General features: G+C 64.4%; 104 protein-coding genes, 1 tRNA gene, 3 rRNA genes and 2 pseudogenes (2 of these 110 only partly in view). 53 read left to right on the forward strand and 57 right to left on the reverse strand.

The genetic code is table 11. From position 1 onward, the window contains the following. Together H4P35_RS19390 and H4P35_RS19395 are read left to right on the forward strand one after the other, a co-directional pair. Positions 1-473: the end of a tripartite tricarboxylate transporter substrate binding protein gene (locus tag H4P35_RS19390; protein ID WP_180100667.1), read on the forward strand. 562 nt of this gene lie to the left of the window's left edge; only the last 473 of its 1,035 coding nucleotides appear in the window; its start codon lies beyond the left edge, outside the window; the stop codon is at positions 471-473. Positions 474-606: 133 nt separating this feature from the next. After that, complete coding sequence (locus H4P35_RS19395) at positions 607-1,632, forward strand: histone deacetylase family protein (protein WP_226846605.1); 1,026 nt, start codon at positions 607-609, stop codon at positions 1,630-1,632. Between the two features lie 17 nt (positions 1,633-1,649). On the opposite strand, the gene H4P35_RS19400 is transcribed toward H4P35_RS19395, so the two are convergent. Further along, positions 1,650-2,165, reverse strand: coding sequence for a GNAT family N-acetyltransferase (locus H4P35_RS19400; protein ID WP_226846606.1), 516 nt, complete (start codon positions 2,163-2,165; stop codon positions 1,650-1,652). 170 nt (positions 2,166-2,335) lie between these two features. Between H4P35_RS19400 and H4P35_RS19405 the strand changes: the two genes are divergently transcribed. The 3 genes from H4P35_RS19405 (at position 2,336) to H4P35_RS19415 (ending at position 5,791) form a co-directional block, all read left to right on the forward strand. After that, on the forward strand, positions 2,336-3,469 hold the full coding sequence (locus tag H4P35_RS19405) for a metallophosphoesterase (RefSeq protein ID WP_226849500.1): 1,134 nt from the start codon (positions 2,336-2,338) through the stop codon (positions 3,467-3,469). 310 nt (positions 3,470-3,779) lie between these two features. Beyond that, positions 3,780-4,658, forward strand: coding sequence for an RNA ligase family protein (locus H4P35_RS19410; protein ID WP_175157053.1), 879 nt, complete (start codon positions 3,780-3,782; stop codon positions 4,656-4,658). Continuing rightward, complete coding sequence (locus H4P35_RS19415) at positions 4,655-5,791, forward strand: AAA family ATPase (RefSeq protein WP_226846607.1); 1,137 nt, start codon at positions 4,655-4,657, stop codon at positions 5,789-5,791. Before H4P35_RS19410 ends, H4P35_RS19415 begins: the two co-directional genes overlap by 4 nt. 6 nt (positions 5,792-5,797) lie before the next feature. Here H4P35_RS19415 and H4P35_RS19420 read toward each other — a convergent pair whose 3' ends face one another. Beyond that, entirely contained in the window at positions 5,798-6,697 is a 900-nt protein-coding gene (locus tag H4P35_RS19420) for a LysR family transcriptional regulator (RefSeq protein WP_226846608.1), read from the reverse strand. Positions 6,698-6,768: 71 nt separating this feature from the next. Here H4P35_RS19420 and H4P35_RS19425 point away from each other — a divergent pair, with 71 nt between their 5' ends. From H4P35_RS19425 to H4P35_RS19435, 3 genes are all read left to right on the forward strand, one after another. After that, the gene (locus tag H4P35_RS19425) at positions 6,769-8,016 is read left to right on the forward strand and encodes a CaiB/BaiF CoA-transferase family protein (protein WP_226846609.1); all 1,248 of its coding nucleotides are present in this window, start codon (positions 6,769-6,771) and stop codon (positions 8,014-8,016) included. Further along, positions 8,013-8,492, forward strand: coding sequence for a MaoC family dehydratase (locus H4P35_RS19430; RefSeq protein WP_062842259.1), 480 nt, complete (start codon positions 8,013-8,015; stop codon positions 8,490-8,492). Before H4P35_RS19425 ends, H4P35_RS19430 begins: the two co-directional genes overlap by 4 nt. 80 nt (positions 8,493-8,572) lie before the next feature. Next, the gene (locus tag H4P35_RS19435; protein ID WP_226846610.1) at positions 8,573-9,538 is read left to right on the forward strand and encodes a tripartite tricarboxylate transporter substrate binding protein; all 966 of its coding nucleotides are present in this window, start codon (positions 8,573-8,575) and stop codon (positions 9,536-9,538) included. 76 nt (positions 9,539-9,614) lie between these two features. Here the strand turns inward: H4P35_RS19435 and H4P35_RS19440 are convergent, their stop codons facing one another. From H4P35_RS19440 to H4P35_RS19460, 5 genes are all read right to left on the reverse strand, one after another. Next, complete coding sequence (locus H4P35_RS19440; protein WP_056322842.1) at positions 9,615-9,989, reverse strand: tautomerase family protein; 375 nt, start codon at positions 9,987-9,989, stop codon at positions 9,615-9,617. A gap of 126 nt (positions 9,990-10,115) precedes the next feature. Further along, a complete protein-coding gene (locus H4P35_RS19445) occupies positions 10,116-11,384 on the reverse strand; it encodes a glycine betaine/L-proline ABC transporter ATP-binding protein (RefSeq protein WP_175157058.1) in 1,269 nt (422 codons plus the stop codon). Next, positions 11,381-12,238 (reverse strand): proline/glycine betaine ABC transporter permease, encoded by an 858-nt coding sequence (locus H4P35_RS19450; protein WP_056322838.1) that lies wholly within the window; start codon positions 12,236-12,238, stop codon positions 11,381-11,383. The genes H4P35_RS19445 and H4P35_RS19450 overlap by 4 nt, the downstream gene beginning before the upstream one ends. Positions 12,239-12,530: 292 nt before the next feature. Beyond that, complete coding sequence (locus tag H4P35_RS19455; RefSeq protein ID WP_226846611.1) at positions 12,531-13,532, reverse strand: ABC transporter substrate-binding protein; 1,002 nt, start codon at positions 13,530-13,532, stop codon at positions 12,531-12,533. Positions 13,533-14,031: 499 nt separating this feature from the next. Next, positions 14,032-15,300, reverse strand: a complete 1,269-nt coding sequence (locus H4P35_RS19460) for a class I SAM-dependent methyltransferase (RefSeq protein ID WP_226846612.1) — start codon at positions 15,298-15,300, stop codon at positions 14,032-14,034. Between the two features lie 208 nt (positions 15,301-15,508). Here H4P35_RS19460 and H4P35_RS19465 point away from each other — a divergent pair, with 208 nt between their 5' ends. The 6 genes from H4P35_RS19465 to H4P35_RS19490 all read left to right on the forward strand — a co-directional run bounded on the left by H4P35_RS19465 (position 15,509) and on the right by H4P35_RS19490 (position 21,457). After that, on the forward strand, positions 15,509-16,657 hold the full coding sequence (locus H4P35_RS19465; protein WP_062842265.1) for a Bcr/CflA family multidrug efflux MFS transporter: 1,149 nt from the start codon (positions 15,509-15,511) through the stop codon (positions 16,655-16,657). Between the two features lie 299 nt (positions 16,658-16,956). Next, positions 16,957-17,193: a 50S ribosomal protein L28 gene (gene rpmB / locus H4P35_RS19470; protein ID WP_050447723.1), complete on the forward strand. Its 237-nt coding sequence runs from the start codon at positions 16,957-16,959 to the stop codon at positions 17,191-17,193. Between the two features lie 37 nt (positions 17,194-17,230). Further along, the gene (rpmG, locus tag H4P35_RS19475; protein WP_003810296.1) at positions 17,231-17,398 is read left to right on the forward strand and encodes a 50S ribosomal protein L33; all 168 of its coding nucleotides are present in this window, start codon (positions 17,231-17,233) and stop codon (positions 17,396-17,398) included. A gap of 188 nt (positions 17,399-17,586) precedes the next feature. Beyond that, on the forward strand, positions 17,587-18,816 hold the full coding sequence (locus tag H4P35_RS19480; RefSeq protein ID WP_226846613.1) for an ABC transporter substrate-binding protein: 1,230 nt from the start codon (positions 17,587-17,589) through the stop codon (positions 18,814-18,816). After that, complete coding sequence (locus tag H4P35_RS19485) at positions 18,816-20,693, forward strand: ABC transporter permease (protein ID WP_226846614.1); 1,878 nt, start codon at positions 18,816-18,818, stop codon at positions 20,691-20,693. Before H4P35_RS19480 ends, H4P35_RS19485 begins: the two co-directional genes overlap by 1 nt. Next, the gene (locus H4P35_RS19490; RefSeq protein ID WP_226846615.1) at positions 20,690-21,457 is read left to right on the forward strand and encodes an ABC transporter ATP-binding protein; all 768 of its coding nucleotides are present in this window, start codon (positions 20,690-20,692) and stop codon (positions 21,455-21,457) included. The genes H4P35_RS19485 and H4P35_RS19490 overlap by 4 nt, the downstream gene beginning before the upstream one ends. 13 nt (positions 21,458-21,470) lie before the next feature. Here H4P35_RS19490 and H4P35_RS19495 read toward each other — a convergent pair whose 3' ends face one another. From H4P35_RS19495 to H4P35_RS19505, 3 genes are all read right to left on the reverse strand, one after another. After that, the gene (locus H4P35_RS19495; protein WP_226846616.1) at positions 21,471-23,240 is read right to left on the reverse strand and encodes a SulP family inorganic anion transporter; all 1,770 of its coding nucleotides are present in this window, start codon (positions 23,238-23,240) and stop codon (positions 21,471-21,473) included. Between the two features lie 95 nt (positions 23,241-23,335). After that, positions 23,336-23,884, reverse strand: a complete 549-nt coding sequence (locus tag H4P35_RS19500; protein ID WP_226846617.1) for a hemerythrin domain-containing protein — start codon at positions 23,882-23,884, stop codon at positions 23,336-23,338. A 24-nt stretch (positions 23,885-23,908) separates the two neighbouring features. Next, positions 23,909-25,069 (reverse strand): D-alanyl-D-alanine carboxypeptidase family protein, encoded by a 1,161-nt coding sequence (locus tag H4P35_RS19505; protein WP_226846618.1) that lies wholly within the window; start codon positions 25,067-25,069, stop codon positions 23,909-23,911. A gap of 419 nt (positions 25,070-25,488) precedes the next feature. Between H4P35_RS19505 and H4P35_RS19510 the strand changes: the two genes are divergently transcribed. From H4P35_RS19510 to H4P35_RS19550, 9 genes are all read left to right on the forward strand, one after another. Continuing rightward, the gene (locus H4P35_RS19510) at positions 25,489-25,947 is read left to right on the forward strand and encodes an HU family DNA-binding protein (protein WP_056322817.1); all 459 of its coding nucleotides are present in this window, start codon (positions 25,489-25,491) and stop codon (positions 25,945-25,947) included. A 181-nt stretch (positions 25,948-26,128) separates the two neighbouring features. Then, positions 26,129-26,641 carry a MarR family winged helix-turn-helix transcriptional regulator gene (locus H4P35_RS19515; RefSeq protein WP_056322814.1) on the forward strand — a complete coding sequence of 171 codons (513 nt, stop codon included), beginning with the start codon at positions 26,129-26,131 and terminating at the stop codon, positions 26,639-26,641. 97 nt (positions 26,642-26,738) lie between these two features. Beyond that, a complete protein-coding gene (locus H4P35_RS19520) occupies positions 26,739-27,899 on the forward strand; it encodes an MFS transporter (RefSeq protein ID WP_056322813.1) in 1,161 nt (386 codons plus the stop codon). Positions 27,900-27,986: 87 nt separating this feature from the next. Continuing rightward, positions 27,987-30,644, forward strand: a complete 2,658-nt coding sequence (gene leuS, locus H4P35_RS19525; protein ID WP_226846619.1) for a leucine--tRNA ligase — start codon at positions 27,987-27,989, stop codon at positions 30,642-30,644. Positions 30,645-30,655: 11 nt separating this feature from the next. Next, positions 30,656-31,318, forward strand: coding sequence for an LPS assembly lipoprotein LptE (lptE, locus tag H4P35_RS19530; protein ID WP_226846620.1), 663 nt, complete (start codon positions 30,656-30,658; stop codon positions 31,316-31,318). A gap of 3 nt (positions 31,319-31,321) precedes the next feature. After that, positions 31,322-32,377 carry a DNA polymerase III subunit delta gene (gene holA, locus H4P35_RS19535; protein ID WP_180100682.1) on the forward strand — a complete coding sequence of 352 codons (1,056 nt, stop codon included), beginning with the start codon at positions 31,322-31,324 and terminating at the stop codon, positions 32,375-32,377. 131 nt (positions 32,378-32,508) lie between these two features. Continuing rightward, positions 32,509-33,774: a glutamate-5-semialdehyde dehydrogenase gene (locus tag H4P35_RS19540; protein WP_056322805.1), complete on the forward strand. Its 1,266-nt coding sequence runs from the start codon at positions 32,509-32,511 to the stop codon at positions 33,772-33,774. A gap of 139 nt (positions 33,775-33,913) precedes the next feature. After that, the gene (locus H4P35_RS19545; RefSeq protein WP_180100684.1) at positions 33,914-34,294 is read left to right on the forward strand and encodes a hypothetical protein; all 381 of its coding nucleotides are present in this window, start codon (positions 33,914-33,916) and stop codon (positions 34,292-34,294) included. Positions 34,295-34,298: 4 nt separating this feature from the next. Next, a complete protein-coding gene (locus H4P35_RS19550; RefSeq protein ID WP_180100685.1) occupies positions 34,299-35,084 on the forward strand; it encodes a 2-keto-4-pentenoate hydratase in 786 nt (261 codons plus the stop codon). A 103-nt stretch (positions 35,085-35,187) separates the two neighbouring features. On the opposite strand, the gene H4P35_RS19555 is transcribed toward H4P35_RS19550, so the two are convergent. Beyond that, positions 35,188-36,603, reverse strand: a complete 1,416-nt coding sequence (locus H4P35_RS19555; RefSeq protein ID WP_226846621.1) for an amidase family protein — start codon at positions 36,601-36,603, stop codon at positions 35,188-35,190. Between the two features lie 84 nt (positions 36,604-36,687). Next, on the reverse strand, positions 36,688-37,557 hold the full coding sequence (locus tag H4P35_RS19560) for a LysR family transcriptional regulator (protein ID WP_056322801.1): 870 nt from the start codon (positions 37,555-37,557) through the stop codon (positions 36,688-36,690). 118 nt (positions 37,558-37,675) lie between these two features. On the opposite strand from H4P35_RS19560, the gene H4P35_RS19565 reads away from it, so the two are divergent. Then, positions 37,676-39,073 (forward strand): MFS transporter, encoded by a 1,398-nt coding sequence (locus tag H4P35_RS19565; protein ID WP_226846622.1) that lies wholly within the window; start codon positions 37,676-37,678, stop codon positions 39,071-39,073. An 18-nt stretch (positions 39,074-39,091) separates the two neighbouring features. Here H4P35_RS19565 and H4P35_RS19570 read toward each other — a convergent pair whose 3' ends face one another. Both H4P35_RS19570 and H4P35_RS19575 read right to left on the reverse strand, forming a co-directional pair. Then, a complete protein-coding gene (locus tag H4P35_RS19570; RefSeq protein WP_226846623.1) occupies positions 39,092-39,718 on the reverse strand; it encodes a hypothetical protein in 627 nt (208 codons plus the stop codon). Between the two features lie 76 nt (positions 39,719-39,794). Continuing rightward, complete coding sequence (locus H4P35_RS19575) at positions 39,795-39,971, reverse strand: pentapeptide repeat-containing protein (protein ID WP_226846624.1); 177 nt, start codon at positions 39,969-39,971, stop codon at positions 39,795-39,797. On the opposite strand from H4P35_RS19575, the gene H4P35_RS19580 reads away from it, so the two are divergent. The 3 genes from H4P35_RS19580 to H4P35_RS19590 all read left to right on the forward strand — a co-directional run bounded on the left by H4P35_RS19580 (position 39,949) and on the right by H4P35_RS19590 (position 42,726). Further along, entirely contained in the window at positions 39,949-40,899 is a 951-nt protein-coding gene (locus H4P35_RS19580; RefSeq protein WP_226846625.1) for a 3-hydroxyacyl-CoA dehydrogenase NAD-binding domain-containing protein, read from the forward strand. The two genes, H4P35_RS19575 and H4P35_RS19580, sit on opposite strands and share 23 nt — an antisense overlap. Positions 40,900-41,346: 447 nt before the next feature. Next, positions 41,347-41,619 (forward strand): GNAT family N-acetyltransferase, encoded by a 273-nt coding sequence (locus H4P35_RS19585; RefSeq protein WP_062842280.1) that lies wholly within the window; start codon positions 41,347-41,349, stop codon positions 41,617-41,619. A gap of 702 nt (positions 41,620-42,321) precedes the next feature. Continuing rightward, positions 42,322-42,726, forward strand: coding sequence for a YchJ family protein (locus tag H4P35_RS19590; RefSeq protein ID WP_226849501.1), 405 nt, complete (start codon positions 42,322-42,324; stop codon positions 42,724-42,726). Positions 42,727-43,239: 513 nt separating this feature from the next. Here the strand turns inward: H4P35_RS19590 and H4P35_RS19595 are convergent. Further along, on the reverse strand, positions 43,240-44,109 hold the full coding sequence (locus H4P35_RS19595; RefSeq protein WP_226849502.1) for a LysR substrate-binding domain-containing protein: 870 nt from the start codon (positions 44,107-44,109) through the stop codon (positions 43,240-43,242). A 377-nt stretch (positions 44,110-44,486) separates the two neighbouring features. On the opposite strand from H4P35_RS19595, the gene H4P35_RS19600 reads away from it, so the two are divergent. Then, a complete protein-coding gene (locus H4P35_RS19600) occupies positions 44,487-45,200 on the forward strand; it encodes a haloacid dehalogenase type II (RefSeq protein WP_226846626.1) in 714 nt (237 codons plus the stop codon). Between the two features lie 27 nt (positions 45,201-45,227). Next, positions 45,228-45,968 (forward strand): aldolase, encoded by a 741-nt coding sequence (locus H4P35_RS19605; RefSeq protein ID WP_226846627.1) that lies wholly within the window; start codon positions 45,228-45,230, stop codon positions 45,966-45,968. A 223-nt stretch (positions 45,969-46,191) separates the two neighbouring features. On the opposite strand, the gene rrf is transcribed toward H4P35_RS19605, so the two are convergent. The 4 genes from rrf to H4P35_RS19625 all read right to left on the reverse strand — a co-directional run bounded on the left by rrf (position 46,192) and on the right by H4P35_RS19625 (position 52,398). Continuing rightward, a 5S ribosomal RNA gene (gene rrf, locus H4P35_RS19610) occupies positions 46,192-46,304 on the reverse strand. A gap of 203 nt (positions 46,305-46,507) precedes the next feature. Continuing rightward, positions 46,508-49,392: ribosomal RNA gene (locus H4P35_RS19615) — 23S ribosomal RNA — on the reverse strand. 342 nt (positions 49,393-49,734) lie between these two features. Then, positions 49,735-51,265: ribosomal RNA gene (locus H4P35_RS19620) — 16S ribosomal RNA — on the reverse strand. The 16S, 23S and 5S rRNA genes sit together here, the layout of an rRNA operon. Positions 51,266-52,098: 833 nt before the next feature. Further along, positions 52,099-52,398, reverse strand: a complete 300-nt coding sequence (locus tag H4P35_RS19625) for a hypothetical protein (protein WP_226846628.1) — start codon at positions 52,396-52,398, stop codon at positions 52,099-52,101. Positions 52,399-52,521: 123 nt separating this feature from the next. Here H4P35_RS19625 and H4P35_RS19630 point away from each other — a divergent pair, with 123 nt between their 5' ends. Further along, positions 52,522-53,445, forward strand: coding sequence for a LysR substrate-binding domain-containing protein (locus H4P35_RS19630; protein ID WP_226846629.1), 924 nt, complete (start codon positions 52,522-52,524; stop codon positions 53,443-53,445). A gap of 145 nt (positions 53,446-53,590) precedes the next feature. Here the strand turns inward: H4P35_RS19630 and H4P35_RS19635 are convergent, their stop codons facing one another. Continuing rightward, a complete protein-coding gene (locus H4P35_RS19635) occupies positions 53,591-55,108 on the reverse strand; it encodes an acetyl-CoA hydrolase/transferase family protein (RefSeq protein WP_217618811.1) in 1,518 nt (505 codons plus the stop codon). 246 nt (positions 55,109-55,354) lie between these two features. On the opposite strand from H4P35_RS19635, the gene H4P35_RS19640 reads away from it, so the two are divergent. Continuing rightward, on the forward strand, positions 55,355-56,281 hold the full coding sequence (locus H4P35_RS19640; RefSeq protein ID WP_226846630.1) for a LysR family transcriptional regulator: 927 nt from the start codon (positions 55,355-55,357) through the stop codon (positions 56,279-56,281). A 226-nt stretch (positions 56,282-56,507) separates the two neighbouring features. Next, positions 56,508-58,922, forward strand: coding sequence for a DUF3772 domain-containing protein (locus tag H4P35_RS19645; protein ID WP_175155010.1), 2,415 nt, complete (start codon positions 56,508-56,510; stop codon positions 58,920-58,922). A gap of 36 nt (positions 58,923-58,958) precedes the next feature. Here H4P35_RS19645 and H4P35_RS19650 read toward each other — a convergent pair whose 3' ends face one another. The 3 genes from H4P35_RS19650 to H4P35_RS19660 form a co-directional block, all read right to left on the reverse strand. Then, complete coding sequence (locus H4P35_RS19650; RefSeq protein WP_226846631.1) at positions 58,959-59,642, reverse strand: hypothetical protein; 684 nt, start codon at positions 59,640-59,642, stop codon at positions 58,959-58,961. 44 nt (positions 59,643-59,686) lie between these two features. Further along, positions 59,687-60,163: a hypothetical protein gene (locus H4P35_RS19655; protein ID WP_056326939.1), complete on the reverse strand. Its 477-nt coding sequence runs from the start codon at positions 60,161-60,163 to the stop codon at positions 59,687-59,689. Positions 60,164-60,502: 339 nt separating this feature from the next. After that, on the reverse strand, positions 60,503-60,904 hold the full coding sequence (locus H4P35_RS19660; RefSeq protein ID WP_226846632.1) for a hypothetical protein: 402 nt from the start codon (positions 60,902-60,904) through the stop codon (positions 60,503-60,505). A 96-nt stretch (positions 60,905-61,000) separates the two neighbouring features. Between H4P35_RS19660 and H4P35_RS19665 the strand changes: the two genes are divergently transcribed. Continuing rightward, the gene (locus tag H4P35_RS19665; RefSeq protein ID WP_056326936.1) at positions 61,001-61,291 is read left to right on the forward strand and encodes an antibiotic biosynthesis monooxygenase; all 291 of its coding nucleotides are present in this window, start codon (positions 61,001-61,003) and stop codon (positions 61,289-61,291) included. 39 nt (positions 61,292-61,330) lie between these two features. Here H4P35_RS19665 and H4P35_RS19670 read toward each other — a convergent pair whose 3' ends face one another. From H4P35_RS19670 to H4P35_RS19710, 9 genes and pseudogenes are all read right to left on the reverse strand, one after another. After that, a complete protein-coding gene (locus tag H4P35_RS19670; RefSeq protein ID WP_226846633.1) occupies positions 61,331-61,687 on the reverse strand; it encodes a nucleotide pyrophosphohydrolase in 357 nt (118 codons plus the stop codon). A 27-nt stretch (positions 61,688-61,714) separates the two neighbouring features. Continuing rightward, the gene (locus tag H4P35_RS19675; protein WP_226846634.1) at positions 61,715-62,335 is read right to left on the reverse strand and encodes a PolC-type DNA polymerase III; all 621 of its coding nucleotides are present in this window, start codon (positions 62,333-62,335) and stop codon (positions 61,715-61,717) included. Positions 62,336-62,339: 4 nt separating this feature from the next. After that, positions 62,340-62,564, reverse strand: a complete 225-nt coding sequence (locus tag H4P35_RS19680; RefSeq protein WP_062841788.1) for a DUF1653 domain-containing protein — start codon at positions 62,562-62,564, stop codon at positions 62,340-62,342. A gap of 117 nt (positions 62,565-62,681) precedes the next feature. Further along, positions 62,682-62,900, reverse strand: a pseudogene (locus tag H4P35_RS19685) (methyl-accepting chemotaxis protein); the annotation flags it as partial. Positions 62,901-63,156: 256 nt separating this feature from the next. Next, positions 63,157-63,867: a glutathione S-transferase gene (locus H4P35_RS19690; RefSeq protein ID WP_056326928.1), complete on the reverse strand. Its 711-nt coding sequence runs from the start codon at positions 63,865-63,867 to the stop codon at positions 63,157-63,159. Between the two features lie 149 nt (positions 63,868-64,016). Further along, entirely contained in the window at positions 64,017-65,615 is a 1,599-nt protein-coding gene (locus H4P35_RS19695; protein WP_226846635.1) for a GMC family oxidoreductase, read from the reverse strand. A gap of 35 nt (positions 65,616-65,650) precedes the next feature. Beyond that, on the reverse strand, positions 65,651-66,454 hold the full coding sequence (locus H4P35_RS19700) for a shikimate dehydrogenase (protein WP_226846636.1): 804 nt from the start codon (positions 66,452-66,454) through the stop codon (positions 65,651-65,653). A gap of 13 nt (positions 66,455-66,467) precedes the next feature. Beyond that, positions 66,468-67,454 carry a transketolase family protein gene (locus tag H4P35_RS19705; RefSeq protein WP_180098156.1) on the reverse strand — a complete coding sequence of 329 codons (987 nt, stop codon included), beginning with the start codon at positions 67,452-67,454 and terminating at the stop codon, positions 66,468-66,470. Continuing rightward, a complete protein-coding gene (locus H4P35_RS19710) occupies positions 67,455-68,270 on the reverse strand; it encodes a transketolase (RefSeq protein WP_226846637.1) in 816 nt (271 codons plus the stop codon). A 167-nt stretch (positions 68,271-68,437) separates the two neighbouring features. Between H4P35_RS19710 and H4P35_RS19715 the strand changes: the two genes are divergently transcribed. Then, positions 68,438-69,142, forward strand: coding sequence for a GntR family transcriptional regulator (locus H4P35_RS19715; protein ID WP_063953167.1), 705 nt, complete (start codon positions 68,438-68,440; stop codon positions 69,140-69,142). Between the two features lie 9 nt (positions 69,143-69,151). Beyond that, the gene (locus H4P35_RS19720) at positions 69,152-70,222 is read left to right on the forward strand and encodes a glycerol dehydrogenase (RefSeq protein WP_056326917.1); all 1,071 of its coding nucleotides are present in this window, start codon (positions 69,152-69,154) and stop codon (positions 70,220-70,222) included. Positions 70,223-70,280: 58 nt separating this feature from the next. Here the strand turns inward: H4P35_RS19720 and H4P35_RS19725 are convergent, their stop codons facing one another. From H4P35_RS19725 to H4P35_RS19735, 3 genes are read right to left on the reverse strand one after another with little or no spacing between them, the layout of a single operon-like run. After that, entirely contained in the window at positions 70,281-71,216 is a 936-nt protein-coding gene (locus H4P35_RS19725; protein ID WP_226846638.1) for a 3-keto-5-aminohexanoate cleavage protein, read from the reverse strand. Continuing rightward, positions 71,209-72,165, reverse strand: coding sequence for a 3-hydroxyacyl-CoA dehydrogenase (locus H4P35_RS19730; RefSeq protein ID WP_226846639.1), 957 nt, complete (start codon positions 72,163-72,165; stop codon positions 71,209-71,211). Before H4P35_RS19730 ends, H4P35_RS19725 begins: the two co-directional genes overlap by 8 nt. Next, positions 72,165-72,947: an SDR family oxidoreductase gene (locus tag H4P35_RS19735; RefSeq protein ID WP_226846640.1), complete on the reverse strand. Its 783-nt coding sequence runs from the start codon at positions 72,945-72,947 to the stop codon at positions 72,165-72,167. Before H4P35_RS19735 ends, H4P35_RS19730 begins: the two co-directional genes overlap by 1 nt. 331 nt (positions 72,948-73,278) lie before the next feature. Between H4P35_RS19735 and H4P35_RS19740 the strand changes: the two genes are divergently transcribed. The 6 genes from H4P35_RS19740 to H4P35_RS19765 all read left to right on the forward strand — a co-directional run bounded on the left by H4P35_RS19740 (position 73,279) and on the right by H4P35_RS19765 (position 79,760). Next, positions 73,279-74,478, forward strand: a complete 1,200-nt coding sequence (locus tag H4P35_RS19740; RefSeq protein ID WP_056326909.1) for an ABC transporter substrate-binding protein — start codon at positions 73,279-73,281, stop codon at positions 74,476-74,478. Between the two features lie 134 nt (positions 74,479-74,612). Beyond that, positions 74,613-75,479 (forward strand): branched-chain amino acid ABC transporter permease, encoded by an 867-nt coding sequence (locus H4P35_RS19745; protein WP_056326907.1) that lies wholly within the window; start codon positions 74,613-74,615, stop codon positions 75,477-75,479. Positions 75,480-75,501: 22 nt separating this feature from the next. Continuing rightward, positions 75,502-77,283 (forward strand): ATP-binding cassette domain-containing protein, encoded by a 1,782-nt coding sequence (locus H4P35_RS19750; protein WP_062841763.1) that lies wholly within the window; start codon positions 75,502-75,504, stop codon positions 77,281-77,283. Next, entirely contained in the window at positions 77,276-77,980 is a 705-nt protein-coding gene (locus H4P35_RS19755; RefSeq protein ID WP_062841762.1) for an ABC transporter ATP-binding protein, read from the forward strand. Before H4P35_RS19750 ends, H4P35_RS19755 begins: the two co-directional genes overlap by 8 nt. A gap of 20 nt (positions 77,981-78,000) precedes the next feature. After that, positions 78,001-78,996 carry an NAD(P)H-quinone oxidoreductase gene (locus H4P35_RS19760; protein ID WP_175155022.1) on the forward strand — a complete coding sequence of 332 codons (996 nt, stop codon included), beginning with the start codon at positions 78,001-78,003 and terminating at the stop codon, positions 78,994-78,996. Next, positions 78,993-79,760: an SDR family NAD(P)-dependent oxidoreductase gene (locus tag H4P35_RS19765; protein ID WP_226846641.1), complete on the forward strand. Its 768-nt coding sequence runs from the start codon at positions 78,993-78,995 to the stop codon at positions 79,758-79,760. The genes H4P35_RS19760 and H4P35_RS19765 overlap by 4 nt, the downstream gene beginning before the upstream one ends. A gap of 48 nt (positions 79,761-79,808) precedes the next feature. On the opposite strand, the gene H4P35_RS19770 is transcribed toward H4P35_RS19765, so the two are convergent. Then, complete coding sequence (locus H4P35_RS19770) at positions 79,809-80,468, reverse strand: thiopurine S-methyltransferase (protein ID WP_226846642.1); 660 nt, start codon at positions 80,466-80,468, stop codon at positions 79,809-79,811. 152 nt (positions 80,469-80,620) lie between these two features. Here H4P35_RS19770 and H4P35_RS19775 point away from each other — a divergent pair, with 152 nt between their 5' ends. Further along, complete coding sequence (locus H4P35_RS19775) at positions 80,621-81,382, forward strand: hypothetical protein (RefSeq protein ID WP_226846643.1); 762 nt, start codon at positions 80,621-80,623, stop codon at positions 81,380-81,382. An 11-nt stretch (positions 81,383-81,393) separates the two neighbouring features. Here the strand turns inward: H4P35_RS19775 and H4P35_RS19780 are convergent. The 4 genes and pseudogenes from H4P35_RS19780 to H4P35_RS19795 form a co-directional block, all read right to left on the reverse strand. Next, positions 81,394-82,146 (reverse strand): annotated as a pseudogene (locus H4P35_RS19780) (YoaK family protein); the annotation flags it as partial. A 73-nt stretch (positions 82,147-82,219) separates the two neighbouring features. Next, a complete protein-coding gene (locus H4P35_RS19785) occupies positions 82,220-82,906 on the reverse strand; it encodes a lysozyme inhibitor LprI family protein (protein WP_175155025.1) in 687 nt (228 codons plus the stop codon). Next, positions 82,903-84,132: an SMI1/KNR4 family protein gene (locus H4P35_RS19790; RefSeq protein ID WP_226846644.1), complete on the reverse strand. Its 1,230-nt coding sequence runs from the start codon at positions 84,130-84,132 to the stop codon at positions 82,903-82,905. The genes H4P35_RS19785 and H4P35_RS19790 overlap by 4 nt, the downstream gene beginning before the upstream one ends. Before the next feature lie 194 nt (positions 84,133-84,326). Beyond that, positions 84,327-85,373, reverse strand: coding sequence for an aldo/keto reductase (locus H4P35_RS19795; RefSeq protein ID WP_152385187.1), 1,047 nt, complete (start codon positions 85,371-85,373; stop codon positions 84,327-84,329). A gap of 319 nt (positions 85,374-85,692) precedes the next feature. Between H4P35_RS19795 and H4P35_RS19800 the strand changes: the two genes are divergently transcribed. The 3 genes from H4P35_RS19800 to ycaC all read left to right on the forward strand — a co-directional run bounded on the left by H4P35_RS19800 (position 85,693) and on the right by ycaC (position 88,530). Beyond that, positions 85,693-86,652 (forward strand): AraC family transcriptional regulator, encoded by a 960-nt coding sequence (locus tag H4P35_RS19800; protein WP_226846645.1) that lies wholly within the window; start codon positions 85,693-85,695, stop codon positions 86,650-86,652. 150 nt (positions 86,653-86,802) lie between these two features. After that, positions 86,803-87,774, forward strand: coding sequence for a LysR substrate-binding domain-containing protein (locus H4P35_RS19805; protein WP_062841754.1), 972 nt, complete (start codon positions 86,803-86,805; stop codon positions 87,772-87,774). 129 nt (positions 87,775-87,903) lie between these two features. Further along, positions 87,904-88,530, forward strand: a complete 627-nt coding sequence (ycaC, locus tag H4P35_RS19810) for an isochorismate family cysteine hydrolase YcaC (protein ID WP_056326882.1) — start codon at positions 87,904-87,906, stop codon at positions 88,528-88,530. 77 nt (positions 88,531-88,607) lie between these two features. Here ycaC and H4P35_RS19815 read toward each other — a convergent pair whose 3' ends face one another. Continuing rightward, positions 88,608-89,759, reverse strand: coding sequence for a sterol desaturase family protein (locus tag H4P35_RS19815; protein WP_056326880.1), 1,152 nt, complete (start codon positions 89,757-89,759; stop codon positions 88,608-88,610). Positions 89,760-90,011: 252 nt separating this feature from the next. Between H4P35_RS19815 and H4P35_RS19820 the strand changes: the two genes are divergently transcribed. Together H4P35_RS19820 and H4P35_RS19825 are read left to right on the forward strand one after the other, a co-directional pair. Next, positions 90,012-90,254 carry a YdcH family protein gene (locus tag H4P35_RS19820; RefSeq protein WP_056326879.1) on the forward strand — a complete coding sequence of 81 codons (243 nt, stop codon included), beginning with the start codon at positions 90,012-90,014 and terminating at the stop codon, positions 90,252-90,254. 267 nt (positions 90,255-90,521) lie between these two features. After that, positions 90,522-90,863, forward strand: a complete 342-nt coding sequence (locus H4P35_RS19825; RefSeq protein WP_226846646.1) for a hypothetical protein — start codon at positions 90,522-90,524, stop codon at positions 90,861-90,863. Between the two features lie 39 nt (positions 90,864-90,902). Here H4P35_RS19825 and H4P35_RS19830 read toward each other — a convergent pair whose 3' ends face one another. Continuing rightward, positions 90,903-91,229, reverse strand: coding sequence for a hypothetical protein (locus H4P35_RS19830; RefSeq protein ID WP_174245427.1), 327 nt, complete (start codon positions 91,227-91,229; stop codon positions 90,903-90,905). Between the two features lie 216 nt (positions 91,230-91,445). Here H4P35_RS19830 and H4P35_RS19835 point away from each other — a divergent pair, with 216 nt between their 5' ends. After that, a complete protein-coding gene (locus H4P35_RS19835) occupies positions 91,446-92,357 on the forward strand; it encodes a DNA/RNA non-specific endonuclease (RefSeq protein WP_062841750.1) in 912 nt (303 codons plus the stop codon). Between the two features lie 79 nt (positions 92,358-92,436). On the opposite strand, the gene H4P35_RS19840 is transcribed toward H4P35_RS19835, so the two are convergent. Next, positions 92,437-93,519 (reverse strand): flavodoxin family protein, encoded by a 1,083-nt coding sequence (locus tag H4P35_RS19840; RefSeq protein WP_226846647.1) that lies wholly within the window; start codon positions 93,517-93,519, stop codon positions 92,437-92,439. A 157-nt stretch (positions 93,520-93,676) separates the two neighbouring features. Here H4P35_RS19840 and H4P35_RS19845 point away from each other — a divergent pair, with 157 nt between their 5' ends. Continuing rightward, positions 93,677-93,943, forward strand: a complete 267-nt coding sequence (locus H4P35_RS19845) for a hypothetical protein (RefSeq protein WP_226846648.1) — start codon at positions 93,677-93,679, stop codon at positions 93,941-93,943. A gap of 93 nt (positions 93,944-94,036) precedes the next feature. On the opposite strand, the gene H4P35_RS19850 is transcribed toward H4P35_RS19845, so the two are convergent. From H4P35_RS19850 to H4P35_RS19870, 5 genes are all read right to left on the reverse strand, one after another. After that, positions 94,037-94,501 (reverse strand): hypothetical protein, encoded by a 465-nt coding sequence (locus H4P35_RS19850; RefSeq protein WP_226846649.1) that lies wholly within the window; start codon positions 94,499-94,501, stop codon positions 94,037-94,039. 115 nt (positions 94,502-94,616) lie between these two features. Then, positions 94,617-96,182 carry an AAA family ATPase gene (locus tag H4P35_RS19855; RefSeq protein ID WP_226846650.1) on the reverse strand — a complete coding sequence of 522 codons (1,566 nt, stop codon included), beginning with the start codon at positions 96,180-96,182 and terminating at the stop codon, positions 94,617-94,619. A gap of 50 nt (positions 96,183-96,232) precedes the next feature. Beyond that, positions 96,233-97,591 carry an erythromycin esterase family protein gene (locus tag H4P35_RS19860; protein WP_226846651.1) on the reverse strand — a complete coding sequence of 453 codons (1,359 nt, stop codon included), beginning with the start codon at positions 97,589-97,591 and terminating at the stop codon, positions 96,233-96,235. Between the two features lie 28 nt (positions 97,592-97,619). After that, the gene (locus H4P35_RS19865; protein WP_180098141.1) at positions 97,620-98,309 is read right to left on the reverse strand and encodes a phosphoribosyltransferase; all 690 of its coding nucleotides are present in this window, start codon (positions 98,307-98,309) and stop codon (positions 97,620-97,622) included. 53 nt (positions 98,310-98,362) lie between these two features. After that, a complete protein-coding gene (locus tag H4P35_RS19870; protein ID WP_226846652.1) occupies positions 98,363-98,518 on the reverse strand; it encodes a hypothetical protein in 156 nt (51 codons plus the stop codon). 329 nt (positions 98,519-98,847) lie between these two features. Here H4P35_RS19870 and H4P35_RS19875 point away from each other — a divergent pair, with 329 nt between their 5' ends. Further along, positions 98,848-99,495 carry a BON domain-containing protein gene (locus tag H4P35_RS19875; RefSeq protein WP_056326861.1) on the forward strand — a complete coding sequence of 216 codons (648 nt, stop codon included), beginning with the start codon at positions 98,848-98,850 and terminating at the stop codon, positions 99,493-99,495. A gap of 56 nt (positions 99,496-99,551) precedes the next feature. Here H4P35_RS19875 and H4P35_RS19880 read toward each other — a convergent pair whose 3' ends face one another. Continuing rightward, a complete protein-coding gene (locus H4P35_RS19880; protein ID WP_175155036.1) occupies positions 99,552-100,445 on the reverse strand; it encodes a LysR family transcriptional regulator in 894 nt (297 codons plus the stop codon). 83 nt (positions 100,446-100,528) lie between these two features. On the opposite strand from H4P35_RS19880, the gene H4P35_RS19885 reads away from it, so the two are divergent. Both H4P35_RS19885 and H4P35_RS19890 read left to right on the forward strand, forming a co-directional pair. Next, positions 100,529-101,479, forward strand: coding sequence for an esterase (locus H4P35_RS19885; protein WP_226846653.1), 951 nt, complete (start codon positions 100,529-100,531; stop codon positions 101,477-101,479). A gap of 32 nt (positions 101,480-101,511) precedes the next feature. Beyond that, the gene (locus H4P35_RS19890) at positions 101,512-102,492 is read left to right on the forward strand and encodes a tripartite tricarboxylate transporter substrate binding protein (protein ID WP_226846654.1); all 981 of its coding nucleotides are present in this window, start codon (positions 101,512-101,514) and stop codon (positions 102,490-102,492) included. A gap of 138 nt (positions 102,493-102,630) precedes the next feature. Here the strand turns inward: H4P35_RS19890 and H4P35_RS19895 are convergent. From H4P35_RS19895 to ppk1, 6 genes are all read right to left on the reverse strand, one after another. Then, positions 102,631-102,707 (reverse strand) — tRNA-Pro (locus H4P35_RS19895). 58 nt (positions 102,708-102,765) lie between these two features. Beyond that, positions 102,766-103,542 carry a phosphate ABC transporter ATP-binding protein PstB gene (pstB, locus tag H4P35_RS19900; RefSeq protein WP_056326853.1) on the reverse strand — a complete coding sequence of 259 codons (777 nt, stop codon included), beginning with the start codon at positions 103,540-103,542 and terminating at the stop codon, positions 102,766-102,768. Positions 103,543-103,590: 48 nt separating this feature from the next. Then, on the reverse strand, positions 103,591-104,445 hold the full coding sequence (gene pstA / locus H4P35_RS19905; RefSeq protein WP_081259763.1) for a phosphate ABC transporter permease PstA: 855 nt from the start codon (positions 104,443-104,445) through the stop codon (positions 103,591-103,593). Positions 104,446-104,471: 26 nt separating this feature from the next. After that, positions 104,472-105,488 (reverse strand): phosphate ABC transporter permease subunit PstC, encoded by a 1,017-nt coding sequence (gene pstC, locus H4P35_RS19910; RefSeq protein WP_056326851.1) that lies wholly within the window; start codon positions 105,486-105,488, stop codon positions 104,472-104,474. A gap of 101 nt (positions 105,489-105,589) precedes the next feature. Then, positions 105,590-106,630, reverse strand: a complete 1,041-nt coding sequence (gene pstS / locus H4P35_RS19915; RefSeq protein ID WP_180098130.1) for a phosphate ABC transporter substrate-binding protein PstS — start codon at positions 106,628-106,630, stop codon at positions 105,590-105,592. Between the two features lie 298 nt (positions 106,631-106,928). Beyond that, the gene (gene ppk1 / locus H4P35_RS19920; RefSeq protein ID WP_226846655.1) at positions 106,929-109,004 is read right to left on the reverse strand and encodes a polyphosphate kinase 1; all 2,076 of its coding nucleotides are present in this window, start codon (positions 109,002-109,004) and stop codon (positions 106,929-106,931) included. A gap of 219 nt (positions 109,005-109,223) precedes the next feature. On the opposite strand from ppk1, the gene ppx reads away from it, so the two are divergent. Further along, positions 109,224-110,711 (forward strand): exopolyphosphatase, encoded by a 1,488-nt coding sequence (gene ppx / locus H4P35_RS19925; RefSeq protein ID WP_062841742.1) that lies wholly within the window; start codon positions 109,224-109,226, stop codon positions 110,709-110,711. Positions 110,712-110,869: 158 nt separating this feature from the next. Here ppx and H4P35_RS19930 read toward each other — a convergent pair whose 3' ends face one another. Further along, the gene (locus H4P35_RS19930; RefSeq protein WP_062841741.1) at positions 110,870-111,676 is read right to left on the reverse strand and encodes a GNAT family N-acetyltransferase; all 807 of its coding nucleotides are present in this window, start codon (positions 111,674-111,676) and stop codon (positions 110,870-110,872) included. A gap of 170 nt (positions 111,677-111,846) precedes the next feature. Next, positions 111,847-112,935: the 3' portion of a phosphoglucosamine mutase gene (gene glmM / locus H4P35_RS19935; protein ID WP_152385279.1), read on the reverse strand. Its footprint extends 255 nt past the window's final position; 1,089 of the gene's 1,344 nt are visible here — the last part of the coding sequence; the start codon falls outside the window, past its right edge; its stop codon occupies positions 111,847-111,849.

Here is a 112,935-nt window from a genome sequence, read left to right on the forward strand (position 1 = left end):
CGGGCGAGTCCTTCAAGGTGCGCACCGGCCTGCCGATGCAGCACGTGCCCTACAAAGGCAGCGCGCCCGCGCTGACGGATCTGGTGGGCGGACAGATTCAGCTGATGTTCGATTCCATGCCGTCGGCCATGCCCTTCATCAAGTCCGGCAAGCTGCGCGCGGTGGCGGTCACGACAAGCCGGCGCGTGGATGAACTGCCCGACGTGCCCACGATGGCCGAGTCCGGATTTCCGGGCTTTGACATCAGCACCTGGTACGGCCTGTGGGCGCCCAAAGGCACGCCACCGGCCATCGTGGCCAAGCTGTCCGAGCACGCAGCCCGGGCGCTTCGCCAGCCCAATGTCGTGACGCAGTATGCGGGCCTGGGCGCCAAGCCGGTGGGATCGGACCCCGCGACGTTTGCCCGATTCAACGTGTCGGAAGGCGAAAAGTGGCGGGACATCGTCAAGGCGGCGCAAATCAAGCCGCAGTAGTGGGAAAGGCGGGCCGCAAAGACCTTCAGTCCGGACGCGGGCACGCGCGGCGCGGGTAATCCCCCATAAGCAGCGCCGCGCCGCTGGATAAGAATTCATGGTTTGCGAGCCAACCAGTCCAGAGGTCCCAGGCATGAAGGCGTTCTTTCACGACGATCAAAAGCTTCACCATCCGCAGACCTATTTTTCGCGCGGCAAGATGCGCACGCCGCAGGAGGTGCCGTCGCGGCTGGACGGCCTGGTGCAGGCGGCGCGCAAGCTGGGCTTCGACGTCCAGGCGCCGGCCGACGACGGGGCGGGCGCAATCGCGGCGGTGCACAGCCTGGATTACCTGCGCTTTCTGCAGGATGCGCATGAAGACTGGATGAAGCTGCCCGGAGACTGGGGCGGCGAGGTCGTGTCGAACGTCTTCGTGCGCGAGCCCAACGCGCTGCGTGGCGTGCTGGCCAAGGCCGGGCGGTACCTGGCCGACGGCAGTTGCCCGGTTGGCCCGAAGACCTGGCATTCGGCCTACTGGTCGGCGCAATGCGCCATCGCGGGCGCCGATGCGCTGCTGGCCGGCGACCGCAGCGCCTACGCCATCTGCCGCCCGCCCGGCCACCATGCGCGGCGCGATGCCGCGGGCGGCTTCTGCTACCTGAACAACGCCGCCATCGCCGCCCAGCGGCTGACCCGCCGGTTTCCCCGCGTCGCCATCCTGGACACCGACATGCACCACGGCCAGGGCATCCAGGAAATCTTCTACGAACGAAGCGACGTGCTGTACGTCTCCATCCACGGCGATCCCGAGAACTTCTACCCTGTGGTGGCGGGCTTCGAGGACGAACGCGGCGTCGGCGCGGGCTATGGCTACAACATCAACCTGCCCATGCCGCACGGCTCGCCGGAATCCGTGTTCTTCGAGCGGCTGTCGCAGGCGCGCCGTGCGATCGCATTGTTCCAGCCCGACGCCCTGGTGCTGTCGCTGGGCTTTGACATTTTCGAGAAGGATCCCCAGGCCATGGTCAGCGTGACGGAAGACGGCTTCGAGCGCCTGGGCCGCGAGGTCGGCGGCCTGAGCCTGCCCACACTGATCGTGCAGGAAGGGGGCTATTACATCGATGGGCTGGAATCGAATGCGACGCGGTTTTTTGCGGGGCTGACGGGCGCTGAACGCTAGGCGGCTGCCCCGGCCAGTCACGCGCCGCAGGTAACCGGCAGGCGCATCGCCACACGCCGCTGCGCGGGCAGCCCGTGCCGGGCTTCCGCTTGCAGCACCGCGTAAAGCCGCGTTCCGGGCAGCGCGGTCTCCTCGCGAAACCCCAGCCGCGCATACCACGGCGCGTTCCAGGCCAGATCGCGAAAGGTCGTCAGCGTGACCGCGGACAGCCCCGCCGCCGCCGCATGGCCGCACGCGGCCTGCACCAGACGCTGACCGAGCCCCATCCGCTGATGTTCGGCATCGACCGCCAGCTCCCACACATGCAGGTCGTCGTCAAAGCGTTCCGCGCCTAGAAATCCGCACACGCGCTCGGCGTCCTGCGCCACCCACACCGTGCCCTGCGCGATCAAGCGCCGATGCTCGGATTCGGACATGACCGCATCGTCCGCGATCCACGCCAGCCCGGGCGCGGCGCGAAACACCGCCGCCGCGGATCGTTCGATGGCGGGCAAGAGGACGGCATCTTCGGGACGGGCGAAACGGATCGACATGGGGCGCAGAAATCTCCAAATGCAGGCGCCAGCGATTCTACGCCGCGCCATGTTTCAATCCCCCCCCGCAATCCGTTGTTTAATCGGCGATCCCTCGCGGGACACTTCACCTGGGCGGCCGCAATAGGCTGGCCCCGGCGATTCCAACAACAAGATTCAGGATGTCGCACGTGTTTCATGTCATCACCGCGTTTATCGCGCTCTACGTCATCTGGCGCTTCGTCTGGCGTCTGCGCTGGCCGGCCGCCGGCAAGGTGTTGCTGTCGGCATTGGTGCTGCTTGCCGCCGAACATCACCTCATCACCCGCACCTTCTTCGGCACCATGGCCTCGCCCGAGGTGCCCGCCGCCGTCCTGATGGCGCTGGGCTGGGCGTTTGGCGCGCTGATTCTGCTGGCCGTCTTCCTGTTCGTCTCGGACGTGGCGGGGCTTGCCGTGTCGTTGTTTTCGCGCCGCCGCGGCCGCGCGCTGCTGGGCTGCCCGCGCCTGCGCGCCGTGTCCGCCGTGGCCGCGCTGGCGCTGTCCGCGCTGGGTGTCTGGCAGGCGGTGCGCGTGCCGCAGGTCGAAACCATCGAGGTCGCCCTGCCCAATCTGCCGCGCGCCTATGACGGCTTTCGCATCGTGCATCTGACCGACCTGCACGCCAGCCGCTTGCTGCAACGTGACTGGATGCAGGCCGTCGTGGCGCGCGCCAATGCGCTTGAACCGGACCTGACGCTCATCACCGGCGACCTGGTCGACGGCACGCCCGCGGCCCGCGCCGCCGACGTGCAACCGCTGGCCGATCTGCGCGCGCCGCATGGCGTGGTGGCGATCCCCGGCAACCACGAGTATTACGCCGAATACCTGGGCTGGCTGCAGGCCTTCGAGAAGCTGGGCCTGCGCATGCTGCTGAACGAACACATGGTCCTTGACCGCGACGGCCAGCCGCTCGTGCTGGCGGGCATCACCGACAGCGTGGCCGCGCGCGTCGGCCAGCCGCTGCCGGATATCGACGCGGCCATGAAGGGCGTGCCGCCGTCGTCGGCGGTGATCCTGCTGAGCCACCGGCCGGTCGGCGCCAAGCGCCACGCGCAGGTGGGCGCCGGCCTGCAGTTGTCGGGCCACACGCACGGCGGCCAGATCCTGGGTCCGCACTTCATCACGCAACTGGCCAACGAGGGCTACGTGTCCGGCATGTATCAGGTCGGCGGCATGCAGCTTTACGTGAGCAACGGCGCGGGCCTGTGGCCGGGCTTTCCCATCCGGCTCGGACGGCCGTCGGAGATCACGCAGATTGTGCTGCGCGCCGCGCCGCCCGCCTGACGCTGGCGAGCGGGCCCTGTCGGCGGCGCATTGACAAGCGCCGCCGCGCTGACTTAGCATTCGGCCCTGCTTTTTCAACCCCTGCCATTTTCTGGGTGCAACCGTGTCTGCCATTCGTCAATTCGCCTGAACGCCGACGAGTACCGTCCTGGTACCGCGGTCAGCCTGCCCGCATTCGCTGCTCAACGCCATGTCATGAGCACACCCCGCCCGGCAGGCGCGGATCCAGGAAGCGCAACACCACCCCCTCTCTGCTTCCCCTCCCGTAAAGACTGCGTTGTCGGCTTTTCCCATCTGCTGGAGAAGACCCATGACGCTGGATTTCTGCGCCTACGCGCAATCGCTGGACCTGTTCCGATATCCCCGAACGCCCCACCTGGAAGGCTCGCGCCTGCAGGAAGGCGACGAAGGCCACGGCCACGTGCCCTATCGCACGCTGGCGGGCCAGACCCTTGTCGTTGAAGAAAAGCTCGACGGCGCCAACACGGGCATCAGTTTCAGCCCGTCGGGCGAACTGCTGCTGCAATCGCGCGGCCACTATCTGGTGGGCGGCGGGCGCGAACGGCAGTTCAGCTTCATCAAGGCCTGGGCCGCCGCGCATGCGGACTGGCTGCTGGACCGGCTGGAAGACCGCTACGTGATGTACGGCGAAACCCTGTCGAAAAAGCACTCCGTGTTCTACGACGCGCTGCCGCATCACTTCTTTGAATTCGATGTACTGGACCGCCGCACCGGCCAATTCCTGTCGACCGGCGCGCGCCGCGCGCTGCTGGCCGGCGGCCCGGTGCTGTCCGTGCCGGTGCTGTACGAAGGCCCGGCGCCCGCGCGGCTGGCCGATCTGAAGGCCCTGCTAAAGCCCTCGCTTGCCAAGACGGCCGGCTGGCGCGACGCGTTCGAGGCCACCGTGCTGCGCGAAGGCCTGGACCTGGCGCGCGCCTGGAAGCAGTGCGACAAGTCGGATCTGTCCGAAGGCCTCTACATCAAGGCCGAAGCCGACGGCAAGACACTCGCCCGTTACAAGTGGGTGCGCCGCGACTTCGTGCAGGCCATCCTGGATTCGGACATGCACCATTCGGAGCAGCCCTACATCCCCAATCTGCTCGCCGACGGCGTCGACCTGTACGCGCCGCGCCTCGCGGTGGACTGGGACACCTTGCGCGGCGCCACCCGCGCCGGAGAGACATCATGAATTACGAACAGATCCGGGCACTGGTTCCCACGCCCACGCGCGGCGCGGACTATGCCGCGTGCCTGGCGGCCTTTCCCGCGCTGGAACTGGCCAAGACCACGCCGCAGGACCCGCGCTATCACGGCGAGGGCGACGTATGGACGCACACGCAAATGGTCGTGGACGCGCTGCTCGCGCTGCCGCAGTACCAGGCTGCATCACGCGCCGACCAGGAGATCGTGTTCCTGGCCGCGCTGCTGCACGATGTGGCCAAGCACAGCACCACGGTGATCGACCCGGTAACGGGCGCCATCGGCCAGCCCGGCCATTCGCGCAAGGGCGCGATCGATGCGCGCATCGCGTTGTGGGACGCCGGCGTCCCCTTCGCGGTGCGCGAAGCCATCTGCCGGCTGATCGCCACGCACCAGGTGCCGTTTTTTGCGCTGGAAGGCTCGCGCCGCGGCCGCTCGCCCGAATTCATCGTGCGCGAGCTGTCCTGGCAGGTGTCCCTTCCGCTGCTTGCCATGCTGGCCGAGGCCGACATGCGCGGCCGCCTCTGCGCGGACGCGGGCCGCGTGCTGGACAACATCGCCCTCTTTTGCGAACTGGCGCGCGACGAGCAGTGCTTTGGCCAGCCCCGCGTCTTCGCCGACGCGCACACCGCCGTCAGCTATTTCCGCGGCGCGGACGTGCATCCGGACTACGCCTTGTTCCAGGAACCCGGTTCGCGCGTCATCGTGATGTCGGGCCTGCCCGCTTCCGGCAAGAACACCTGGGTGGCAGCGCATCATCCCGATCTGCCGGTGGTGTCGTTCGACGATGCGCGCGAGGAATTGGGGCTGCGCCACGGCAAGAACGAGGGCATGGTGGCGCACCTGGCCGTCGACCGCGCGAAGGCCCTGCTGCGCGCCCGCGCGCCCTTCGTGTGGAACGCCACCAACCTCAGCGAACTGATGCGCAAAAAGACGCTGGACCTGCTGTACGCGTATCAGGCCGACGTTGAGCTGGTGTATCTGGAAAAGCCGCGCGCCGAGCTGCTGCGGCGCAATGCCCGGCGCGACACGTCGTTGTCCAACAAGACCCTGACGGGCATGCTGCACCGCTGGGACCTGCCGCTGCCGACCGAGGCGCACCGCGTGGTCTACGCGGTGTAGCGCCGGTCAGCCCGGGCCCGGCGCCAGCATGCTGTCCCGCAGCCGCAGCACGGACGCGCACGAGGTGTCGCGATGCGTCACCAGCGACAGGGACAGCGCGCCCTGCGCGTCCGCGTCGGTCAAGCGCACAAAGGCCACATGCGGCGTCGAATAGGCGCGGGTCACGCCGGGCACCAGCGCCACACCCAGGCCGCTGGCGACCAGGCTGACCAGCGTCTGCACCTGGATCGCTTCCTGGCTGATGCGGGGCGAAAACCCCGCCTTGTGGCATAGCGCCAGCGTCACCCCGTTCAGCCCCGGCACCTTGGCCGGCGAATACAGCACGAAGTTCTCGGACCGCATGCGTTCCAGCGCGATCGGGCCGGCGCCGGCCAGCGGATGCCCGGCGGGCACAGCCAGGATCAGATCGTCGCGCTCGACCACCCAGGAATCCAGTTCGTTGTCTTCGGCCAGCGGCCCGCGCACCAGGCCGGCGTCAATTTCGTTGGCGCGCAGCATCGCCACCAGGCCGATCGTGCTGTCCTCGCGCAGATCAAGCTGCACGTCCGGGTATTGCGTCCGGAAGGCGGGCAGGCAACGCGGCAGCAGCATGTAAGTGGCCGAGCCCACGAAGCCCAGCCGCAGCGTGCCCCATTCGCCCAGCGCCACCCGGCGGGCGGCCTGGCGCGCCTGGTCGGTATGAAACAGCGCGCGGCGCGCGTCGGCCATCAGCGCGTCGCCCGCTGGCGTCGTCGAGACGCCTTTGGCGCCCCGCACCAGCAGCGGCACGCCGACCGCGTGCTCCAGTTTCTGGATCGACACCGACAGCGCCGGCTGCGCGATGTGCAGCGCGTCGGCCGCGCGGCGGTAACTGCCCAGTTCGGCAATCGTGACGAACTGCCGAAGCTGGCGCAAATCTATAGCCATAACAGATTCCGTATCAAGCAATACCGAAGCCATATTAGACGCGTATGTGCGGCGCCGATAGGATTTCCGCCATGACCACGCCTCCCTCCCCGACCGTCTCTGCGCTGGACGGCATCCGCATCCTGGACCTGACCTCCGTCGTGTTCGGCCCCTATGCCTCGCAAATCCTGGCCGACTACGGGGCGGACGTCATCAAGGTCGAAGCGCCCGGCGGCGATTCCACCCGGCGCACCGGCCCCGCGCAGGAGCCCGGCCTGTCCGCGATCTTCCTGGGGCTGAACCGCAACAAGCGCAGCATCGTGCTGGACCTGAAGCAGCCGGCCGCGCGCGAGGCGCTGCTGACGCTGGTGGACCAGGCCGACGTGCTGATGCACAGCATGCGGCCGGCCAAGATGGCGGCGCTGGGTCTGGACCCCGCCACGCTGTGCGCGCGCCATCCGCGGCTGGTGTATGCCGGCCTGTACGGCTTTGGCGAAGGCGGCGCCTACGATGGCCGCCCGGCTTACGACGACATCATCCAGGGCCTGTCCGGATTTGCCGACCTGGTCGGCCGCCAGACCGGCGCGCCGCGCTATCTGCCCACCGTCGCCGCCGACAAGACCTGCGGCCTCATCGCCGCGCACGCCATCCTGGCCGCGTTGTTCCAGCGCGAGCGCACGGGCCGCGGCCAGCAGCTGGAAGTGCCCATGTTCGAAAGCATGGCGTCGTTTGCGCTGGTGGAGCATTACTACGGCCGCCATCTGGCCGATGCGCCCGGCCCGGCCGGTTATCCGCGGGTGCTGACGCCGTGGCGCCGGCCCTGCCAGACCGCCGATGGGCACGTCTGCCTAATGCCCTACACGGACGCCCATTGGCGCGATTTCTTCAACGCCGCCGGCCGCCCCGACCTGGCGCAGGATCCGCGCTTTGCCGACATCTCGGCGCGCACCCGGCACATCGAGACGCTGTACGAACTGCAGGCCGGCATCGTCGCGGCCCACGACACCGCGTACTGGCTTGCCCTGTGCGAGCGGCTGGAGATTCCGGCCGCGCCCGTGAACCGGCTGGAAGACCTGGAGACCGATCCGCACCTGGAGAGCGTCGGCTTCTTCGTGCCGCTGCAAAGCGCGTCCGGCAGCCAATACCGCTTTCCCCGCAACCCGGTGCGCCTGCAGCAGTCCAGCGTGCCGCCCGCCATGCCGCCGCGCCTGGGCGAGCACACCCACGAAGTGCTGCGCCAGGCCGGGCTTGCACCGGCCGCCATCGACGCCCTGCTGCAAGCGGGCGCCGCCGGCCAAGCGCCCTCCCCCTCTTCCGACAACGCCAAGGACACCGCATGACCCAAGACCGCAACGCCGCGCCCGCCGCCCAACTGGGCCAGGGCTACTACTGGCAGGACCTCACGGTCGGCCAGCGCTTCCAGACGTTTCGCCGCACGGTCACCGAGACCGACATCGTCAACTTCATCAGCGTCACGGGCATGCTGGAGACCATCTTCATCGACGCCACCTACAGCCACGGCGCGATAAAGGGCCGGCCCGCCCCCGGCGCGCTGACCTACGGCCTGATCGAAGGGCTGATCATGCAGGGCATGGTGCAGGGAACGGGCCTGGCGCTGCTGGAAGTCCACAAGAAAATGATCGCGCCCGTGGTCGCCGGCGACACGATCTGGGCCGAGATCGAAGTGACCGGCGTGCGCCCCACCTCGCAGCACAACCGCGCGGTGGTCACGTCCGCGATCGACGTCCGCAACCAGCATGGCAAGCCGGTGATGGCCTACACGGCCGTGCGCATGCTGGCCGGCAGACCCGGCTGAATGCCCCTGCGGCGGCACGGGTCCCGCCAGAGGACGCGGCCGCCAGTTCGCAGTACCCATAACAGCACAAGGAGACAACCATGAAAAAAGCAATGCTGGCCGCGACGCTGGCCATTCTGGCGCTGGGAGGCGCCGCAAGCGCCCAGGCCGCATGGCCCGACCGCCCGATCACGATGGTGGTGCCCTTCCCGCCCGGCGGGCCGACCGACCTGGTGGCGCGCGTGCTGGCCAAACAGCTTACCGACCAGCTCGGCCAGACCGTCGTCGTCGAAAACAAGGGCGGCGCCAACGGCAACATCGGCATGCAATACGCAGCCGCGGCCAAGCCGGACGGCTACACGGTGCTGTACAACACCTCGTCCATCGCGCTCAGCCCCAACCTGTACCGCTCGCTGGCGTTCGACCCGGTCAAGGACTTCGCGCCCGTCTCCAGCACGGCCGTCATTCCACTCGTCCTCCTGGTGCATCCCTCGGTGCCCGCCGACACCGCATCCGCATTTGTCGATTACGCCCGCAAGCATCCCGGCAAGCTGTCGTATGGATCGGCGGGCGCGGGCAACGTCACGCACCTGGGCGCGTTGCTGCTCCTGAAGTCGCTAAACATCGACGCGGTCCACGTGCCCTATCGCGGCAGCGCTCCGGCCATGACCGACCTGGTCGGCGGCCAGGTCCAGGTGATGACCAACACGCTGAACGACTCGCTGGGATTCATCCGCGAAGGCAAGCTGCGCGCCCTGGCGGTGACCAGCGAGACCCGCAGCGACCAGTTGCCCAACGTGCCCACGGTGGCGGAAACGGTGGCGCCGGGCTTTGGCATGGGCGCCTGGCAAGGCGTCGTCGTGCCGGCAGGCACGCCCGCGCCCATCATCGACAAGCTGAATGCCGAGATCCTGCGCGCGCTCAAATCCCAGGAGATGCAGAAGCAGCTCAAGGTGCAGGGCGCGCAGGCGCTGGGGTCGACACCGCAGGAATACGCCGCCTACATCAAGAGCGAGATCGCGCGGTGGGGCGAGGTAGTGAAGGCGGCAAACGTGAAGCTGGACTGACTGCGCAGCCCACGTATTCGCCCAAACGGAAACGCCCGCGGCAAGCGGGCGTTTTCTGTTCTGCCGGCGGGCCGGATCAGCGTCCGGCGGCCTTGGCGCTCAGTCCATTGGCCACGCCCATGTCCGTCTTAGGCACGTCGCGCAGGATCACGCGCACGTCTTCGCCCGACATGTCGAGGCTGGCGCACACGGCCTGGTTCAGCGCCGCGATCAGCGCGGCCTTTTTGGCCTCGTCGCGCCCTTCGATCAGGTCCACGTCCACGCGCGCCATGCGCTTGCCGATCTCGCCCGCCACGATCACGTGTTCCGCCGGGATTTCGTGCAGCACGGCGCGCACGCTGGGCACAGGGGCCGCGATGCTTTCGACCACCGCGTTGGACGCCGCCTTCAAGAGGGCGGCTTTCTGGGCGGCCGAGTGGCCTTGCATGATCTGGACGTTCAAGAGGGGCATGGCAGGTTCCGAGGGTGCATGACGAGGAAAGCCGGCCAAGCCGGCCGGCAAGCCATCATATCGTGACTGCGCCCGCGTGCAAGCGGGTGCACGCGGGCGCATGGGGTCATGCCGACGATGCGGGGATCAGGCGGCGGCCTTGCCCTCGCTTTCCTGCTCGGGCTGGGCCGTCAACGCAGCCGCATCGGGCGTGGCGGCGTCGCCCGCCACCGGCGTCTCGGTCAGGGCCGGGGTCACCAGCTCCACGACCTTCTTGCGCGACAGCATGCCCAGGAACTCGTCGTCCTCACCCGTCACGGCGACCGGCTGGTCGCTGTGCACCAGTTGCGCCAGCACCTCGCCCAGGCCAGCCGTGGCCGGCACCGACGCCAGGTCCTCGACGAAACGGGACACGTCGCGCACGCCTTCCTGCATCGCCTTCTCGGCGGCCTCGGCGGTCAGCACGCCAGCCAGACGCTTGCCATCCAGCACCGGCGCGTACTCGTAGTTCAGCGCCTTCATGCGGTCCACGGCGTGCGCCGGGCGCGAGCGCATCGTCAGCGTCAGGCGCGCCGGATTCACGGCGTGCGTGGCGTTGAGCACCTTGGTGCGGTTCACGTCCTGCAGGAACGACTGCACGTAATCGTTGGCCGGGTTCAGCAGGATGTCTTCCGGCGTGCCCTCCTGCACCAGTTCGCCGTCCTTCAGGATGGCGATGCGGTTGCCCAGGCGCAGCGCTTCGTCCAGATCGTGCGTGATGAAGACGATGGTCTTGTTCAGCTTGGCCTGAAGCTGCAGGAGCTGATCCTGCATTTCGCGGCGGATCAGCGGGTCCAGCGCGGAAAACGCTTCGTCCATCAGCAGGATCTCGGCATCGGTGGCCAGCGCGCGCGCCAGGCCGACACGCTGCTGCATGCCACCCGACAGTTGATGCGGATACTGGTTCTCGAAGCCCGACAGGCCCACCTGTTCCAGCCATTCGCGCGCACGCTTCTCGCGCTCGGCCTTGCCAACGCCCTGCACGGTCAGGCCGTACGCCGCGTTGTCCAGCACGGTGCGGTGCGGAAACAGGCCAAAACGCTGGAACACCATGCTCATCTTCTTTTGGCGGAAGATTTCCAGGTCGCGCTTGTTCAGGCTGACCACGTCCACGCCGTCGACCAGGATGTGGCCCGAGCTGGGCTCGATCAGGCGGTTGAAGTGGCGGATCAGCGTGGACTTGCCCGACCCGGACAGCCCCATGATGACGTAGATGCTGCCTTCTTCGATGGACAGGCTGATGTCGCGCAGGCCGAGCGTGTGGCCGCTCTTGGCCAGCAGCTCTTCCTTGCTCATGCCGCCCTGCGCGGCTTGCAGCCATTTCTTCGGATGCGCACCGAAAATCTTGTAGATGTTCTTGACTTCGATCTTGCTCATCGCTGGCCTCCCGTGCGCATGCGCTGTCCATACGATTGCGTGATCCGGTCGAACAGCACGGCCAGCACCACGATACCCAGGCCGGCGAGCAGGCCCCGGCCCACTTCCAGGCGGTTGATGCCCAGAAGCACTTCATAACCCAGGCCGCGCGCGCCGATCATCGACGCAATCACCACCATCGACAGCGCCATCATCGTGGTCTGGTTGATGCCGGCCATGATGTTGGGCAGCGCCAGGGGCAACTGCACGCCGAACAGCTGCTGGCGCGGGTTGGCGCCAAAGGCGCGCGACGCTTCCAGCACTTCGCGGTCGACCAGGCGGATGCCCAGGTCGGTCAGGCGGATGAGCGGCGGCACGGCGTAGATGACGGTTGCGATGATGGCGGGGATCTTGCCCAGGCCGAACAGCATCACGACAGGAATCAGATACACGAAGCTGGGCATGGTCTGCATCACGTCCAGCACGGGCAGCATGCCCGAGCGCAGCCAGTTCACCCGTGCCATCAGCACGCCCAGCGGAATGCCGATCAGCACCGACAGACCGGCGGCCATGATCATCAGCGCCAGCGTCTGCATGCCGGCGTCCCACAAGCCCAGCACCCCGATGACGCACAGCAGCGCGCCCATCGCCAGGCTCAGGCCGATGCGGCGGCTCACGCCGTAGGCGATCGCGATGGTCACCGCGACCACCGCCCACCAGGGCGAATTGCGCAGCAGTTGCTCCAGCCACACCAACGCGTGCAGCACGGGCTGGGACATCTTTTCCAGCGTGTCCGCGTAGTTGGTGACCAGGTGATCGACGAAACCGTCGATCGCCCCCCGTACCTGACGGGCGGGAATAATTTCAGGAAACATACATTCGACTCCATTCTGGCGCGCTCGCCGCCCGTGTCGCCACCGGGCACGCTGGCGCAGGACAAGACATCGAGACTGAGACTGGCGCCAGGCACCCGGAAGGACCGCTGATTGCGCAAATCCATTCCGCATCGGTGCCCGGCACCGGAATCACTGCCACCGCGGGTGGCGGCACAAGCACGCTTGCCGGGCCGGACGCATGCGCCCGGCCGGCGGCCATCCCGGCAAAGAGTTCCGGCCCCTTGACGGACCGGTACGCGCCACCGCGGCGCGCAGCCAGGATCACAGTGCTTTACAGCGCGCCTTGGACGCGCCCGGCGACGTCGGCGGGGACCCACTTGGTCCAGACGTCGGGTTTGTTCTTCAGGAACCACTTGGCCACGGCGTTGGACTCATCGCCGGACTCTTCCATGTGGGCCAGGGTTTCATTGATGACCGGCAGCGGCACCGAGACCTTGGACAGGAATTCGGTCAGCTTGGGCGCATCTTCGGAGAACTTGGTGTTCACCGCGGTAAAGACGGGGTTGTCGGGGTAGGCGCTGGGCTCGGGCTTGGCGCACTTGGGCGACGTCAGGCACTTGTGCTTTTCAGCATCGTAGGCCGGCAGGTCCAGCTTGACCAGATCCATGGCGCCGACCAGCGGCGTGGGCGACCAGTAATAGAAGACCACGTTCTGCTTGCGCTTGTAGGCCGACATCAGGGCCGCCTTCTGCGCCGCGCCCGTGCCGGGCGAGTACAGCGTGTAGGTGTCGTCCAGCTTCAAGGCGTGGAACAGGTTGTTGCTGGTGACTTCGCAACCCCAGCCGGCCGGGCAGCCATAGAAACGGCCCTTGCCGGGTTCTTCCGGATCCTTGAATTCATCCTTGAACTTGGGCAGGTCCGCCGCCGACTTCAGCTCGGGCAGACGCTCGGCCGTGTACTTGGGGATGTACCAGCCTTCGGCGCCCATGTACAGGTCGCCAATGCGCTTGACCTTGCCGGTCTTCTCGGCGCGGGCCCAGGGATCGGCCACGCTGTTCAGCCAGATTTCGGTGTTGATGTCCAGATCGCCGCGTTCAAGCGCGGCCAGGGCGGGCAAGGTCTCGGTGGGCAAGGTTTCGGTCTTGCAACCGTAGCCCTTTTCCATGATGAATCGTTCGACGTCGACCAGGACCAGGTTGGATTCCCAGTTCATGGCGCCGAACGTGACCGGACGCTTGAGTTCACATTGCGGGGCGTCGGCGGCTTGAGCCGAACCAGCAAACGCAAACAAAACGGCCGCGGCGGCCAGGGACTTGACAGGGGTAAAACGCATTGGCTTTTGCCTCCATAGGTTCAGGCACTCACGCCAGGATGAAAGCCTGGGGCGGCACCGTGGAGCTAAGGGGGTTGTGCGGAAGACGGGCTGAACCGCCAATACAAACCGACACTAGCAACAAGACTGCCCGCGAGGGATGCGGCGTCTTGCAAGACAGGGAGCTTCAAAAACGGGTTTTTGAATACTCACAGAAAGAGAACAAACTGAACGAAGAAGGCAGCATCTTAAACGAAATTGCTGCGCCGCCCAACCCCAGGGGTGAATGAAACAGATACATTCGCGGCCAAATTGCTCCGGGAAAACCCCAGTAGATCAGGGGGAGACGGCGGATTTCTCCTAGGGAGATCAAACCCGAAAAGACAGATACATTTAGTTAATATTATGTGCCTATTAATACGTTCAGCGCGTTCCAGAGTGCACTGCAACACGGCAATTGGTTCCAGAAATCGCGAACATTCATTCAATTAAGAGGGTTCCAATTGACACCGGTGGCCCCTCACTCTCCGGACCGCGATCCATACATATAGTCCCGCCGCCACGGATAAGACAGATCCGCAGGCCCATCCAGTTCGTCCGCGCGGCCCGACGCCGGATGCTGGACAAGAATCTGATGCAGTGCGATCCACCCATGCTCGAAGGCCATGGCGCACCCGGCCAGATACAGCCGGTAAGCGCGCAGCGACCGCTCGCCCTGGTCCCCACCCAGAATGCGGGCCGCTTCGGGCAAGCGCGCCTCCAGTCCATCGCTCCAGGCCCAGAGCGTGCGCGCATAGTGCGGCCGCAGGTTCTCCACGTCCAGGTCTTCCAGTCCGCCATTGGCCAGCGCCTGCATCACCACGCTGACGTGCGTCAGCTCCCCGCCCGGGAAGATGTACTTCTCGATGAACTCGCCCATCCCGTTGCCCAGCTCGGCGTTGTACACGCCGGCCGCCGTGATGCCGTGATTCATGATCAGCCCGCCCGGCCTGAGCAGGCGCCGCAGCTTGGCGAAGTAGCTTTCCAGCTGCGTGCGCCCCACGTGCTCGAACATGCCGACCGATGCGATCTTGTCGTAGGGCTGCGATTCGTCCAGTTGGCGGTAATCCAGCAGCATCATGCGGACCCGCCCGGACAGCCCCTTCTCTTCGATCAGCCGGCTGACGTGCGCATGCTGGTTGCGTGACAGCGTGATGCCGGTGGCGTCGACGCCATAATTTTCGGCGGCCCACAGCAGCAGGCCGCCCCACCCCGCGCCCACGTCCAGGAACCGCTCGCCGGCCGACAGACGCAGCTTGCGGCAAATGTGATCGAGCTTGGCCTCCTGCGCCTGCGCCAGCGTCATGCCGGTTTCGCGGTAGTAGGCGCACGAATAGACGCGGCGCGGATCCAGCCACAGCGCGTAGAAGTCGTCGGACAGGTCGTAGTGGAACTGAATCTGTTTGGCGTCGCGCTCGACCGAATGCCGCCATACCGACATCACTTTGCGCACCAGCTCGGTCAGCCATCCGCCCCGCGCGGCGTCCATGGGCGAACCGGGCAGCAGCTTTGCCGCGGCCGCCATGACGTCGCGCATGCGCCCTTCGATATCGATGCGGCCTTCGACGTAATCCTGGCCCAGCACGCCGACGGCCCCTTCGGCAAGATGGGCCAGCGCGCTCTTGTCGTGCGTCACGAACCGCACGCGGGGGGCCGGCGCGCCGAGCACGGCGCCGTCGGGCAGCACGAGCTGCACAGGGACAGGCAGGGCCTGAAGTTTGCGTTCCACGACAGATAGCAAAGGATTCACGGCTTCTCCTCCGGATGCGTAGCGGCGCCAGGGACGCTTTCGGAAAGCACCCGCAATTTTCCTGTAAGCCCGCCCATGATAAAGTCCCCGGCTTGGCGCGGCCAGTACAGCCCCTGCACCGCCACGCGCCCTGTCCCTGCGCTTCATCGCGATCTACATGCCCCCATCACAGACATCCCGCAGCAGCCTGCCCGGTTGGCTCATCCTCATGGGCGCGCTGACGGCCATCGGCCCGTTCGCCATCGATATGTACCTGCCCGCGTTCCCCACGATCGCGGCCAATCTCGGCGTCTCCCGCGGCGATGTCGAGCGCACGCTGGCGGCGTACCTGATCGGCCTGGCGATGGCGCAGGTGTTCTACGGCCCGATGGCCGACCGCTACGGCCGCAAGCCGCCGCTGCTGGTGGGCCTGACCCTGTTCATGATCGCCTCGCTGGGGTGCGCGCTGTCGGGATCGGTCGAAGCCCTGACCGGCTGGCGCGTCGTGCAGGCAATGGGTGGCGCGGCCGGCATCGTGATTCCGCGCGCAGTCATCCGCGACCACTACGAGACCCACGAGGCGGCGCGCGCCATGTCGCTGCTGATGCTCATCATGGGTCTGGCGCCGATCCTCGCGCCGCTGATCGGGGGCCAGTTGCTGGCCATCACCTCGTGGCGCAGCCTCTTCTGGGTGATGCTCGCGGGCGGCGCGATGCTGATGACGGCGGTCATCCTCATCATGAAGGAATCGCTCACGCCCGAGCGCGTGGTGCCGCTGCGCTGGAGCACCATCCTGCAGAACTATCGCGGCCTGTTCGCGCACCGCGGCTTCATGTCGCACAGCCTGGCGGGCGGTTTTGGCCAGGCCGGCATGTTCGCCTACATCATCGGCTCGCCCCGCGTCTTCATCGAACTCTACGGCGTGCCGCCGCAATACTACGGCCTGCTGTTCGGCACCAATGCGCTGTCGCTCATCATCTGCTCGCAGATCAGCGCGCGGCTGCTGCGCACCTACACCCCGCGCCAGCTGCAAAGCCGCGCGCTGGTCACGCTGGCCTGCGCCAGCCTCGCCGCCGTCGCGCTGACGCTGGCCGGACTACTGACGCTGCCGCTGCTGATGTTGTGCCTGATCTGCTACATGGGCAGCCAGGGCTTCGTGAACCCCAACTCGGCGGCGCTTGCGCTGGCGGACCAGGGCAAGCGGCTGGGCGCGGCGTCCGCGCTATTGGGGACACTTCAGTTGTCGTGCGGCGCCCTCGCGGGTTTCGCCGTCAGCGCCTGGCAATCCGACACCGCCCTGCCGCTGACCACCACGCTGGCGGCCTGCGCATGCCTGTCCTGGACGGCCGGACGTGTGGCGCGTTCGCACACCGCCTAGCCCTGCAGCTTGATTTACTTAAGATTTTCGTATTAGAATCGCGGTCTTCACATGAAGTTTCCCGTGCAGGACTACTATGCTTTGTAGTTCAGCACTCTGACCCCAACCGCGTGTTGTGAATGCAAGCGGGCGGCAGGCAGCGGGTATAAGCACTGGGGTGAAATCACTTTCCCCCTCATCCACTAAGACTGGGTGGCCGGCCAAGGCAGCGTACAGCAGCCTTCACAGCCCGGCGGCTAAACCCCCGTCTACTCCCCCGAAGCGATGCGCGGCAAGAACGACACTAAAGAGGTGCATCCATGGCACGCGTATGCCAAGTGACCGGCAAAGGCCCGATGGTGGGCAACAATGTTTCGCACGCAAACAACAAGACCAAGCGTCGCTTCCTGCCCAACCTGCAATCGCGCCGGTTCTGGGTTGAAAGCGAAAACCGCTGGGTTCGCCTGCGTGTTTCTGCCAAGGCCATCCGCACGATCGACAAGAACGGCATCGAAGCCGTGCTGGCCGAAATGCGTGCCCGCGGCGAAATGGCCTAATCGGCCGCCCCGCCAATCTACATACTAGGAGCACGACATGGCCAAAGGTATCCGCGAAAAGATCAAGCTCGAGTCGACCGCCGGCACGGGTCATTTCTACACGACCACCAAGAACAAGCGCAACATGCCCGAGAAGATGCTGATCAAGAAATTTGATCCGGTCGCTCGCAAGCACGTCGACTACAAGGAAACCAAGCTGAAGTAATTCAGCCGGTATCCCGCAAAAAAAGGCCCTGTCATGCAGGGCCTTTTTTATTGCCGGCTTTTTATTGCCCGCTTTTGATTGCCATTAATTTGCCGCTGCGCAAAGGCCCATGTTTCAATTAGGCCGCACCGGCGGCGCCCCAGGCGCGCGCGAGGCCCGATTCAACTTCAGCCTGCGATTACTCCACCATGATCCGTCCCTGCCTCACTTTGCTGCGCCGCGCGCTTGCGCCCGCGATCCTGGCCCTGGCCCTGGCTCCGGCCGCCCCCGCCGCCGCCAAAGACAAGGAGCCGCCCATCCGCATCGGCGAGATCAACAGCTACAAGGCCATTCCCGCCTTCCTGGGCCCGTACAAAAAGGGTTGGCAGTTGGCGCTTGAAGAGGTCAACGCCGCGGGTGGCGTCCTGGGCCGAAAACTCGAAGTCATCTCGCGCGACGACAACGGCAATCCGGGTGACTCGGTCCGTGCCGCACAGGAACTGCTGGCGCGCGAAAAAGTCGAGCTGCTGTTCGGCGGGTTCCTTTCCAACACCGGCCTGGCACTGACCGATTTCGCCAAGCAGCAAGAGGTGTTCTTCCTGGCCGCCGAACCGCTGACCGACAAGATCACCTGGCAGGAAGGCAACCGCTACACCTACCGCCTGCGTCCGTCCACGTGGATGCACGTGGCGGCGGTGGCGCCCAAGGCGCTGGCCCTGCGCAAGAAGCGCTGGGCCATCGTCTACCCCAATTACGAATACGGGCAGTCCGCCGTGGCCACGTTCAAGGCCATGATGCAGTCGTTCCAGTCCGACGTGGAATTCGTCGCGGAACAGGCCGTGCCGCTGGGCAAGGTGGATGCCGGCGCGGTGGTGCAGGCGTTGGCCGACGCCAAGCCCGACGCCATTTTCAACGTGCTGTTCGCCGCCGACCTGACGCGCTTCGTGCGCGAAGGCAACACGCGCGGCCTCTTTGAAAACATGCCGGTCGTCTCGCTGCTGTCCGGCGAACCCGAATATCTGGAGCCGCTGGGCGCCGACGCCCCCACCGGCTGGATCGTCACCGGCTATCCCTGGTACGCCATCGACACGCCGGCCAACAAGACCTTTGTCGAGGCCTACAAGAAGCGCTTCAACGAAACGCCCAAGGTCGGGTCGGTGGTCGGCTATGCATCGTTGATGTCGATCGCGCAGGGCCTGAAGGCCGCCGGTTCCGTGGACACGGAAAAGCTCGTCGACGCCTTTGCCGGCCTGAAGGTGGACACGCCCTACGGCCCGATCCAGTACCGCAAGATCGACCATCAATCCACGATGGGCGTCTATGTGGGCGTGACCGCGGTCGAGGACGGCAAGGGCATCATGAAGGACTTTGCCTACATCGACGGCGCGCGGCTGCAGCCGCCCGACGAACAGGTGCGCAAGATGCGGCCGGCACACTGATGAATGTGTCCGGGCTGCTGCTGCAGCTGCTCAATGGCCTGGCCGACGCCAGCGCGCTGTTCCTGGTCGCCGCGGGCCTGTCGCTGATCTTTGGCGTGACCCGCGTGGTCAACTTCGCGCACGGCTCGTTCTACATGCTGGGCATCTACCTGGCCTGGACCTTCACCAGCCATTTCGGCAGCGGCGCGGGCTACTGGTTCGGCCTGCTGCTGGCGGCGCTGGCGACCGGCCTGATCGGCGCGGCGGCCGAACTGCTGGTGCTCAAGCGCCTTTACCGCGCCCCCGAGCTCTTCCAGCTGCTGGCGACCTTCGCCCTCGTCCTCATCATCGGCGACGCGGCCCTGGCCATCTGGGGCCCCGAAGACCTGTTCTCGGCCCGCGCGCCCGGCCTGTCGGGCGCCGTGCAGATCCTGGGCCGCCGTTACCCTGAATACGACCTTCTGCTGATTGCCGCCGGCCCCATCGTGCTGGGCCTCTTGTGGCTGCTGCTCATGCGCACCCGCTGGGGCCGGCTGCTGCGCGCCGCCGCTGAAAACCGCACCATGCTGGCGGCGCTGGGCGTGAATCAGGCCTGGCTGTTCACGTCCGCCTTCACGCTGGGCGCGTTCCTCGCCGGGCTGGGCGGCGCGCTGGCCGCGCCGCGCGTGCCCGCCACCCTCGGCCTGGACCTTGAAATCATCGCCAGCGCCTTTGTCGTGGTGGTCGTGGGCGGCTTGGGATCGGTGCCTGGCGCGTTCCTGGCGGCCGTGCTGATCTGCTCGGTCAAGGCGCTGTTCGTCTTCCTGGGCCAGGTCGCCATCGGCCCGTGGGTATTCAACCTGTCCAAGCTCACGCTGCTGGCCGAATTCGCCGTGATGGCCGTGGTGCTGGTCGTGCGGCCGTGGGGCCTGATGGGCAAGCCCCCCGCCCCTTCCTCGCACGCGGGCATGCCGGAGCGGCCCCTATCCCCGGCGGGCCCCCGCCTGCGTCTGGCCTATGGCGTGCTGCTGGCCCTGCTGGCGCTGGTGCCCGTCGCGACGCTGTACTGGCCCTACCTCAGCATCCTCATGACCGAGATCCTGATCGCCGCGCTGTTCGCCGCCAGTCTGCACTTTCTGACCGGGCTGGCGGGCATGACCTCGTTCGGCCACGCCGCCTGGTTCGGACTGGGCGCCTACGGCGCGGCGCTGCTCCTGAAACTGGCCGCCATCCCCATGGAGGCGGCGCTGCTGCTGGGCCCGTTTGCCGCCGCGTTCGGCGCCCTGGTGTTCGGGTGGTTCTGCGTGCGTCTGTCCGGCGTGTATCTGGCGATGCTGACGCTGGCGGTCGCGCAGATCCTGTGGGCCCTGACCTATCAATGGGATGACGTGACCGGCGGCAGCAACGGCCTGACGGGCTTGTGGCCGTCGGCCTGGCTGGCGCAGGGGCCCTGGTTCTACTACCTCACGCTGGCGCTGTGCGCGGCCGGCGTCTGGTGGCTGCGCCGGCTGGCGTTTTCGCCGTTGGGTTTCGCGCTGCGCGGCGTGCGCGATTCGGCCTTGCGCGCCGAAGCGCTGGGCATGGACACGCGCCGCATTCAGTGGGCCGGATTCGTGGCCGCCTCGTTCGCCGCGGGCCTGGCGGGCTCCCTGTACGCATTTTCCAAGGGCAGCATCGCGCCCGACGTGCTGGCCGTCAGCCGTTCGGTCGACGGACTGGTGATGGTGCTGCTGGGCGGCATCCAGACGCTGGCCGGTCCGCTCGTCGGCGCGGCATCGTACACCTGGCTGCAGGATGCCGCGGCGCGCAGCACCGAGTACTGGCACGCGGTGCTGGGCCTGGCGATCCTGGCGCTCGTCATGGCCTTCCCCGAAGGCCTGGCGGGCGCAGCCGCCAGGCTGCGCAGGAGGTCCGCATGACCCCGGCCTCCCCCCTGCTGCAGGTGCGCAACCTGCGCAAATCCTTCGGCGGCATCGACGCGCTGGCCGATGTGTCGTTCGACCTGGAAGCCGGCCACATGCTGGCCCTGATCGGCCCGAACGGCGCGGGCAAGTCGACCTGCTTCAATGTGTTGGGCGGCCAGTTGCGCCCGGACTCGGGTTCGGTGCGGCTGGACGGGCGCGAACTGGTCGGCATGTCCGCCGGCAAGATCTGCCGGCTGGGCGTGGGCCGCAGCTTCCAGACCGCCGCCACCTTCCGCTCGATGACCGTGCTGGAAAACGTTCAGACCGCCCTGCTGTCGCGCGACCGGTTGCTGTTCAACCCATGGCGGCGCGCCGGCCGCCATGCGGTTGAAGAAGCGAAGACCCTGCTGTCGCAAGTGCAGATGGCGGACAAGGCCAACGAGGCGTGCGGCACGCTGGCCTATGGCGACGTCAAGCGGGTGGAGCTTGCGATGGCACTGGCGCACCAGCCGCGTCTGCTCTTGATGGACGAGCCCACCGCCGGTATGGCCACCAACGAACGCCACGCGCTGATGCGCCTGACCCGCCAGTTGGCGGACACGCAGCGCATTGCGGTGCTTTTCACGGAACACAGTCTGGACGTCGTGTTCAAGCACGCGGATCGCATCGCGGTGCTGGTGCGGGGCGGCCTGCTGGCCGAAGGCGCGCCAGCCGCCATCGCGGCCGACGAACGGGTCAAGGCCGCTTATCTGGGCACCGAGACGCCGCAGAAAGCCTGACCCGCCAAGCGCCTCAACCGTCGCGCTGCGGGCGCTCCGGCTGGCATTCCCAGAAAATCCGGGCCGTGCACCCTGCGCAGATGTTCCGGTCCAGCTTGGCGTAGATCTCGTGCAACGCCGTCGCCTTGTCCGGAAAGATGTGGTCCTCGCCCAGCCGGGCCAGAAATCCGGTGCGGCGCCACATGTCCATCACCTCGGGCCGCGGCCGATGGAAATACAGATCGCCGCCCATCGCGCGCCGCGCCGCCAACTCGTCGTCCCAGACCTGCGCGCCAGCCAGGTCGATGAAGTTCATGCTCTTGGCCATCACCAGCAGATGGCGCGGCGCGCCCGGCGCCGAACGCAGGTCATGCAGCCGCTGCGCCACGTGCGCGGCCGCCCCGAAATAGACTGACCCCTCCATGCGCAGCAGCTTGAGCTGCGGGCATTCCGGCAAGGCGTCCGGGTGGTGCTCAAGGACGACGAAGCGGCGATCCGGCCCGCGCGAATCGAAGCCCATCGTGCGCATCGCCGGCCGCGACGTGCGGTGCAGGTACACCATGAGCGACAGCACCGTGCCCAGCAGGATCGCGACCTCCATGCGGATGGCGATCGTGGCGGCCAGCGTGGCCGCGGCGATGGCGCATTCGCCGCGTTGCGTGCGCAACAGGTGACGCCAGCGCGGAATGTCCAGCAGCGTCCAGGCCACCAGCAGCAGCAGCCCCGAGATCGCGGCATGCGGGATCAACGCCAGAAGCGGCGCCGACACCGCCACCAGCAGCATCAGCAGCAGCGCGGAAAACACCGACGCCAGCGGCGTTTTTGCGCCCGCCTCGAAGTTTGGAATGGAACGATTGAGCGAGCCGCAGGACAGGTAGCACGAAAAAAAGCCGCCCACGATGTTGGACAAGCCCTGCCCCACGAACTCCCGGTTCGCGTCGATGCGCTGCCCCGATCGCGTCGCAACCGCCTTGGCAATCGAGATGGATTGCGCCAATGCGACGATGGTCAGCGCGAATGCCAGGCTCAGGAGATCGGGCAGTGCGCGCCAGTCGACGCTGGGCACATGAAAAGGCGGCCACGGTTGGGCGATTGCCCCCAGCACGGGCACCGGCGCGCCTGCCTGCGGCGTGACCACGGAATTGAAGGCCCACGCCGCGAATGTCCCCGCCGCCAGGCCCAGCAGCATGTATGGCTTGCGCTTGTCCAGCCTGCGCGCCAGCAGCGCGGTGCCCAGGGTGACCAGCGTCACCAGCAAGGCGCCTGGATGCGCCTGGCCGATATGCGTGGCGATGCTTTCCAGCACCGCGCCCGCACCATGCGCCTCTGTCGAGGGCAAACCCAGCGCGTCCTTGAGCGCATGCACCGCGATCAGCACGGCCGCGCCGCTGGTAAAACCAAACAGCGCCGATGGCGAAATGAAGTGCGCCAGCGATCCCAGCCGCAAGGTGCCCACCAGCCACTGCATGATCCCGACCAGCACGGTCACGGCAAGGGCAAGCTGAATGTAGGCGGGGGTGCCCGCGGCTGCCAGCGGCGCCAGCACCGCGAACAGCGCCAGCGAATTGGCGTTGGTCGGTCCGGACATCACATGGCGGCTGGAGCCGAACAACGCCGCCACGATACAGGGCACGATGGCCGAATACAGGCCGTATTCAGGAGGCAGGCCCGCCAGCGTCGCGAACGCGACGCCCTGCGGCAGCACCAGCAACGCGCCCAACAACCCCGCCGCCAGGTCGGCGCGCAGCGTCACCCGGTTGACGTCCTCGACCCACGAACCGAACAGCCGGCGCGCGACGTTCATTCCCCCCAGCATCATCCTGTCTTGTTCCCTGGCATCGGCGTTACCGCCTGTCCGGCAAGGGTAAACGCTCGCCCCCGCCCGCGCAACGCGCCTTTTCAGCCGGCCTCGCCGCCGCGCCGCGCTTTCATGGCCTGACCGATCGCAGCCAGCGCGTCGTCCGGTATCAGCCGCGCCGCCATCGGCAGCAACTCGTCCTCTTCGCGCCGGATGTGCGCTTCGTAGGCCTCGGTGAAGGCCTGGACCTGCTCCGGCGGCAATTGCGCCGGCCGCCCCGCCGCGATCTCGGACAGCGTCTGGCGCAAGGGTTCCCACAGGCCCGCCAAGCGGCGATGATCGGCCATCAGGCCGTCCACCAGCGCGTGCAGGCACACCGCGTCCGACCCCGCCATCGAGTCGATCAAGGCTGGAAAGAGGTCTTCCTCTTCGTCTTCATGATGATGCGCGGCCGCGGTGTCGAAATACCGGCGGACGCTGGTGGCGGCGGTTTGCGCCGCCGTGTCGCTGCCGTGCGATGGCAGGTGCGCCGCCAGCCGCGCCAGCGTCGCGCATTGGCGTGCGATGCGCCCATGACAGGCCGACAGCAGCGCCAGCGGATCGTCTGGGCCCGGCGCCGCAGCCGGACCGCCTGGAAAACTCACTGCCATCGCCTGCCTCCGAATCGTGTTGCGTTAACCCGCAGTGCCGCGCCACCACAAACGGATGGAATCCCACGTGCGCCCGGCGATGCCCGCCTCGGCCACGGGCTCCAGCGCCACCACCGGAAAGTGCATGGCGGGCTTGCCGTCCACCGTCACCTTCAGTTCGCCCACCGTCGACTGCGCGGCAATGGGCGCGATCAACGGCGCCTGCGGCGCCCAGGCCGATTCGACCTTCGCGCCGGCGGGCACCGTCACGTAGGCGTCGCGCGAGAATCCCACCTTCAGGCTGTCGGTCTCGCCCTTCCAGACCTCGGGCGTGGCCACGGCCTGTCCGCGCGCATACAGCTTGATGGTATTGAACCCCTGGAAGCCCCATTCCAGCAACTCGCGGCTTTCCTGCGTGCGCAGCTTGTCCGACGCCGTGCCCACCACCACCGTGATCAACCGCCGCTGATCCTTGCCGTTGGGCCGCTGCGCCGTCGCGATGATGCAATAGCCGGCCGAAGCCGTATGGCCCGTCTTCAGCCCGTCCACACTGGGATCCAGCCAAAGCAGCCGGTTCCGGTTGGGCTGAGTGATCTTGTTGAACGTGAACTGCCTGGCCGAATCGTAGGTCTTGTAGAGCTGCGGAAAGTCACGGATGAACCGCGTGGCCAGGATCGACAGGTCGCTGGCGGTGGAATACGTGTTCGGATCCGGCAGCCCGTGCGGGCTGGCAAAGTGCGTGGCGTGCAAGCCCAGCCGGGCGGCGGTGTCGTTCATCCGCGCGACAAAGGCTTCGACGCTGCCAGACACCGCCTCGGCCAACGCAACCGCCGCGTCATTGCCCGACTGGATCATCAGGCCGCGCAGCAGGTCGTCCACCGACACCTTGGAGTTGGGCTCCAGGAACATCTTGGAGCTGCCTGCCGGCACCTTCCAGGCCCGCGTCGAGATGGTGACCAGCTGGTTGGCGGTCAGCTCCTTCTTCGTCATCGCATCGAACACAACGTAAGCCGTCATGATCTTGGTCAGGGACGCCGGCTCGATGCGGGTGGTGGCCGCGTGCGATGCGATGACCTGGCCGCTGGTCTCATCCAGCAGCAGCCACGCCTTGGCCGAAAGCGCCGGCGCCGGCATCGATTGCGCCATGGCGCTGGATATACAGGCGGTCGCAACGAGCAGGCTCGCCGCCAACTTCTTCATCAACATATAGCTGCTTCACTTCCATGTTCTGTTTTCTTCGGGCGCGCGCAACGCGCTTGGGACAAGTCCGAATCACGGGACGTTCCGCCCATGCCCGCCGCGCGCGCCGCCCGCAATTGGAACATGCGCCACAAGATAGGTTCATCCGCATGCGCGGCAATGGTCCCTGCGCGCGCACGTGACGCCCTGGATGGATCCACGCGCGCGCCCCGCAAACGCGAACCGTCAGAACGTCAGCGAACGTCACGACTTCTTGCGAAACCCCTTGCAGAAGGCACTTTTCTGCGTGGAAACAACAAACAGTGGCTTAAAACCCGCTGCAAAGCCGCTTTTACCGCCACTCTTCCGCTATCATCGGGCGCGTAGCGTCAAATGCCGATATCCGGCACGCGCTGCTCCATGTCCTCAACATACGGATTTTGACCATGGCCACGAAAGCTAAAGCTCCTGCCAAGAAAGTCACCAAGACCGCCGTCAAGGCGCCCGCAAAGAAGGCAACTGCCGCCAAGCCCGCCGTGAAGCCGGCTGCCAAGAAGGCCGTCGCCGCCAAGAAGGTCGCTGCCGCCCCCAAGGCCATCAAGGCCGCGATGAACAAGACCCAGCTCATCGCCTACATCGTTGAGCAATCCGGCGTCGAAGCCAAGTCGGTCAAGGCCGTCCTGGCCAGCCTGGAAACCTCGGTGCTGGGCTCCGTGGACAAGAAGGGCGCTGGCGAATTCACGATGCCCGGCCTGTTCAAGGTCGCCGTGCAGAAGGTTCCCGCCAAGGCCAAGCGCTTCGGCAAGGATCCGTTCACGGGCGAAGAGCGTTGGTTCCCCGCCAAGCCGGCTTCGGTCAAGGTCAAGGTTCGCCCGCTCAAGAAGCTGAAGGACGCCGCGCAGTAATTTCATTACGCGCAGTATCCGGTCAAGCCGGGAAGGGCCCGCCTCGCAAGAGGCGGGCCCTTCTTCATTTGCGCGCGTCTCTGGCTCGGCAGGTGGCGCGCGCTTTGCATCGGCGGCAAGCCGCTGCTAGAATTTTGTCTTTACGTGAAGATACTTCACATTGACACACCAGCCCGCCGCCATGAATGACCTTGTCGATCTCGTGATCTCGCAATGGACGCAGGAATGCCCTGCGCAGGACTTCGCCGCCATGTCGGTGGTCGCCCGCCTCTTCCGCCTGAACGCATTCGCCGCCCGCAACGTCAATCGCACCTTTCGCCAGTACAACCTGCATCAGGGCGAATTCGACGTGCTCGCCACGCTCTACCGAACCGGCGCGCCGTATGCGATGAATCCGCAAAAACTCGTGCAAGCCCTTTTGCTGACGTCCGGCGCCATGACCAACCGCCTGGACCGGCTGGAAGAGGCCGGGCTGCTCGTGCGCAGTCCCAATCCCGACGACCGGCGGGGCGTCATCGTGTCGCTCACCGCCGATGGGCTGCGCACGATCAAGATCCTGCTCAAGGACTATCTGAGCGACCTGAACGACCTGCTGGAACCGCTGTCCGCCGCGGAACGCCGCCAATTGGCGGGCCTTCTGAAAAAGCTGCTGATCAAGCAGGACCAGGAAACGCCTGGCAGCGTCGACGCCTGAGCTGCCTGCCGCCCACCGTCATCACCCTTTCAGCCTCAGATCAGTGACTTCTCCTACGCAATCCACGCCCACGCTCACCGCGCCCATCATCCTCCTGATGTCCGTGGCGACCGGCCTGGCAGTCGCCAGCAACTACTACGCGCAACCCCTGCTGCACACGATCGGTCAGCAGTTCTCGATTTCGAACGCCGCCGCCGGCACCATCGTCACAACGGCGCAGCTCAGCTACGCAGTGGGCCTGATGCTGCTGGTGCCGCTGGGCGACATGTTCGAGCGCCGCGCGCTTATCGTGCTGATGAACCTGCTGGCCGCGGGCGGCTTGCTGATCTCGGCCTTTGCCAGCAACATCGCGGTGCTGATCCTGGGCACCGCCCTGACCGGCATGCTGTCCGTCGTCGCCCAGATCCTCGTGCCCTTCGCCGCCACGCTGGCCGCGCCCCACGAGCGGGGCAAGGCCGTCGGGACCGTCATGAGCGGGCTGCTCCTGGGCATCCTGCTGGCCCGCACCGCGGCCGGCGCGCTGGCCGACGTGGGCAGCTGGCGCACGGTGTACTGGGTGGCCGCCATCCTGATGCTGTGCATGTCCGCCGTCCTGTGGCGCGTGCTGCCCCGCTACCAAAGCCCCACGGCAATGAGCTATCCGCGTCTGCTGGGGTCGATCCTGCGCATGTTCGTCGAGGAACCCCTGTTCCGCGCCCGCTCCCTGATTGGCGGACTGCTGTTTGCCGCCTTCAGCATGCTGTGGACCCCGCTGACCTTCCTCTTGGCCGGCCCGCCTTATGAATACAGCAACACCACCATTGGCCTTTTCGGCCTGGCCGGCGCCGCCGGGGCCTACGCCGCCAACCGCTTCGGCCGCCTTGCCGACCGCGGACTGGGCAACCTCGCCACCCGCGTGGGCCTGCTGCTGCTTCTGGGTTCCTGGGGACTGATGGCGTTCGGCCAGGTGTCGGTCGTTGCGCTGCTGGCGGGCATCCTGGTTCAGGATCTGGCGATCCAGGGCGTTCACGTCACCAACACCAGTTCCATCTACCGGCTGCGGCCCGAAGCGCGCAGCCGCCTGACCGCCGGATACGTCACCTGCTACTTCATCGGCGGCGCCTCGGGTTCGCTGGTATCGTCCTGGCTGTACGCCCATTTCGGCTGGCCGGCGGTGGTCACGGCGGGCGCCCTCCTGGCGGCCCTCACGCTGGCTTATGGCGCCCTTGCGCCCAGTGCGCGCATCCCGGAAATGCCCTCGCCCCCTGCCCGCCCCTAGCACCTCCTATAATCAGGGGTTTTGACCGCCACCGCGCCCCGGCGCGATGGGGCGGCTCACCCCTTTTTCGCCACCGCGCACGAGCCCATGCAGGAACGCTACCTCCCCACTACCGTCGAAGCGGCCGCCCAACAAGACTGGCAGGCCCGCGACGTCTATCTGGTCCAAGAACACGCAAAGAACCCCGACGGCTCCGAAAAGCCCAAGTTCTACGCCTGCTCCATGCTGCCCTATCCCAGCGGCAAGCTGCACATGGGCCACGTGCGCAACTACACCATCAACGACATGATGGCCCGCCAGCTGCGCATGCGCGGCTACAACGTCCTGATGCCCATGGGCTGGGACGCGTTCGGCATGCCGGCGGAAAACGCGGCCATCAAGTCCAAGGTCCCGCCCGCCAAGTGGACCTACGACAACATCGCGTACATGAAGAAGCAGATGAAGGCGATGGGTCTGGCAATCGACTGGACGCGCGAAATGTGCGCCTGCGATCCGCAGTATTACAAGTGGAACCAGTGGCTGTTCCTGAAGATGCTCGAAAAGGGCGTCGCCTACCGCAAGACCCAGGTGGTCAACTGGGACCCGGTCGACCAGACCGTGCTGGCCAACGAACAGGTCATCGACGGCCGCGGCTGGCGTTCGGGTGCGCTTGTCGAAAAGCGCGAAATCCCGGGTTACTACTTGCGCATCACCGACTACGCCGACGAACTGCTGGGCGCGGTCCAGAACGACCTGCCCGGCTGGCCCGAGCGCGTTCGCCTGATGCAGGAAAACTGGATCGGCAAGTCCGAGGGCCTGCGCTTTGCCTTCCCGCACCAGATCGCCGGCCAGGATGGCCAACTGATCCAGGACGGCAAGCTGTACGTCTTCACCACCCGCGCCGACACGATCATGGGCGTGACCTTCTGCGCCGTGGCGCCGGAACACCCCCTGGCCACGCACGCCGCCGCCAACAATGCGCCGCTGGCCGCGTTCATCGAGCAGTGCAAGCTCGGCGGCACGACCGAGGCCGAAATGGCCACGCGCGAAAAAGAAGGCATGCCCACGGGCCTGTTCGTCACGCATCCCATCACCGGCGCGCAGGTTGAAGTCTGGGTCGGCAACTACGTGCTCATGACCTACGGCGACGGCGCCGTCATGGGCGTGCCGTCGCACGACGAGCGCGACTTCGCCTTCGCCAAGAAATACGGCCTGCCCATCGTGCAAGTCGTGGACGTGCCCGGCAAGGAATACTCCACCGACGCCTGGCAGGAATGGTACGGCGACAAGCAGTCGGGCCGCACCATCAATTCCGGCAAGTACGACGGCCTGTCCTACAAGGAAGCCGTGGACGCCATCGCGGCCGACCTGGGCGAAAAGGGCCTGGGCGAAAAGCAGACCACCTGGCGCCTGCGCGACTGGGGCATTTCGCGCCAGCGCTACTGGGGCACCCCGATCCCGATCATCCACTGCGCCGACTGCGGCCCGGTGCCGGTGCCCGAAAAGGACCTGCCCGTGGTCCTGCCCGACGACCTCATCCCCGACGGCAGCGGCAACCCGCTGGCCAAGAACGAAGCCTTCCTGTCCTGCGCCTGCCCCAAGTGCGGCAAGCCCGCCCGCCGCGAAACGGACACGATGGACACGTTCGTGGACTCGTCCTGGTACTTCATGCGCTACACCTCGCCCGGCAACGACAACGCCATGGTCGACCAGCGCAATGACTACTGGATGCCGATGGATCAGTACATCGGCGGCATCGAGCACGCCGTGCTGCACCTGCTGTACGCGCGCTTCTGGACCAAGGTCATGCGCGACATGGGCCTGCTCAACTTCGACGAGCCCTTCACCAAGCTGCTGTGCCAGGGCATGGTGCTGAACCACATCTATTCCCGCAAGACGCCCCAGGGCGGCATCGAGTACTTCTGGCCCGAAGACGTCGACAACGTCTACGACGACCGCGGCGCCATCGTCGGCGCCAAGCTGAAGTCGGACGGTTCGGCCATCAACTACGGCGGCGTGGGCACGATGTCCAAGTCCAAGAACAACGGCGTCGATCCGCAATCGCTGATCGACACGCTGGGCGCCGACACGGCCCGCCTGTTCGTCATGTTCGCCAGCCCGCCTGAACAGACCCTCGAATGGTCCGATTCCGGCGTCGAAGGCTCCAACCGCTTCCTGCGCCGTCTCTGGTCCATCAGCTACAACCGCCGCGAAGCCATCTCCCGCGGCTTGGCCCACGGCGCGGACTGGGCGCAAGCGCCCGCTGCGGTCAAGGACCTGCGCCGCGAGGTCTACGGTCTGCTCAAGCAGGCCGACTACGACTACCAGCGCATTCAGTACAACACCGTCGTGTCCGCCTGCATGAAGATGCTGAACGCCATCGACGATGCCAAGCTGCCCGAAGGCGCCGAGGCCGATGCCGCCTATGCCGAAACCGTCGGCGTCCTGCTGCGCGTGCTCTACCCGGTCGTGCCGCACATCACCTGGCACCTGTGGCAGGATCTGGGCTACGCCAAGGAACTCGGCGACCTGCTCGACGCCCCGTGGCCGCATGTGGACGAAGCCGCCCTCGTCGCCGACGAGATCGAGCTGATGCTGCAGGTCAATGGCAAGCTGCGCGGCTCGATCCGCGTGGCGGCCAAGGCGGCCAAGGAAGATATCGAGAAACTGGCAGCCAGCCAGGAAGAGGTCGCCCGATTCCTGGAAGGCCGTCCGCCCAAACGCGTCATCGTGGTTCCGGGCAAACTGGTCAACGTCGTAGGCTGATGAGGTCAAGCATGCACTTCGCCGGGCAACAATCGCAAGTCTCCCGCCAAACCTGGCTGCTGCGCGGCGCCTGCCTGGCGCTGTTCATGCTGCTCTCCGCCTGCGGCTTCGCGCTGCGCGGCACCACCCCGATGCCCTTCGACACACTGTACGTGGGCATTCCCGACAACATCCAGTTCGGCGCAGACCTGCGCCGCGCGCTGCGCGCGGCCTCGCCCAACACCAAACTGGTGGATTCGCGCAAGGAAGCCCAGGCGATCCTCCAGCAGGTCAACGACACGCGCACGCTGCGTGAGGTCTCGCTGAACGCGCAAGGCCGTGTCGAATCCTACGAACTCGGCATCAACTACACGTTCCGCCTGATCGACGCCAAGGGCCGCGCCCTGGTCCCCGACACGACGCTGTCCATCTACCGCGAAATGCCGTACGACGACCAGGTCGTGCAGGCCAAGCAGGGCCAGATCGAAACGCTGTACAAGGCCATGCAGCGGGACCTCGTCTCGCGCGTGCTGCGCCGCATCACCGCGCCGGACGTGCACAAGGCATTCGAAGCCGCGCAAGCGGGCGGCGACGACGCAAACTCGCCGCTGTTCGACCCCAACGAGCCGCAACGACCGCGCGTGCCCACGCCCTGGCAGACGCCGTCCGTCACCGATCCGGCCATCGTCCGCTAGTCCATGGCACAGCCTCTGGACGCGGATCGGCTGGCCGAACACCTGCAGCGGCCCGGCAACCGCCTGGCGCCGCTGTACACGGTGTCGGGCGACGAGCCGCTGCTGGTGACCGAAGCCGTCGACGCGCTTCGCGCCGCCGCGCGCAACGCCGGCTACACCGAGCGCCTGTCCATGGTGATGGACGCGCGCAGCGACTGGAGCGCGGTCATTGCCGCCACCCAGAGCGTGTCGCTCTTTGGCGACCGCCGCATCCTTGAAATCAAGATACCCACCGGCAAGCCGGGCAAATCCGGTGCCGACACCCTGACCAAGCTGGCCGAACAGGCCGAAAAGCAGCCAGACGCCGACACCCTGGTGCTGATCGCGCTGCCCCGTCTGGACAAGGCCACCCGCGAAAGCCGCTGGATGCAGGCGCTTGCCCGCGCCGGCATGTCTGTCGATATCGCCAACATCGAACGCGGCCGCCTGCCCGCCTGGGTCGGCATGCGCCTGGCGCGCCAGAACCAGCGCGCCGACAGCGCCACCCTGCAATGGATGGCGGACAAGGTCGAAGGCAACCTGCTCGCCGCCCACCAGGAAATCCAGAAGCTGGGCCTGCTCTACCCCGAAGGCCAGCTGGCCCCCGAGGACGTCGAGCGCGCCGTGCTGAACGTCGCCCGCTACGACGTCTTCGGTCTGCGCGATGCCATGCTGGCCGGCGACATCGGCCGCACCATCCGCATGATCGACGGCCTGCGCGCCGAAGGCGAGGCGCTGCCGCTGGTGCTGTGGGCAGTCGGCGAAGAAATCCGCTTGCTGGCCCGCATTGCCGAGGCACGCGCGCTGGGCCAGGACGCGGGCGGCCTCATGCGCCGCCTGCGCATTTTCGGCGCGCATGAACGCCTTGCGCTGCAGGCCCTGAACCGGGTGCAGCCCAACGTCTGGCCCGCCGCCGTGCAGCACGCCCACGAAGTCGACCGCCTGATCAAGGGCCTGTCGGTGCCCGGACGCCTGTCGGACCCCTGGGAAGAAATGACCCGGCTGGCCCTGCGCGTGGCCGCCGCCGGCGGCCGACCGTGAAGGCGGCTTCGCCGCCTGCCTCCCGCCCCCCATCCGGTCCGCCGACCGGATCTCGCCCGGCCCTCTCGCCGGATATACACTGACTCTTCAGGCGGCGCCCGCGCCGCCTTCTCCACAAGATCGACGCCGCCATGTCCTCGTCCTCCATCGAACAAGCCATGCTGACCCTGGGCGAAAACGCCCGCCGCGCCTCGCGCGCCATGATGCGCGCCGATAGCGCCGCCAAGAACCGGGCGCTGATCGCCATGGCCGACGCGCTGGCCGCCAGCCACGACGAACTGAAAGCCGCCAACGAAAAGGACGTGGCCGCCGCCCGGGCAAATGGCCTGGAGCCCGCCCTGCTCGACCGCCTGACCCTGTCGGACAAGACGCTGGCGCACATGGCCGAAGGCCTGCGCCAGATCGCCGCCCTGCCCGACCCGATCGGCAGCATCACCGCCACCACCGTGCGGCCCAACGGCATGCGTGTCGCCCAGATGCGCGTGCCATTGGGCGTGATCGGCATCATTTATGAATCGCGCCCCAACGTCACCATCGACGCGGCGGCCCTGTGCCTGAAGTCCGGCAACGCCGCCATCCTGCGCGGCGGCAGCGAAGCCCTGCACTCGAACGTGGCGCTCGGCCGCATCGTGCAGACCGGCCTGGCCGCCGCCGGCCTGCCGCAGGATGCCGTGCAGGTCGTCGCCACGACCGACCGCGCGGCCGTGGGCGCGCTCATCACCATGACCGAGCACATCGATGTCATCGTGCCGCGTGGCGGCAAGGGCCTCATCGCACGGCTGTCCCAGGAAGCGCGCGTGCCGCTCATCAAGCATCTGGACGGCAACTGCCACATCTACATCGACGCGGCGGCAGACCCCGACAAGGCCCACGCCATCGCCCTGAACGCCAAGACCTACCGCTATGGCATCTGCGGCGCCATGGAAACGCTGCTGATCGACGCCGTGGCCGCCGTGTCCATCTTGCCCAGCCTGGCCGCCGCCTTCGCCGAACACGGCGTCGAACTGCGCGGCTGCCCGCGCACGCTGGCGCTGCTGCCGCACGCCACGCCCGCCACCGAGGAAGACTGGGCCACCGAATACCTGGCGCCCATCCTGGCCGTGCGCATCGTCGACACGCTGGACGACGCCATCGAACACATCGCGCGCTATGGCTCGGGCCACACCGACGCGATCGTCACGCAAGACCTGTCGGCGGCCCAGCGCTTCCAGCGTGAAGTCGACTCCAGCTCCGTGTACGTCAACCTTCCCACCTGCTTTGCAGACGGCTTTGAATATGGGCTGGGCGCGGAAATCGGCATTTCCACCAATCGGCTGCACGCGCGCGGTCCGGTCGGTCTGGAAGGCCTGACCACGCTCAAGTGGGTCTTGAACGGCGAAGGCCAGACCCGCGGCTGACCCAGCCCAAGCGCCCGACCGGCGCTACTGACGCGGCCCTGAACACGGGGCCGCGCCAAGCCCTCTACAATAGGGCCAGCTTTTTTTGCCTGAATTTGTCCATCCCACGCGGTCCGGCCGCGCATCGTTGAGATCCCCCATGCATTCACCCGTCATGGCAATGGCCTTCAGCCTGTTTGTGCTGTGTTTCATCACCTGCACGATCAGCGGCATCGTGCTGTTCTTCTTCAAGACCCAGCAGGTCAATGCGGCCCTCAAGCACCCCTATCTGCAGCATCGGCCGTTCAAGCAATTCCCGCTGGCGATCCAGGCCGCGATCATGCTCGATTATTTCTTCCGCCTGATGTTTCCCGGCACGCGCATGTGGTTGATCGGCAATGCCAACGACCTGCTTGCCCACGTCGATCCCAAGAAGGTTCCGCTGTCCCTGAAGTGGCCGATCGTCGGCTTCTGGGGTTCGTGCTGGCTGGGCCTGATCGCCATGATCGTCTTGTGGATCATGCTGTTCCTCGGAGCCTGAACGCATGCAGATCAGATTTGAAGACTATCCCGGCAGCATCGACGCCGCGCGCTTTCTGATCGCCGCGCGCCAGGCCGGCGTGGCCGGCCCCCGCCTGCCTGCGGAATGCCGGCCGCAGTCCCTGGGCCAGGCCTTCGCCGTGCAGCAGCGCACCGCTGAACTGCTGCGCGAAACGCGCCAGGACACCATCGCGGCCTGGAAAAGCGCCCTACCCTCGCCCGAAAAAACCGTCGTGGCGCCCATCTATGCCTCGGGCACGGCTGACGCCGCGGCCGGGCCGGTCGCCACCCGCGATACCGTCGTGCGCATCGAACCCGAAATCGCGTTCGAAATCGCCCGCGACCTGCCGCCGCGCGACACGCCCTACACCGAAGCCGAGATCGACGCCGCCGTGGGCGGCGCCCGCCTGGCGCTCGAAGTCCTGGGCTGCCGCTACGCCGCCCCCGAACATGCAAGCCTGCCCGAGCTGCTGGCGGACCACATGTTCAACCAAGGCCTCGTCCTGGGCCCGCGGATTTCATCGCCCGACGCAGCCCCCGGCTGCATGACGATCACGTTGACGGTAGATGGCGTTGAAGTCGAGCAGCACGCGGGCATCCACCCGAACGACCGCCCCAAGGCCGGCCTGTACTGGCTGGCCAATTTCCTGCGCGAGCAAGGCCTGGGGCTGACGGCCGGCCAGCACGTCATCACCGGCTCATACGCGGGCTTTCTGGACGTGCCCGCCAATCAAGACATCGAACTGGCGTACGGCGATCTGGGCGTGCTGAAGGTGCGCTTCGGCGGCTAAGGCCGCACAGGCAGCCCATCTTCAGGCCGCCTCACTTTCAGGCGAGCCCACCTTCAGGCGGCCCCACCTTCAGGCAGCGCCGCCGTTTTCCCCCAACCGCCAATTACTTCGGCGCAGGCTCGGCGATGCTGATCGGCTCGCCGGCCGCCTCAATGATTTCGCCGGCCGCCAGGCACAGGTCCTCGCGGTACCGCCCCGCCACCACCTGCACGCCCACCGGACTCGGGCCCGCGCTGCTCATGGCGCTGCCCATCGCCACGGACAGTCCCGGCAAGCCCATGAACGGCAGACCGATCTGGGTCATCTGCGCGCGCCACACGCGCGCATAGGCCGCGTCGCCTTGCAGATCCAGGTTGTCGGGAAATGGCAGTTCGGCCGACACCGGCAAAAGCAGCACCGGATACTCGGCAAAGAACATCTCCCACAAACGCGTGAGCGTGGCGCGACGCGTCAGCACGGCCGAAAAGGTCGTCAGATCCGCGCCCGCCGCCTTGTCGCGTTGCCCGGCCAGCGCCACCAACGCGCCCGGGTCGCCTTCTTTTTCCGCAGCCGCCAGCATGGCGTCGTAGCCGTCGGCCATCCACATGCGGATCTGCAGGTCGGCGGCCTCCTGCATCGGCGGCAGCGCTTCCAGCGTATCGACCGTCCAACCCGCCTCGCTCAGCCGCCGCGCCGCTTCCTGCAACGCCTTCACCACTGCGGGATCGGTATCCATGCCTTCCGGGTTCAGACACAGCGCAGCGCGCCGCGGCGCCTCCGGGCCGGTCAGCGGCGCCGGCACCCACCACGGATCGCGCGGATCCGGCGCAGCCAGCGCGGCCAGACCCAGCCGCACATCGGCAATCGTGCGGCCCAGCGGTCCCGACACGGCGGTGATCTGCCCGCCAATCGAACGCTCCGGCAGCGAGGCGTTGTAGGCCGCCACCCTGCCAAGCGACGGACGCAAGCCATGTACGCCGCACGCATAAGCGGGGTAACGGATCGACCCGGCGATGTCGGTGCCATGCGCCAGATGCCCAATGCCTGCCGCCACGGCAGACGCGGCGCCGCCCGACGAACCGCCGGGCGTCAGCGCCGGATTCCGCGGATTGCGCGTGTCGCCATGCAACACGTTGCCGGTAAACCAGCGCAGGGAAAACGCCGGCGTGTTCGTGCGGCCCACAATCACCGCGCCGGCCCGCCGCAAGTTGTCGACGACCGGACTGTTCCGTTCGGCAATCAGGTCTTTCTGCAATCGCACGCCGTTGGTCGTGGCAAAGCCCGCCTGATCCACGTTGACCTTCACGGTCACGGGCACGCCGGCCAAGAGGCCGGGATCTTCTCCGCGCGCGATTGCCGCGTCCACCTCGGCCGCCTGCGCCAGCACGTCTTCCGGCCGATGATCCACCACCGCGTTGATCGCGGGATTGACGGCATCAAGCCGCTGCAGCGCGCTTTGCGCGGCCTGCACGGCGGACACTTCACGCTTGCGGACAAGGGCGGCAAGCTCAACTGCGGACAAACGCCAAAGATCGGACACGCGCAACTCCTGAGGTCGTGGGTTTTCCTGCGGGCCAGCAAACCTTAGCGCCAGTCGCGCCGCGCGACAAGCCTCGGTTTGCCGCTAATTGCTCTCTTCAAAGACCTCGACAATCGCGTCGGCCACGGCCCGCACGCGCGCGGTGCGGTTCAGGTCGCCATGCATCACCAGCCACAGGTCATACGCCTCGGCGCGCGCTGGCCAGATGCGCACCAGGTCCGGATGGTCAGGCGCCATGTGCGTGGGCAACTCGCCGATGCCAAGACCCGCCACGACCGCGTCGATGATCATCAACCCCGAATTCACCTCGACACCGATGCGGCCATTGCGCGTGGGTTCGCCGCAAAGGGAATCCGACCAGCCCGGCAGCACGGCTTGCTGATAGGCGATCAAGGTGTGCCCCGCGAACGCGGTGCCGGGCTTGGGCTCGCCGTGCGCGTCCAGGTACGCGCGCGACGCATACAGGCCGACCTCCTTGCGCGCCAAGTGGCGATGGATCAGATCGGGGTTGTCGGGCTTGATGTTGCGGATGGCCAGATCGGCCTCACGGCGCGTCAGATTGCTGATCTGGATGCCGGTCGTCAGCACCACGCGAATGTCAGGGTGTTCGGCGTGGACCCGCTTGATGGCCTCCATCACGAAATAACGGGCGACCGTCTCCGAGGCTGCCACGCGAACCACCCCCGACAGCCGGTGATCCAGCCCCTGCATCTGGCGCTGCAGCTGGTCCGCGGCCTGCTCCATGCGTTCGGCGGCCGCAAACGCAAGCTCGCCCGCCGAAGTCGGGACGTAGCCACCGGGCGTGCGCAAGAACAGGCGCGCATCCAGCGACGCCTCCAGCGCGGCTAGGCGCCGTCCAGCGGTGGCCTGGTCGATCTGCAGCACCGCCGCCGCCCCGCGCAGCGTTCCCACACGGTAGATGGCCAGAAATATTCTCGCGTTGTCCCAATCCATTTGACGTCCGTGATGCACTTTTGCATGACTATAAAGCAGTAATACGGCTTTTTTGCATCACAACAAGCGCCTAAGCTTTGCACCTCCCGCACCCCGCCCCCTCGAAAAGAGTCCCATCATGTCATCCGCCTGCCGCCCCATCGCCGCCCAAGACGCGCTGCCCGTCGCTGCCACGGGATGGGTGCCGCTTGTCACCCTGGCCATCGGATTCGTCATGGCCATGCTCGACGTAACCGTGGTCAATGTGGCGATTCCCAGCATCGCGCTCCAGTTCGCCGTCCCGCTGACCGACCTGGTGTGGATCGTCGACGGCTACACGTTGACGTTCGCCGCCCTGCTGCTGGTCGCCGGCGCGCTGGCCGACCGCTACGGCGCCAAGACCCTCTACCTTGCCGGCTTGGGGGTGTTCACCGCCGCGTCACTGCTCTGCGGCCTGGCGCCAAACGCCGACACCCTGATCGCGGCCCGCATGCTGCAAGGCGTCGGCGCGGCGCTTTTCATGCCCAGCTCGCTCAGCCTGCTCACGCACGCCTATGACGACGAAAGCGTCCGCAACCGCATGCTGGCCGCCTGGTCCGCCATCGTGGCGGTCGCTGGCGCATCGGGACCGTTGCTGGGCGGCGCGCTGATCCACCAATTTGGATGGCGCGGCATCTTCCTCATCAACATCCCGCTGGGTCTGGCAGGCCTGTGGCTCGCCCGCCGCCGCATCGCGTCCGCGCCACGTCGCGCCCGCGCGCTCAACCCCTTGAGCCACGTGCTCGGCGTCGTGGCGCTGTCCAGTCTGTGCTTCGTGCTGATCCAGGGCAACGCCTATGGCTGGACCTCCCCGGCCATCGCAGCGACGATGCTTCTGGGCCTGGCCGCCGCCGCGCTTCTGGTGCACCGCGAACGGCAGCACGCCGAACCCATTCTCCCGCGGACGCTCTTCGCCACCCCGCAATTCTCCGCGGCCAACGCGGTGGGGTTTCTCATCAACCTCGCGTCGTATGGCCAACTGTTCTTGCTCAGCCTGTTCCTGCAGCATGCACGCGGCGCCGATGCGTTGCAGACGGGCATCGAGCTGGTGCCGATGCTGGCGGTATTCTCCATCGGCAACCTCATCTCGGGGCGCGTGTCGGCGCGGTGGAACGTGTCGGCATCGCTGTTGGGCGGCGTCTCGCTCGCGGCCGCAATGAGCGCCGTCGGCATCGCCGCGTTCACTCCCGGCGTCGCGTACTGGCCATTTGCCATCGTCGTCGCACTGGCCAACCTGGGCGTAGGGATCGCCGTGCCGGCGATGACCAGCATCGTCATGCAGGTATCCGGCCGCCAGCACGCCAACAGCGCGGCCGCCGCCCTGAATGCCAATCGCCAATCCGGCGCGCTGGTCGGCGTCGCGGTGATGGGCACCCTTCTGCATCTGCTGCCAGACTGGCACGCCACGTTGCCTGCCGCCTACGGCGTCATCACCGCCAGCTATTGCATCACGGTTGTGCTCGCATGGCGCTATCTGCGCCGCGCCCGCAACGCCTGAGCCGGCATGTAAGCATCGTCAACCAGCGGGCGGGATTTCCACGCCGCGGCCGGCATAGAACCTGTCGAAGACGGCCAGCGGCAGCACCACGTCCGCCTGCGAGCCCGGCTCGCCCGACGGGTTATGAAACGTCACGGCGTCGGGCGTGGCGCGCGTCACCAGCACCAGATGCCCGCCCTTTTTCGGCGGCTGCACAGCGGGCCAGCGAATCGACGGATGTACCGAGGCGATGAAGTAATCTGCCCGCGTCATCAGCTCAGGCAGGCCTGACGCCGGCAAGCCCACGCGCACCTGCGCACGCATGCCAAACACGTCTGCGACGTATTGCACGAACGGTGCGTAGATCAGGCCCCTGATGCTTCCGTCCGGTTCCTCGACGTACGCCCCGTAGGACAAGCTGCGCCGCGCCAGCTCCAGGGTCGGATAGGCGTGGCCGGTGCGCGCCGCAAGCACCATCTTCAGACACGCCATCCCGCACACATGACTGGCCCAACGTACGTACTCGTCCAGATCCCGCGCCCCGGAATTGCGCCACGCGGGGTCGTCAGCCAGCGCCAGTTCCCCGCGGATGACCTCGCCCGCCCGATGCGCGGATTCCCATTGGCAGAAATACGGAACGGTCGCGCGCGCAGGCGTTGGACGCATGCAAGCCTCCTGGCGATTTTCGAAAAGCCCTATCTTGCCGCCGCTCGGCTTGCATGGCAACGGCATCGGCTTTGCTTCACAATGAAGCAAACCCAACAACGGAGACCTGCATGTCCAGCCTTGCTTCGTCCAGCTCTGCTTCGTCCAGCTCTGCTTCGTCCAGCTCTGCTTCGTCCAGCTCTGCTTCGTCCAGCTCTGCTTCGTCAAACCCGCCGTCGTCGCCGTCTGGCTTGCACGGCTCCACTTCCTCCACCGCCACCCCCATCCGCCGCGTCGCCATCGTCGGCGCCGGCACGATCGGCGCCAGTTGGGCGGCGCTTTTTCTCGCGCACGGACTTGAAGTCGTGGTCAGCGATCCCAGCCCGCATGCCGAGGCCCAAACCATCGCCCGCGTGCAGGCGGCTTGGCCGGTCCTGGCCGAACTTGGCCACGTGCGCTCCGGCGCCACCGCCGACGCGCTACGCTTCGAATCCGATCTCGAAAAGGCGTTGACCGGCGTGGATTTCGTGCAAGAAAACGCGCCCGAACGCGAAGACTTCAAGACGGACCTGTTTGCCCGCATCGACGCCGTCCTACCCCCGCACGTCATCGTCGCATCGAGCTCATCGGGCCTCATCATGAGCCGGCTGCAATCGCGCTGCCGCCATCCCGAACGGTTCGTGATCGGCCACCCCTTCAATCCGCCACACCTCATCCCGCTGGTCGAAGTCGTCGGCGGCGACCAGACGTCCGCCGACACCATGGACCGCGCCATCGACTTCTATCGCAGCATGGGCAAACACCCCATCCGCCTGAACAAGGAAGTCCCCGGCCACATCGCCAACCGCCTGCAAGCCGCCCTGTGGCGCGAGGCCATCCACCTTGCCGCCGAAAACGTCGCCAGCGTCGCGGACATCGACGCCGCGGTATCGCAAGGCCCCGGCTTGCGCTGGGCGCTCTTCGGCCCGCACATGACGTTTAACCTGGGCGGCGGCGAAGGCGGTCTGGCGCATTTCATGCACCACCTCTTGGGCCCGGTGCAAACTTGGTGGGACGACCTAGGCGCACCCGAGGTCACGCCATCGTTGCAGCAACGCCTGATCGAAGGCGTCAACGCCGAGGCCGGCCACCGCAACATCGCCGACCTCGTCGAAACCCGCGACGCGCAACTCACCGCGCTGATCAAGGTGCTGCACCGGTAAAGGCCTCAGCATTGAGCCGGAGCTGCGCGCCGTCGGCGCTAATATCTGGGAACCCGTCATCGTTATGGCCATCCGCCATCGCCCGCCGATCCCCGGGGCCGCACCCGGCGAACCGACTCCGGGCGCGGCTTTTTGACGGCGTCTTGTATACGATGGCAAGCGCCCGGCGCCACGAAGGCAGATTTCCGAGTCGGCAACCCAGGGCGCGGGCTCGAAACTTGCTCGCTGAACTGAAGTCCGTCCTTTCCCGGTTTACAGAGCGGTGTTCACCGTTCTGCCCACGAGAGGAGTTTGAAACGCGTTCGAAGCGAAGCGGGGCTGCCCTGTGTGACTCGCACGCGGTGTGCACGGTTTATGCCCGGCGCGATCCTCAATTAGCGCGTTGTTTGTGAATGCGGCGCGGGCCTCAGTAACGCCCGCTCCACCGCCACCCAAGGAGTTTGTTGAATGATTTCCGTAATACACGACACCGACCGCTCCCGCTTCACCGCCACCGTCGACGGCGTGCTGTGCGTGCTGGACTATCAACTGCAAAACGGCGCCATGGCAATCACGCACACGGGCGTACCCAGCGCGGTCGGCGGCCGCGGCATCGCCGCCGAACTGACCCAGCAAGCCCTGCTCACGGCTCGCGATAACGGCTGGAAGGTCAAACCCTATTGTTCCTACGCCGACGCCTACATCAGACGCCATCCCGAATACGCCGACCTGCTGGCCTGACGCGATCTCCCGATCCGTTCTCCGCCTTTACCTGCGAGTCCCGTTCGCCCGACCTGGCTCTAATGCGCAGCGCCCTCCGCCTGCGCCATATCTTGGCTGCAGTCGCAGCGGCGCTCGGTTTGGCAGGTTTGCCTGTCGTCCCGCCGAGTTGCCGTAATTTGTTGCGGTGATCAGGCACGAGCTCTTGTCGCGCGATTGCGTTGCCTCGATCGGCGCCCCGATCCGTGGCTTCGATCCGTTGCCTCGATCCGCTGCCTGGGCCCGTTGTCTCGATCTCTTGCCTCGACTTGCGGGCCAGATCCATTGCCTCGATCCGTTGCGTCGACTCGCTGCCTTGGTCCGTCGCATCGACTCGCTGCCTCGATCCGTTGCCTCGATCCGTTGCCTCGACTCGCTGCCTCGATCCGTTGCCTCGACTCGCTGCCTCGATCCGTTGCCTCGGTCCGTCGCCTCGATTGCTTGCCTCGATTTGATGCCCTGTCTAGCGGCCATATCAATCGCCTCAGCCTCTCGCGGCCCAGGTGAAGCGACCCCTTGTTTTTTGTTCTGCCGTATCGTCAGAAGCCTAGATCTGACGAATCGAGCGGGCTTCCGGCCTCGCTTCCAAATTGGTTTTATCTGCCGGTCGCCTCGATCCGTTATGCTGACCGCTTGAACACTTCTGATTCTCTGATCCGCGTCCGGATCCAATTGCCCCAAGCCGTGCCAAAGCAACCAAGCCCCTCCAATCCCTCCTGCCCCTGCGGCAGCTCCCGTAGCTACGCCGAGTGCTGCGGCCGCTGGCACGACGGCCCGCAGGCGCTGCAAGCCCCTACGGCCGAAGCCCTCATGCGCTCACGATACAGCGCCTTTGTGCTGGACAACCTGCCTTATCTGTTGGCAACGTGGCACCCGCGCACGCGCCCTGCGTCACTCGAGCCCAACCCGCCCGGCCTGAAATGGCTGGGCTTGCAAATCAAGGCCGCGGCAGATCAGGACGCAGAACACGCAACCGTCGAGTTCGTGGCCAGAAGCCGCCTTGATGGCCGCGCCAGCCGCATGCACGAGACCAGCCGCTTCCTGCGAGAAAACGGACAGTGGTTCTACCTAGACGGCGACGTACGCTGAAGGGAAACCTCCAGCCACGATCGCGGCCGTGATTGACGCCGCGATGAGGCAGCAAGAAGATCACGATTGACGCCGTATTTAAAGCCGCGAAGTTGTCGCGATTGACGCCGTGTTTGACGCCGCAATATTGCCGCGACTTACGTCGTGTTTGAGGCCGCAATGGTGCCGCAATTGACGCCGTGGTTGGCGCCGCAATGTTGCCGCGACTGACGCCGTGTTTGGCGCCGCAATGTTGCCGCGACTGCCGCCGAGTTTGAGGCCGCGATGTTGCCGCGAGTATCGCAGTATGTGAGGCCGCGATCGGGTCTAGGATTGGGAACACGACTGTGGCCATGATGGTGCCCGTGACTGTCGCCGTGACTGCTACCACGACCGCTGCCGCGACTGTATCCATGACTGCCGCCGTTACCGCCATCATGACTGTCGCTTGTGCTGCGGCCGTCACCACGGCGTAGATTTGACGCTACACCGCGCGGCCTCTCCCGCTTAGCCCGACCAGCCAAAACGTCCCTGCTACGTCACCGGCTGCTTCATCTCCCCACCAATCGCCTGCTTCAGCGCACCCACCAGATCCTGGCCAACGCAGCCGAGGGCGCGCGCGTCTCCCACGATCGCGAGCTCGGTCGGCGGCACATCGGCAAATCCGTCCGCGGCGCCCAGTTCGACATGCGTATCAAGGCGCGCCGAAGCCGGCAACAGACTGACGCCCAACCCCGCTGCCACGGCCGCCTGCACGCCAGCCAGACTGTGGCTGTGGTAGGCGACATGCCACGGCCGCCCGGCGCTCTCCAGCGCATAGATCATCCGTTTGCGATAGACGCATCCCTGCGGAAATAGAACCAGCGGAACGACGGCCGCCGCTTGATTTCGCGCTTGTCCGCCCACCCACACCAGCCGTTCCGGCCACGCCGCAAGGCAAGGCCCTTCACCCGGATCCCGCTTGACCAGCGCCAGATCGAACTCGCCGGCCGCCAGCCCCGCCCGAAGATCCGTGCTCATGCCGCTCAAGGTTTCCAGCCGTACCTGCGCATGCCGCGCCGCAAACTCCGCCAACAGCACCGTCAGCCGCGTCACATCGAAGTCCTCGGGCACGCCCAATCGAATCACGCGAGCGCTTCTCGGCGCGGACAGGACATGCTCGGCCTCCCCCGCAATCGCAAGCAAGCGCCGCGCGTAGGCCAACATGACTTCACCGTCCTCAGTCGCAGACACATCGCCGCCGGCGCGGTCGCGCAGCAGCAAGGTCTTGCCCACGCTCTGTTCAAGCTTTCGCACCTGCTGGCTAACCGTCGACTGCGTGCGATGAACACGTCCGGCCGCCCGCGTGAAACTGCCTTCGTCCACGACGCAAACCAGCGTCTTCAATAGTTCAAGATCGAGCATTGGCTTTGAATGATTGATGTTGACGTGCCGCTCACGAGCGAATTGGATCGCTTCCAAGTCTCCCCGCCCTGACCCGCTCAGCTAGCCCGGACCGCTTTCGCCTCTATGGTTGACAACAGAAGCAGGCCGGACGCCGGGCGCTCGTACGTCCGTAGGTCGCTCGGGCCTCCCGCGTCGTGTGCGCACTTGCACGCGTACCGCTCACACGCTGGATGGGGCGGCCACTCTCCTTAAGCTAGCCCGCTTGTACCCTGGCCGCGCTTGTTAAGCATACTGCAGCTCATCGGAATATCAACTAAGGAAAGCGCATTAATTAATTTTGCAACTCACTTAAGCGGGCCTTACGCTGAAGCTCCGAACTCTGTCCGAGCACCGACATGCCTTTTAACCAAGCTCCCCGCCCGCAATGGCTGACCTTCGACTGCTACGGCACGCTCATTCAATGGGACGAAGGCTTGCACGCCGCAGTGGAAAAGATCCTAGCGGGCCGCGAGGCCGCAATGAACCGGCCGACCGCTGCGCAGTTCCTGCATATATACGATGGGCACGAGCACCACCTTGAACAGACGCCGCCCTACCGCAACTTCGCCGAGGTCACCCGCGAATCGTTACGCCTCACCATGGCGCATTTCGGCCTTGAGTACCAGCCCGAAGACGCGGAGACACTCACGGGCAGCATTTCCCGCATGCCGCCATTCCCGGAAGTCGTCGACACACTCGGCAGGCTCAAACAAGCCGGATTTAGCCTGTGCATCATCTCCAACACCGATGACAACATCATCGCGGGCAACGTGGCCCAAATGGGTGGCCATATCGACCGCGTCATTTCAGCTGAACAGGCCCGCGCGTACAAACCCTCACCCGCCATCTTCGCCCATGCTCATCAAAAGCTTGGCGTCACCCCGGCAGACGTCGTGCATATCTGCGCCAGCCCGCATCTGGATCTCGCTGCAGCACGCGACATTGGCTTTCGCTGCATCTGGATCGACCGCGGCACCGGCCGCCAACCCTTGCCTGACTATCGGCCTGACGCTACCGTAGCAACTCTGGATCGCGTGCTGGACGTTTTCAGCAAAGCCGGCTGGCTCTGATCCCCAACCCATCCCTTGAAGGTTGTCATGAACCAGGAACCCGGTTTTGCCAACGCACTCTTCCATGCAGATCCCGTTACCGCTCTACGCACGGACCTGGCGCTGGCCCTACGTGCGGCCGCAGCCCACGGACTTGGCGAAGGCGTCTGCAATCATTTCAGCGTGACATTGCCGGGCGATCCCGATCATTTCCTTCTGAACCCACGTGGCCTCATGTGGAACGAGGTGCAGGCGGACGACATCGTGCTGGTCGACGCGCACGGCAAAAAGCTTGCCGGCCGCCACGAAGTCGAGCCCACCGCCATGTTCATCCACGCCGCCATCCACCGCATCGCCGGCAAGGCCTGCGTGCTGCACACCCACATGCCCTACGCCACGGCACTCACGCTGACCACGGATCGCGGCTTGGACACCACCCTGTCCCAAAACGCCATGCGCTTTCACGGCCGCCTCGCCATCGACGGCGCCTATAACGGACTGGCGTTGGACGTGTCCGAAGGCGAGCGCATCGCGCACGCCATGCAAGGCGCGGACATCGTTTTCCTCGGCAACCACGGCGTCGTTGTCTGCGGCGAACGTCTCGACTACGCCTACGACGATCTCTTCTTCCTCGAGCGGGCCTGTACCGCCCAGGTCTTGGCGCAATCCACCGGCCGTCCCCTGGTTCCCGTCAACGCCGACCTCGCCGCCAAGGTGGCGGCCCAGATTCAAAGCGAACGCCTGCAATCCGAGCTATTTTTCGCAGCGCTGCGTCGCCAGCTACCGTAGTCAGAAGAACATCCGACTCAAACAGCAGAGCATCCGATCGAGCCAAAAACAAAACCCCCTCGCGGCGCCAGCCGCGAGGGGGTTTTTAATAAATTCCGTCGCCGTATTCCTTTGCAGCATTCCTGATACCCGCATTTCCGATGCTGGAATCCCAATGCAGTATTCCCGACGCCACAAAGACAAAACCCCGCAGGGGATACCTGCGGGGTTTTGAGCAATAAAAGCCTGACGATGACCTACTTTCACAGACGTCCGTCCACTATCATCGGCGCAAAGGCGTTTCACTGTCCTGTTCGGGATGGGAAGGAGTGGGACCACCTTGCTATGGTCGTCAGGCGTAACTGGTTGAGCAGTTGCGGGTTAGGCAACAGCTCCAATCTTGGAAGAAGCGCAACGCGTGGCGATCAGAGCCTGGGGCTCGATGATCAGCGCACGGTGGGGTGTAATTGTGTTGGCTGGCTGCTGACGGTGCAGCCAGTATTTTGTATTGAACGACACTTGGAACGCTATATCACCAGGTCAATAACCATCAGTGTTATAGGATCAAGCCTCACGGGCAATTAGTATCGGTTAGCTTAACGCATTACTGCGCTTCCACACCCGACCTATCAACGTCCTGGTCTCGAACGACCCTTCAGGGGGATCAAGTCCCCGGGATACCTAATCTTCAGACGAGTTTCCCGCTTAGATGCCTTCAGCGGTTATCTCTTCCGTACTTAGCTACCCGGCAATGCCATTGGCATGACAACCGGTACACCAGAGGTACGTCCACTCCGGTCCTCTCGTACTAGGAGCAGGCTCCGTCAAGTATCCAACGCCCACGGCAGATAGGGACCAAACTGTCTCACGACGTTTTAAACCCAGCTCACGTACCTCTTTAAATGGCGAACAGCCATACCCTTGGGACCGGCTACAGCCCCAGGATGAGATGAGCCGACATCGAGGTGCCAAACACCGCCGTCGATATGAACTCTTGGGCGGTATCAGCCTGTTATCCCCAGAGTACCTTTTATCCGTTGAGCGATGGCCCTTCCATTCAGAACCACCGGATCACTATGTCCTGCTTTCGCACCTGTTCGACTTGTCAGTCTCACAGTCAAGCACGCTTATGCCATTGCACTATCAGCACGATTTCCGACCGTACCTAGCGTACCTTCGAACTCCTCCGTTACACTTTGGGAGGAGACCGCCCCAGTCAAACTGCCCACCATGCACTGTCCCCGATCCGGATAACGGACCAAGGTTAGAACCGCAAACAAACCAGGGTGGTATTTCAAGGATGGCTCCACGTGATCTAGCGACCACGCTTCAAAGCCTCCCACCTATCCTACACAGGCCGGTTCACAGTCCAATGCAAAGCTACAGTAAAGGTTCATGGGGTCTTTCCGTCTAGCCGCGGGTAGATTGCATCATCACAAACACTTCAACTTCGCTGAGTCTCAGGAGGAGACAGTGTGGCCATCGTTACGCCATTCGTGCAGGTCGGAACTTACCCGACAAGGAATTTCGCTACCTTAGGACCGTTATAGTTACGGCCGCCGTTTACCGGGGCTTCGATCAAGAGCTTGCACCCCATCACTTAACCTTCCGGCACCGGGCAGGCGTCACACCCTATACGTCGACTTTCGTCTTTGCAGAGTGCTGTGTTTTTAATAAACAGTCGCAGCCACCGATTCTCTGCGACCCCATCATGCTAAGCGCGCAGGCGCTTCACACTACCGGGGTATACCTTCTCCCGAAGTTACGGTATCAATTTGCCGAGTTCCTTCTCCTGAGTTCTCTCAAGCGCCTTGGAATATTCATCCCGTCCACCTGTGTCGGTTTGCGGTACGGTCTCGTACAGCTGAAGCTTAGAGGCTTTTCTTGGAACCACTTCCGATCACTTCGCAAGCAATGCTCGCTCGTGCCACACCCTTGATTTACGCGCCCGGATTTGCCTAAGCGCCATCTTCGATGCAGCAACAGGGACATCCAACACCCTGATGATTTTCCGCGATCCGTCCCCCCATCGCACTGTACGACGGTGCTGGAATATTAACCAGCTTCCCATCAGCTACGCATCTCTGCCTCGCCTTAGGGGCCGACTCACCCTGCGCCGATGAACGTTGCGCAGGAAACCTTGGACTTACGGCGAGGGGGCTTTTCACCCCCTTTATCGCTACTCATGTCAGCATTCGCACTTCTGATACCTCCAGCAGCCTTTACAAGCCACCTTCGCAGGCTTACAGAACGCTCTCCTACCGCGTGCACTAAAAGTGCACACCCGCAGCTTCGGTTTATCGCTTAGCCCCGTTACATCTTCCGCGCAGGACGACTCGATCAGTGAGCTATTACGCTTTCTTTAAAGGATGGCTGCTTCTAAGCCAACCTCCTGACTGTCTATGCCTTCCCACTTCGTTTCCCACTTAGCGATAATTCGGGACCTTAGCTGGCGGTCTGGGTTGTTTCCCTCTTGAGTCCGGACGTTAGCACCCGGTGCTCTGTCTCCCAAGCTGTACTTGCGGGTATTCGGAGTTTGCCATAGTTTGGTAAGTCGCCATGACCCCCTAGCTATAACAGTGCTCTACCCCCCGCAGTAATACTTGAGGCACTACCTAAATAGTTTTCGGAGAGAACCAGCTATTTCCAGATTTGTTTAGCCTTTCACCCCTATCCACAGCTCATCCCCTAATTTTTCAACATTAGTGGGTTCGGTCCTCCAGCACGTGTTACCGTGCCTTCAACCTGGCCATGGATAGATCATCTGGTTTCGGGTCTACACCCAGCGACTAAATCGCCCTATTCGGACTCGCTTTCGCTACGGCTTCCCTATTCGGTTAACCTTGCCACTGAATGTAAGTCGCTGACCCATTATACAAAAGGTACGCAGTCACCCCACAAGGAGGCTCCTACTGTTTGTATGCATACGGTTTCAGGATCTATTTCACTCCCCTTCCGGGGTTCTTTTCGCCTTTCCCTCACGGTACTGGTTCACTATCGGTCGATCACGAGTATTTAGCCTTGGAGGATGGTCCCCCCATCTTCAAACAGGATTTCACGTGTCCCGCCCTACTTGTCTTACGCTTAGTTCCACACACAGAATTTCGTCTACAGGGCTATCACCTGCTACGGCCGGACTTTCCATTCCGTTCGACTATCCTGCGCGCTAAAACGTAAAGGCTCATCCGATTTCGCTCGCCACTACTTTCGGAATCTCGGTTGATTTCTTTTCCTCGAGCTACTGAGATGTTTCAGTTCACCCGGTTCGCTTCCACTAGCCTATGTATTCAGCTAGGGATACTGCATTGCTGCAGTGGGTTTCCCCATTCGGACATCTGCGGATCAAAGCTTGTTTGCCAGCTCCCCGCAGCTTTTCGCAGGCTACTACGTCCTTCATCGCCTGTGATCGCCAAGGCATCCACCATATGCACTTAGTCGCTTGATCCTATAACGCTGTAGGCTATAGGACCTGAGTATTAGCGTTTGTGCCGTTCATAAGTTTCAAAGCAGTCTGAGGCTTATCACCTCAGTCTTGAGAACTTGGAACAAAAAATAATGCAATCACAACCCGTGCCCATCTTCATCAGCAACGCTGATTACTTGATGAACACATTTTCGTTGTGCTTCTTCCAGATTGTTAAAGAACAAATGTAGCTGTTGGGTAAAACCCAACTGATAGCGCTGCAAGCAGCGCTATCAGTTAGTTTCTACGCTGCGCCAAACCTTGACGCCAGCTACAACAAACAACCGATAAGAGTGGACGCTTAACACGAGCACGTAAGCTCTGAAAGGAGGTGATCCAGCCGCACCTTCCGATACGGCTACCTTGTTACGACTTCACCCCAGTCATGAATCCTACCGTGGTAATCGCCCTCCTTACGGTTAGGCTAACTACTTCTGGTAAAACCCACTCCCATGGTGTGACGGGCGGTGTGTACAAGACCCGGGAACGTATTCACCGCGACATGCTGATCCGCGATTACTAGCGATTCCGACTTCACGCAGTCGAGTTGCAGACTGCGATCCGGACTACGATCGGGTTTCTGGGATTGGCTCCCCCTCGCGGGTTGGCGACCCTCTGTCCCGACCATTGTATGACGTGTGAAGCCCTACCCATAAGGGCCATGAGGACTTGACGTCATCCCCACCTTCCTCCGGTTTGTCACCGGCAGTCTCATTAGAGTGCCCTTTCGTAGCAACTAATGACAAGGGTTGCGCTCGTTGCGGGACTTAACCCAACATCTCACGACACGAGCTGACGACAGCCATGCAGCACCTGTGTTCCGGTTCTCTTGCGAGCACTACCAAATCTCTTCGGCATTCCAGACATGTCAAGGGTAGGTAAGGTTTTTCGCGTTGCATCGAATTAATCCACATCATCCACCGCTTGTGCGGGTCCCCGTCAATTCCTTTGAGTTTTAATCTTGCGACCGTACTCCCCAGGCGGTCAACTTCACGCGTTAGCTGCGCTACCAAGGCCCGAAGGCCCCAACAGCTAGTTGACATCGTTTAGGGCGTGGACTACCAGGGTATCTAATCCTGTTTGCTCCCCACGCTTTCGTGCATGAGCGTCAGTGTTATCCCAGGAGGCTGCCTTCGCCATCGGTGTTCCTCCGCATATCTACGCATTTCACTGCTACACGCGGAATTCCACCTCCCTCTGACACACTCTAGCTCGGTAGTTAAAAATGCAGTTCCAAAGTTAAGCTCTGGGATTTCACATCTTTCTTTCCGAACCGCCTGCGCACGCTTTACGCCCAGTAATTCCGATTAACGCTTGCACCCTACGTATTACCGCGGCTGCTGGCACGTAGTTAGCCGGTGCTTATTCTGCAGGTACCGTCAGTTTCCCGGGGTATTAACCCGGAACGTTTCTTTCCTGCCAAAAGTGCTTTACAACCCGAAGGCCTTCATCGCACACGCGGGATGGCTGGATCAGGGTTTCCCCCATTGTCCAAAATTCCCCACTGCTGCCTCCCGTAGGAGTCTGGGCCGTGTCTCAGTCCCAGTGTGGCTGGTCGTCCTCTCAAACCAGCTACGGATCGTCGCCTTGGTGAGCCGTTACCCCACCAACTAGCTAATCCGATATCGGCCGCTCTAATAGTGCAAGGTCTTGCGATCCCCTGCTTTCCCCCGTAGGGCGTATGCGGTATTAGCTACGCTTTCGCGTAGTTATCCCCCGCTACTAGGCACGTTCCGATACATTACTCACCCGTTCGCCACTCGCCACCAGACCGAAGTCCGTGCTGCCGTTCGACTTGCATGTGTAAGGCATCCCGCTAGCGTTCAATCTGAGCCAGGATCAAACTCTTCAGTTTAATCTCTGTATTTGTTTCGTATTCTTGGTCTGAATAAATTCAAACCAGGTCATACGTCGCTACTCAAAGGAAGTGAGGTATGTTCTTAAACTTGACGTCTAAGGTACTTCACTTCTAGTGAGCACTTGATTTCTTGTGCTTGCGATAAGGCCGAAACCCAATCGCTGCACTCGCATCAAGCGCCCACACTTATCGGTTGTTTAGTTGTTAAAGAGCGGTACTGCTAAATTCTGTACTACTGGTTTCTGCCCTCAACTTTGGCCAACTTCGCTTTCGCATCGTCGCTGTCGTTGCAGCAGAGAAACGAGATTATGAAGAAGTTTTTATCGCTTGTCAAGTCAGCTTCGCTTTTTGCTTTACGCCGTTGCGTCACTTACTTGCGGCGACCTCTTCAGGTCTCGCCAGGACTTTCGTCCTGCCCTAGCAGTTATTGAAACGTCAGGGTAAACCCTAATTTTTCAGTAACTGCCAAGCCCAAAACTATAGCACAATTTTTGCAGATCTTGCAACTGGCTCCTGCCTGATTTGCGTCGATCCTTGCAATAACCGCTTGGCGCTCATTACTGATTGCCGTTGCGGCAGGTGAGATTGGGTTGCCCCGTCACCTGTTGCACTTGCTTGGCTTCGCGTCTCAAAACTGTCTGAGCTGCGAAGGAGCGAGACTATAGCACAGAATTTTGGGCTGTCATGCCAGTGTCGCAAATTTTTGGTGTGTCGTCGGTGGCGAGGCCCGCCGACCACGGGTAACGCGATTCGCTGTCTCTCTCTATATATACAGCGAACCAGTGCGAAGCCCGTGGGTGGTAGGCGGCGGACGCGGCGGGCGGGACCACTTACCAGCGCAGGTGATGATTGTTGCGCAACCGTGCGAGATCGCGGCTCGGGGCGACTTCGTTCACCAGCCATTGGGGCGCGCCCACGTCATTGAGCAGGTGGGTATCCATGTCTTGTGCGAGGTTGCGCATACGCCGCTCGTTGCGGCGAGCACAGTACGCGTTCCACAGGCGGGTCATGAAACTGCGGTCTGGCGCCTGGGCGCTTTCCAGCACGGCGACCGGTTCGGCGTTGGCCAGTTTGGCTTTGGGGGGTGCACCGGCCAAGGTGACAGGCGGCATGAAAGGCTGAGCGGTCATCACGGGCTCCTTTTGCTTATCCGTTTTGGTAAGCGTAGTCGCCCAATTTCCGCCTGAAAATCGAATTGTTTTGGCATGATCGGTAAGCTAATATGACCAGTCGAATTCCAGCCTGGATCTGCCATGCGATTGCCCCTCAATACGCTTCCTGCGTTTCGCGTTGTCGCGGAATTGCAGAATCTTCGCGCTGCGGCGGAGCGCCTTCACCTTACACATAGCGCGGTCAGCCAGCAGATCAAGGTGCTGGAAGAGCAGATTGGTTTTTCGCTCTTCGAGCGCAGCGGGCGCGGCATCGTCCTCAACTCCGCGGGCGCGGCACTTCTGTGCAGCGTGCAAGGCGCCATGGCGCTGCTCGATGAAGGGCTTATGGCTGCGAGCGCGGCTGCGTCCGGCAGCGAGCAAAGGCTGCGGGTGTCCGTGCTGCCTTCGTTTGCCCAGCGGTGGTTGCTTCCGCGCATGGCGCGTTGGCGCGCACGGCATCCCGGCCTGGCGTTGGAGATCGAGACGTCCCAGCAATTGGTCGACTTGTTGCGCGACGGCTTTCATGCCGCGCTTCGAATCGGGCAAGGGCCCTGGCCCGGGGTGGAATCGGAGCCGCTGTTCGATGTGCCCTTGCCGCTCATCGTGCTTGCTTCGCCCGAGACGATGGCCGCCCTGCCCGACAACTCCCCCCAAACGTTGGCGCGCCAACCGCTGCTGGGCGAACGTGAGCTATGGCAGCATTGGTTTGCTGCAGCCGGATTTTCGACGCAGGTCACGCCTGTGGCGTCATTCAACGATGCGGGGATGATGCTGCAAGCAGCTGAGCAGGGGCTGGGAATTACGTTGGGCCGAGAACTGCTGGCGGCGGATGCGCTGTGCGCGGGGCGGCTTGTGCAGGTGTCGCCGGTGCGCGTGCACTACGAATTGGCGCAGACCTATCACCTGGTCTATCGGCCAAGCTTGCGGGACTGGGCGCCCCTGGCCGAGTTCAAGCAGTGGCTGCGCGACGAACTGGAAATTTCGCGCCAGACTCTGGTGACCTCCAAGTCCGAGGACGAGGCCTAGTAAAAAAAAGGTAAAGCAGCGTGCAGCCGCTTTACCTTGACCAAAACACGGCGTCCGGCAGGACCTAGCCTCAAACAGCCTGGGTTCGCTTCGCTCGAAACCCAGGCGGACGCCGCGACGGCGGCAGTCAATCTTCAGTCCCGCATCAGGCGACCTTGCGGGCGGATGCGGCGACCGGCTGCATCGAGTCGGTTTCGTTGAACCGCTGGTGCCACGAGAACGCTTCTTCGAGCAGATGCGGCGTCTGGCCGCCGCGTTCGCAGGCGCGGTCGAAGTAGTCTTGCAGCGCGTCGCGGTAAGACGGATGCACGCAGTTCTGGATGATGGCCCGCGCGCGCTCGCGCGGGGCGAGACCGCGCAGGTCGGCCAGACCGCATTCCGTGACCAGCACATCGACATCGTGCTCGGTGTGATCGACGTGGGACACCATCGGGACCACGCTGGAGATGTCGCCACTCTTGGCCATCGACTTGGACACGAAGATCGAGATATGCGCGTTGCGGGCGAAGTCGCCTGAGCCGCCAATGCCGTTCATCATGTGCGTGCCGCCCACGTGCGTGGAATTCACGTTGCCGTAAATGTCGAATTCCAGCGCCGTATTGATGGCAATGATGCCAAGGCGCCGCACGATTTCAGGCGCGTTGCTGATCTCTTGCGGGCGCAGCACGATGCGCTGGCGGTAGTGTTCCATGTTGGCGAGGATCTTTTCATACACCGGCTTGGACACGGTGATGGAGGACGCCGATGCGAATGCGAGCTTGCCCTGGTCGAGGAGCTCGATGGCGCTGTCCTGCAGCACCTCGGAGTACATGACCAGGTTCTCGAAGTCTGATGACTCGAAGCCGTGCAATACCGCATTGGCGATGGTGCCGATGCCAGCCTGCAGCGGCAGCAGCGAATTGGTCAGACGGCCGGCGTTGACTTCGCCGCGCAGGAATTGGTTGATGTGGCCCGCGATCGCGCTGGTTTCTGCATCGGGCGGCAGCGCGTTGGAGGGGCTGTCGGGCTCTTGCGTGATGACGATGGCGGCGATGCGGGAAGGATCCACTTCGATGAAGGGCTGGCCGATGCGCTGGTCTGCCGACACCAGGCCGATGGGCTGGCGGGCGGGACGACCGCCGGGGATGTAGATGTCGTGCAGACCTTCGATGGCCGCGGGCACGCTCGTGTTCAGTTCGACGATGATCTTGTCGGCCTGTTGCACGAACGACGCCGAATTGCCCACCGACATCGTCGGCACGATCGCGCCGGTTTCGGTGATGGCGGCGGCCTCGATGATGGCCACGTTGATGGGGCCCAGGTGACCGGCCCGCAATTGTTCCACCGTTTCGGACAGGTGCTGGTCGATGAAGGCGATTTCGCCTTGATTGATCTTGCGGCGCAGGGTCGTGTCGACCTGGAACGGCAGGCGCCGTGCGAGCGCATTGGCCTGCGCCAGCATCTTGTCAGTGTCGTGCCCGAGCGATGCGCCGGTGATCAAGGTGATGGAGAGCGGCTCGCGTTCGGCTCGCGCGGCCAGCGCGGCGGGCACCGACTTACAGTCGCCCGCCCGGGTAAATCCGCTCATTCCGACGGTCATTCCGTCCTGAATCAGTAAGGCGGCCTGTTCGGCTGTGGTGATCCGGGCGTGCAGTTCTGGGTTGCGGATCCGGTCGAAAGGCATGTTGTCTCCAAATTCAAAGGCTTGCGGCTTAGGGCCGGGCGCGGCGAAGGATCTTCAGCGCCCGGGCACCGTCTGACGCGGCGTTTCCCGAGGTTCCAAGGGCCGCGGATGCGGGCGATGGAACGATTTTTCGGCAGTATAGGAACGCGGGCGGAAATCTCGTAATGACTTAAAATCATCCCATTCAGTCGTTTTTTTCATCATTTGCGTTTTTGTCGCGCATCGCGCGAAGGGGCCAGCTTTCCCATGGACGTGCGCGCTTTGCGGTATTTCGTGGAAACCGTCCGCCATGCCAGCTTCACGCAGGCAGCGAAGGCGCTGTTCGTCACGCAGTCCACGGTGAGCAAGATGATCCGGCAGCTGGAAGAAGAAGCCGGCACGCCGCTACTGATTCGCGATGGGCATACGGCCCGCCCCACCGATACAGGCCGGGTCATGTACCAGCGCGGTCTGCAGGTGCTGGAGACCATGCGCCAGCTGTCGGAAGAACTGCGGCAAACCGCGGACCTGAGGCGCGGCGCGCTGGAGGTGGGCATTCCCCCGATGATCAATCTGCTGTTCACGCCGGTGGTCAAGCGGTTTCGTGAATTGCATCCCGGCATTCATCTGACACTTCGCGAAGGGACCGGCCAGGCCGTGGAAGGCCTGGTGGCCAGCGGCGAACTGGAGGTCGGAGCCACCATCCTGCCGGTCGCCCCCGACGGCGGCCTGGTTGCACAAGCGTTTGGCAGCTATCCGATTTGGGTGATTGGACCGCCCGACGCGCCCTGGTCCGGAAAAACCTCGTTGCCGCTGAGCGCGTTGCGCGACGCGCGGCTGCTGATTCCCACCGACGACTTCGCGATCACCCGGCGGTTGCGCCAGGCGTTTGCCGATGCGGGACTGCAGCCCAGCATCGCGGCGCAGAGCGCTCACTGGGATTTCCTGGTGGCGATGGCGTCGGCAGGGCTGGGGGTGGCCCTGCTTCCCGAACCCCTGATGCAGCGGATGAAGACGCGGGGCCTTAGCACCGCCAAGCTGGCGAAGTCCGGCATGCAGTGGGAAGTTGGGCATATCTGGCTGCAATCCGGCTATCTGTCGTTCGCCGCCCGCGCCTGGCTGGAGGTGTGCGATGCCGTGCTGGGCAAGCCTCGGAGCCGGGCGGCGCGCGCCCCCCACGGCTCTGGGAGTTGAATCCAAACGTTCGGCTCGTAAACAGGGGTTGCCAGGGGGCCATGGCCGCCCGCGGGCGACGCCCAAGCGCCCCAAACCCGGCCCCGTTTTTATGCCCGCCAACGGCGATATTCACCGCGCAGGCGTGAACTCTGGAATTTAGGGACGCAACAGCATTTTTGTTGCAACGGGCAGCCGGGCGGCTTGTTATGCTGCCGCCTCGACGCGAGCAACTCGCCCTAAGAACATGATCCCCACCACGTACCCTCTGCTCATGCGCGCCCGCCTCGTTCGCGCGCCCAACCTGGCGGCGCTGCTTGCCGCGCTGCTGCTGGTGTTCAGCTTGCTGCCCGCCTTTGCGGCGCCGCCCGCCACCCCAGCCGACACCGAAGCCGTGTTGGCCGCGGCGCGTAAACAGATCGACGAGATCCGCAAGCAGATCCCCGACCAAACGGACGACGCCGTGCTGCTCAAACAGCGTGGCGAAGCGCTGGATATTCAATCGAAAGCGGATGCCGCCACGGAGGCGCTGACGCCGCAGCTGGCCAGCGTGACGGCGCGCCTGAGCGAACTGGGCACGCCGCCGGACGGCGCCAAGGAAGCGCCCGATGTGGCGGCACAGCGCACGCAGCTTGAGAAAAACAGCCGCGCCCTGGACGCGCAACTCAAGCTGGCGCGGCTACTGTCGGTAGACGCCGGACAGACCGCCGAACAGATATCGGCCCAGCGGCGCAAGCAGTTCCAGGCGCGCCTGGGCGAGCGTCGCGATTCCTTCCTGTCTGGCCAGTTCTGGACCGAATTCCGCCAGGAATTCCCCCGGGATCTGGAGCGGCTGGAAGCCCTGCGCGATGACCTCACCACCGCCGTCGGACAAACGCCCAAGTGGGGCTGGCTGCTGCTCGCCGTTGTCGCCGGTCTGGCGATTGCACTGCGCGTCTGGGTTGGCCGTTACTTGCTGCAGTTGACGGCAACGCGCGTGCCGCCTGGCCGGTTGCGCCGTTCTTTCCTGGCCGTGGCCCTCGTCGCGCTGTCGGTCGCGACGCCCGGCGTGATCGCCTTGCTGATCCAGGCCGGCCTGGACTGGCGGTCGCAACTTTCGGACCGCACCGCGTCACTCCTGACCAACCTGGTGGCGACCGTGTGTTTTGGCGGGTTCGTGTCGGGGCTGGGCTTCGCGCTGCTGTCGACCAAACGTCCTTCCTGGCGCCTGCCGCCGGTCAGCGACATCGTGGCGAACCGCCTGCGCTGGCTCCCCGGCACGCTGGGCGTGCTGGTGGTCCTGATCTGGCTCGCCGAAAGGCTGCCTGTGCTGCTCGACGCCAGCCTGACGACGACCATTACGCTGACCGGCATCGTGGGCGTGCTGAGCATGGCGATGCTGGCTGCCGTATTGGCGATCAGCCGTCGCCTGCGCCGGCAGGTCATGCAGGACAGCGAAGCGCCGATCCCGCTGTGGGTCTCGCTGATGCTGGCCGCCATCTGGACGGTGCTGATCGTCAGCCTTGCCAGCCTGCTGGCGGGTTACGTGGCGTTTGGCAGCTTCCTGGTCAAGCAGGTGTTGTGGGTGCTGATCGTGCTGGCCTCGGCCTACTTGGCCTCCACGCTGATCGAGGACGGTTTCAGCACACTGTTGGGGACGGCGCACCGCGAGGGTGGCGAAGGCGAAGGGCCCAGCATGCGCGATCAGGCCGCGGTGCTGCTGTCGGGCCTTGGCCGCGTGGCGATCGCGCTGCTCGCCATCATTCTGGTGCTGGCGCCGTTCGGCGAGGCGCCGATGGATCTGGTGCAGCGCTTTGACCAGCTGCGTAAAGGTCTGGCCATCGGTGAGGCACAGATCCGCCCGGGCGCGGTGCTGCAGGCGCTGATCGTGCTGGCGCTGTCGTTGCTGAGCGTCAAGATGCTCAAGCGCTGGCTCTCGAACCGCTACCTGCCCACGACCGAACTGGATCCCGGCATGCAGTTGTCTGCCGCGACGCTGTTCGGCTACGGCGGTTTCGTGCTGGCGGTGGCGTTGTCGCTGTCCGCCGCCGGGATCGGTCTGGAACGGGTCGCGTGGATTGCGAGCGCGCTGTCGGTGGGTATCGGTTTCGGCCTTCAGGCCGTCGTGCAGAATTTCGTGTCGGGCCTGATCCTGCTTGCCGAGCGGCCGGTGAAGGTGGGCGACTGGGTGTCGCTCGGCGGCGTGGAAGGCGACATCCTGCGCATCAACGTGCGCGCCACCGAGATCCAGATGGGCGACCGGTCCACGGTGATCGTGCCCAATTCCGAATTCGTGACGAAGACGGTGCGCAACGTGACGCGGTCCAACCCGCTTGGGCTGGTGCAGATCAAGCTGCCCATGCCGCTGTCGACGGATGCCGAAAAGGTGCGCGAACTGATGCTGCAGGCCTTTGCCGATCACGAGGACGTGTTGGAGTCGCCTGCGCCCAACGTATTCCTGGACGGGATCGATGCTGGCCACCTGATCTTCAACGCGAGGGGCTACGTGTCCTCGCCCCGTGCGGCGTACGGCGTGCGAAGCGCGCTGCTGTTCACGGTGCTCAAGCGGCTGGACGAGGCCAAGCTCGAAGTGTCGTCGCCGCCGACGATGCTGATTGCGGCGGCGCCGGAGCCCGCGCAGGCGCCTGCGCCGATCGCGGTAGCCCCGCCCGCTTCACCCTGATTGCCCGCACGGCCGCCCGGCCTCGGCCCCGCCGTCTCAGCCGGGCGAATACAGGTCGGCAAACTGCTGCCGCTCCAGGCGGGGATTGCGGAGCGGCGGCGCGGTAAATGCCGCGCTGCGAGCCGACATCACGGGGTAGCCTTGCGGCGCCTGCGCCTGGGGCGCGACGGGCACGGTGCCTGCGGTCTGGACGGGCGTTTGCGGCGCGACCTGCGCCACCGCGCCGCTGTCGAACCGGTGATCCGCCGTCGTCAAGGCCGGATTGGTGCACAGTCCCTGCGCCACCAATGCCGCCTTGGTGCGGTCGTCGGTCTGGCACAGGATATCGATGGCTGCCGTTTCCAGACGCCGCGAGCGGTCCGCGTCCTTGGTCGACGCCGCCGCCTGCATCGTGCGCTCGAAGTTGCGGCGAAGACTGCATTTTTGATCTTCGATCGGAATCGCAACGTTCATCCCGAATCCCACGACGGAACCGCCGCCGCCCGCCGACACCATGCAGCTGTCGGACGAGAACGAGCCGTAGAAGCTCTGGCCGCCGACCGGCGGCGCGCTGCGCAACGTGCTGGTGCCGCTATTGCTGGAATTGAGCGTGATGCCCTGGTTGTTGCCCGCATTGGTCGACCCGGACGATGCCGAGGTCGAGGAGCTGGACGTGCTGGTCTGCGCCCCCGCCGACATGGCGGCAAGCGACAGGGAAATGGCTAGAACTATGGTCTTCATGATGTCCCCTCGCCCGGACGGCCGCAGCCGTCCGGATAATTCGGTCAGCGATTGAACCCGCCGACATGGCCCACCGCGCCGATGCCGTGTATCGACCCGAAAGCGCCGATGTTCGCTGCATGGAACGTCCCCGTCGCCGATGCGCTCGTTTCCGTCTTGCCGAATGTGGCGCCGCCGTTCGCGATGCTGTCGCCGACCATGATCGGCGCGTTGCCCGACACATGCCCGTAAGACTCGCTATTGGCGTATTGCCGTGTGCTGGTGACGACTTGCGTGCCGTCGCGGCTGAACGTGCCGCCGACCTCCGCGATGCCGCCCGTGCTGCCGAACGACGTCTGGCTCGATGAGCCGTAGCCGTTGATCTGGGTGGCGACCACCGAACTGCCGGTGGAGATGGATGACGCGGTACCGTTGATGGCGCCGGCGTGGCCGGTTACCGAACCTCCGACCTGGCCCGGGCCAGTGGCGTAAGCCGATGCGGCGAACAATGACAACGCGGCGACTGCTGCGAGCTTTTTCATTTGAGCTCCTCCTGATCCGTCTGCACGGATGCACAGGTGCCGGAGACCGACCGGCGCGGACCGTTACTCCCCCAGGTACTGCGCCCGTCCAGGGCCAGGGCGTGGGACTTTCGTATTGGTACGGAATAATTGCGCCGTCCTAGGCAGGTCGGTATCGGTTAAACGAACGACCGGGTCTTTCTGGCGGATGGACGCGCGAATTACACAAACCTGAAAGAGGAGACGCCGGGCCCATGCGGCCATGCGTATGGATGACGCCAAGCGTGCGCGAAGACCCGCCGTCCGGGCGGCTGTCAGCTCAAAGGATGGGTGTGCGCGCGGGCGGCTCGCGCATGATATCTAGCGCGCAAGAGGGCGAGCCCCCTCTTGCGCCAGGCGCAGCCACCAGCCGGTCTCGCGCCGCGCCAGCATCAGGTCCACGGCAACCATGACCAGCAGGAATCCGCACTCGGCCAGATTCAGATTGGCGACAACTTGATAGGTCGCCAGCAGGGCGATGCCGGTGACGCCGGCAAGATATGCGGGCCAAGCGGGCGGCACCCCGGACGCGACGGCTCGCGGGCGGCGCGACAGGCACAACCACGCCACCAGCGGCAGGCTCAGCATCGACAGAGGGATGTAAATGGCGATGGCCGACAGCAGCACGTCGACCGCGAACTGGGTATGCAGGAACAGGGACATCAATACGATCATGCCGACGCCCACATACCAGAGCAGGCGAAGGGAAATGAGACGAGTCAAGGTAACGGCTCGGTGATTCATCAATCTGGAAGCGGAAATTTCGGCCATACTACTCCCGGCCTTGCCCCCCCTCCCCCTTCAATCGGAGACAAAACCATGATTCAGGAGATTGCCAGCATCCACGTCCGCGAAGGACAGGAAGCGCTGTTCGAAGCCGGTGTGACTCAGGCGAAGCCGCTTTTTCTGCGCGCCAAGGGTTGCCATGGCATGGAACTGTACCGCAGCATCGAGCAGCCGCAGCGTTACACGCTGGTGGTGGACTGGGAAACGGTCGAAAACCACATGGTGGATTTCCGCGAGTCGCCCGATTTCCAGGAATGGCGCAAGCTGGTGGGCGGCTTTTTCGTCGAGCCGCCCCAGGTGCACCACGAACAGAAAGTGATCTGAACGCCTCTGCGGCGGGCCGGGCGGCAGCACCGCCCGGCGCTAATCTTGCGGCGGCTCGTCGTATTTTCGCGCGCTGCGCCGGAACGCGTCGGCGGGGTACTTGCTGGCGTTCTTCACCATCTTGCCGGCTACCGCCTGCGCGATATCGATGCCCAGTTGATCCGCCAACGCCACCAGGTACATCTGCACATCGGCGATCTCGTCAGCGGCATCCGCAAGGCGGGCGGCAGGCAGATTTCGCGACTCGTCTTCGCTTAGCCACTGAAACAGCGAAACCAGCTCGCCGGTTTCGCCCGCCAGGGCCATGGCCAGATTCTTGGGCGAATGGAATTGCTGCCATTCGCGTTCGGCCGTGAACTGGCGCAAGGCAAGCCGGATCTTTTCCAGGTCTGGCATGAGAACTCCCCCAGGAATGGCGCCTTGCTACACCGAGGCCAGGCGAGCGCTGGCCGCAAGCGCAACCGCAACCGTCGTGCGCACGTCGGCCAACGCCCTGTGAGTGGGCTGCGAGGCGCCCACGTGCCGCGCAAGGATGTCGAGTTTGTGCGACGTCAGCTCGGGCCACGCGCGGCGCGCCAGCGCCAACGTGCAGTGGGTGGCGTTCGAGAAAGGCATCCCCGTCTGGTCTGCCGCCGCGCTGAGGAAGCGCCGATCGAACGAGGCATTGTGGAAAAACACCGGCAGGTCCTCGACAAACGCCAGGAACGAAGAAAAGGCCTGCGCGACCGGTATGCCGTCGCGATCGACTTCGGCCTGCGTGATGCCGGTAAGGCGCGAAATGAAGGAGGGCACGCGCCCGCACGTGCGCACGACCTGCGTGTACTCGTTCACCACGGCGCCGCCCTCGCCGACCCTGACCGCCGCGAATTCAAGGATTTCGCAACTGGCGGTGGACAGGCCGGTCGTTTCAAGGTCGGCCACGATGAACGGGCCGCCCAACGCGTCAAGGGCTTGCGTGACCGCGGCTTGAGCTCGGGCCGCCGGCCGGGAGGGGCGTGCCGGTGATGCGCCGCTCGAAGGCGTGCGCCGAAAGAAAAAGCTCACGGGCCTACTCCGCGGGGTGCAGCGCTGCGAAGCGATCCGAACCGTCGGCAAGCTTGCCAAAGAACAGCTCGGCCGGTCGCACCCACAGACCGCGCGCGTGCGGCCAAAGATGTTCGTACACCACCATCGATTCCTCGGTCTCGGAATGGCGGGCAGTGCCCACATAGCGATACAGGCCGCCCTTGTAGTGGCGGTGCGTGGCAAGTGCTAGGGCTTCGGATTCGGTCATGGACATCGGCAGCAAATGGCGTGGCCCGCTGCGGAAACTGCCCGCGCGGGCCACGGAGGATCGGCAATGCCGTCTTTATAGCGCAATCGGGACCCGCTTCGCGCGGGCGCGGCCTCGTCACGCGGCGCGCAGACGTGCCGTGGCCTCGACGCGGGTTTCGGTCAGGTCTTCGGTGACGCCGGCCAGCTTGGCCGATTGCGCGAGCGACACTTCAACGACCTGCCCCATGATTTCTGTGACGCGGCGCGATGAGGCGACGATGCCCTCCATCGTGCCTCCTGCTGACTGGACGTGCACCGCGCCGCCTTCGACCTGCGCCACCGACGTCGTGATGAGCGCCTGCGATTTATGGATCGCGTCGATTTGTCCGAGCAGATCAGCTTTGTCGGTGCTGCGGTATCCACGGATGAAGCGGCCAAGAGTATGCCAAAGCATGGTGACCTCCAGGGGTGAGTTTGCCGGCGTGCCTGGTACACGTGTATCTAATAGATACTATTAATCCCAGAAATTATCACGACTCATCGCGTTTTTTGGGATCGGTCCAAAATAAATCCAAATCGTCGTCATGATGCACACCCGGGTAATTCCGGATTCAAGCCGCATCCAGCTCGCGATACCGACGGAAAATCCCTTCGCCAAATGGAAGACGGCGTCCGCTTGCAAAATACGCCTGCAATTCGGGCAGCGCGGTCACGCGTTCGTGCAGCGCAAACACATTGGGATAATCCGCCGCCACCGTGGCCATGCGTTTGGGAAAGGCGTACAACAGCCCGTCGACCAGGTGATACAAGGACAGGTCGACATATGTCCATTTGCCGCCACCCGCCAGCCAGGCATCCGTCCCGTCCAGCAGCCGCTCGAAGTATCCCAAAAACTTCGGAATACGCTCTTCGCGAAAAACCCGGGCGCGACGAGCAGCCTCTTCCTTCTGGTCTTCGTAATAATCGCTGGCGGAAATGGGGTGATGGGTGTCGTGCGCTTCGGCCACCATGTCGGCGATCGTGAGTTGCAGCTGGTTTACCCACAATCGTCCTTCGAGCGATTCAGGGGCAAGGCCATGTTTCTCGCCAAGGAAAAGCAGGATGTTGGCCGTCTGCCCCAGCGTCATTTTTCCGGCCACCAGATAAGGCGGGGCAAACGGCGGATGCTTGCGGGCGGATCGCATGTCCTCGATCAACGTGCCTTCGTCGGCGCCCGGATCACGCGCCCGCTCCCGATAAGGAATGCCGCCCGCTTCAAGCGCCAGGCGCACGAATTCTCCCCGTCCGGGAATGCCATCCCAATACCAAAGGTCGTAAGTCATACGGTCTCCTTTCAGTTGGCGCAGCCGAATCTGCAGTCTGCAGCCGCAGCCGGCTGTTAGCAAGACGCATGCCGCAGACGCGAAAAAACGCGGCGATAAAAAAACGCGCAGACGGCGGGCCTGCGCGTTTTCGTGGGAGGGGCGTGTGCTTACCCCTGCGCCGCCTCTTCGAGAATCAATTCGGCGCCGCGTTCGGCCACCATCATGACAGCGGCCTGCGTGTTGCCGGAAACCATTTTCGGCATGACCGACGCATCCACTACGCGCAGGCCCGTCAGCCCATTGACCCGCAAACGCACGTCGGTGACGGCCGCCGCATCCGTCCCCATGCGGCAGGTGCCGATGGGGTGATAGATGGTCTGACCGTTGCGCCGGGCGAAATCCAGCCATTCGTCGTCGGCGTCCACATCCGGCCCCGGGCTGATTTCCGCTTGCACATAGCGCTGCATGGCGGGCCGGCCCACGATGCGCCGGGCCACCTGCATGCCGCCCACCAGGCTATCGCGGTCGACCTGCGCGGACAGGAAGTTGGGCCGGATGGCAGGTCCGGCCATGGGGTCGGGCGACTTGATGTGAATGGACCCGACCGACTCGGGACGCAGCTGGGCCACGCCGATGGTCATACCCGGGTGGCGATCCAGAATGCGTTCGGCCGCGTTGGCGTAACTGGCGTGCACAAAGAAAAACTGCACGTCCGGCGTGGGCAGGCCGGGACGGCTTTTCACGAAGCCATGCACCAACCCCGTGCCGAGCGTCAGGATACCTCTGCGGCTCAGGTAATAGCGCGCCACCTGCTGCGCCAGCCGCCAGCCGCGCGACATCTCGTTCAAGGTCACCGTGTTCTTGACGCGCCAGTTCATGCGCGTGGCGAAGTGGTCGATGTAGTTTTCGCCCACCGACGGCTGCGCGTGCACGAGGTCGATGCCATGCGTCTTCAACAGAGCCGGGTTGCCCACGCCGGACAATTCGAGCAATTGCGGCGACTGCACCGCGCCCATGCAGAGCAACGTTTCGCGGCGCGCGCGCACCATGTGCTCTTGCCCGTTCTTGCGATAGGCCACGCCGACGCAGCGCTTTCCTTCGAATACCAGCCTCGTGACATGGGCGCCGCATTCGACGCTGAGATTGCGCCGGCCGGCCGCCGGTTTCAGGTAGCCGTCCACGACGCTCCAGCGCCGGCCACGGTGCTGGAGCACCTGGTAATAGCCCACGCCTTCCTGGTCGCCGCTGTTGTAATCCGGGTTGAACGGCTGGCCGTCTTCGCGCGCGGCCTGCAGGAAGGCATTCGACACGGGAAAGCGCTCGGCGACCTCTTCGAGGTGCATCGGCCCGTCCTTGCCGCGGTGCTCGCCCCCCGGCGCGTAGTTCTCGATCTTGCGGTAGATGCGATCGGCCACGTCGCGGCCCCAACCTGCCGCGCCGGCCGCCACCCAGCCGTCGTAATCCTGGGGCTGGCCGCGCACGTAGATCATGCCGTTGATGAGCGTCGATCCGCCCAAGCCCTTGCCGCGCGGCACGGCGATGACCCGGCCGTGGACGTTGTCCTCGGGCTCGGTCGCAAAGCGCCAGTTGTATTGCGGATCGACCAGCAGCTTGGAAAAGCCCGCTGGAATCGGAATCCACATGCTGCGCGCCTCGTGGCCGGCTTCCAGCAGCAGTACGCGATACCTGCCATCCGCACTGAGGCGGTTGGCCAGGATGCAGCCGGCCGTTCCGCCGCCCGCGATGATGAAATCGTAGTCGCCCATCTTTTTCCACCGGGTTCCGGATATGCGCCGCGCGCCTAGCGCGCGGCCGTCACGCCCAGCGTTTCCACCATCAATTCGATCTGGCAGGCCAGCATCGGCGCGCCGTAATGGACCTTGCAGCCGCGCGCCTGCGCCGCGACGAGCAACGCGGTGTCCTTGGGCTGCATGATGACCTCGCAGACCAGTTGATCCGCCGTCAGGCGGCTGGCGTCCAGCGGCAGCGGATCGCCTTCCTTCATGCCCAACGACGTGCCGTTGACGACCAGGTCATGGCCGGACGAATCGGCGTTGCCCACTGAGATCTGCGCGTCCGGATGCAGCGACAGGATGCGGGCCTTGAGGTCCTCGGCCTTGGCCGGCGTGCGGTTGGCGATGGTCAGGCGCGACACGCCAGCCTGCACGAGTGCAAAGCCGATCGCGTTGGCCGCGCCGCCCGCGCCGGCCAGATAGACGCTCTTGCCTTCCGGCGAGACGCCGCAACTGCGCAGACCACGGACAAAACCTTCGCCGTCCAGCATATGGGCCACCAGACGCCCATCGGCCTCGCGCCGCAGGACGTTGGCCGCGCCGATCTTGCGCGCGACAGGCGTGGCGTCGTCGGCCAATTCCAGGATGGCCGTCTTGTGCGGCACCGTGACGATCACGCCTCCCAGGTTTTCCAGCCGGCGCAGGCCTTCAACCACGGCAGCAAGGTTGTCCGGCCGCGCGTGAAACGGCACGCAAACCCCGTCATAGCCGATCTTGGCGAAATGCTCGTTCATGCGCTGCGGCGTCTTCACATGGTGAATGGGGTCGGCCAGGATGCCGAACAGGCGCGTGTTGCCGCTGATTTCGTTCATGGGTGTCTCCGGATCAAAGCTTGATGAATTCCCGCGCGACGCCGGCAATGCCTTCGGCGTCGAGCTTGTAATGGGCGTACAGGGTGGTGGGCGGCGCAATGAGGCTGTATTCGTCATAGATGCCATGACGGCGCAGCCGGGTACCGGTGCCTGCGTCGGCCAGCACCTCGGCGACCGCCGATCCGAGGCCGCCCAGCACATTGTGCTCTTCGACCGTCATCATCAGCCGGGATTGGCCCGCAGCCTTCAGGATGGCGTCGCGGTCCAGCGGCTTGATCGTGGGCATGTCGATCACGCCTACCGACAGGCCCTCTTCATGCAACTGCCGGGCGGCGGCCAGCGCGCCGTGCAGCGTGATGCCGCACGCGATCAGCGTCAGGTCGCTACCAACATCGTGGACAATCGCCCGGCCAAACTGGAACGGCGTGCCGTCTTCATAGACCTGCGGATCGCGTCCGCGTCCGATACGGAAGTAGATGGGCTCGGGCCAGTCCGCGGACGCCTTGATGGCGGACGCAAGTTGCGGCCCGTCGGCAGGCGACACCACCGTCAGTCCCGCAAGCGCGCGCATGGTGGAGATGTCTTCGGTGGCGTGGTGGGACGTGCCATAGAAGCCCAGGCTGATCCCGGTGTGATGGCCTATCAGGCGCACCGGCAGCCGGGTGTAGGCGACATCCATCCGGATCTGCTCGCAGCACAACAGGCCGAGGAACGAGGCAAAGGTGGCGACGAACGGCATCATGCCGGTCGTCGCAAGCCCGGCCGCCGCCGACACCATGTTCTGCTCGGAGATGCCGAACTGCACATAGCGATCGGGGTAGGCCTGGGCGAAACGGTTCAAGCCGTTCGAGTACTGCAGGTCGGCCGACCCGGCCACGACCGGATGCCCCGCCTTCGCCAGATCGATCAGCGCGTCAGAAAGATAAGACAGTCCGGGGTTTACCGCATTGAGGGCGCGGTACTGCCAGGAATCGGGAGAGAGGACTTGTGCCTGTGCCATTCAGATCTCGCGGGAGAGGATTTCTTCGACAGCGCTTTGCGCATCTTGAGGAGCCAGGTAGCCCAGGTGCCAGCCCGGTTCGGTTTCCATGTAGGTCACGCCCTTGCCCTTGACGGTGCGGGCGATCACGCAGGCCGGCCGGGCGCGCGAGTCGTCGTCGCGCAGGCGGCGCAGCAACGCCGTCAGGTCGGCAAGATTGTGGCCGTCGACCTCGTGGACCTCCCAGCCGAACGCCTGCCATTTCTCCTTCAGCGATTCCACGCCCATGACGTCGTCGACCTTGCCGTCGAGCTGATAGCCGTTGCGATCGACGATAGCAATCAGGCGGGACAATCGATTGTGCGCCGCGAAGAGCGCGGCTTCCCAGACCTGCCCTTCCTGCATTTCGCCATCGCCCAGCATCACGAATACGTTGAAGCCGCGTCCGTTCATGCGCCCGCCCACCGCCATGCCCACGCCGTTGGACAAGGCGTGGCCGATGGAACCGGAGCTGAAGTCCACGCCGGGCACCTTGCTCATGTCGGGGTGATCGCCCAGGGGACTGCCCAGCCGCGTGTAGCCGTCGAGCAGCTCACGGTCGATGAAGCCAAGATCGGCCAGCACCGGGAACAAGCCCACCGCGGCGTGGCCCTTGCCCATGAGGAAGCGATCGCGATCCGGCCATTGCGGCTCGCCTTGTCGCAGGCGCATCACATCGTAGTAGAGCGCCGCGAATATCTCGGCGCACGAGAACACGGAGCTGTAATGACCGACCTTGGCAATTTCAATGAGGCGGATCGTCTCAAGCCTGATATGGCGGGCCTTTTCCCGCAGCATCGCGATTTCCCCCGCGGTAGGGGTCCCCTGCTCCTTGCGCATCGCGCCTCCTCTTGTTGTATGGATATATGATATATAATATACCCATTGCGCTCGAATTGGCTATGCCGGGCTAGAATCGCTCCTGGGTTCGTCCCGCATCCCCTATACAGCAAGCCAGAAACGCCATGCCCAGCCTCAAACCGGTCAAAAAAGAGAACCTTTCCGTCAGGGTCTACAACGAAATCCGCAATGCCCTGATCAACGGGCAGTACGAACCTGGCGAACGCCTGATCATTGGCGAACTGGCACAGGAAATGGGCGTGTCCATCACGCCGGTTCGCGAAGCCATCTTCCGGCTGATCAGCGAGCAAGGCCTGGAGATGCAGGCGGCCACCGCGGTGTATGTTCCGTACGTCAACTCGGAAAAGCTGCGCGAGATCCAGCAGATCCGCTTTCACCTGGAAGGCATGGGCGCCGCCGAAGCCGCGCAGCACATCACGCGCAAGCAGCTCGACAACCTGATCGCGCTGCAGCGCGATTTCATCTCGTGCACCTCCACCGATCCCAAACGCGCCAGCTACCTGAACCGAAAGTTCCACTTCGCCATCCTGGAAGCCAGCAACAAGCCCATCCTGCGCAACACGGTCGAGTCGTTCTGGGTCATCACCGGCCCCATCCTCAAGGTGTTTCACGTCAAGACGGCGGGGCTGGATTACTCGCAGAACGAACACCGCCACGAGGCCGTGATCGAGGCCCTTGAGGCGCGCGATTCGGAAGCGGCGCGGGAAGCGATTCAGGCCGACCTGGTATGGGGCGGAAAGATCATGATCGACTGGCTGGTCGAACGGGAAAAAGAACTCGACTACCGCCCCCCCGGGGCCCGCAAATAGGAAGACGCCATGCTGAAGATTTTTGGAGCACCCAGCCGCTACATCCAGGGATCGGGCGCCCTGGAAACGTTGGGACAATATGCGGCGCTGTTCGGAAGACGCGCCGCGCTCGTCATCGACAGCTACGTCCATGGCGTGCTGGGTCCAAGAATCGAGGCGGTGTGCGCCGGGCACGGCGTGACGCTTGTGCCGCTGATCGTGGAGGGCGACCTGACGCCCGAGGTCATTGACGGCTTGCGCGCCCAGGCCGCACCCGCGGGCATCGACATGGTCATTGCGGTGGGCGGCGGCAAGTCGCTGGATGCGGGCAAGGCCGTTGCGAAGTCGTCCCACTGCCACCTGATCACCGTTCCCACGGTGGCGTCCAACGACGCGCCCACCAGCAAGAACTACGTGCTTTACGACGCGCATCACAATCTCCTTGCCGTCGAGCACATGCTGTTCAATCCCACCATCGTGCTGGTCGACACCGCGATCATCGCGACCGCGCCGGTGCATTTCTTTCGCGCCGGACTGGGCGATGCGATTTCCAAGAAGTTCGAAGCCGAGCAATGCCAGCGCAATGGCGGCAAGAACATGTATGACGCGGCGCCGCTGCTCACGGCCCAGCTCATTGCGGACGGCTGCCTGCGCACGCTGATGGCGGACGGCGCTGACGCCGTGGCCGTGGCGGGAACCGGCCAGCCCACGCCCGCATTCGAGCGCGTGGTGGAAGCGATGATCCTCATGAGCGGTCTCGGTTTCGAAAGCGGCGGCCTGTCCATTGCCCACGCCCTGACGCGCGGGCTGCCTAAGATCAACGGCATCGCGACGGCGCTGCATGGCCTGCAGGTCGCGGTGGGCCTGCTGGTGCAGCTGGACCTGGAAAGCCGCGGCGATGGGATGTTGGCCGATCTGCAACAGTGGTACGCCCAGGTCGGCCTGCCGACCACGCTGCGCGAACTCGGCGCGCCCGGCCAGCCGACCGACGCGGAATTGACGTTGGCCGCGGACCTCAGCCTGAAAGCCAGGCATGCCGCCAACTTTGATCGCACGCTGGATGTGAGCACGCTGGCTGAGGCCTTGCGGCGCCACGCCTGATCGGGCTTAGCGCAAGAAAGCGGGCGGCGCTGAGCGCCGACCCGCGCCGCTTGCCCGGTCAGAACGCGACGTTGTCCTTTCCTTTCAATCCCAGCTTGGCCCGCGCCTCGTCCGGCGTGGCGACATCGAGGTTCAAGGCTTCGAGAATGCCGCGAATGCGTTCGACCTGAACGCGGTTGGATTCGGCCAGCTGACCCGGCCCGATCCATAGCGAATCCTCCAGCCCCACCCGCACGTTCGAGCCCATGGCTGCGCCGATGGTCGCCAAGGGCATCTGGTTGCGTCCGGCGCCCAGGATCGACCACTCGTAGTCGTTGCCAAACAGGCGGTCCGCCGTGCGTTTCATGTGCATCAGGTCTTCCGGATGCGGACCGATGCCGCCCAGGATGCCAAACACGGACTGGATGAAAGGCGGAGACTTGACCAGACCGCGGTCCACGAAATGGGCCAGGTTGTAGAGATGGCTGATGTCATAGCACTCGAATTCGAACCGCGTGCCGTTGGCGTTGCCCTGCGTCAGGATGGATTCGATGTCCTGGTACGTGTTGCGAAAGATCAGCGAGCGGCTGTTTTCCAGATGCTCGCGCTCCCAGTTGTGCTTGAACTCCGAGAAGCGGTCCAGCATGGGAAAGAGGCCGAAATTCATGGAACCCATGTTCAACGACGCCAGCTCCGGCTGGAACGTGGTGGCGGGCCGCATGCGCTCTTCTACCGTCATATGCGGGCTGCCGCCCGTGGTGATGTTGATGATGGCGTCGGTCTCGCGCTTGATGCGTTCCAGGAAGGGCTTGAACAGCGCCGGATCCTGGGAAGGCTTGCCGGTCTGGGGATCGCGCGCATGCAGGTGCAGCACTGCAGCGCCGGCCTTGGCGGCGCCAATGGCGGCCTCGGCGATCTCGTCGGCCGTGACCGGCAGATGCGGCGACATGCTAGGCGTGTGGATGGCGCCCGTCACGGCGCAGGTGATGACGACTTTCGATTTGGGCTTAGCCATTGTTGTCTCCGTTGCATTGTTTGTGACGCATGAGGCGCATCAGCTTTTCGTCACGCCAGAAGCGGCGAGCGGCAAGATCCTCTTCGGGCAGCAAGGCGCGCCGCTCGTCGGACAGTGAGTCGACCAGCGCGCCTTCCCAGGCCACGCAGTCGCCTTGCGTGGCCCCGATGGATTGGTACAGGCCGCCGTAACGCCGGCAGTAATCCGCGATGCCGCCCGGCGCATTCAGATCGATGGTTTCAAAGGGGCCCATGAAGGACCAGCGCAGGCCAAGTCCGTCCTTGACCGTGGTGTCGATGTCTTGCGCGCTGGCGATGCCCTGGCTTGCAAGACGGAAGGCCTCTTGCAGCAACGCGCCCTGCAGGCGGTTCAGGATGAAGCCTTCGATTTCGCGCCGCACAAGCACGGGCTTCTGGCCGATGCCCGTCATGATTTCGCGCGCACCCGCCAACGCTTCAGGACTGGTCCAGGGCGCCGGACACAGTTCGACCACAGGAATCAGATAAGGCGGATTGACGGGATGAGCGACCAGGCACCGGCGCCTGCCGGCAAGATGCTCGGTGAACTGGCTTGCCGGGATGCTGGACGTGGAACTGCCGATGATGGCGTGCGGTTCGGCCAAGGCATCCAGTTCGGAAAAGAGCGCACGCTTGATCTCCACGTTTTCCGGTGAGTTCTCCTGGACGTAGCTGGCGCCGGCCAGGGCTTCCTGCAGGCTGGAAGACACCTGCACACGATCGACGATGGCATCGGCGTCGTCCAGCAAGCCCTGCGCTTGCAGCACGCGCAGCTGCTGCAGGATCAGGGTGCGCGCCTCGGCGAGCATGGCGGCATTGACGTCGTGAAGCCGCACTTCCCAGCCCATGCGCGCAAAGACAATGGCCCACCCCTGCCCGATCAATCCCGTTCCAATGATGGCGGCGCGCCGCACGGCGTTTTCCGTGCCCATCAGTAGAGCTTCTGCGTGAAGCCGTCCACCACGATGGCCTGCCCGGTGACGCTGCGGGCGGCCTCGCTGGCGTTGAACAGGACCATGATGGCGATATCGCGCGCGGTGACCATGCGGCCAAGCACGGCCTGGTTTTCGTATTGGGCCGCGATCTCTTGAACCGGCCGGCCCAGCGTGTCGGCCTTGGCGGCGATCACCGCGCGAATGCGGGGACCTTCGACCGCGCCGGGCAGAATGGCGTTGACGCGGATGTTATGGGGACCCAGTTCGATGGCGAGCGACTTGGTGAAACCGATCACCGCCCACTTGGAGGCCGAATACACCGACCGGCCGGCGAACCCGAGGTGCCCGGCCGCCGACGACAGATTGATCATCACGCCCGCCTTCGACTCCTTGAGCAGCGCAATGGCCTGGCGCGCGCACAGGAACTGGCCCGTGATGTTGACGGCAAGGGTGCGATCCCAGTCCGCTTTGGAAAGCGTTTCCACAAAGCCCGTGGGACCGGCGACGCCGGCGTTGTTGATCAGGATGTCCAGGCCGCCCAGCGTCTGGCGGACCGCCGCGAAGAGCTGCTCGACGCTGGCCTCGTCAGACACATCGGCATGCGCCACGTGCACGCCGGGCAATTCGGTGGGCAAGGCTGCCAACCGCGCTTCATTGACATCGCACACGAACACGGTGGCGCCGGCACGATGAAAGACCTTGGCCATTTCCAGACCCAGCCCATCGGCGCCGGCGGTGATAAGCACTTTCTTGCCGTTGAAATCGACTTCCTCGAACATGCTCTTGTCTCCTCGGATCGTTCTTATGAGCGCGAATCATCATATACGATATATGATAAAACCGGCTATGCTGTGATCCGCCAAGCGGCCCTCACCTCGTGCAAAAGGCGTGGTCCGCCAGACGGAATCAAGTGTGGTTTTTTCTTGTATATCGGCCGCTGAGGCTTTATTCATGCGGTTTCAGGGAATTCCCTGATTCGGCATGCAGCGACCGCCACTAGAATCCAAGGCGAGGGTTTCACGCCCCGCCGGCACATATATCATATATAGCAAAAGACGGACGGACCTCAGGATCCAGTCCGCATCCCATACCGACAAAGGAGCGTAGACAGTGTTCAAGTTCAACAAAATTGTTTTGGCGCTGGGTGTGTGCGGCGCGCTGGCAAGCGGCACCGCAGCGGCCGACATGAAGGTAGGCGCCCTGTTCCCGTTCAGCGGCGCGCTTGCGCTGCTTGGACAGGAAAGCTATCGCGGACTGGAACTGGCCGTGAACGAGATCAACGCCGCGGGGGGAGTGAACGGCGAAAAGATCGAAATCATCAAGGCCGACGCCGTGGATCCCACGCAGGCCGTGTCGGAAACCAAGCGTCTGATCTCGGCCAACGTGGTCGGCGTCTTCGGCAGCTACGCGTCGGGCATTTCGTACGCCGCCTCGCCCGTGACCGAGCTGGCCGGCGTGCCCTACTTCGAGTTGGGCGCCACCGCGCACAAGATCACCACGCGCGGCTACAAGTACCTGTTCCGCAGCAATCCCAACACCGCGCTGTACGGCGTGTCGGTCGTGAATGCGCTGCACGAGACCATCGCGCCCGGCATGGGCCTGAACCCCAAGGACATCAAGATTGGCATCATCCACGAAGACGGCCCGTATGGGACCGACGTGGCGGCCACCGAAAAGAAACGCGCGCAGGAACTTGGCTACAACGTCGTCGAAGTTCTGCCCTACTCAGCCAAGACCGTTGACCTGTCTTCGCTGATCTTGCGCCTGAAGGGCGCCAAGGCCGACGTGGTGCTGCAGACGGCCTACCAGAACGACGCCATCCTGTTCTTCAGCCAGGCGCGTGCGGCGGGCTTCAAGCCCAAGGTCGTGATCGGCGCGGGCGGCGGCTATTCGCTTGCCGACACCGCCAAGGCCGTGGGCGCCGACATGAACGGCGTGTTCGACCTGGACTTCCCGCAAGCATCCATCAATCCGGCCGGCGCGCCGGGGCTGGACAAATTCCTGAAGGCCTACAAGGACACGTACAAGAGCGATCCGCAATCCGGTCACAGCCTGACCAACTACGTCGGCGCCAAGGCCTTCTTTGAAGCGATCGGCAACGCCAAGTCGACCGACAAGGACAAGATCCGCGCCGCGGTGCTGGCCTACAAGAAGCCCGCGGGCCAGACGGCCAATGGCTGGGGGTTCGACTTCGGCGAAGACGGACAGAACAACGCGTCCACCTTCTACGTGATGCAGTGGCAGGACGGCAAGCTCGTCACCATCGGTCCTGACAACCTCGCTCTCGGCAAGCCCATCTTCAAGAAATAAAGCGCGATGCCAGCGGCCGGACGCCGAGGGCTTGCAGCCCCGGTGCGCGTCCGGCATTACCCGGGGTTCGAGCGCCCCGTCCCTGGACGCTGCGGGACGGGGACGGGGCGCCTCCCGCACTTAGAGGTTGCACAATGGAATTATTCATTCAACTGGTCATCAATGGCCTGTTGCTGGGCGGCGCATACACGATCATCAGCCTGGGGCTGACACTCATCTTCGGCGTCGTGCGCGTCGTGAACTTCGCGCACGGCGAGTTCCTGATGATCGGCATGTACATGGTCTATCTGATCGCGGCGCAGTTCGGCATCCACCCCTACGCCGGCCTGATTCCTGTTGCCGTGATCCTGTTCGCGCTGGGCGCGCTGACGCAGAAGGGCATCATCCAGCCGTTGCTGCATGCCGACCAGCACATCCAGATCTTCGCCACGGTGGGGGTGTCCACCATCCTGCTGAATCTGGCGCTCGTGATTTTCGGGGCCAACGTGTACCGCGCGCCGGTGGAGCTGGGCACCAATGCCATCGACGTCGGCCCGTTCTCGATGGTCACCGGCCAGCTCGTCACCTTCGTCATCGGCCTGACCCTGGCCGTGCTGCTGCACCTGTTCATGCACCGCACCTATCTTGGCCGCGCGCTGCGCGCCGTGGCGCAGCACCGCTATGCCGCCACGCTGATGGGCGTGAACGTCAACAACGTGTACGCCATCGCCTTTGGCCTGGGCACCGCATTCGTGGGCATCGCCGCGGGTCTGCTCGCGCCGCAATATCCGGTGTTCCCGACGGTGGGCACGTACTTCGTGCTGACCGCGTTCGTCATCGTGGTTCTGGGCGGCCTGGGCAGCCTGTACGGCGCGGTCGCCGGCTCCATGATCATCGGCATCGTCGACACGCTGGCGGGCTTCTACATCGCGCCCGACCTGAAGGAAGTCGTCTATTTCGGGATCTTCCTCTTGATCCTTGTCCTGAAGCCGAACGGTCTGTTCGGCATCGGCACAGAGTGACCAGAACAACAAGGAGCAAGACGTGTTTCCCGACTTTCGACATCCCAAAGCCTACGTCAGCCTCATTCTGCTGATCACGATGTTCCTCGTGCCCGTCGTCATGGGCACGCCCTTCTGGACCAACCTCTTTGTCCTGCTGTTCGTGTTTTCCGCGCTGTCGGTTGCCTGGAACATCGTGGGCGGCTATGCCGGCCAGTTGTCCCTTGGCCACGCGGTGTTCTATGGCATCGGCGGCTACACGGCCACGCTGCTGACGCAGAACTTCGGCATCTCGCCGTGGATAGGCATGTTTGCGGGCGCGGCCATTTCCGCCGCCGTCGCCATCCTGATCAGCTATCCCACGCTGCGCCTGCGGGGTCCCTTCTTTGCGCTGGCGACCATCGCCATCCTGGAAGTCGTGCGCCTCCTGGTCATCCACGAGGAAAGCTGGACGGGTGGTTCCAGCGGCATCAGCCTGCCCTTGAACATCGGCTGGGCCTGGATCGTGTTTCGCGAGAAGATCAACTACGTCATCATCGCGTTCGGCCTGTTCGTGCTGGTGACCTGGGTCTCGTGGTACATCCGCAAGTCACGCATCGGGCATTACCTGATCGCAATCCGCGAACGCGAGGATGCGGCGCTTGCGGTTGGCATCCACACCGTGCGCGTGAAGATCATCGCCGCCGTCGTGTCGGCCGTGCTGACCAGCATCATCGGCACCTTCCACATCACGTATCTGACCTTCGTCGACCCCAGCTCCGCGTTCTCGCTCGAGCTGTCCATCCAGGTCGCGATGTTTGCGCTGATCGGCGGACTGGGCACCGTGTCCGGTCCCATCGCGGGCACTTTCCTGGTGCTGCCCATTGCGGAACTGGCGCGCGGCTGGCTCAGCAGCGTGGGCAACGGCATGCACGGGTTGATCTACGGCCTGATCCTGGTGGCGGTGGTGCTGACGATTCCGCGCGGTCTGGCCGGCGCGTTCGGGCCCTTCATCGAGCGCATGCTGGCGCGCCTGCCGTACCTGGGCACGCCCCCGGCCAAGCGCAAGCTCGCCGACGAGATCCGCATCCGCAACGCCACGCGCAGCGAGCAGCCTGTGCTGAAAGCGGAGGGCCTGTTCAAGAGCTTTGGCGGCCTGCGCGCCACCAACGACGTGTCGCTGACCCTCAACCAGCACGAGATCCTGGGCATGATCGGTCCCAACGGCGCCGGCAAGACGACGGTGTTCAACCTGCTGTCGGGCTTTCTGTCGCCGGACAAGGGCGACATCACGATGCGCGACGAGCAAGGCAACTGGGTCAGCTGCAAGACACCCGACGCCTTTGCGCACAAGGGCTTGGGCCGCACGTTCCAGATCGCCAAACCGTTCACGGGATTGACGGTGCTGGAGAACATCATGCTGGGCGCCTTCATTCACACGTCCGACCGCGACGAAGCCGAGCAAATCGCCCTGAAGGTGGCCGAGCAGACCGACCTGGTGAAGTACCTGAACACCGAGGCTCGCAGCCTCACGGTGGGCGGCATGAAGCGGCTGGAGGTGGCGCGGGCCCTGGCGATCAAGCCGCGCATCCTGCTGCTGGATGAAGTGATGGCGGGCCTGAATCCCACGGACATCGAGAAATCGATCCAGATGATCCGGCGCATCCGCGATTCCGGCGTCTCGGTGCTGCTGATCGAACACATGATGCAGGCGACGATGGCGCTGTCCGACCGCATCATCGTCCTGAACGAAGGCGGCGTGCTGGTCAGCGGCGCCCCGAAGGACGTGGTCGAGAATCCCGCCGTCATCGAAGCCTATCTGGGCAAGGAGTATCAGGATGCTTAAGGTGTCGAATCTGACGTCGGGCTATGGCAAGAGCCAGGTGCTCAACGGCTTGAATTTCGAGGTGCACGCGGGCGAGATCGTCACGCTGATTGGCGCCAATGGCGCGGGCAAGACCACCACGCTCAAAACGCTGTGCGGGGTGATCGCCGCCACGCAGGGCAAGGTGGAATTCGAAGGCCAGGATCTGACTAACCTCCAGCCCTACGACATCGTGGATGCCGGGATCACGATGATTCCCGAAGGGCGCCAGCTCTTTCCGCACTTCACGGTGCGCGACAACCTGCTGATGGGCTCGTACAAGCGGGCGGCCCGCCCGATCGTCGAGCGCAAGCTGGAGGAAGTGCTGCGCATCTTCCCGCGCGTGAAGGAACGGCTGAGCCAGTACGCCGGATCGCTGTCGGGCGGCGAACAGCAGATGGTCGCCATCGCGCGCGGCATGATGGCCGATCCGAAACTGCTGGTGTTCGACGAGCCTTCGCTGGGCCTGTCGCCGCTGCTGGTGCAGCAGATGTTCGACATCATCCGCGATGTCACCTCGCATGGCGTCACGGTGCTGCTGGTGGAGCAGAACGTGTTTCGCACACTGCGCCTGGCCGATCGCGGCTACGTGCTTGAGAACGGCGCGATCGTGCGCACGGGCACCGGCGCCGAACTGCTCAGCGATCCCCACGTCAAGAAGGCCTATCTGGGCCACTGAAATCCAAGGACCATCGTCTCATGTCACAACGCTGCACATTCATCGACCATGGCAAGGGCGGCGCGCCCGATTGCATGCGCGTCGCCGAACGCGACATGGAAGCGCCCACGGGACGCCAGGTGCTGATCGAAGTCGCCTACGCGGGCGTGAACCGCCCCGACGTGTTGCAACGCTCCGGATCCTATCCCCCGCCCCCGGGCGCTTCTCCGTATCTTGGCCTGGAAGTGTCCGGCACCATCGTCGCGACCGGGCCCCAGGCGCGTGACTGGAAGGTGGGCGACCAGGTCTGCGCACTGACGCCGGGCGGCGGCTATGCGCAATTCTGCATGGCCGACGAGCGGCACTGCCTGCCGGTGCCGCGCGGCATCGACCTGCTGACAGCCGCGGCCATTCCGGAGAACTATTTCACCGTCTGGACCAACGTGTTCGACCGGGCGCGCCTGGCGCAGGGCGAGAAGTTCCTGGTTCACGGCGGCTCCAGCGGCATCGGCCTGACCGCCATCCAGCTCGCGCGCGCGTTCGGCGCCGAAGTCTGGACCACCGTGGGCAACGCGCAAAAGGCGCAGGCGTGCATCAAGGCCGGGGCGCATCATGCCGTGCTGTACCGCGACACGGACTTCGAGTCCGCCGTGCGCGAGGGCACCGGCAACGCCGGCGTCGATGTGATCCTGGACATGGTGGGCGGCGCCTACATCAACAAGAATCTGCGGCTGCTGGCGCTGAACGGCCGGCTGGTGCAGATCGCCTTCCTGGAAGGCAGCAAGGCCGAGATCGACGCGCTGCCCATCATGACCAAGCGCCTGCAGTTCACGGGCTCCACCCTGCGCCCGCGCTCGGACGAGGACAAGGCCGCCATCGCGCAATCGCTGATACAGAAGGTGCTGCCGCTCATGGAGGCCGGACAGTGCCTGCCGCTGATCCACGAAGTCTTCCCGCTGGCCGAGGCCGCGCGCGCGCACGAACTGATGGAAAGCAGCAAGCACATCGGCAAGATCATGCTGCAGGTGAAGCCATGAGCGCACGCTTTGCGAACCAGACCGTCATCGTCACGGGCGCCGTGGGAGGCATCGGCTCGGCCATCGTCGAGGCGTTCCTGGCCAAAGGCGGTCGTGTCGGTCTTGTCGACTTCAACGCGCAGGCGGGCCAGGCTTACGAGCAGGAACTCAAGACGCGTGGCCACGACGTGTGCTTCGTGCCGGCTGACGTCGCGCATTTCGATCAGTGCCAGGCGGCCTATGATCGCATCACGCGCGATCTGGGCCCCGCGACCATCCTGGTCAACAACGTCGGCATCTCGCCCAAAACCAACGGCCGCGCGCTGAAGGTCTGGGAAATGCCGCCGGCAGAGTGGAACAACGTCGTCTCGGTGAACCTGAACAGCGTGTTCTACATGACGCATCTGGCCACGCCGCACATGGTGCAGGCGCGGCAGGGGCGCGTCATCAACATGTCGTCGGTGGCCGGCAAGGCGTATTGCGATATCGTGGCGGCGCATTATGCGGCCACCAAGGCCGGTCTGATCGGGCTGACGCGCCACTGGGCGGCGGAGCTTGGCGAGCACCAGGTGACGGTGAATGCGCTGGCGCCGGGACGCATCAGCACGCCCTTGCTGAAAAGCGTGCCGCAGGAAATCAATGACGCGGTGGCGTCCGTGACCGCGCTGCGGCGGCTGGGCACGCCCGAGGAAGTGGCGGACGCGTGCCTGTTCTTCGCGTCAGATCAGGCCCGTTTTGTGACCGGTCAGGTGCTGGACGTGGCCGGCGGCTGGCTCATGACCTAGCAAAAGGCCCGTTCGAATCGAACGGGCCTTTTACCGGGGCGCACGGGGTCAGGCCTGCACGCCCAGCCGGTAGACCACGGTGTCCAGGCGGCTTACGCCCGCCGACTGGAACTTGGGCTCTTTGTCGAGGATGTCGCGGCGGTCGATGATGACCGCAGGCGAAACGCCGGAAAAGATCGCCTGCACCTCGCTGTCCACCACGGAAAACGGGGGGCCGGCCATCTCTTCTTGGGGATAGTCCAGCGTGATGAGCAGTCCCCGGTAAGACGGCGACAGCTGACCGTAGACGTGCCGCACGTAGTCGGCACGCATCGCGTCGGGCAGCGCAACGAGCGCCGCGCGGTCATAGACGCCCACGCAATGCGACAGCACCTGGGCATCCAGCTTGAAAATGTCGCCGCAGACGATCTCGATGTTGCCGGCCACGTAATGGGTCCCGTACACCGAATCGTGAATCACTGGCCGCAGCTCGTTCTCGTCAAAGAATTGCTCGACGGCAAGCTTGGACAATTCCGCGCCCAGCACGTGATGGCCTTGGGCGGCCAGCCACACCATGTCCAGCGACTTGCCGCAAAGCGGCACGAGCACCTTGCCGCCCTTTGGCACGTCCAGCGACGGCCAATATTTCTGCAATAACGGCGTGACCCGCGTCTGATGAAAATGCGTGCGCCCTTCGCGCCACCGTTCCAGCCAGAATTCCGCGTCCATGACTTGTCTGCTCCTCCAAAGGATCCGTGTCGCACACGTTGCGCGCAGGACGATCGCTGGATTGTATTCCCGGGCCGGCACCAGCGCGCTTTTCCCCGCGCGCCGCGCTTTTGGGTATCTTATGTCCCCTCGCGTTCACTTCTCCGAGCCTCATGCAACGCCGCCCCCTGCTCCTGACCTTGGCCAGCCTGATCGCCGCACCGTTGCACGCCCTGGCATCGCCCAGCCGAGACGCCATCATCCGCGGCGTGTTTTCGGCGCCGGCAGACGGTTTGCCCTACACCGCGCAGCACGCCGCGCTGATGCGCCTGTTGCGCGTGCAGTGGATGCCGGTCGAGTCCGGGGCGCCCGCCATCGATTTCGAGCAGCCCCTGCTGGGCGGCGACGATACGCTGGCCATCGTCCGCCGCACGCTCGATACCGCCGACGACGCCCTGGCGGTGCGCAGGATGGCCGAAGTCTGCCGGCTGGTGCCGCGCTATGTGCGCGCGATCGGCAAGCTGTCGCCGGGCCGTTATGACGTGCCGGCCGAAATGCGCGAGGCCTTCGACTTTCCGGAAAGCGGCGTGGGAGCGGACGGCACGTTTGCACTGCGCGATGCGCACCTGATCCTGCTGCGCGCCGCCGACTGGCGCGAAGCCGAGGGGCCGGCGTTACAGGCCGTGCTGCGCGAAGGCGATCGCTTCTGGCCCATGCCCTACATCGATGGCAAGCGGCCGTACGGCGGCGCGAGCTTCTATCAGATCGACATGGCGCGGTTGCTCAAAGCGCCTTATCCGCTGGATGCCAGGGGCTATGCCGTCACCGAACCCGCCAAGGACGCCCGCCTGGCACGGCTGCATGCCGAAACGCTTGCCGCGCTGCAGGTGTTCCTGCGCCATTCCACTGCCGCCAAGCCGAAGCAGCAGCGTTAGGCGCCCTTTGCGCGGTGCATGAAGCTGCGGATGTCGTCCAGGATCGGCACCGCGGCCAGCAGCATCAGCAACAGCGCCAGCGGCCAGGTCGATCCAAAACCGAAGTTGTAGAACGAATACGCGCCGGTCACGCCGCCCACGAAGAACAGGCTCACCATCAGGCTCAGGACGGTGAGTTTGCCGCGGTCGGCCAGCACCCGCGGCATCGTCTGCGGATCGCCTTTGGCGACGTTCCAGTAAAACAGCTTGCCAAGCTCGATGCCGATGTCGGTCACCATGCCCGTGACATGCGTGGTGCGGATCTCGGACCGCGACACCTTGGTGATCATCGCGTTTTGCAGGCCCATGATGTAGCACAGCAGCATCACCGTGCCGGGCACGTAGAACCAGCGCAGCGTTTCGAGATTGGCGCCCAACAGACCGAAGACGAGCAGCAGCACGGCCTCGAGCAGCAGGGGCAACGCATATTCGCTGGCCAGCCGGGACCTGCGGCCAAAGTTGATCAGAAAGGCCGAGCTGGCGGCGCCGGCCATGAACGACAAGAGCGCCGCCAAGCCTTGCAGCACCACGATCACTCCGCCGAGCGCCATGTGATCCGCCATCATGGACACGATGCCGGACATGTGCGAGGTGTATTGCTGGACCGCGAGGAAACCGCCCGCGTTGACGGCGCCGGCGGTGAAGGTCAGCAGATAGGCAAGATGGCGGTTGGCTTGCGGGCTTCGGCTGACGGCGGTCAGCCGGCGCAGATACGGGATGGTCACGCCAGTCCTTTCAACAGAAGAGCGTATTCACTGCGATTTGGAAACCATTCTAGACGCGCCGGGGCGGGATCGATCAAGGCCGGGATACGGGATAGTAAACGCCGCCCAGCGCGCCGTTCAGACCGCAGTACGGCCGGCCTGCGGCATCGGCCGCCCCCGCCGGCGGGATTTCCGACACCACAAGGCCGTACCCCTTGCGCGACAACGTCAGCGTCCAGCCCTCGGCATCGGCGGTCTCGACGACCAGCACCTTGTTCTTGATGGCGCCCGTGCCCCGGACATCGCACACCCAACGGCCGTTTTCCGGATGCGCCGCGGAGCCGTCGAACGACAGGCTGCCATCGGGCTGCCGCTTGATCGAGACGCCGCCCGCGAGGTTCTCCCAGTCTCCCTCGAAGCCCTGCCGCCGCTTGAGCACCAGCGACGCAAGAAAGGCATCGCGGTACTTCAGGCGGTCGGCAAGTTCCTTTTGCGGCGGATCGTTGCCGGGCGGCGACGCAAACGCCTCGTCGCGCACCTGAACGAACCAGCGCTGGTCTTGCGTCAGCGCCTTGCCCGTCGCGGCATCGAAGGTCATCCTGGCCTTGCCGAAGTGTCTGGCAATGCTGGCATCCTGCCCGGCCAGCGCGCCATCGGCGCAGATCGCCTTTTCGACCTCGGTGCGCGCCTTGGCGCAATCGAACGAGGCCGTGCCGGCCGCCCAGGCGGCCGCGTTGCCCAGCGAGAGGCACAGCGCCAGCGCGGCCAGACGGCGATTCATAGGGAAAATTCCCGCAGGTTGGCGACCCGCTCAGCCAGGCCTTCCGCGCCCAGGTAGTGCCCCAGCGAGCCCGCGCGCACGCGCTTGAGGTCTTCCTGGTAGCGGCCGGCCATCGAATCGCGGACCTGGGCATAGGCGTCGGCAAGCCCATCCCCGCACGCCTGCGCGATCAGACGCGCGGCTTCCGGGGATCCGCAGGCGACGCAGCGCGCCACACCCAGCGCATCGGGCACGGCGCCGTGCGCCAGCAGCGCGGCGACCAGCGCGACGGGCGGCTGCCGGTCGAACCGGTGCAGGGCCGTCGGGCTGACCGGCGCGCCCGCGTCCAGCAGCGCCTGAGCCGCGGCGTACGCATGCTGCATCAGGGCCACGTCCAGCGGTTGGGCGCTGCCGCGCAGCGGCGCATCGAAGCGCATGCCCTGCGCCGCCAGGCGATGCACGAGCCCGGCGTCATCGTGCGACAACGCGTGCTGCAAGGCCAGCGTGGCTAGACTGGGGGTGCCGGCCAGCGTGCCGGCCTCAAGGGGGCCGCGCCAGTCCACCAGCGCCCGCCGGTGGAAGGCGGCCACGCGGTCGGCAAGCGCCTGCGGCATCCCATGGTCGGACACGCGCTCATCCAGATACTCCAGCACGCGCAGGCCGGTGCTGTTCTCGTCTTCGTCGGGGTCGGTTTCCAGGCGGAGCGCGGCAAAGGCCGCGAGCAGGTCCGGGGCGATCGTGGCGATGCCGTCCTGCTGCAAGGCGTGCGTCCAGCCCGGCAGGCCCTGCTTCCACGCGACCACACTGCCGGCTTGCGGGCCTGGCTCCACGGCGACGTAGATGCGGTCGCAGTATTCGAAACCGCCAATCGGCAGATAGCACAACTTCCTGTTCCAGGTGGCGCCGTCCTCGGCGGCGGCGTCCTGGGCGCACTCCTGTTCGTGCTCGATCCAGCCTTGCAGGTCACGATAGTGATCGCTGCCGTCATAGAAGAGTTCGGACCAGCTCAAGGCCTCTTCATTGCCATCCATCTGAGCGCGCAGGTCGTACGCCAGTTCGCCCCCGGCGGTGAGCCGCCACAGGTCGAGCAGCGCGGGCGGGAGCGGCCCTTCGCACAGGGCCTGGATCTCGGCGATACGGGCGTCGGGCAATGGCGGCTGCACATCGATCAGCAGGCGGTCCGCGAACACCGCGATGCCGTGCTCGCGCAAGGCCTGCAGTTCGGCCGACGTGAAAAACTCGCTCATGGTGATGCTTCAAGGAAAAAGGGACTGGTCCGATTCTACTAGCGAGCGGTGAATCGTCGCCGGGCCAAGATGGCCGACCGCCGTTGATTTACGGCGTTTGTCCTGGGCCTTCTCCATGAGGCTGCGCGGCATCCCTCCGGCGCGGACCGGCGGCAGGACGCCGGTCCGCGAGGATTTCCCTAGCGCGGCGCGGGTCAGGCCTCGCCCGATTCGCGCAACTGCTGGCGCCGGTATTCGCCCTGCCGCACATGCATCCAGCCCGGGTATTCCGGCGGCAGCGCGCTGACCTTGTCCAGCGCGGCCAGTTCCTCCCCGGTCAGCCGGATGTCCGTGGCCGCCAGGTTGTCCTCGAGCTGATCCACGCGCTTGGCGCCGATGATGACGCTGGTGACGACCGGCTGGTGCAGCAGCCAGGCCAGCGCAACCTGCGCCACCGACACGCCCCGCGCATCCGCAATCAGCCGCAGCGCGTCGATGCTGTCGTAGGCGCGTTCGCGGTTCACGGGCGGGAAATCGAACGCCACGCGGCGGCTGCCCGCCTCGGCTTCGCCGTCCCGGCCGTACTTGCCGCTGAGCAGGCCCCCGGCCAGCGGACTCCACACCATCAGCCCGACGCCCTCGCTTTGCAGCATGGGGACGAGCTCGCGTTCCAGATCACGCCCGGCAACCGTGTAATAGGCCTGCAGCGACTCGAAGCGCGCCAATCCCAGGCGTTCGGAAATGCCAAGCGCCTTCATGATCTGCCAGGCGGCCCAGTTCGACACGCCGATATAGCGCACATGGCCATGCTGCACCAGCGTGTCCAGCGCGCGCAGGGTTTCCTCGATGGGCGTGGCCGGGTCGAAGCCGTGGATCTGATAGAGGTCGATATGGTCGAGCTGCAAGCGCGACAGGCTTTTCTTCACGCCGTCCAGGATGTGCACGCGCGAATTGCCCCGCGCGTTCACGCCCGCGCCGGTCGGTCCGAAGACCTTGGTGGCAATCACGACGTCTTCGCGCGGGATGTTCAGATCGCGCAGGGCCTGGCCCGTGATGATTTCCGAACGTCCTTCGGAGTAGACGTCCGCCGTATCGATGAAATTGATGCCCGCGTCCAGCGCGCGTCCCACCAGGCGGTTGGCGTCCTCCTGCTGCAGGCTGCCGATCTTGCTCCAGAGCTCGCCTTCGCCGCCAAAGGTCATGGTGCCCAGGCACAGCTCCGAGACGAACAGGCCCGTGCTGCCGAATTTCTTGTATCGCATGTTTGCTCCTTCAGGGGCTGGCGGGCGCGCCGGGTTCCGGAACGGAACACCGCTGCGGCAGCCTGCCGGGGTGCGGACAGTATGCGACGGCCGGGCCCGGCACGCGCTGCTTGATCCTGCCCTTTTTTTGCCTGATTCTCCGGCACGGCAGCCAGGCCGGACCGACCCGTCGTTTTCTCCGGAATTCCTGCCTGATTCTCCATTCCCCCACGTGGACCCGCCGCCTGAGGCCGGAGTTGGCAATACACTGGCGGACACCCAATCCTCCGCCGCCGTCGCCTCGCAAGGTGACGAACGGTGCGCCTGCGAGAGCCCGTCAATGTCCCTGAATCCTGCCCGATCCCTCGCCCCCACCGGCGCCGGTCACGACGCCGCCAGCGAACTGGCGCGGTCCGAGCTGCTGCGCATGCTGGAGCGCATGACCGGCAATCTGGAAGGGGCGCTGGATACGCCGATCGAAGGCTTGTACCTGCACCGGCTGTCGCAGCCTTCCGGGGCGAAGCCGGTCCTGCAGAAGGCGGCGCTGGCGGTCATTGCCCAGGGGTCGAAACGCCTGCTCATCGGCGAGGAGACCTATGAATACGATCCCTTCCATTTCCTGATCTCGTCGGTGGACCTGCCCGTGGTGGCCAAGGTGTCCGTCGCCAGTCCCACCCTGCCCTATCTGGGCTTGCGGGTGGACCTGAACCCCGAGGAGATCACCGCGCTCATCAGCGATGAAAACCTGCCGCCGCTGGTTTCTTTGGAAGCCTCGCGCGCGCTGTGCGTCAACCCGCTGGGCAGCACCCTGCTGGACGTCGTGCTGCGTCTGCTGCGGCTGCTGGACACCCCCCGCGACATTCCGATCCTGGCGCCGATGATCAAGCGCGAACTGCTGTACCGCCTGCTCATGAACGGCCAGGGTGTCGTGCTGCGCCAGACGGTGCTGCAAGACAGCCAGCTCAACCGCGTGGCCAAGGCGATCCGCATCCTGCGCGACAATTTCGCGCAACCGTTGCGGGTGGAAGAGATTGCGCGCGACGTGCACATGAGCGTGTCGTCGCTGCATCATCATTTCAAGCAGGCCACCGCCATGAGCCCGCTGCAATATCAGAAGCACCTGCGGCTGCAGGAAGCGCGGCGGCTGATGCTGACGGACGATGCCGGCGTGGCGCTGGCCGCGCATGCCGTGGGCTACGAGAGTTCCTCGCAGTTCAGCCGCGAGTACAGCCGCCTTTTCGGCGCGCCGCCGCTGCGCGACAAGCAGCGCTGGAAGGACGAGACCGCGCTGGCCGCCTGAGCGCTGCCCCGACCCGCGGGTCCCAAGCCGATCTCCCCCCAAGCCTCGAAGACGACCCGGATTTGTCCGCGTAATGCCGCATTTCTAGGGAATCGGCGCCGCGCGCCTTAATATGCTCGGCGGCCCACCGACGACCTGAGAGGATTTTGCATGCACGACCTGAATGACCTTTATTTCTTCGTGGAGGTCGTCAAGCATGGCGGATTCGCGCCGGCCGGCCGGGCGCTGAACATCCCGAAATCGCGCCTGAGCCGGCGCATTGCCCAACTGGAAGAGCGCCTTGGCGTGCGCCTGATCCAGCGGTCCACGCGGACGTTCGCCGTGACCGAACTTGGGCAGGAATACTACGACCAGTGCCTGGCAATGCTGGCGGGCGCCGAAGCGGCGCAGGATGTCATCGACCGCACCCACGCTGAACCGCAAGGCACCATCCGCATCGCCGCGCCGCCCGCGCTCATTTACTACTTCCTGGGCAACGTGGTGGCGCGTTACATGGAAAAGTGCCCGAAGGTGAACGTCTACCTGAAGAGCTTCAGCCGGCCCGTGGACGTGCTGCGTGAAGGCTTTGACCTGGCCGTGCGGGTGCGCTTTGGCGCCATCGAAAGCAGCGATCTCGTGATGAAGAACCTGGGCATGAGCTGCCAGAGCCTGGTCGCCAGCCCCGCGCTGGCCCGCTCGTTGCCCGACCCCGCCGACTTGCAGACGATCAGCCGGCAACCCACCCTGGCGCTTGGGACCGAGCAGCGCGAATGCCAATGGCGCCTGCTGGGCCCCGGCAACGCGCGCCTTGCCGTTCCCTTCATGCCCAGGCTGGTCACGGACGACATGCTGGCGCTCAAGCAGGCCGCGCTGCGCGGTGTGGGCGTCGTGGCCCTGCCCCTTCTGATGATCCGCGAGGAACTTGACGCGGGCACGCTCGTGACCGTGGGCGCCCCCTGGCAACCCGAGCCGGGCAGCGTGCATGCCGTCTTTCCGTCGCGCCGCGGCCTGCTGCCGGCCGTGCGCGAACTGTTGGATTTCATGGGCGCGGAGTATCGTGAAAACGCGCGCCGAGAGGCTGAAACCCAGGCGCGCCACGGCATTCCCACGCTGAACGCGCTATCGCCGGCGTTCAATTTATAGAACGCTGAGGTGCAAATCACCGGACTACCGGCTGTATCGTCCTGAAATTAGTATTCCTTCTACGCACTCAGCGTTGTTCTCAACACCGCGCACCACTGCGCAAAACTGAATCGACCAAAGGAATCAGCCATGACCAAGCCCTACGTTAAGCTCGACAAGTCCCAAGCCGCCGTTCTGCTGGTGGATCACCAGGCGGGCCTGCTGTCCCTGGTGCGCGACTTCCAACCCGATCAATTCAAGAACAACGTGCTGGCCTTGGCCGACCTGGCCGAATACTTCAAGCTTCCCACGATCCTGACGACCAGTTTCGAAGACGGCCCCAACGGCCCGCTGGTCCAGGAGCTGAAGGACAAATTTCCCGACGCGCCGTACATCGCCCGCCCCGGCAACATCAATGCCTGGGACAACGAAGACTTCGTCAAGGCGGTCAAGGCAACCGGCAAGAAGCAACTGATCATCGCCGGCGTCGTGACCGAAGTTTGCGTCGCCTTCCCCGTGCTGTCGGCCATCGAAGAGGGTTTTGACGTGTTCGTCGTGACCGATGCGTCGGGCACCTTCAACGAAGTCACCCGCGACGCGGCGTGGCGACGCATGGAACAGGCCGGCGCACAGCTGATGTCGTGGTTCGGCGTGGCGTGCGAACTGCACCGCGACTGGCGCAACGACGTGGAAGGCCTGGGCACCCTGTTCGCCAACCATATCCCCGACTACCGCAACCTGATGGCTTCGTATTCGGCCTTCAAGTCGACCAAGTAAGGCGCGCGGCCGAACTGCCGGCCGTAACCCGCTGAGACGGCAATGAAAAAGGCCCAGGCGATATGCCTGGGCCTTCGTCATTTCGCCTTGCGGGCGAAGGGATATGCCTGTTGCGCCAGGAAGGTTCCTGGCATGTCGTTGTCCAGAATGCCGTAGTGCTGCGGCAACCGGTTGCCCACCCCGCGCACCGCGGTGCCGAACAGGTAGTCGATGAAGGAAAAGTGCGCCGCGTAGTTCTTGTCGATCGCCTCGGTATCGGACGAATGGTGCCAGTGGTGAAAGTCCGGCGTAACGATGATGTAGCGCAGCCAACCCCATGGCAGCTTCACGTTGGAATGGATCAGCACCGCCTGGAAACCCACGATGATGATGTAGGCGTCGAGCACCGCCTTGGAAAACCCCAGCACGAACAACACGCCCAGCACGGCCACGCGCGTGATCAGCAGTTCCACGATGTGCAGCCGCGAGCCTGCCAGCCAATCCAGCGTGCGCGTGCTGTGGTGCACTGCATGGAAGCGCCACATGAACGGCACCTCGTGATAGATACGGTGCGCGGCGTACTGCGCCAGGTCCGCCACCAGCACCGCCACGAAAAGCTCGAGCAGATACGGCATGGACTGGATGGCCTGCTGCAGCGGTTCATAGGCCGCCCAGGAGAACAGGCGGTGAATGAAGAAGTTGATGCACAGCAGCACGGCCCCCACCGACAGGTGATTAAAGAGGAAGTGCTTCATGTCCACCTGCCACTCGCCCCGGAATACGGGCTGGCCGGGGTAGAGCGGTGTCAACTTTTCGAAAATGATGAAGACGGTGCTGGACGCCAAGAGGTCGAGGATGAACCAATCGAGTCCCAGATAGGGGTGGCCGCCTGCGTTCGATGCCGTGACGGCAACCTGGCTGCCGCCCGCGGCCACCGCGCAGCAGACCAGCACGAAGGCCGAGATATTCAGCCAGCGCTGGCGGCCAAGCACGGTATTGGCCAGCGCGATCGAGCCCGACACCAGCAGCGCGCTGAACAGCAGCGTGCGCATCGCCTCCACCGAATAGAAGCTGCGCAGCTCCGGCGTGGTGAGGTAGGCGGGAAAGTGGAACGCCAGCACGCCCAGCACCGAAAGGATCGCCAGGAAGAGCGCGATCACGCCGCTCATCATGCCGGTGCCGGGGTGGATCCGGCCATCCTGTTTGAAAAGGTCCATCACTCTGCGGTAGACCGGGGCGCGCTCTTTCATGGGTGTTCTGGAACAGTCCAAAGGGAAGCGAGTGTATCGCCGGGGACAGGGCGTTCTGTAATGAAAGGTGAACGTACGCGACAGAATGACTCATTTCAAGGAGCCCTTGCGCCCCATCAACGGGCGGGAGGCACGCCGCGGTCCCTGAGGTTGACAAGCCGTTGGCGTTGGCGTGTCATGGGCTTGACGCTGATGAGGGCGTCGAGCCAGGCGCATCGTCGGTCCCGTCAACCGGTTCCTCAAGAGGCCTTTATGTTCCCTGAATACCGCGAGCTCATTACCCAACTGAAATCCGAAAACGCTCACTTTTCGGCGCTGTTCCAGCGGCACAACGATCTGGACCAGGAAATCCAGAACATGGAGGACGGCATCACGCCGTCCTCGGGCACCGCGATCGAGGTGCTTAAAAAAGAAAAACTGCACCTCAAGGACAAGCTCTACGGACTGCTCCGCGCAGCCGACCAGAACGGTCACGACAAGCGCAACGGCAGCTGACCTGCCGCCCCATGCGGGCTACATCAGTTCCAGGCCCGCGCCCTTGACGACGGCGGCGTACTTCGCCATTTCGGACCGAAAGTACGCCACCGTCTGCTCAGGCGGCATCAGGACGATACGGTTGTTCTGAGTCGCCATCGACTGCTTGACCTTCAGCGAGTTGAACGCGCGCGCGAGCGCATCAAATCCCTCATCCTTCTGGCGGACGGCAAAGGCGGCGGTGCGCTGCTACGCTGCCCTACCCTCGTCCATCAAGGAACGTCCGCCATGAGAACCGCAGTTGGCGTCGCGTGCGCATTGGCCATGCTGCAGTGCGGCGGTCCGGCCTTTGCCCAGTATGTGGTGCGCACCCAGGACATGAGCGGCAAGTGGAGCGTGCCCAACCCGCAATACGAAGGCGTGCCCGAGCTCTTTCGCGCCAGTTCCGGCGCCAAGCGCGCGTGCCTGGATCGCGGCCCGCCCAGCAACCTGTACCGAGCGACCAAGGTGATCGACCTGCGCACAGGCGAAGAAGTGCTGGTCGTCGACTGCATCCCGATTCGCGCCGAGCAGCGCCAGCGGTCGGAACAGATTCGGGCGAACGCCTCGAAGGCGGCGCCGGCGCAGTGAGGCATTGCCCTGCGGCGCGACGCCTGGTGAAACTGCGTGCTATCGCGTCCGGGCGCCGTCCTTCTCGCCAGCGGACGAATTCACGTATTCCTTGACCGTGCCGTCCTTGTTGTAAGTCACGGTCAGCGTGCGCTGATCCTGCATGGCGCCGAACTCGCTGTTGTTGAAGTAGAACCACGACGCCGTGCGCAGCCCCTGCTTATTGACGCTCTGCGTGCGGGGCGGGCCAAAGTCGCGAACCATCTCATCGAACGTCGTGACGTTGATCTTGATGGCTTGCACCTTCGATTGCGTGACCAGGTCTCCCGGCGCGGGCGAGGCGCAACCCGCCACGAGCGCGGCCACGAAAAGCACGGACGATCTCATTGAATTTCCCCAATCCTGACGGCCGGCATGTGCGGCCGTTGTGGTGATGACGTTGTGGTTATGAATTTGGAACGAGCATAAGAATACCCCGGCCAACGATCTTGCCGTTGTCGGCGTCGGCCCGATTGCCCGGTCTGCGCCTGTCATGTTGCGGTCATCTACAATGCCGCCAGTTGCCGAGCGCGAAGTGGCGCCGGCCCGCAACAAACAGGCAGCATGACCCGCGCGAAGAAATCAGCACCCAGAAAGAAAGCCCCAGCCAGCAGAAGCAAGGCCGCAAGCGGCGGCCGCATCTTCCGGTTCCTGCGCACATTCGCGCTGACCTCGGTGGCCGCCTTCGGCGCAGCCACCTATGCGCTGAATCCGCAGTGGCGCCCTCAGTTTTCGCTTGACGACATTCTTGCGCGCGTCGGCTGGCCGACCCACGAAAAGTTCGCGCCCGCGGCGGTGCCAGCAGGCGGCATGGCGCACACGCGCTTTGCCGAGTGTCCGCAGTTCTTCCCGCAGCAACGCCCGCCGGTCGTTCCGGCCAGCCAAGCCCTGCGCGAGCTGTGCTTTTCCAACTTCGCCATCTTGCACAACGGCCAGACCAAGACGCCGGTATTCGTGGCAGAGCGCCTGAACCGCAAGATATTGACGCAGGCGCAGGACATGCAGCGGTCCGACAAGTTCTATGCCGAAGCGCGCGTGCCCCGCGCCGAACGTGCCGAACTGACGGACTACCGCGGCTCGGGCTATTCCCGCGGGCACATGGCTCCGGCGGGCGACATGTCCACGCCCGAAGCGATGGCGCAGAGCTTTTCGCTGGCCAACATGGTGCCTCAAGACCAGCGTCACAACGGCGGCCCATGGAGCCAGATCGAACAGGACACGCGCAAGTACGTAATGCGCGCCTCGGGCGACGTGTATGTCTTCACCGGCCCCTACTACGGCGACAAGCCCAAACAGATCGGCTCGGGCGTGGCCGTGCCAAGCCATCTGTTCAAGGTCGTCTACGATGCGTCCACCGGACGCTCGTGGGTGCATTGGCAGGCCAACAGCCCCAGCACCACGGCGGGCGCGCCCATCAGCTACGAGGAATTCGCACGGCGCACCGGTATGCAACTGCTGCCAACGTCGAAGCCTTGACGATGGAGCAGGACGGCCGCCGTCAGGTTATTGCCTCGACAGTCCCGTTTCGACCTCGCATGGCAATTGCTACTGGGGGTTATTTCGGCCGGGGAGATGACAGCCCCTGATCGACGGCTGGCCACTCACCTGCCCGCAGGCGCGGCAGACACAGGATCATCGCCTTGGCCACATTGCGCACCTCTTCCTGCACCGCCGTGTCCGCATCCAGATCCGCATGGCTGGTGGCATACGGCTCGTAGTAGCCGATGTAGCGATCGAGCCGCGACGACGCGCCCGCATCCACCATCCCCATCCAGTCCAGCCAATCGCACAACGCCCGCCGTTGCCCCTCGATGCCGGCCACGTCGCCATGGACCACCACGCCGTAGGCCCGACCGGCAAGATGCTTGGGATACGGCCAGCCGTCCATTTCGATCTGCTTGGCCTTCATTGCGTCCTTGCCCGACGTTGTCGTCGGATCGGGGTTGCCGCCGTCCGCACAGACCAGCCGGTCGATCATCAGCTTCAACACGCTGGGCGACTGATACCAATAGGTGGGCGCCAGCAGGATCACGCCATGCGCCGCTACCCACTGCTCGTAGATATCGTTCATCGCATCGTTGTCCTGCCCGAGCGAATGATTGGGATAGCAGCTACAGGGCCAATGGCAGAGCGGCATCGCCGTGGACACGCAGCCTTTGCAGGGATGGATGAGGTATTGATATTCCGACGTGAGCCGGCTGAGATCGAGCATGTCGGCGTGTACGCCCGCCGACTCCAGTTCTTCACGCACGATTCGAGACAGCCGCCACGTCTTGGAAACCTCGCCCGGACAGGTACCGTCATTGCGCGCCGCGCCGACGACCACCAGGACGCGCGACCGCGTGGCCGGATCGCGCTGCACCTGGGCAGAACGCGCAAGCCGGTCGTGCGCATCCTTCCATTCCACCGACAAGTCGTAATCGGGATCGGCGTAGCCTTGCCCGGCTTTGACGGTGACGGGCGCCTTGCGCCCATTTTCGTATGCGTCCCACGCAATGGCTTCCAGCCGGTCCAAGGCTTGCGCTTCCACCTTGAACGCGGGATCGTAGAAGCGGCGCATGAAGCGCAAGCGGAAGGTGTCTCGCGGCAGCTTGCCCGCGTATTGACCCGTTCGGACTTCAAGCTTCGGTTTGGACATGGCGTTGAGTCTGCGAGGATGAGCCATTGCACGCAGCAACTCCCATGCCCGCGCGAAACGCCATCGTTTGCACCGACCGGCTGGCACCGCGCAGGACGTCCGTGCTTTCAACAGCGCAACGAGTGCAGTAGGATGCACCGACCGACTGGAGGAAATTATGCAGACCGCAAAATGGGACTTTCAGATCGCGCAGCCGGAGCAGGACGGCGATGATTGGCGCATTGGCTATACGCTGATCTCTCCCATCGCCGGCGCGCCGTCCGAGCGCATTGCCATCGATGAACGGTTTCATTCCGCCCATGGCGCAATTGCCGAGGCCACCCGCCTCGCGCAGATTCACGTCGCGGATCTGAATGGCGAAGCGCCGACGTTCGAAGCACCTAGCGACTCCGAGGTGCCGTTCGACAAGGATCAGCGGTTTTAGGCGGCGTCGCCCATTGGAAAAACGCTGCTGCCACGCAAGCATGTGCCGCATGGCAGCGAAACACCGCGTTTCATACGTGCGAAAACGACCCGTTCAACGCGCGGGCGCCGGTGCACTGCCGGCCGGCGTGGCGGGGGTGGCCGGGGTAGCGGGCACCTGGATCTCTTTCTTGCGCAGTACGCCTCCCCCCTGCACGCTGCCTTGCACACTGGTGGGCGAGTTCATCTTCGCCACGCAGGTCTGCCGCTGGGATTCCGGCAGACGGTTGCAGCGCGCCAGCTCGTTCTGGCGGAGCTGTTCCGGGCTCTGCGCATTCAGGTTCTGACGATCACGCTCTTGCCGTGCCGCAGCCGCTTCACGCAGGCACGTCTCCAGCGGTTGGCCAGAGGCGCCACTCTTGCAGGTCGCGACATCCTGCTGATGCTGCGCTTGCGAGGTAGCGCTGGTGTCGGCAGCATGGGCCGCGCCAGCCGTCCACGCCAGACCCGCCAGGCAAAGGATCGCGGAAAAGCTTTTCAGGGACACTTGAACAGCATTCATCTTGTGAGCAGCATTCATGGTCGGCTCCTTGGAAAAAGGGGGATGCGCCCGGCGACGCGCCGCGCGGCACCTCCCGCCGATATATCTACCATGCGGCAATTATCGGCCGCCACGAACGCAGTAACGCGATGTGTCAGGACCCATGCCCTTCCAGGTGTGCAAGGACGGATGCGGCGACACATTCCAGCGGGCGTTGCGCATCGACATGCGTCCAGCCTTTGACGTCGCGTTGCCGCGCCACCTGGGCGCGCACCACGTACTCAGTGGCGTCCGAAGGGTCGTTCGTGCGCTGATTCACGCGTGCTGACAACGCGGCCGGTGACGCATCAAGCCAAAATCCGCTGAAGGGAACCCCTGCGCGCGCCGCGCACTGTTCAATACGCTGGCGGCACGCCTCCCGCTCAAACACTGCATCGGCGATCACTGCGCAACCGGCCTGGACCAGTTTCTGCGCGCAATCGGCCTGTGCCGCGTAGACGTTTTCGGAAAATTCGGTTTGATAAGCCGTCTCGGGCAGCTTCGCTGAGGCGGGCACTCCCCACATCTGCTTGCGAATACGGTCGCTGGACAGTATCCGAGCCCCCGGCATCGGGCCAAGCGCATGCGCAATCGCGACGGCCAACGAGGATTTTCCCGAGCCGCTGAGCCCGCCAATGGCAACCAGACGCCCAACGCGCGGCGACAGGCAGGCAAGCGCGGTATCGATATAGCGCTGGGCCTTCCCCAGCAGAGTCGTTCGCGTAGTGTCGATGGCTTCTTCGGCCTGCGCCACCAGGACGTGGGCGCGGATGACAGCTCTGATGGCCAGGAACAACGGCATCAGCGCCATGCCCGCGTCATCGTGGCGGAGATCCAGATATCGGTTCAGCACGACGTTGGCCTGCCGCAAGAACCCCTGGGAGCAAAGATCCATGATCAGAAATGCCAGGTCGTAGAGCACATCGATGGTGGCAAGGGCATCATCGAACTCGAGGCAGTCGAACAGCATCGGCGCGCCATCGATCACACAGATATTGCGCAAGTGCAGGTCCCCGTGGCAATGGCGCACATGCCCCGCCGCCGCCCGCGCGGCCAGCAGCGGCGCCTGCTTGTCCAACTCGTCACGAATCGCGGCGCAGAGCACCTTGATCTTCGGTCCGGGCAGCACGCCGGCCGCGGCAAGAAGTTTCTCGGCCGCGGCCAGCACCTGGGCCAGCCTGGAAGGCACATCCACGCCACCCACGACCGGCGCGTTGTCATGAGACTTGGCAATCTCTCCCGCAATGCGCTCCGCCAGCGCGTCGGTCAGCCCCTCCCGCTGCGCGACGGCTTCCAGCAGCGCATCGTCCGGGAAGCGCCGCATTTCCACGACGGCGTCGATCAATTCTCCCGAGCCGTCGAAATTCAGATTGCCTTTTTCGTCCCGCCTGATTTCCCGCACTGCCACATACAGATCGGGCGCGGTTCGCCGGTTGAGCTCAAGTTCACGCAAGCAGGCCGCCAAGCGCAGCGCAGCAGTGGAAAAATCGGCATAGGGAAAACGCACCGCCCTTTTCAGTTTGAAGGCGCGAATCCCGGCAAGGACAATAACGGAGATATGGGTGCGTATCGTGACGATGTCGCCCGCAGGCACGCCGTGAACATCAGGACGGGTCAAGAATTCCAGCGTGACGGCCTGGCACCGCGCGTCCGGGTCCACGTGTTCATCTGTCCGGTTCATGCTGGTCCGTCTCGCATCGCAATGCCGCTCCGTCTGGCGTGCCGGCGCCACTAGACACCTGCCGGGAAGGTTTCTTGCGCCTCATCCAATTTCCAGGTGTCGCCCCATTCAAGAGGTTCAACCGCTCGCGTCTCGTCAAGATGCAGCACGCAGTCGAACTGGCGTGGCAGGCAGGCGTAAAAATAATGGCTGCCTCGTTCCGTTTCCGGACGATAGACGACCCCAATGGCGCGCTCCAGGCGGGACGTCGACAGCGCCCGCATCACCGCTTGATCGCTGTTGAGCGGCAACATGAAGCGGCTAAGGCCCGTCTCATGGAACAGCGATTCGTAGCTTCCCCGCAGGCCAGGGCGCACCCGCATGCGCTCGGCGGGCAAGTCCCAATCGGCCGCCGCCGTCACGCTGCCCTGGTAGGTCGTCAGTCCGATCAGAAACGCCTGCTTGCCATAGGATTCACGCGCCAACTGTCCCACGGTCAACTCGCCGGCCTGGCCCACTTGGGTGGCGCGCGCGTCGCCCACATGAGAATTGTGTTCCCACACCACGATCTTAGCTGGCATGCCGTCTTCTGTCCGAGGCAAATGCCTGGCGAGCGCATCAAGCGTTTCCATCATGTGCCGATCCCGCAGATTCCAAGATGAAACGCGCTGGTCGAACATGGTTCGGTAATACTGCTCGGCGTTTGCGATCAGGCGAGCGTTCTGCTGCACGTAAAAAAGCGCATCGCTTGCCGCCTGGCCATCGCGCCTCATGTATTCGGCCGCACGGGCATTGAGATCCTGCATTTGCGCGATCACGGCGTCTCTGCACGACGCCGACAGGCCATGGTGCGCCAAGTAGCCATAGCGCTCGCTACTGCTGCCGAAATGATCGAAGCAGGCGTAACGCTGACGCGCATCACGCGCAGCCTCCGGGTCGACCTCATCCAGGTACTTCAGCACTTCGGCAATGGACGTGAACAGGCTGTATAGATCGAGCCCATAAAAGCCGACGGGCGCCGCGTCTGCGGGCAACGATTGGTTGAAAGACCGAAGCCACTCCACGAACCGGACGACCTCGGTATTGCGCCACATCCACGTTGGAAATCGCTTGAACCCCGCCAGCGCCTGCTCGCCGGCATTGTCGTCGCCTTGGCCGCGCAGATATCGGTTGACGCGATAGGCATCGGGCCAATCCGCCTCGACCGCAACTGCAGAGAATCGCCTTTCGGCGATCAGCCGCTGCGTAATGCGAGCCCGTTCTTCGTAGAATTCGTGCGTGCCATGACTTGCTTCGCCGATCAGCACGAAGCGCGCGCCGCCGATATGTTCAAGCAGCGCGTCATAGTCCGTCATTGCTCCCGTAAGCGGCCGCGCGGCCGCAGACAGTTGGGCAAGCGTGGCGGCGTGAGCATCGACGGCCGTTTCCATGTGCACTCCAAAGGCTGGACCAGGCGCATCAGCCGTTGCGCGACGAAGAAGTCGTCGTCGACGCGGTGGACGGATGCCGGCGCTGCGCTTCGTGCAGCAGATGCAGGACCTCGTCGTCCGCGGTCTGTTCAAAATCCGCATACCATTGCCCGACGCCATAGAACGGCGTCGGCGTATGCAGGCACGCGACTTCGTCCGCGTCGCCCTCAAGCGCTTGCCTGATTTCGGCTGCGGCAACGGGCACGGCGGCAACAACCCATGCAGGATTATTTTTGCGTACGGACTGGAGCGCCACGCGCATGGTCGAACCCGTCGCAAGGCCGTCATCCACCACGATGACGACTTTTCCCTGCAATGGAAGCGGTGGCCGCCCCGCGCGATAGACCGATTCGCGGCGCTCGATTTCTTTCCGTTCACGTGACACGATGGACTCGATCGCTTTTGGATCGACGCCGTAGGCCTCAATTTCCCTGGTCTGAAATAGCGACTGATCGCTGCTGATCGCGCCGATGGCGTATTCGGGATGCCCCGGCATGCCGATCTTTCGCACCACCTTGATGTCCAGGGGGGCATTCAGCTCGGCCGCGACTTCGAATCCCACCGGCACGCCGCCTCGCGGCAACGCCACCACGATCACATCCGGCCGTCCCGCATAGCTGGCCAATTGCCGCGCGAGCAACAGCCCGGCCTCGCGCCGGTTTCTGAAGAGAATGTTCATGATCTCTTGCGTCCCCAGCCAGTTGTGTTGCCAGGCCGTGACCCGCGCGGATATCAACGCGCGCCCTTGTGATCCTTCTGGCCAGTATTTTTGTGCCGTCCCAGCGACTCGGCCATTTCGGCCTTCTGCCGCTGTGCCATGGCGTCTTCCTTCTGGCGCGCCTCTTCTTTTCTGGCTTTCGGCGGGGGAGTTTTGGCGGGTTGCTGCATGATGGCCTCCTGGACGTTCGCCGCCCGACGCGGCGGGATAGCCCATCATGAACCGGCGCCACGGCGCCTTGTTGACGAAAATCACGAATTTTCCAACCACCCGTTCATCGAATCTTTGCCAGGGGCACAGACGCGCCCCGCTTGGCTGGCTTGAACGCGCCGTCCCACGAACGCCCGGCATAAAACGCACCCCATTTTTCCATTGACGATCGTCAATACTGACTCGCCCTGCCCCGGGAAAATCGATGCGAGGAGCGCCGAGTCCGGGGTGCGCCACGCGGAACACGCGTACCCCTTCACTCGTCCCTTATTCCGACAGGAGAGCCATCATGAAAGACGAAGAACTTCGCCGTCACGTGCTGGACGCCTTGGAGTTCGATCCCCGCGTCGATGCGACCGGCATCGGGGTCGCGGCTTCCCAAGGGGTCGTAACGCTGACGGGGCATGTCAGCACGTTCAGCGAAAAGTACGACGCAGAGAAGATTGCCGCACACGTGAAAGGCGTCAAAGGCATCGCGCAGGAGCTCGAAGTCCGGACCGGCTACGAGCAAGGAAACTCGGACGAAGAGCTGGCCAAACGCGCGATCACCAGTATCGGCTGGAATGTGTCCATCCCCGACAACAAGGTGCAGGTCAAGGTGCAACACGGCTGGGTGACCTTGACCGGAGAGGTCAGTTGGAACTTCCAACGCGTGGCGGCCGAAAGCGCCATTCGCCGACTATCCGGCGTCAAGGGCGTCGCAAACCAGATCAAGTTGTCGAACAACGCGCAGATCAGCGATGTGAAACAGCGAATTCAGGACGCGTTGAAACGAAGCGCCGCGCTTGAAGCACACGATATTCAAGTCGCCGTGCACGACAGGCACGTCACGCTGATGGGAAAAGTGAATAGTCTGGCCGACAGGCGCGTCGCCGAGCAGGCCGCATGGAGCGCGCCAAGCGTCATCAGCGTGGAAGACAAGCTCACCGTGGGCTGATGGTGCGCTTGCGCTGCGGCTTGCCGGCAGGCAACCGCCGAATCAATTGGCGTGACTCAACGCGCAAGATAGGCGCGCACGAGTTCCATCAGATACTGGCCTTGGGGCGTCGGCGTGCTGTCACGCCGGCGCACGATGTACACATCCCGCGTAATGTCGGGATCCAGCACCGGAATCGACTTCAGGCCATAACCATGCGCCTCGAACAATGCCGGCATGATGGTCACGAAATTGCCCGACTGCACCAGTCCGATCATGGTGGCCAGCTGATCCACTTCGATGGTCCAGGGCAACTCCAGCCCGCGAGCATTGAGGACGCTGTCGATCTGCAGGCGGGTGGAACTGACCGGATTCAGTCCCACCACCGGCAGGCCGGGCAACTTTTTCCACGACAGCTTGCGGCTGCGTGGCGCCAGCGCAGAACGCTCGGCGTACACCAGGTTAAAGCCATAGGTGGCGACGCGCTCGGCCTCCAGGGTGGGGCCGAATGACACCGGCGTGGTGATACCGAATTCCACCTCGCGTTCTTCAACCAGGCCCGTCGTGACGGTGGCGTTGCCGTCGCGGATCGACAGGTACACCTGCGGATGCCGTGCATAGAACTCGGGCAGTACCTTCGGCAGCACCGAATAGCCTACTGAGGCCACCGTGCTCACCATCAGCGTGCCTTCGTGCCCCCGCGCGCGGCGGGCTGCCTCGGTCAGGCTGGCATCCATCTGCGTCACGATAGGCAGCACGCGCTCGTAGAGCGCGCGGCCCACCGACGTCAGCACCACGCTGCGCGTCGTGCGTTCGAACAAACGCCCGCCAATATCCGATTCCAGCTTCGCGACGCGCCGGCTCAAGGCCGACGTCGTGACGCACAGCAACGCGGCGGCCGACGTGTATTGACCCATGCGCGCCACGCAGCAGAACGCGCGGATGTCTTCCAGATCGTAATTGATTCTCATGGATCAATAATAGTTGAAATTTTTTCGATAGACGTAACTATACGCGCTGGCCGAACATGCCGGCATTACTTCGACGAGCCATCATGAATTCACAAGGCAAGGGCATTTTCCTGAAATCGATGAGCAGCTTCTTCGTGGGCGGCGCGACCGCCGTGCTGGAAGGCCTGCCGGTCGAATATCGCAGCATGGTCCTGAACGGATCGCCGCGCGAGGTCAACCCGAACGGAGAACAGGTCTATGGGCAGATGTATGTCCAGGAGTACCGCCTGGCGCAGCCCCGCCATCCGGATCCGGTGCTGCTGTGGCATGGCGGGGGCATGACCGGCTGCACCTGGGAAACGACCCCCGATGGCCGCAACGGCTGGCTGTGGAAATTCCTGGACGCCGGTTACGACGTACTGGTCAGCGATGCGGTGGAACGGGGCCGTTCGTCATGGGCACGGTTCCCGCAGGTGTATCGCGAGGCGCCCGTCTTTCGCACGAAGCGCGAGGCCTGGACGACGTTTCGCATCGGACCTGTCTACGACCCGGACCCTGCGCGGCGCGAAGCCTATGCAGGGCAACAGTTTCCCACCGAGGCGTTCGACGCGTTCGCCAATCAATGGGTGCCGCGCTGGCCGGGCCACGAGTCCATGATCCTGGCGGCCTACGAAGCGTTGATCGACCGGGTGGGACATTGCCATATCGTGGCCCACAGCCAAGGCGCGGGCTTTGCAGCCGAAATTGCGCGCCGCCGGCCAAGCGCGGTGCGCCGGGTGGTGGGCGTGGAGCCCGGCGGCATGCCGCAAGCCGCGCCGATTGAAGCGCTGCCGCCGCATCTTGTTGTGTGGGGCGACTTCATCGAACCATCGGGGTCGCACTGGGTCGGCTACCGCCAACAAGCCGAGCGTTACCTGGATTCCATACGGGGGTGCGCCGACGTAACGGTGCTGGACCTGCCCGCCAGCGGCATCGCGGGCAATTCGCACCTGCCGATGATGGACCGAAATAGCGACGAGGTATTCCAACGCGTCCTGAACTGGCTACAAAGCTGAAACAACACAAACGACAACAACGGGAGACAACCATGAACATCCGAACCCTTTCCAGCGCGGCGCTGCTGGGAGCCCTTGTGTTGGGAGGAACGAGCGCGGCGCATGCGCAGGCCTACCCCGCCCATCCCATCAAGCTCATCGTGGGCTACGCGCCGGCAGGCTCGGTGGACACGTTCGCTCGCATCATCGCCCCCGAACTGGGCCGCGAGCTGGGCCAGACCGTCGTCATCGAGAACGTCGCGGGAGCCGGCGGCATCATCGGCGTCACGCGCGCCGTCAACGCCAAGCCCGACGGGTACACGGTACTGATGGGCATCGTGTCCGACGTCGTGATCGCACCCATTCTGCAATCGTCGGCCAAGTACACCTACCGCGACCTGGCCGCCGTCGCGCCGCTGGGCACAAGCGGCGTCGGCGTGGTGGCGAATCCGAACCTGGGCGTGAAATCGTTCGGCGACCTGATTGCGCGCGCCAAGGCCAACCCGGGCAAGCTGACCTACGGCGCCACGGGCGTCGGCTCGCTGCCCGCCATCGCCATGGAGAGTTTCAAGCTCACCACCGGTACGGACATCACCTTCATTCCCTATGCAAGCGCCTCGAAGATCGCGACCGATGTCATCGGCGGGAATGTGGATATCGCGGTGTCCGGGTTGCCCGCCCTGCTTGAACTGATCAAAAGCGGGCGTGTGACGGGCGTGGGCGTCATGAGCCGCGACCGCGATATCGGCAACCCGGACTTGGCGTCGGCGGGTGAAACACCGGAACTCAACGGGATGGACTATTACTTCTGGACGGGAATTTTTGCACCGTCCAATACGCCGGAACCTATCGTCCAGACATTGAACGCCGCGTTCAGCCGCGTCATGGCCAAGCCGGAGATCCAGGCACGGTTCAAGGAATTGGGCGTAAAGGTCAGCCCGCCCACCTCGCCCACGGCGTTTGGGCAGTTCGTGGCGAGCGGCGATGCGCAATGGCAAAAGCTGATCGAAGACGCGAAGATCCCGCGGCAGTAGGAGGAAGGGACACAACAAAATGGCCCCAAGCTTTGTGAGCTTGGGGCCATTTTTTCGTCCTACCGATTGGTGGTCCACAGGATGGGCCACCAATCGTCTTTTCTTGCACTGCGGAAATCCGGAGACCCGCATGAATATTGGTCGGGGCGGTGGGATTCGAACTCACGACCCTCTGCTCCCAAAGCAGATGCGCTACCAGGCTGCGCTACGCCCCGAAGGGTGGAGACTATACCAGAAACTGGTGTCTGGCGTCCGCTGCACCCGACCCTGCGGTCAGCCGAAGCGGCCCGTGATGTAGTCCTCGGTTTCCTTGCGCGAGGGCTTAACAAAAATCTGGTCGGTTTGACCGAATTCCATCAGTTCACCCAGGTACATATAGGCGGTGTAGTCCGAGCAACGCGCGGCCTGCTGCATGTTGTGCGTCACGATCACGACGGTGTAGTCGTTCTTCAGTTCGGCGATCAGCTCTTCGATCTTGGCGGTGGAGATCGGATCCAGCGCCGAGCACGGCTCGTCGAGCAGCAGGACTTCGGGCTTGATCGCGACGCCGCGGGCGATGCACAGGCGCTGCTGCTGGCCGCCGGACAGGCTGTTGCCGCTTTGGTGCAGCTTGTCCTTCACTTCGTTCCACAGCGCGGCCTTGCTCAGCGCCCATTCCACGCGCTCGTCCATCTCGCCCTTGGACAGGCGTTCGAACAGACGCACGCCGAAGGCGATGTTGTCGTAGATGCTCATGGGGAACGGCGTGGGCTTCTGGAAGACCATGCCGACCTTGGCGCGGATCAGCGAAATGTCAGTCTTGGCCGTCAGCAGGTTTTCGCCATCCAGAAGGATTTCGCCCTCGGCGCGCTGGCCGGGGTAGAGCTCGAACATGCGGTTGAACGTGCGCAGCAGGGTTGATTTGCCGCAGCCCGACGGGCCGATGAAGGCGGTGACCTTCTTCTCCTGGATCGACATGTTCACGTTGCGAATCGCGTGGAACTTGCCGTAGTAGAAGTTCAGGTCCTTGACCTCGAGCTTGTTCTTGACTGCGGTAGCGGTGTTTTCCATTGCATTTCCCTTGGCTCCGGCGCGCCTGGCGCGCCGGGATAGCGATCTTTACTTGCGGAACAAGTTGCGGGCGATGATGTTGATGCCCAACACCAGCAGCGTGATCAGCGTCGCGCCGGCCCAGGCCAGGTTGTTCCAGTCCTTGAAGGGGCTGGCGGCGTATTGGTAGATGACGACCGGCAGGTTGGCCATCGGCCCGTTCATGTTCAGCGACATGAACTGGTTGGACAGCGCGGTGAACAGCAGCGGCGCGGTTTCGCCGGAGATGCGGGCGATGGCGAGCAGCACGCCGGTGATGATGCCGGACTTGGCGGCGCGATAGCACACCATGGTGATCATGCGCCACTTGGGGCAGCCCAGCGCGGCGGTGGCTTCGCGCAGGCTGTTGGGCACCAGCAGCAGCATGTTGTCGGTGGTGCGGACCACGACGGGAATCACCAGGATGGACAGCGCGACCGCGCCGGCCCAGCCGGAGTAATGCCCCACCTGCGCCACATACACGGCGTAGATGAACAGACCGATGATGATCGACGGCGCGGACAGCAGCACGTCGTTCAGGAATCGCGTGGCGGGCGCCAGCCAGCCGCGCTGGCCGTATTCAGCCAGGTAGGTGCCGGCCAGGATGCCCACCGGCGTGCCGATCAGCGTGCCGACGCCCGCCATCATCACGCTGCCGAGAATGGCGTTGAGCAAGCCCCCCGCCTGGCCCGGCGGCGGCGTGATTTCGGTGAAGAGCGTGTACGACAGCGCGGGCGCGCCCTTCATCAACAGCGTCAGAATGATCCAGAACAGCCAGAACAGGCCAAACAGCAATGTCGTCATCGACACGGCGAGCATGATGCGATTGACCACGCGGCGCCGGCGATAGATGCCGTTCTGCATGTTGAGTACGGATTCAGCCATGGTTTTTCCTTGTGCTTCCGGGCGTCTCAGGTCTTCTTGCCTTCGCCAGCGGACAGGCGGACCAGCAGCGCCTTGGCCAGGGCCAGCACGATGGTCGTGATGAGGAACAGGATCAGGCCCAGTTCCAGCAACGCCGCCTTCTGGATGCCGCCCGCCTCGTTGAATTCATTGGCGAGCGCCGAGGCGATGGAGTTGCCGGGCGAAAACAGCGAGCCGGACCACTTGAACGCATTGCCGATGACGAAGGTCACGGCCATGGTTTCGCCGAGCGCGCGGCCCAGGCCGAGCATGATGCCGCCGATGACGCCCGACTTGGTAAAGGGCAGGACAACGCGCCACATCACTTCCCAGGTCGTGCTGCCCAGGCCGTACGCCGATTCCTTGAGCATCGCGGGGACCAGCTCGAACACGTCGCGCATCACGGCGGCGATGAACGGGATGATCATGATCGAGAGGATCAGGCCGGCGGTGAAGATGCCAATGCCGAACGGCGGACCCGCGAACAGTCCGCCGATGATGGGAAGATTGCCCAACGTCGCGATCAGGAACGGCTGCACGTACTGCTGGAACACGGGCACGAAGACGAACAGGCCCCACATGCCGTAGATGATGGACGGAATGGCCGCCAGCATTTCGATGGCGGTGCCCAGCGGGCGGCGCAGCCAGGTCGGCGACAGTTCGGTCAGGAAGATGGCGATGCCGAAGGACACCGGCACAGCGATGATCAGCGCGATCGCGGACGTCAGCAACGTACCGATGATCGGCACGACCGCGCCGTAATTGGAATTGACCGGATCCCAGTCATTGAGCCACAGGAACGACAGGCCGTATTTGGCCAGCGATTCGCGGCTGCCATAGATGAGGGAGATGAGAATTGCCGCCAGCAGAATGAACACCAGGAAGGCGAACAGGCGGGTCAGATTCTTGAACAGCGCATCCATCAGCGCGTTTTTTGTTTGCTTCATAGGCGAAGGCGTGCCGGTAGTCACGGAATCCGCCACGCTGGGCGGAAGCGGCACACTATTATCCATTACCGCGCTCATGGATGGACTTTCCTTAGGAAACCTGGGGGGAACAGCAGGTAGGTCGAATTACAGGCGGCGGCCCCGCCCGCCAGGTGGCGTCGGGGCCGCGCGTTACTGATTTACTTCCAGACAGCCTGGCCGTCGGCGGACTTCACTTCGCCCCAGGCGGCGCGGATTTCCTTGGTCACGGCTTCCGGCAGCGGCACGTAGTCCATGGCTTCAGCCGACTTGGCGCCGTTCTTGAAGGCCCAGTCGAAGAATTCCAGCACCGCCTTGCCCTGAGCCGGCTTGTCTTGCGACTTGTGGATCAGGATGAAGGTGGCGGCGGTGACGGGCCACGAATCGGCGCCCGGCTCGTCGGTCAGGACCACGCCCATGCCCGGCGCGCTCTTCCAGTCGGCGTTGGCGGCCGCGGCGGCGAACGCCTTTTGCTCGGGCTGGACGAACTTGCCGTCCTTGTTCTGCAGTTGCGTCCAGGCCAGCTTGTTCTGCTTGGCGTAGGCGTATTCGACGTAGCCGATCGAGTTCTTCAGCTGGCCGACGTAGGCGGCGACGCCTTCGTTGCCCTTGCCGCCCTGGCCGGTGGGCCACTTGACGGCCTTGCCTTCACCGACTTGCGACTTCCACTCCGGCGACACCTTGGACAGGTAGTTCGTCCAGCCGAAGGTGGTGCCCGAGCCGTCCGAACGGTGCACGACGATGATGTCGGCCGACGGCAGCTTCAGGTCAGGGTTCAGCGCCTTGATGGCGGCGTCGTCCCACTTCTTGACCTTGCCCAGGAAGATGTCGGCCAGGACCTTGCCCGACAGCTTCAGCTTGCCCGGCTCGATGCCGTCGACGTTCACGACGGCCACGGTGCCGCCGATCACGGCGGGGAATTGCAGCAGGCCGTGCTTTTCCAGGTCGGCAGCCTTCATCGGGTCATCCGAGGCGCCGAAGTCGACGGTCTTTGCAATGATCTGCTGCTGGCCGCCGCCCGAACCGATGGACTGGTAGTTGACCGCGTTGTTGGTCGCAGCCTTGTAGTCGGACGCCCACTTGGCGTAGATCGGGTACGGGAACGATGCGCCGGCGCCGGTCACGTTGGCGGCCTGGACGGCAAAAACGGCGGCGCTCAGCGCGACGCCCACGGAAACTTGCTTGAAGACACGTTTGAACATCTGGGTTCCTTCTGTGCTCGTTAAAGGAGTCTTGGCAGGCTTTTTAGCTGCCTGTCTTTCAGCGACCCTCGCATCTTAGGAGCCCAACGTGACAAGACCATGACAGTCATGATCCCCGGTGGCCGACCGGCAAAACCAGATCCGTCCGGCTGCATTGGCAAGCCCGTCCCCGAATGAAAAAAGCCCATTTCCCCTGCGGAAATGGGCTGGCCGGGGCTATGCTCAAGCTCGGGGACCGGCATGGCGCGGCGCCCGTCACCTGGTGAAATATCAGGGACGTTTTGCCGCCGTGCCGGTGTTACACGCCCAGCTTCTGCATCAGGAACTGGTGCAGGTTGAAGGGCTCGCGGCGGCTTTTGACGCGCGCGTAGTCGCCGCTGGGTTGCTGCTGCCAGGCGAGCTGGTTGTCGCGCAGGGCATAGGTGAATGCTTCGTCGATGACGCGCTTCTTGAGCGTCTTGTCATAGATCGGGAAAGCGATTTCCACGCGCCGGAAGAAATTGCGGTCCATCCAGTCGGCCGACGACAGGTACACCGTCTCTTCGCCCTCGGCATAGAAGTAGAAGACGCGGGAGTGCTCCAGGAAGCGCCCCACGATGGAACGCACGCGGATGTTCTCCGACAAGCCCGGCACCCCGGCGCGCAGGGCGCAGACGCCGCGCACGATCAGGTCGATCTTCACGCCCGCCTGGCTGGCCTTGTAGAGCTCGGCGATGATCTGCTCTTCGAGCAGCGAATTCATCTTGGCCATGATGCGCGACCGCTTACCCGCCTTGGCGGCGCGCGCCTCGGCGCGGATCAGCGACACCATGCCCTCGTGCAGGGTGAACGGCGACTGCATCAGCGACTTCAATGCCCGCCGCGCGCCCAGGCCGGTCAGCTGGGCGAAGACCTTGTCCATGTCCTCGCACAGCTTGGGATCGGCGGTCAGCAGTCCGAAATCGGTGTACAGCCGCGCCGTGCGGGGATGGTAGTTGCCGGTGCCCAGGTGGGCGTAGCGGCGCAGACGCCCTTTTTCCCGGCGCAGCACGACCGCCATCTTGGCGTGCGTCTTGTGCGCCACCACGCCGTAGACGACATGCGCCCCCACCTCTTCGAGCTTGGAGGCCCAGTTGATGTTGGTCTGTTCGTCAAATCGCGCCATCAGCTCCACGACCACCGTCACTTCCTTGCCGGCGCGCGCGGCCGCCAGCAGGATCTTCATCAGCTCGGAGTCCTCGCCGGTACGGTAGATGGTCTGCTTGATGGCCATCACGTCGGGATCCAGCGCGGCCGCGGTCAGAAAATCGATGACGGGCTGGAACGACTGGTAGGGGTGGTGCAGCAGGCGGTCGCACTCGGCCACCGCTTCGAAGAGATCGGCCGGCTTGTCGCCGACCCGGTCAAAGGGCGCGGGCACCGGGGCGCGATAGTCGGGAAACAGCAGATCCGGGCGCGCCGCGGAATTGCACAGCTGCATGAGGCGCGACAGGTTCACCGGCCCGGGCACACGATAGGTGTCGTCCGCCTTGAGCGAGAACTCGCGCTGCAGGAACGTTTCGAGCTCGACCGGCGTCAGCTTGTCGATCTCCAGCCGGACGGCCGCGCCGAAGTTGCGCTGCGACAGCTCGCCTTGCAGCGCATGGCGCAGGTTAGTGACTTCTTCCTCGTCCACGAAGAGGTCGCTGTTGCGGGTGACGCGCCACTGATAGCAGCCCAGCATTTCCAGGCCCGGGAACAGCTCGCCCACGAAGGCGCGCAGCAGCGAGGTCAGCAGGATGTAGCCTTCGGGCTGCCCCGACAGTTCCTGGGGCATCTTGATCAGACGCGGCAAAGCCCGGGGCGCCTGGACGATGGCGATCGATGCCTGACGGCCGAAGGCATCGGCGCCCGCCAGCGACACGATGAAATTCAGGCTCTTGTTGTAGACGCGCGGAAACGGATGCGCGGGATCCAGCCCGATGGGCGTCAAGAGCGGCATCACGTCGCGATGGAACACGTCGCGCGCCCATTCCTGCTGCGCGGCGTTCCATTCGGAAGCGTGATGCAGCGCGATGCCCTCGGCGTGCATCGCCGGCAGGATGTCGTCGTTGAGCAGGTTGTACTGGCGGCCCACCAATTCATGCACGGCCTGCTGCACGCAGTCGAAAGCCTCGTCCGGCGTCATGCCGTCCGGGCCGATCAGGTTGGGCGACTGGCGCTGCTGCTCTTTCAGACTGGAAATCCGGATCTCGAAGAACTCGTCCAGGTTGGAACTGACGATGCACACATAGCGCAGCCGCTCGAGCAGCGGCGTGTTGGGGTTCTCCGCCATCGCCAGCACCCGTTCATTGAACTTGAGCAGCGACAATTCGCGATTCATGAGCAGAGGCTCGCCTGGCGGACGTGTGGGCATACCGGATTCCATACGAAAAGAGAGCGTGAAGTTTTACTGCAAAAGAGTGACGGTTCTATGACAGCGCCCATTCGCTAAGGGTACGTCAAATACGGGACGTATGGCGCATCGGCCTGACGCTTGCAAGCGCCTGTTCCATAAGCAAAAACCCGAAGCCGAAGGCGTTGTCACATGGGGTCTCTATAATCGGTCCACCTCACAGCCAATATCACGAGCCGCATGGATCAACTTCTGGCCGCGGTGGACCTCGGGTCCAACAGCTTTCGCCTCTCCATCGGACGCATCGTTCAGCAGGACGGTACGCCCCAGATTTACCAGATCGACCGCCTCAAGGAAACCGTCCGGCTGGCCGCCGGCCTGGATGCCGATAAACGGCTTAGCGACGACGCCATCGACCGCGCCATCGCCGTGCTGGAACGCTTTGGCGAACGGCTACGCAGCTTTCACCCCAACCGGGTGCGCGCGGTTGCCACCAACACTTTTCGCGTCGCCCGCAACACGCGGGACTTCCTGCCCCGGGCCGAAGCCGCGCTGGGTTTTCCGATTGAAGTCATCGCCGGCCGCGAAGAGGCCCGCCTGATCTTCACGGGCGTGGTCAACACCCTGCCCCCCTCCCCCAACAAGCGCCTGGTCATCGACATCGGCGGCGGTTCCACCGAAGTCATCATCGGCAAGGGGCTCGAACCCGGTCTGATGTCCTCGCTTTACATGGGGTGCGTCAGTTACAGCCGCCAGTTCTTCTCGGACGGCGTGGTGGACGCCCACCAGATGAAACAGGCCGAACTGGCCGCGCGCCGCGAAATCGAAGTCATCGCCAAGCAGTACCGCAAGACGGGCTGGAAAGAAGTGTATGGCTCTTCCGGCACGGCCAAGGCGCTCTTTGCCATCCTGACCGAAGGCGGCTATTCCAACCGCGGCATCACGCGCGTCGGCTTGAACAAGCTGAAAGACCGCCTCGTGCGCTCGGGCCGCGTCATTCCGTCCGAGCTGCCCGGCATCAAGATCGAGCGCGCCGACGTGCTCCCGGGCGGCCTGGCCATCATGAGCGCGTTGTTCGATGAACTGGGCATCGACGTCATGCACACCGGCGACGGCGCGCTGCGGCTGGGCGTGCTGTACGACCTGCTGGGCCGCGACGACGAGCACGACAAGCGCGATGAATCGGTGCGCCAGTTCATGAAGCGCTATCACGTCGATGTGAACCAGGCGCGCCGCGTGCGCCACGCCGCCCTCACCCTGTTCGATGCGATGTTCCCGGAAGGCCAGGAACGCGCCGAACTGCGGCCCGCGCTCGGCTGGGCGGCAGACCTGCACGAAGTGGGCCTGTCGATCGCGCACAACGCGTATCACAAGCACACCGCCTATGTGCTCGAAAACGCGGACATGCCCGGTTTCTCGCGCGCGGACCAGCAACTGCTGGCCCTGCTGGCGCTGGGTCACCAGGGCAAGCTCGTCAAGCTGGAACCCCTGGTGCGGTCGCGCCCGCAGTGGAAAGCCATTCTGGCCCTGCGTCTGGCCGTGCTGCTGTTCCGCCGCCGCGGCGAGATAGAGCCCCTGCCGCTGACCGCTTCGGTCCGCGACAACTCCATCGTGGTGCGCGTAAACCGCGAATGGCTGGCCGAACATCCGCTCAGCGACTTCACGCTGCGCGCGGAAGAAGCCGAGTGGAACAAGGTCGGGTTTTCGTTCGAACTGCTGGAGTTCTGAAGCGGCCGCGCGGGGCGGCCTGGCCGCCCCGGCGCTTCAAAATGGCGACAGATCGGTTTCGCGATCGAGCCGCCTGAGTTCCATGCGCAGCGGCCGGGTGGCTCGCCGTATCAATCTGATAGTCATTCGGCGGAGCAGGCGGCGCATGGTAGTGGCGTCTAGCGCTGAGTATTGAGGACGGCCGGCTGATCCAGGCCGAAGTGGCGGCGGTAGCGCTCGTCCATGCGCTCCATCTTCAAGAGGACCGGAAAGTCGGCGGCGTTGAAATCCGGATCCCAGGCGGGTTCGCCGCAAACCTTGGCGCCCAGCTTCAGGTAACCCTTGATCAGCGGCGGCACGCGGGCCGGCAGGGTGCTGTTGAGCTTTTCGACCGGGTAGCGGTGCAGCGGCGTGACGCGCGGCTCGTTGCCCTGGGGCATCTGCTTGGCAACCGTGCGCCAGACTTCGGCGGCGGTGACGCCATCGTCGCGCAGGCTGACGCTCGCGCAACCCAGCACGTATTCGTAACCGCCGCGGCGCAGGTATTCGGCCAGGCCGGACCACAGCAGCATGATGACCGCCCCGCCCCGGTAATCCGCGTGGGTGCACGAGCGGCCGACCTCGACGACTTCGTCGCGGATGGCGCCCAGACCCGACAGGTCGAACTCCGATTGCGAGTAATAGCCGCCGGCTTCGAGGGCTTTTTCCGGGGTCAGGATCCGATAGGTGCCGACGACCCGGTCCGTGTCGAGCTCGCGCACCATCAGGTGTTCGCAGAAGGGATCGAAGCGGTCTTGTTCGATGCCGTCTTGCGCATCTGGAAAGACGGCGCCCATGTCTTCCGTGAAGACGTCATAGCGCAGGCGTTGAATCTGCTCTATTTCTTCGGCGGTACGCGCCAGGCCGACCGCCAGGACTTTGGGGGCGGCGCCCGTCCAGGGTTCTGCGGTACTGCGGCTCGGGTTGATGCGTGCTAATTCCAGCATTGCGCGAAGCTCCTAGAGAGTCCAGCCAGTGTGGACGCCCTGTATGTCAATGACTTGACCAATATGTTACGTGACTATGAAGATTAGGCCGGTACAGAAAGTGCACATAAACAAAGGCCACGCGCCGATTTTCGACGCGTGGCCCACATATTAAAACGAAAACTCCGGGTTTACCCCAAGCTTTGCGCAAGCTTCTCGGCGGAATTGGTCGCCAGCGCCTCGTCTTCGGCCTCAACCATCAGACGCAGCTTGGGTTCCGTCCCCGAGGCGCGGATCAGGATGCGGCCGCGGCCGTCCAGTTCGGCTTCGACCGCCTGGCGCGCCGCCGTCAGACCGGGGTGCGTCTTCCAGTCCATGCCGGGCGTGAGCGGCACATTGATCATTTTCTGCGGATACATCCGCAGATCGCTGACCCAATCGCCCAGCGCAGCCGAATTGCGGCGCAGCGCCGTCAGGACCTGCAAGGCGGCCACGATGCCATCGCCGGTGGAGTGGCAGTCCAGGCACAGCAGGTGGCCGGAGCTTTCGCCGCCGTACAGCCAGCCGCGCGACTGCATCTGTTCCAGGACATAGCGGTCGCCGACGTTGGCGCGGTCAAAGCCCACGCCCAGTCGCTTCATTTCGCGCTCGAAGCCGAAATTGGTCATCAGCGTGCCCACGACGCCTTCGACCTTGCCGCGCTGCATGCGCTCGCGCACGATGGCGTACATCAGCTCGTCGCCGTTGTAGATGCGACCCTCGCCGTCGACCATCTGCAGGCGGTCGGCGTCGCCGTCCAGCGCAATGCCAAGCTGGGCGCCGCGCGCCTTGACTTCCTTGGCCAGCAGTTCGGGGTGCAGCGCGCCCACGCCCTTGTTGATGTTGAAACCGTCCGGGTTCACGCCGATCGCGTGGACTTCGGCGCCCAGCTCACGGAAGACGTGCGGGGCGATGTTGTAGGCGGCGCCGTGCGCGGCGTCGACCACGATGGTCATGCCGTTCAGGTCCAGATCGTTGGGAAACGTGCTCTTGCAGAACTCGATGTAGCGGCCCTGGGCATCGCCCATGCGGCGCGCGCGCCCCAGGCCTTCGGAGCTGACGCAGCCCAGCGGCTCGTCCAGCGCGGCCTCGATCTCGGCCTCGATATCGTCGGGCAGCTTCATGCCCTGCGCCGAGAAGAACTTGATGCCGTTGTCCTGGTAGGGATTGTGCGATGCGCTGATGACGATGCCGGCGACCAGGCGCAGGGCGCGGGTCAGGTAGGCGACGGCGGGCGTAGG

Origin of the sequence: Achromobacter sp. 77, from assembly GCF_020541125.1 — a bacterium.
GTDB classification, from domain to species: domain Bacteria; phylum Pseudomonadota; class Gammaproteobacteria; order Burkholderiales; family Burkholderiaceae_B; genus Achromobacter; species Achromobacter mucicolens.

Coding starts and splice junctions, on each gene's coding strand:
- H4P35_RS19395 (WP_226846605.1), top strand. CDS start 607: ATGAAGGCGTTCTTTCACGACGATCAAAAGCTTCACCATCCGCAGACC.
- H4P35_RS19400 (WP_226846606.1), bottom strand. CDS start 2,165: ATGTCGATCCGTTTCGCCCGTCCCGAAGATGCCGTCCTCTTGCCCGCC.
- H4P35_RS19410 (WP_175157053.1), top strand. CDS start 3,780: ATGACGCTGGATTTCTGCGCCTACGCGCAATCGCTGGACCTGTTCCGA.
- H4P35_RS19415 (WP_226846607.1), top strand. CDS start 4,655: ATGAATTACGAACAGATCCGGGCACTGGTTCCCACGCCCACGCGCGGC.
- H4P35_RS19420 (WP_226846608.1), bottom strand. CDS start 6,697: ATGGCTATAGATTTGCGCCAGCTTCGGCAGTTCGTCACGATTGCCGAA.
- H4P35_RS19425 (WP_226846609.1), top strand. CDS start 6,769: ATGACCACGCCTCCCTCCCCGACCGTCTCTGCGCTGGACGGCATCCGC.
- H4P35_RS19430 (WP_062842259.1), top strand. CDS start 8,013: ATGACCCAAGACCGCAACGCCGCGCCCGCCGCCCAACTGGGCCAGGGC.
- H4P35_RS19435 (WP_226846610.1), top strand. CDS start 8,573: ATGAAAAAAGCAATGCTGGCCGCGACGCTGGCCATTCTGGCGCTGGGA.
- H4P35_RS19440 (WP_056322842.1), bottom strand. CDS start 9,989: ATGCCCCTCTTGAACGTCCAGATCATGCAAGGCCACTCGGCCGCCCAG.
- H4P35_RS19445 (WP_175157058.1), bottom strand. CDS start 11,384: ATGAGCAAGATCGAAGTCAAGAACATCTACAAGATTTTCGGTGCGCAT.
- H4P35_RS19450 (WP_056322838.1), bottom strand. CDS start 12,238: ATGTTTCCTGAAATTATTCCCGCCCGTCAGGTACGGGGGGCGATCGAC.
- H4P35_RS19455 (WP_226846611.1), bottom strand. CDS start 13,532: ATGCGTTTTACCCCTGTCAAGTCCCTGGCCGCCGCGGCCGTTTTGTTT.
- H4P35_RS19465 (WP_062842265.1), top strand. CDS start 15,509: ATGGGCGCGCTGACGGCCATCGGCCCGTTCGCCATCGATATGTACCTG.
- rpmB (WP_050447723.1), top strand. CDS start 16,957: ATGGCACGCGTATGCCAAGTGACCGGCAAAGGCCCGATGGTGGGCAAC.
- rpmG (WP_003810296.1), top strand. CDS start 17,231: ATGGCCAAAGGTATCCGCGAAAAGATCAAGCTCGAGTCGACCGCCGGC.
- H4P35_RS19480 (WP_226846613.1), top strand. CDS start 17,587: ATGATCCGTCCCTGCCTCACTTTGCTGCGCCGCGCGCTTGCGCCCGCG.
- H4P35_RS19485 (WP_226846614.1), top strand. CDS start 18,816: ATGAATGTGTCCGGGCTGCTGCTGCAGCTGCTCAATGGCCTGGCCGAC.
- H4P35_RS19490 (WP_226846615.1), top strand. CDS start 20,690: ATGACCCCGGCCTCCCCCCTGCTGCAGGTGCGCAACCTGCGCAAATCC.
- H4P35_RS19495 (WP_226846616.1), bottom strand. CDS start 23,240: ATGAACGTCGCGCGCCGGCTGTTCGGTTCGTGGGTCGAGGACGTCAAC.
- H4P35_RS19500 (WP_226846617.1), bottom strand. CDS start 23,884: ATGGCAGTGAGTTTTCCAGGCGGTCCGGCTGCGGCGCCGGGCCCAGAC.
- H4P35_RS19505 (WP_226846618.1), bottom strand. CDS start 25,069: ATGTTGATGAAGAAGTTGGCGGCGAGCCTGCTCGTTGCGACCGCCTGT.
- H4P35_RS19510 (WP_056322817.1), top strand. CDS start 25,489: ATGGCCACGAAAGCTAAAGCTCCTGCCAAGAAAGTCACCAAGACCGCC.
- H4P35_RS19515 (WP_056322814.1), top strand. CDS start 26,129: ATGAATGACCTTGTCGATCTCGTGATCTCGCAATGGACGCAGGAATGC.
- H4P35_RS19520 (WP_056322813.1), top strand. CDS start 26,739: ATGTCCGTGGCGACCGGCCTGGCAGTCGCCAGCAACTACTACGCGCAA.
- leuS (WP_226846619.1), top strand. CDS start 27,987: ATGCAGGAACGCTACCTCCCCACTACCGTCGAAGCGGCCGCCCAACAA.
- lptE (WP_226846620.1), top strand. CDS start 30,656: ATGCACTTCGCCGGGCAACAATCGCAAGTCTCCCGCCAAACCTGGCTG.
- holA (WP_180100682.1), top strand. CDS start 31,322: ATGGCACAGCCTCTGGACGCGGATCGGCTGGCCGAACACCTGCAGCGG.
- H4P35_RS19540 (WP_056322805.1), top strand. CDS start 32,509: ATGTCCTCGTCCTCCATCGAACAAGCCATGCTGACCCTGGGCGAAAAC.
- H4P35_RS19545 (WP_180100684.1), top strand. CDS start 33,914: ATGCATTCACCCGTCATGGCAATGGCCTTCAGCCTGTTTGTGCTGTGT.
- H4P35_RS19550 (WP_180100685.1), top strand. CDS start 34,299: ATGCAGATCAGATTTGAAGACTATCCCGGCAGCATCGACGCCGCGCGC.
- H4P35_RS19560 (WP_056322801.1), bottom strand. CDS start 37,557: ATGGATTGGGACAACGCGAGAATATTTCTGGCCATCTACCGTGTGGGA.
- H4P35_RS19565 (WP_226846622.1), top strand. CDS start 37,676: ATGTCATCCGCCTGCCGCCCCATCGCCGCCCAAGACGCGCTGCCCGTC.
- H4P35_RS19570 (WP_226846623.1), bottom strand. CDS start 39,718: ATGCGTCCAACGCCTGCGCGCGCGACCGTTCCGTATTTCTGCCAATGG.
- H4P35_RS19585 (WP_062842280.1), top strand. CDS start 41,347: ATGATTTCCGTAATACACGACACCGACCGCTCCCGCTTCACCGCCACC.
- H4P35_RS19595 (WP_226849502.1), bottom strand. CDS start 44,109: ATGCTCGATCTTGAACTATTGAAGACGCTGGTTTGCGTCGTGGACGAA.
- H4P35_RS19600 (WP_226846626.1), top strand. CDS start 44,487: ATGCCTTTTAACCAAGCTCCCCGCCCGCAATGGCTGACCTTCGACTGC.
- H4P35_RS19605 (WP_226846627.1), top strand. CDS start 45,228: ATGAACCAGGAACCCGGTTTTGCCAACGCACTCTTCCATGCAGATCCC.
- H4P35_RS19625 (WP_226846628.1), bottom strand. CDS start 52,398: ATGACCGCTCAGCCTTTCATGCCGCCTGTCACCTTGGCCGGTGCACCC.
- H4P35_RS19630 (WP_226846629.1), top strand. CDS start 52,522: ATGCGATTGCCCCTCAATACGCTTCCTGCGTTTCGCGTTGTCGCGGAA.
- H4P35_RS19635 (WP_217618811.1), bottom strand. CDS start 55,108: ATGCCTTTCGACCGGATCCGCAACCCAGAACTGCACGCCCGGATCACC.
- H4P35_RS19640 (WP_226846630.1), top strand. CDS start 55,355: ATGGACGTGCGCGCTTTGCGGTATTTCGTGGAAACCGTCCGCCATGCC.
- H4P35_RS19645 (WP_175155010.1), top strand. CDS start 56,508: ATGATCCCCACCACGTACCCTCTGCTCATGCGCGCCCGCCTCGTTCGC.
- H4P35_RS19650 (WP_226846631.1), bottom strand. CDS start 59,642: ATGAAGACCATAGTTCTAGCCATTTCCCTGTCGCTTGCCGCCATGTCG.
- H4P35_RS19655 (WP_056326939.1), bottom strand. CDS start 60,163: ATGAAAAAGCTCGCAGCAGTCGCCGCGTTGTCATTGTTCGCCGCATCG.
- H4P35_RS19665 (WP_056326936.1), top strand. CDS start 61,001: ATGATTCAGGAGATTGCCAGCATCCACGTCCGCGAAGGACAGGAAGCG.
- H4P35_RS19670 (WP_226846633.1), bottom strand. CDS start 61,687: ATGCCAGACCTGGAAAAGATCCGGCTTGCCTTGCGCCAGTTCACGGCC.
- H4P35_RS19680 (WP_062841788.1), bottom strand. CDS start 62,564: ATGACCGAATCCGAAGCCCTAGCACTTGCCACGCACCGCCACTACAAG.
- H4P35_RS19690 (WP_056326928.1), bottom strand. CDS start 63,867: ATGACTTACGACCTTTGGTATTGGGATGGCATTCCCGGACGGGGAGAA.
- H4P35_RS19695 (WP_226846635.1), bottom strand. CDS start 65,615: ATGGGCGACTACGATTTCATCATCGCGGGCGGCGGAACGGCCGGCTGC.
- H4P35_RS19700 (WP_226846636.1), bottom strand. CDS start 66,454: ATGAACGAAATCAGCGGCAACACGCGCCTGTTCGGCATCCTGGCCGAC.
- H4P35_RS19705 (WP_180098156.1), bottom strand. CDS start 67,454: ATGGCACAGGCACAAGTCCTCTCTCCCGATTCCTGGCAGTACCGCGCC.
- H4P35_RS19710 (WP_226846637.1), bottom strand. CDS start 68,270: ATGCTGCGGGAAAAGGCCCGCCATATCAGGCTTGAGACGATCCGCCTC.
- H4P35_RS19715 (WP_063953167.1), top strand. CDS start 68,438: ATGCCCAGCCTCAAACCGGTCAAAAAAGAGAACCTTTCCGTCAGGGTC.
- H4P35_RS19720 (WP_056326917.1), top strand. CDS start 69,152: ATGCTGAAGATTTTTGGAGCACCCAGCCGCTACATCCAGGGATCGGGC.
- H4P35_RS19725 (WP_226846638.1), bottom strand. CDS start 71,216: ATGGCTAAGCCCAAATCGAAAGTCGTCATCACCTGCGCCGTGACGGGC.
- H4P35_RS19730 (WP_226846639.1), bottom strand. CDS start 72,165: ATGGGCACGGAAAACGCCGTGCGGCGCGCCGCCATCATTGGAACGGGA.
- H4P35_RS19735 (WP_226846640.1), bottom strand. CDS start 72,947: ATGTTCGAGGAAGTCGATTTCAACGGCAAGAAAGTGCTTATCACCGCC.
- H4P35_RS19745 (WP_056326907.1), top strand. CDS start 74,613: ATGGAATTATTCATTCAACTGGTCATCAATGGCCTGTTGCTGGGCGGC.
- H4P35_RS19755 (WP_062841762.1), top strand. CDS start 77,276: ATGCTTAAGGTGTCGAATCTGACGTCGGGCTATGGCAAGAGCCAGGTG.
- H4P35_RS19760 (WP_175155022.1), top strand. CDS start 78,001: ATGTCACAACGCTGCACATTCATCGACCATGGCAAGGGCGGCGCGCCC.
- H4P35_RS19765 (WP_226846641.1), top strand. CDS start 78,993: ATGAGCGCACGCTTTGCGAACCAGACCGTCATCGTCACGGGCGCCGTG.
- H4P35_RS19770 (WP_226846642.1), bottom strand. CDS start 80,468: ATGGACGCGGAATTCTGGCTGGAACGGTGGCGCGAAGGGCGCACGCAT.
- H4P35_RS19775 (WP_226846643.1), top strand. CDS start 80,621: ATGCAACGCCGCCCCCTGCTCCTGACCTTGGCCAGCCTGATCGCCGCA.
- H4P35_RS19785 (WP_175155025.1), bottom strand. CDS start 82,906: ATGAATCGCCGTCTGGCCGCGCTGGCGCTGTGCCTCTCGCTGGGCAAC.
- H4P35_RS19790 (WP_226846644.1), bottom strand. CDS start 84,132: ATGAGCGAGTTTTTCACGTCGGCCGAACTGCAGGCCTTGCGCGAGCAC.
- H4P35_RS19795 (WP_152385187.1), bottom strand. CDS start 85,373: ATGCGATACAAGAAATTCGGCAGCACGGGCCTGTTCGTCTCGGAGCTG.
- H4P35_RS19800 (WP_226846645.1), top strand. CDS start 85,693: ATGTCCCTGAATCCTGCCCGATCCCTCGCCCCCACCGGCGCCGGTCAC.
- H4P35_RS19805 (WP_062841754.1), top strand. CDS start 86,803: ATGCACGACCTGAATGACCTTTATTTCTTCGTGGAGGTCGTCAAGCAT.
- ycaC (WP_056326882.1), top strand. CDS start 87,904: ATGACCAAGCCCTACGTTAAGCTCGACAAGTCCCAAGCCGCCGTTCTG.
- H4P35_RS19815 (WP_056326880.1), bottom strand. CDS start 89,759: ATGAAAGAGCGCGCCCCGGTCTACCGCAGAGTGATGGACCTTTTCAAA.
- H4P35_RS19820 (WP_056326879.1), top strand. CDS start 90,012: ATGTTCCCTGAATACCGCGAGCTCATTACCCAACTGAAATCCGAAAAC.
- H4P35_RS19825 (WP_226846646.1), top strand. CDS start 90,522: ATGAGAACCGCAGTTGGCGTCGCGTGCGCATTGGCCATGCTGCAGTGC.
- H4P35_RS19830 (WP_174245427.1), bottom strand. CDS start 91,229: ATGAGATCGTCCGTGCTTTTCGTGGCCGCGCTCGTGGCGGGTTGCGCC.
- H4P35_RS19835 (WP_062841750.1), top strand. CDS start 91,446: ATGACCCGCGCGAAGAAATCAGCACCCAGAAAGAAAGCCCCAGCCAGC.
- H4P35_RS19840 (WP_226846647.1), bottom strand. CDS start 93,519: ATGTCCAAACCGAAGCTTGAAGTCCGAACGGGTCAATACGCGGGCAAG.
- H4P35_RS19845 (WP_226846648.1), top strand. CDS start 93,677: ATGCAGACCGCAAAATGGGACTTTCAGATCGCGCAGCCGGAGCAGGAC.
- H4P35_RS19850 (WP_226846649.1), bottom strand. CDS start 94,501: ATGAATGCTGCTCACAAGATGAATGCTGTTCAAGTGTCCCTGAAAAGC.
- H4P35_RS19855 (WP_226846650.1), bottom strand. CDS start 96,182: ATGAACCGGACAGATGAACACGTGGACCCGGACGCGCGGTGCCAGGCC.
- H4P35_RS19860 (WP_226846651.1), bottom strand. CDS start 97,591: ATGGAAACGGCCGTCGATGCTCACGCCGCCACGCTTGCCCAACTGTCT.
- H4P35_RS19865 (WP_180098141.1), bottom strand. CDS start 98,309: ATGAACATTCTCTTCAGAAACCGGCGCGAGGCCGGGCTGTTGCTCGCG.
- H4P35_RS19870 (WP_226846652.1), bottom strand. CDS start 98,518: ATGCAGCAACCCGCCAAAACTCCCCCGCCGAAAGCCAGAAAAGAAGAG.
- H4P35_RS19875 (WP_056326861.1), top strand. CDS start 98,848: ATGAAAGACGAAGAACTTCGCCGTCACGTGCTGGACGCCTTGGAGTTC.
- H4P35_RS19880 (WP_175155036.1), bottom strand. CDS start 100,445: ATGAGAATCAATTACGATCTGGAAGACATCCGCGCGTTCTGCTGCGTG.
- H4P35_RS19885 (WP_226846653.1), top strand. CDS start 100,529: ATGAATTCACAAGGCAAGGGCATTTTCCTGAAATCGATGAGCAGCTTC.
- H4P35_RS19890 (WP_226846654.1), top strand. CDS start 101,512: ATGAACATCCGAACCCTTTCCAGCGCGGCGCTGCTGGGAGCCCTTGTG.
- pstB (WP_056326853.1), bottom strand. CDS start 103,542: ATGGAAAACACCGCTACCGCAGTCAAGAACAAGCTCGAGGTCAAGGAC.
- pstA (WP_081259763.1), bottom strand. CDS start 104,445: ATGGCTGAATCCGTACTCAACATGCAGAACGGCATCTATCGCCGGCGC.
- pstC (WP_056326851.1), bottom strand. CDS start 105,488: ATGAGCGCGGTAATGGATAATAGTGTGCCGCTTCCGCCCAGCGTGGCG.
- pstS (WP_180098130.1), bottom strand. CDS start 106,630: ATGTTCAAACGTGTCTTCAAGCAAGTTTCCGTGGGCGTCGCGCTGAGC.
- ppk1 (WP_226846655.1), bottom strand. CDS start 109,004: ATGCCCACACGTCCGCCAGGCGAGCCTCTGCTCATGAATCGCGAATTG.
- ppx (WP_062841742.1), top strand. CDS start 109,224: ATGGATCAACTTCTGGCCGCGGTGGACCTCGGGTCCAACAGCTTTCGC.
- H4P35_RS19930 (WP_062841741.1), bottom strand. CDS start 111,676: ATGCTGGAATTAGCACGCATCAACCCGAGCCGCAGTACCGCAGAACCC.